Source organism: Pseudomonas sp. 43NM1, from assembly GCF_002836905.1.
Classification (GTDB): Bacteria; Pseudomonadota; Gammaproteobacteria; order Pseudomonadales; family Pseudomonadaceae; genus Aquipseudomonas; species Aquipseudomonas prosekii.
On sequence record NZ_MKGS01000195.1, the window covers coordinates 1 to 112043 of the forward strand.

The following is a 112043-nucleotide window of genomic DNA, read 5'->3' on the forward strand; positions in this document are numbered from 1 at the left end:
GTCCGGACGTTGCCCGAGCAATTGCGCGGGCAGCGACGACGGCAGTTTCAGCGCCGCGCCCAACGCCAGGGTGGGCCGCTGCAATTGCGCGCCGGCGCCCGGACCAAAACCTGCGAGCGCTGCCAGTTGATTGCGGCTGAGGGCGATTTCTTCGTCCAGCGCATCGATCTGCCGATGGGTTTCCGGCAGCGGCGTTTGTGCCTGGCTGACTTCGAAATGGGTGCCAATGCCACCGTCCAGACGCTTCTGCGCGAGGTCGAGAATCTGCTGTTGTTGCTGCAGCATCGCCGCAACGATGTCGCGTTGCGCGTAGTGCAGCGACAGTTCGATGTAGGCGCGAACGATGTTGTTCTGCAATTCAAGCTGCGCCAGCCGCGCTTCGGCGGCGCTCATGCGTGCGAGGTCCACGGCGCGTTCGCTGGCATTGGTTTCGCGGCCCCAGAGGTCGAGGGCGTAGCTGAAACCCAGCGCGGCGTTGTTGTCCCAGGTTGTGGTGTTGGAGAGTTCGCCGGGGCCGTAGAACTGATCGGTCGGCCAGTTGTGGCGCTTGAGCGTGGCGTCGCCATTGATCTGCAACGACTCGGCGGCCTCGGCAATCCCGGCCATCGATCTGGCCTGGCGCACACGGGCGCTGGCCATGGCAATGCTCGGGCTGCCCTGCACGGCGAGGTCGATCCAGCGGTTCAGTTGCGCATCGCCATAGGCCTGCCACCATTGGGCGGTGGGCCAGTGAGCGTCTTGTGCAGCGTTGCGAATGGCTTCGTCGGTGGCCAGCGAATCAGCCTCCAGTGCCGTGCCTTGCGGGGCAATGCCATGGGTACCGATGCAGCCGCTGATTGCCAGGGTTAAAGCCAAAACACTGAGCGTCTTGAGCGCTCTGTTGATGCGACGCGGCACTGCTGCAAATTCCTGAGAAGGGGGAGGTACAAATTACTGTGGGAACGGACACCGCAACCCTTGTGGAAGAGAGCTTGCTCGCGATTGCGGTCTGACATTCAACAATGATGTCGACTGACACTCAGCCATCGCGAGCAAGCTCGCTCCCACAAAGTGTGTGCCGTACGCCAGTTCCTGCGGTGGCGGCAATTCTATGGGGACGCCTGAACGGCGATAAGCTGGGAATCCTGTGAATCTTTGTTACCGTTAACGCGATAATCCCTTTGTCGGGGTCACCGCCCCGCAACTTCGTGTCACAATTTGCCATCGAACCCGAGAGCACCCCATGGACACTTTGCAAAACATGCGCGCCTTCAGTTACGTGGCCGAGGCCGGCAGCTTCACCGCCGCCGCCGTGCAACTGGACACCACGACAGCCAACGTCTCGCGCGCGGTCTCTAATCTGGAGGCCCACCTGCAAACCCGCCTGCTCAACCGCACCACCCGCCGCATCGCGTTGACCGAGGCCGGCAAGCGCTATTTACTGCGCTGCGAGCAGATCCTCGCCTACGTCGAAGAGGCTGAAGCGGAGGCCAGCGACGCCCACGCCCGCCCCGCCGGCCAACTGAAAGTGCACACCATGACCGGGATCGGCCAGCACTTCGTGATCGACGCGATTGCGCGCTATCGCAAGACGCACCCGGACGTGACCTTCGACCTGACCATGGCCAACCGCGTGCCGGACTTGCTCGACGAGGGCTACGACGTGTCCATCGTGCTCGCCAGCGAATTGCCGGATTCGGGTTTCGTCTCGCAGCGCCTCGGCATCACCTACAGCATCGTTTGTGCCTCGCCGGCCTACGTCAAAGCCAATGGTTGCGCACAAAAACCCAGCGACCTGCTCAACCACGCGTGCCTGCGCCTGGTGAGCCCGGTGATTCCGCTGGAGAAATGGACCTTCGACGGCCCCGATGGCCAGGAAATGGTCACCATCAATAGCTCACCGTTCCTGGTCAATTCGGCCGACGCCATGAAAACCGCGATCACCAGCGGCATGGGCGTCGGCGTGCTGCCGGTGTACGCGGCCATCGAAGGCCTGCGCAACGGCACGCTGGTGCGGGTGATGCAGAACTACCGCTCGCAGGAACTGAACCTGTACGCCATCTACCCCTCGCGCCAATACCTGGACGCGAAAATCAAAACCTGGGTCGAATACTTGCGCGGCTCATTGCCGGAAATTCTCGCAGCGCATCAGGCGGAATTGGCCGCGTATGAGTTGAGCGGAAGTATGGTGGGCGCCCGCGTCGCCACCTGATCCCCAACGCCTGCAGGAGCAGAGCTTGCTCGCGAAAGCGCTTTGTCAGCCAACAATGATGTTGAATGTTCGGCCGCCTTCGCGAGCAAGCTCAGCGCCTACAGGTTTACCGGTGTTCACCGAGCCGCGGAAGAATGTTAGCGTGCTTGGCATTATTCCCGACCCGCCGAGCCTTGCGAACATGAAAAAGACTGTCCTCGCCTTCAGCCGCGTCACCCCGGAAATGGTCGAACGCCTGCAACAGGATTTCGAAGTTATCGTGCCGAATCCGAAAAACGGCGACATCAACGCCCAGTTCAACGAAGCCCTGCCCCACGCCCACGGATTGATTGGCGTGGGCCGCAAACTGGGGCGCGCGCAATTGGAGAACGCCGCCAAACTGGAAGTGGTTTCCAGCGTTTCGGTGGGCTACGACAACTATGACGTGGGCTACTTCAACGAACGCGGGATCATGCTCACCAACACCCCGGACGTGCTGACTGAAAGCACCGCCGACCTGGCATTCTCGCTGATCATGAGCAGCGCCCGTCGCGTCGCCGAGCTGGATGCGTGGACCAAGGCTGGGCAATGGCAAGCGTCCGTCGGCCCGGCACTGTTCGGCTGCGATGTGCACGGCAAGACGTTGGGCATCGTCGGCATGGGCAATATCGGCGCAGCGGTTGCCCGGCGCGGTCGGCTCGGTTTCAACATGCCGATCATCTACAGCGGCAACAGCCGCAAGACCGATTTGGAGCACGAGCTCGGCGCGCAGTTTCGCAGCCTTGACGAGTTGCTCGCCGAAGCCGATTTCGTCTGCCTGGTGGTGCCGCTCAGCGACAAGACCAAGCACCTGATCAGCCATCGCGAATTGGCCTTGATGAAGTCCAGCGCCATTCTGGTGAATATCTCCCGTGGCCCGGTGGTGGACGAACCAGCGCTGATCGAGGCACTGCAAACCCAGCGAATTCGCGGCGCCGGACTCGACGTTTATGAGAAAGAACCGCTGGCGGAATCGCCATTGTTCCAGCTGAAAAATGCTGTAACCCTGCCGCACATCGGCTCGGCGACCGGTGAAACCCGTGACGCAATGGCCAATCGCGCGCTGGCCAACTTGCGCAGCGCATTGCTCGGCGAACGCCCGCAGGACTTGGTCAACCCGCAAGTCTGGAAGGGCTGAATATAGCCGGGCAAGTGTATTAAGCACTTGCCCGCTTATATAAACTTCTGCTGCTTTCAACATTTAATCAGCGTCTGCTACACACTTTGAAATTCAGTCCAACACCGAAAAACCGAATCGCACTATAGACTCCGCCACGTTACTCAACTTATAGAGTTCTGGCTACGGAGAGCATATCCATTGAACACCCTGACCACTGATCTGCTTGTCAGATACAGCAAAGTATTACTCATGGCATTTTTCAGCATTTTTGGACTATTGGTGATGTTCAGCAACTTCACCGACTATTCCACAAACTATGAATATGTCGGCCACGGCTTGAGCATGGACACCGCATTGGATCAGGAGAGCGTCAGCTATCGGGCGATTACCTCACCGATGCTGCACCACCGGATTTACTGGATCATCATTACCCTGGAAGTTCTTTACACCGCGTATTGCCTGATCGGCACCTATTACCTGTTCAAAAATCTGAAGACATCTGCAGCCGAATTTCATGAAGCAAAAAAGTTGTGCATTATCGGGCTGTTGATCGCGATATTTGTCTATTACCTGTGCCTGCAAGTCATCGGCGTCGAATGGTTCAACATGGACAAATCGACAACCTGGAATGCCAAGGACTGGGCGCGGCATATTGTCGATTTCATATTGCCGTTATTGATTTACCTGACACTTAGAATCGAGCGCTGACTGTTGCAGCGCCCGATGTTTATATCAACTCATGCCAGCTTGCCGTTGCTGTTGCTGTCGCCGTTGTTGAGGATGAGCGGCGGTTTCGGTTTACGAAACACCAGCACGTTGCCGAGCATCACCAACACCAGCCCGAACAGCGCCGGCGCGGTCCATTGATAGCCTTCGGCATAGGCCGAGACATTTAGTGCGACCACTGGGAACAACACGGTGCAATACGCCGCGCGCTCCGGGCCCATGCGCCCGACCAGCGTCAGGTAGGCGGTGAAACCGATCACCGAGCCGGGGATCACCAGGTACAGCAACGAGCCGAGGTAGCGTGCATTCCATTCGATGTCGAACGGGATGCCTTTGACCAGGCACCAGACGGTCAGCATCGCTGCGCCGTAAGCCATGCCCCAGGCGTTGGTGGTCAAGGGTTTGAGCCCGGCTTTCTGTTGCAGGCTCGAAAGCATATTGCCGGCCGAGAAACACAGAGTTCCGAGCAGCGCCAGCGCCAGACCCAGCAAGGTTTGCGGGCTGGCGGTGTGCCCGGCCAGCTCCGGCCAGAACAACAGCCCCAGCCCAAACAACCCCAGCGCACCGCCCATCAAAACGTTGCGGGCGATCCGCTGGCCGAAAAACACCCGCGCATTCAGCGCGTTCCACAGCGTTGCGGTGGAAAACACCACGGCGACCAGCCCGCTGGGGATCCACTGGCTCGCGGTGAGGAAACACATGAAATTGATGCAGAACAGGCACAAGCCCTGCGCCAGGCAAATCAAGTGTCCGCGCCGGTTCATCACTTGCAGGCGCCGGCTCAGCAGCAACATTACAAACAGCACCAGCGCCGCGAGGCCGAAGCGATAAACGATCGACACCGGAATCGCCACCACGCCCAGTTGCAGTTTCAAGGCAATCCACGTGGTGCCCCAGATCAGCACGGTGAGCAGATACAAAGAAAGGTTCATGACAATGGCTCCGGGGCAGCGTTATTGATGGGTGGGCGACATACTTTTTTTGCAATGGCGGCTTTGTGGCAGGTGTGTTTTGTTTGACTGCAGAGCATTTCTGGCATCAAGGATATTGGTGGCGAGCAAGCTCGCTCGCCACAAAGCGCGTTTGCCACCGGTCCTGCACTCGCCAGTAATCTCGGATCCGGATTTCAGTGTGCTTCGCGCAACCAGCGCGCACTTGCATAAACTTGCGCTTTTGTCGGCGGACGGGCTGGCACGCGGATGTCTACGGAGTAGGATGCGAAACGTTGGAGAGACGATCATGCCCGCACTGGAAACCCTGCAAGTTTTTCAAGCCCTCAACCGCTCGCCGAATGCTCGTCTGGAGCACAGCGCCGAGCTCGGTGACGGCATGGCTGCAGCTTTGTGGAGCAATCATCACGACGCGCAGGATTACGAAGCGCCGAGCCACCACACCCTGTCCTGCTACATCGCCGGCGGCACCGGGACTTTTCGGCGCGACCAGCCCGGCACCAAGGGCGGCCCGGACAAGCTGTGCATTCTGCCGGCCGAGCACCAGTCGGGCTGGGTGATCAACGGCGATATCCGCCTCGCGCACCTGTATTTCAGCACCGAACAATTCGCCCTCGGTTGCGTCACCTTGCTCGATCGCGAACCGCGCGAAGTGCAATTGCGCGAGTGCACTTTTCTCGACGATCCGCAGCAGGCGCGGCGCTTTCGGCAGATGCTGACGCTGAACTGGAACGAGCCCGGCGAACGGGTGCTGACCAGCAGCCTGGCGCATGAAATGCTCAGCCACGCGTTGCTCAGCCAGGTCGGCATGCGTCAGGGTTTGCGGCTCAAGGGCGGGCTTGCGGCGCATCAGCGGCGGCAATTGGTCGAGTTCATCGACAATCAATTGGCCGAACCGATCAGCCTCGGGCAATTGGCGGCGTTGTGCGCGTTGTCGGAATACCACTTTGCGCGAATGTTCCGCGAAAGCTTTGGTTTGCCACCGCACCAGTATGTATTGGCGCGGCGCATGAGCCGGGCACGGGAATTGTTGCGCTCGACCTCGCAGCCGTTGGGCGAGATTGCGCTGGCGTGCGGGTTTGCCAGCGCCAGCCATTTCACCAATCGGTTTCGCCAGGTATTGGGTGGGACGCCTGGGGAGTATCGGTTGGCGTTTTTGCGGTAGACATTGGGGGGTGGGGTGTCATTGAGATCTACCCCTCTCCCTAACCCTCTCCCCAAAGGGGCGAGGGGACTGACCGAAGTGTTCTTGGAGCCACATCGACCTGAAAAATCGAGCCGAACTCAGGCTTTGAAAGCAATGAAGATCAGCTCCCTTTCCCCCTCTCCTCTCTGGGGAGAGGGGACTGACCGAAGTGTTCTTGGAGCCAGATCGACCTGAAAAATCGAGCCGAACTCAGGCTTTGAAAGCAATGAAGATCAGCTCCCTTTCCCCCTCTCCCCTCTGGGGAGAGGGCTGGGGTGAGGGGTGGCTTTTGATCCAGCCTCAAAACTCCAATGTGCTGGAGAGCGACACCTGCCGCGAATCACCCATCGACACAAAAAACCGGCTCGCTGCCGAGGTGTAATAAGTGCGATCAAACAGGTTTTTCACGTTGAGCTGAAACTTGACCTTCTGCCCTTCAACCTTGGTGTCGTAAGTGGCAAACGCGTCCGCCACGGTATAACCCGGCAAGTCGAAATCGTTCACCGCGTTCCCCGCCCGCTCGCCGACATAACGCGCCCCCGCGCCGACGCGCAATTGGTCGCCACCGACGATGCTGCCGAAGTCGTAAACCGCCGACAGCGAACCGCTGTTCTTCGCGACGTTTTGCAGTTTCTTGCCTTTGTAATCCGGGTCTTCGATGACTTCGGCGTCGGTGTAGGCGTAGCTGCCGATCAGGCTCCAGCGGTCGCTGAGCTGGCCGCTGACATCGACTTCCAGACCTCGCGAACGCACTTCACCGGCCGCGCTGTAAATCGTCGTCGGGCCTTCGGAGTTGGCGATCAGTACGTTGCGTTTCTTGATGTCGAACAGCGCGACGTTGCCGGTGATGCGCCCCGGCATTTCCAGCCGCGCGCCGATTTCCCACGACTTGGCTTCCTCCGGCGCGACGCTGCCATCGAGCACCACACTGCTGCCGCTCAACGGCGCGATGGTCGAGTTGGGTTTGAACGATTCGGTGTAGCTGCCGTAGAACGACAACTCGTCGGTGTAGCGATACACCAGGCCGGCGCGCGGCACCCATTTCTGCCCGTTGCTGTCGGTGTTGGCCTTGAACGGCACGCCTTTGCCGGCGTACTGGTCGTACTCCTGAAAGCGCCCGCCGGCGACCAGAATCCACTGATCGGTGAGGTGAATCGAGTCCTGCACAAACACCGAATCGCTGCGCAGTTGATCGGTCTGCGCACTGTCCGCCGGGCTCACAGTAGTGCCCGCCACTTCACGGCCATACACCGGATTGACGTAGCTGAAGTTGCTCAGGCTTTTCTGCCGGATCAGGTCTTCGCGGTAGATTTTGCGGTACTCGTCATCGACGCCGAACACCAGGTCGTGCTGCATGCCCAGCACGTTGACTTTGCCTTCGAGGCTGGCGGTGGTGAAGCGGTCGGTGCTGATCGCGTTTTGCGTGCCGTCCATGCTCCGGGTCAGCGTGCCTTTGTTGGTGTCGATGGCGGTGACACGCACTTGGCTGGCGTCGTAGGTTTCGCGATTCCAGCTGTACCCGAAGTGCGCGCTCCAGTCGTCGTTGAACTGGTGATCGGCCTCGAAGTGATACAGGTCCGAGCGCCCTTCCATGTTGTTGAATGGTTCGTCGAGGCGCTCGTTGCGCGAGATGTCCAACGGGTGATTGGTGCGCGGGTCGATGATCGTGCCACGGTCGAATGGCGTGAGGAATTCGCGGTGTTCGTAGGAGAACAACAGCTGGGTGTTTTCGCCGAACCAAGCCAGCGACGGCGCGACCAGCGTCTCGCGGTGCGTACCGAAATTGCGCCAGTAATCTTCGTCTTCGTGGTCGAGGACCATGCGGTAAGCCAACCCGGAATCGCCCAGCGCGCCGGTGCTGTCGAGGCCGCCGCCGCTGCCGTTCTTGCCGTCGCCGTAGGTCGAACCGCGCAACGTCAGCGCGTTGTATTGCGTCAGTTCGGGTTTCTTGCTGACCATGTTGACCACGCCGCCTGGGTCCTGAATGCCATAGAGCAGCGACGCCGGGCCTTTGAGCACTTCAACGCGATCGACGGTGGCGTTCATCCCACGGCCCTGAATCACCGGCATGCCGTCGCGCATGATCGAGCCGTTGCGGTTGTCGCCGAAACCGCGAGTCATCACCGAATCCTGGGTGCTGGCCAACGTGTTGCCCTGGGTGATGCCGCTGACATTGGCCAGCGCATCATCGAGATTGCGCGGCGCCTGATCGCGGATCACCTGCGCCGGGATCACGTTGATCGTCTGCGGGGTTTCCTGCAATAGCGCCGAGCTGCGCATCACCGAACTGGTGGGCGGCGGCTGATAGCTCATGGTCTGGTCGAGCACCGAAGTGATGGTGGTCGCGCCCAGATTCAGCGCGCCTTCGGTGGGCGCCGGTTCCAGCGCCAGGGTGTGCGCGTCGGTGCGGCGGAAGGTGAATCCCGAACCGCTGAGCAATTGCTGCATGGCGTGTTCGGCGCTCATTTGCCCGCTGACCGCTGGCGCATTCAGGCCGTAGGGCGCTTCGTCGGTGTAGACCACGCTGATGCCGGTAATGCGGCTGAAATCACTCAAGGCCTGCGGCAGCGGCTTGGCGGCCATGGCGAAACTGAATTGCGTACGCGGTTGCGTGCTGGCGGTTTCAGCAGCCAACGCGACGCTCAGCGGCAGCATCGCCAATGCCGAAAAACTCAGCGCCGACGCGCCGAACCACTGTTTGACCGAACCCGACTTTGCCCTGGACTTCATTGCTCATGACCTGTGTAGAACCGCAACGGGATGCGAATGACTCGCAGTTTCAGTCACTACACGGATGGGGCTTGGGTTTACCTCATCAATAATTTGAAATTATTTTTTGTTGGGATTAGAGGTGGCTGTGATGACGCCATCGCGAGCAGGCTCACTCCTACAGGGTGGAATGCATTCCAACTGTGGGAGTGAGCCTGCTCGCGATGGCGCCAGATGCTTCACCGCAAAATAATCACTTGCCCCAAAACTTCGCGCTGCTCAAACCCCAAAACGCCCTGCAACGAACTCAACACCGCTTGCGGGTCCTTGCTCGGAAAACTCCCGCTGACCCGCCGCGCCGCCAGCTCATCGTTGAGCAACAAAATCCGCCCTGGGTAATACCGGCGCAAATCCTCGACCACCTCGGCCAGGCTCGCCTTGTAATAATTCAGCCAACCCTGGCGCCACGCCAGTTGCGCGTCGCTGTCGACCGTCTGCAGTTTTTCCGCCGCACCTTGGCCATAGGCGACCTGCTGACCCGCCGTCAAAATCTGCTGCTGCGCATTGCGCTCCGCCGTCACTCCGACACGCCCGGACAACACCGTCACCCGCGCGCCATGCGCTTGCAGGCGTACTTCGAATTGCGTGCCGAGCACCCGTGCCTGCCCTTTTTCAGCATCCACCACAAACGGCTCGCCGGTGCGCGTCACGTTGAAAAATCCGGCGCCGCGGCGCAGCTCGACGTGGCGTTCGCCGCGGCTGAAATCCACCGCAATCGCGCTGTCGGCATCGAGCGTGACCTGGGTTTGATCGGCCAGCGTGATCGTGCGAATTTGTCCCGGTGCCGAGACGTAATCGGCGCCCAGATCATCCGCCCAGCGCAGCGGTTGCCACCCCGCGCCAATGCCGATCATCAGCACCAGGCACGCGGCCATCGCCAACGCCCCGGCCCAGCGCCGCACGCTGGAGCGCCGCGAATTGTTCATCGCGTTGAGATAACCCTGCAGCGCCACGGTGTCTTCGTCGGCCAGCGTGCGCGCCGGCGCTTCGCTCAATTCCCAGATCACTTGCGCCTGCGCGTACGCTTCGGCGTGTGCCGGATCGGCCTGCAACCAATGGCTGAACGTCAGCTGATCGCCGCTGCTCGGCTGATCATGCAACAGACTCAACCAAGCAAAAGCCGCCTGTTCCTGAGCGGGCGTCGGGGTGACGCGTTGGGCGTGGTTCACGGTGCTTTCCCTGGCGTGCGCGGTTCGGGTTCCCGCAGGCTGGCCTTGCAGGCGTCGAGGGCGCGCATCATATGTTTTTCCACGGCACTTTGGGACAGGCCCATAGCCTGGGCGATCTGCGCATACTTGCGCCCGTGAATGCGGTTGAGCAGGAAGATCTGCCGCGTGCGCTCGGGCAACGCGCGCAACGCCGCTTCGACGTGACGCAAATCGTTGCCCGCCTCCAGCGCGGCTTGCGGTTCGCTGGCCTGAATGTCCGGCTCGTCCGGCATCCAGCCCTCGTTGACGCGCACGCGCGTGCCTTCGCTGCGCAAATGATCGATGGCGATGTTGCCGGCGCAGCGCAGCAAATAGGTGCTCAATTCCTCAACCTGCACCAGCGGCCGCCGCCAGAATCGCAGGAACAGATCCTGCACCAGATCCGCCGCCGTCGCCCGGCAGCCAACCCGCCGACTGACCAGCGCTTCCATCTGCGAACGCTGGGACAGGAACACCTGAAGAAAATGCGCACGCGCGCCGCGGTGTTCGTCGTCGTGGGACTCCGGCGGGCTGGCAATCATCAAGTCAGCACTGCGCAAATCGGGCTGGCGATCAGACCCAACGCCGCCAGCGACAAGGCCAGACGCGGGCGATACGGCAGCAGCAACACCAGCAGCAGAGCGCTGAGCATCAGCACCGCAAACCATTCCACCAAACCAAGGCCCCAGCCGTTGGCGGACACGCCGGCCCACAGCGACAAGGTCAGCAACAGCCAGCCGCCGACGCGCATGACTTGGCGGCGCCGAGCGGTGGGTTTGCGCCCGAGCAGGTCAGCGTGATGGCGATCCATCGATAAACACAGCGCGGTGAAACCGCCGTAACAGAGCAAAAGAGCCAACAGCATCAGGTCGCCTCATGCTCAAGGGTGACAGCACGGGCGCGCTGGCGGGTGATGGTTTCGGTGCGGCCCGAGCGCTGCATTTTCCACGCCGCCCAGCCAAGGAACAGGCCGCTGCCCAAACACGTCAGATCAAACCCGGCCATCGCCCAATCGCCTTGCGCCAACGACACGCCGAGGTGATGCGCGGTGGTCAGCGCGTTGAGCAACGGCACGGTACAAAACAGCAACGCCGCCAGCGCCAATTGCTCGACCCACGCCGCGCGGCCCCGACGAAACATTGCGTGCAGCAGGCTCAAACCCCAGGCGATAAAGAAGCTGTTCACTTCCCAATCCGCGCGCTCGGCCAAGCCGATCGGCAACAGGCGATTGGCCCAGAAAAACGCGGCCACGGCGATCACCAAGCCCGACATGCTGGCGATATTCAGCACTTCCACCAGGCGCAATTCAAACGGCATCACCGCACTTTTGGCGTGCTTGAGCTGCCGCTTGCCGAGCCAGATCACCAGCCCGGTGCCGATCATCGCGGTGCCGGCCATTCCGCAAATAAAGTACAACCAGCGCAGCACCGGGCCGGCGAAATGGCCCATGTGCAAACCGTAAAAACTCCCGGCAATCGCCATCGGCAGCGCTTGTTCGGCCGTCTTGCTGAGCAGTTCGCCGCTGACCGCATTGAACGTCACCGCGCGCCCGAAGCTGTGGACCACACTGTCGCCGCTGTCGCGTTGCACCACTGCCGACGCATTCGCGTCGCCAGGATTGTTCACCGACAACCCCGCGACGCGACCGCCCGCCCACTGCTCGCGCGCCTGTTCCAGCAACGGCGCCAACGGTGCCAATGGCGCTGCCTGACCCGCGACCGCCGGGGTGTTCGAGGCCGGGAATACTTCGTCAAAAAATCCTCTGGCATTACCGTCGTACGCCGCGAGAATGCCCGCCGGCATGACCATCGACATGAAAATTACCAGGCTGCTGTAGGTGATCATCAAGTGGAACGGCAGCACCAGCACGCCGACCGCGTTATGCCCGTCGAGCCAGGAGCGCTGGCCCTTGCGCGGGCGGAACGTGAAGAAGTCCTTGAAGATTTTCTTGTGGGTGATGATCCCGGTGATCAGCGCGACGAACATCAGCATCGCGGCGATGGCCGACAACCAGCGACCCCACGGATAAGGCATTTGCAGCTGGAAGTGGAACCGGTAGAAAAACTCGCCGCCCATGCTTTCGCGGCCCTGCACTTCGGCGCCGGTTTGCGGGTCGAGAATTTTCGTGGTGAATTGGCCGCGCTTGCCGGGTTCGGCTGGCGCTTGCTGCCAGCGCACGGTCAGCGCCGGTTCGCGCGCGGTTGGCAGGTCGATCAGCCACCGCGAGGCGTTGGGCGCGTGCTGCTGAAGATAACGTTGCGCGAGGCTCACGCTGGCTTCGGAAGACACCGCGCGTGCGGGAATTTCCGGTTGCATCCAGTGCGTGGTTTCAGCCTTGAAATACGCGAGGGTGCCGGTGAGGAAAATCGCGAACAGCAACCAACCGAAGATCAGCCCGACCCAGGTGTGCAGCCACGCCATCGCTTGGCGAAATCCCTCTTTCATGAGTGGCCCATCCAGTAAGCCAATGCCGAAATTGCGCCCAGCACCACGCTCGGCACGAGCATCCCGAGCCATGCCTGCCAGGCGCTGCGACAGGCAAAACACCAGAGCACCGCGACCAGATAAGCCAGAAACGACGTCATCATTCCGGTGACCACCGCTTCGGCGCGCGCCATCGGCAGCCACAGGCTGAGGCTGACACTGGCCAGCGCGGCCACGACGTAACCGCCCACCACTGCCGCCAAAACCCGCGAAGTGACGGCCAATCTGTAGGAAACGGGAAGCGCGGAAATCTTGCCTTTCATGTTTCGACCTTGAAACCCGGTGAGGCGCCGTGAGCGTCACGGACCAACAAGCGCGCAATATTAATGATAAATATTCTCATACGCAAAAGAGATCCGATTGCCGGATGCAGTTCGCCTCCTTACAATGCGAACAATTCTTGTTCTCTAATGTATGCGCATGTGTCGGAGTGGTTCTGTTGTCGCCAGCCAATACCGTCGAAATCCTCTATCACGACCATCACAACTGGCTCACCGGTTGGTTACGGCGCAAGCTAGGCTGCCCGCACAGTGCCGCCGATCTGGCGCAGGACACGTTTATCCGCGTGCTCAGCGCCCGCGAAACCCCGCAGATCATTGAGCCGCGCGCCTTCCTGACCACCATTGCCAAGCGCGTGTTGTTCAACCATTACCGTCGCCAGGATCTGGAACGCGCCTACCTTGATGCCTTGGCGCAGATGCCCGAAGGCGTTGCGCCGTCCGAGGAAGAGCGGGCGATCATCCTGCAAACGCTGATCGAGCTCGACCAGTTGCTCGACGGCTTGCCGCGTCTGGTCAAACGCGCTTTTCTGCTGGCGCAGCTCGATGGCCTGACCTATCCACAGATTGCCGCCGAGTTGGGGATTTCCATCGCAACAGTTAAACGGCACCTGAACAAAGCGGCGATGCGCTGCTATTTCGCTTTATGAACGGCGCGCAGGATTTTTCCGCGCAAGTCGCCGAGCGTGCCGTGCACTGGCTGCTGGAAATGCAGCAAGGCCCGTTGAGCCCGCGCCAGCAACACGCCTGGCAACAATGGCACGACGCGCACAGCGAGCATCAACGCGCGTGGGAGCATATTCAGCGCGTCAATCAGCGCCTGCGCGGTTTGTCCTCGCCGCTGGCTCACGCGGCACTTAATGCGCCGAAATCCGCCAGTCGTCGTCAGGCGTTGAAGCTGCTGCTGATTCTCGGCGCCGGTTCCGCGCTGACCTGGGGCATGCGCGAGCACATTCCGTTGACGCCGTTGCTGGCCGACTATCGCAGCCCGGTTGGCCAGCGCCGCAAAATACCGCTGGGCAATGGCAGCCAGTTGCAGCTCAACACCGCGAGCGCCGTGGATGTGCGCGAGGGTGGTTTGATTCGGTTGCTGGAGGGCGAGTTGCTGCTGAGCGCCGCGCAGGCGTTTCGAGTGCAGACCGCACAAGGCGTGTTGAGCACGCAAGGCGCGCGGCTGAATGTCCGGCAATTTGCCGATCGCACCCAGGTTGCGGTTTTTCAAGGGCGTGTCGAATTGACGCCCGAGGGCGGCGCGCCGACGCTGCTGCAAACTGCGCGACAGTTGAGTTTCGGCCCGCGCGGCATCGGCAATCCGCAGCCGCTGGATGCCAACAGCGGCGCCTGGGCTGACGGCATGCTGGTGGCGGCGCAGATGCGTCTGGGGGATTTTCTCGATGAGCTGGGACGTTACCGTCGCGGCCAATTGAATTGCGCTGCTGAAGTCGCGGACCTGTTGATTTCCGGGACCTATCCGCTGGATGACAGCGAGCGGATTCTGCAATTGCTGGAAATCAGCTTGCCGGTGAAGGTCAAGCGCTTTACCCGGTATTGGGTGACGGTAGAAGCCCGCGTCTGAACAACTCCAAGGCCCTCCCCACAGGGGCCAGTCAGTAAAATTTTTTCGAAACACGTGAGCCGTTTTTCAGATCTGGCGTGACAGAGAAGGAAAGCCACCTTGATTCCCTCTTCTCAGGATCGTCGTCCATGCCCTCCACCCGCCTCACTCCGCTGGCCCGTACTGTGCGCCAACTCTTGCTCGGCGCCAGCCTGACCCTGGCGGCGATCACCGCCGCGCAGGCCGCCGACGCCAAGCCGTACCACATCGCGCCGATGTCGCTGGAAAACGCCCTCAATCAATTCGGCCGTGAAGCCGGGGTGTTGATTTCCTTCGGCTCGCAAGTCACCAGCGGCGTGAAAAGCCGTGGCCTGGAAGGCAACTTCACCACCGAACAGGGCTTGAACGCTTTGCTCGAAGGCACCGGCCTGCAAGCTCGGGCCGAGGGCGACAATGCCTTCAGCCTGCAACCGGTGGAGCAAGCGGCGGCGCTGGAGTTGGGCACCTCGACGGTGGTCGGCGACTGGCTCGGCGACGCTGCGCAAATCAACGTCTTCGAGCACCCCGGCGCGCGCGATGTGATCCGTCGCGAAGAGTTCGAGCGCCAAGGCGCAACCCAAGCCAAGGACGTGCTCAACCGTATCCCCGGCGTCAACGCGCCGGACAATAACGGCACCGGCAGCCACGACATGGCGCTGAACTTCGGCATCCGCGGGCTCAACCCGCGCCTGGCTTCGCGCTCGACGGTGTTGATGGACGGCATTCCAGTACCGTTCGCACCTTACGGCCAGCCGCAGTTGTCGTTCGCGCCGATCAGCATGGGCAACATGGACGCGGTGGACGTGGTGCGTGGCGGCGGCGCCGTGCGTTATGGCCCGCAGAACGTCGGCGGCGTGGTCAACTTCGTCACTCGGGCGATTCCCGATGAGCCGACGGTCAAGAGTGGTTTTCAAACTGAAACCGCTCCTTCGTCGAGCCACGACGGCTTCAAAACCACCGGCAACCTGCTGGCCGGCGGCACCGCCGACAACGGTTTGGGCGGCGCAATTCTGTATTCCGGCACCCGCGGCGGCGACTGGCGCGAACACAGCGATACGCAAATCGACGACTTGATCCTCAAGGGCAAATACCAACTCGACGACGCCAACAGCTTCAACGCGATGGCGCAGTATTACGAAGGCAAGGCCGACATGCCCGGCGGCCTCAATGTCGCCGATTACGATGCCGATCCGTACCAGTCCACGCGCCCGAAAGATCAGTTCTGGGGCCGCCGCACCATGTTCAATTTCGGCTATCGCTATCAGCAAGATCGCCGCGAATTCACCGCCAATACCTTTTTCACCAAAACCCTGCGCAGCGGTTATCTGGATCAGGGCACGTTCCTCTCGCTGTCGCCGCGCGAGTATTGGGTGCGTGGTCTGGAAACCCGTTTCGCCCAGGGTTTCGACCTCGGCCCGACCAGCCATGAAGTCGGCGTCGGCTATCGCTACATCAACGAGGCCGGCCATGAATTGCGTTATCGCGAGCCGATTGCCAACAACACCTATCCGACCACCAACAGCCGCAACGACCGCGACACCCGGGGCGGCACTGAGGCCAATGCGTTTTTCATCGATGACCGGATCGACATCGGCAAGTGGACCATCACGCCGGGGATTCGCTACGAGATGATCGAATCGCAGCAAAACAACAACCTCACCGGCGTGAAGTACAAGGGTGACTACAACACCGCGTTGCCGGCGCTGAACGTGCTTTATCACGTCACCGACAACTGGAACCTGTACGCCAACACCGAAGGTTCGTTCGGCAGCGTGCAATACAGCCAGATGCCCAATCGCGTGAGCAGCGGCGAAGTAAAACCGGAAAAGGCCCGCACCTGGGAACTCGGCACGCGCTATGACAACGGCGCGTTGCGCGCGGAAATCGGCGCGTTCCTGATCAACTTCGACAACCAGTACGAAAGCAACCAGACCAACGATTCGGTAATCGCTCGCGGTGAAACGCGCCATCAAGGTATCGAAAGCAGCATCAACTATGCGCTCGATGACTTGAGCCCGGCGCTGGCCGGTTTTGATGTCTACGCCACTTACGCCTATGTCGACGCGAGCATCCGCGAAGACGGTCCGAACAAGGGCAATCGCGTGCCGTTCTCGTCGAAACACAAAGGCACGATTGGCGTCGGTTACACCGAAGGCGCGTGGAAACTGAACGTCGACAGCAGCTATCAGAGCGACCAGTTCGCCGATAACGCCAATACCTCGCGCGAAAGTGCCGATGGCAGCACCGGCAAGATCCCGGGTTACATGCTGTTCAGCAGCCGCGCGGCGTATGACTTCGGACCGCAGTTGTCGGACCTGAATGTGGCGGTGGGCGTGAAAAACATCTTCAACCACCAATACTTCACCCGCTCGTTTGATGACAACAACAAGGGCAAGTATGTCGGGGAGCCGCGCACGGTGTATGTGCAGACTTCAGTAGCGTTTTAGGCGTCGGTCAGCACAAACAAAAACGGGCCTGCATAAGCAGGCCCGTTGGTCAGTGGATGGTTGATAAGGGAATCAGGCCTCAGCCGTTTTGTGCGGCCTGTTCGTTCTCCAGAAACTCGTCTTCCAGCAGCGCATCGGCTGCAACTCGCTCGAACGGCTCAATAGCGGCACGTGGCTTGCCCCGCAGTTTGCCGAACAAATGCTCAAGCGCGTGTTCGAGTTTCTCGGCCGCCCCGTCGATGGCCAGTTCCAGGGTATCGGCTTTATGGGTCACGGAAATCGGTTGGTGGCCTTTAGGCCGCGCTTCCAGTTGGCAGCGTTTGTCATGTGGGCCGGGCTTGTCGCCGTTTTCGTCCCGCAAATGGACCTCGATGCGGGTCAGGTCCTCTTCATAACGTTCGAGCGTGCTCTCAATGGTAGTACGTACCCACTCCTCCAGTCGGATGCTGCTTTGAATATGGTTATCACTGTTGACTTGGATTTGCATAGTTCATCCCTTATTTCAGCTAGCTCGCGAGAGGCCTGTCGGCTGGCACTTGGGCGTCATCACCGTGGCCTCTTACTTACACAATCGGTCTGCTCGCAGAACATTTCAACCCCTAAAAAAAGATAAATATGGATTCGCAAAAAAAGCCGGACAACCGCCAAAAGCGCTGTTAAGGTCGGGAGTTGGGTCGCCACAGTTCTCTGTCACAATTGCTCACATCTGCTGCTCCGCCAGTGGATGCAGGCTCCGAAACATCCCCGCCTCCTCCACCAGCCAGTCATGCACCGCACGCACGCCCGGATGGCTCAGCGCGCCCGGCGCATACAGCAGCACATAGCGTTTATGGTTCGGCACCGCCAGGCCAAACGGCACAATCAACGTCCCGCGCTCCAGTTCATCGTTGAGCAACGTGCGCCGCGCAATCGCCACGCCCATGCCGGCAATCGCCGCTTCGATGGTCAGGTGATTGCGATTGAAGGTGTGTCCGCGCCGTACGTCGGCGCCTTCGAAGCCGATCGCATTCAGATAAAACTCCCACTCCGCGTACTCATAGCTGCCGCGCCACGCCGTGATGTCGTGCAGCAGCGGAAAGTGCATCAAGTCCGCCGGACCGTGCAATGGCGGGCGACCGCGCAGCAGGCTCGGCGCGCACACCGGGAAAATCTGCTCGTCGAGCAAGGCTGTGGATAACAGCCCCGGATAGCTGCCGTCGTTCAAGTCAATCGCAAGATCGAAGTCGCCCTCGTGCAATGGCACGCTGCTGTCCTCGGCCACCAGGCGCAGTTGAATGTCCGGGAAACGTTGCTGCAAACGCGGCAAACGCGGGGTCAGCCACTTGCTGAGGAACGATGGAATCGAGCGCAGACGCAAAATCCCGCTGATCATTCCGGCGTCCAGTCGTCGCAATTCCGCGTCAATGCTGCCGTAAGCCTCGTTGACGGTGATAGCCAATCGCTGGCCTTCGGCGCTCAATTCGACGCCGCGAGCACGGCGGTGGAACAGGCGAAAACCCAGGCGCTCCTCCAATTGGCGGATTTGCTGACTGACCGCACCCGGCGTGATGTGCAGTTCTTCAGCACAACGGGTGAACGACAAGTGCCGCGCGGCACAGGAAAACACGTGCAGCCAGACGTAAGTCTGGGCATGCAATTGACGACTCATCGTTTAGTCCTGCTAAAGGCTGTCTTAGGAAGTTTCGTTGGTCACGTAGGACCGAGGTGGGCAGTATCGCCGACATTGCGCTTGTCCTACAAAAATGGCAGCGATTTCTCTTCCATTGCTTGTATAGGCTTTAGCATGGCTATCAGTGTTTTCGATCTCTTCAAAGTCGGCATCGGTCCGTCCAGTTCCCATACCGTCGGCCCGATGCGCGCCGCCGCGACCTTCGCGCAAGCCTTGAGCGACCAGCAATTGCTCGGCGACGTCCGGCGCGTGGAAATCCGCCTCTACGGTTCTTTGTCGGCCACCGGCGTCGGTCACGCCACCGACCGCGCCTGCGTCATGGGGCTGATGGGCGAATGGCCAGACAGCATCGACCCGACGTCCATCGATCCACGCATCCAGACCCTGCGCGAAACCGGCGAACTGTCCCTCGCCGGCCAAACCACGATTGCCTTCAACTGGCAGCGCGACCTGCTGTTGCTCGAAGAAAGCCTGCCCTACCACCCCAATGCGATGTCGCTGACAGCCTTCGGCGAAACCGGCGAGCTGTTCGAGCAAACGTACTATTCAGTGGGCGGTGGTTTCATCATCGAAGCGGCCGAGGCCGAATCCGGTATCGCGCCGACCAGCGACGTGGTGCTGCCGTACGATTTCTCCAGCGCCGCCGAACTGCTCAGGCTGTGCAACCAGCACGGGTTGCGGGTTTCCGAGCTGATGATGGCCAACGAGTTGGCTTGGCGCAGTGAAGCTGAAATCCGTCAGGGTTTGCTGCACATCTGGTCGGTGATGCGCGAGTGCGTCGAGCAAGGTTTGCTCCACGAAGGCATCTTGCCTGGCGGTTTGAACGTGCCGCGCCGCGCGGCGAAATTGCACCGCAGCCTGTTGGAAATCGGCAAGCCGAATGTCATCACCTCGACGCTGTCGGCAATGGAATGGGTCAACCTGTTCGCCCTCGCCGTCAACGAAGAAAACGCTGCGGGCGGGCGCATGGTCACTGCGCCGACCAACGGCGCGGCGGGGATCATCCCGGCGGTGCTGCACTACTACATGAAATTCAACCCGGACGCGTCGGACGATGACGTCGTCGCGTTCTTCCTCGGCGCGGCGGCGGTCGGCATCCTGTGCAAGAAAAACGCCTCGATCTCCGGCGCCGAAGTCGGTTGCCAGGGCGAAGTCGGATCGGCCTGCGCCATGGCCGCCGCCGGGCTCGCCGACGTCCTTGGCGCGACGCCCGAGCAACTGGAAAACGCCGCCGAAATCGGCCTCGAACACAACCTCGGCCTGACCTGCGACCCGGTCGGCGGTCTGGTCCAGGTGCCGTGCATCGAACGCAATGCGATTGCGGCGGTGAAAGCGATCAACGCCACGCAAATGGCCCTGCGTGGCGACGGCAAACACTTCATTTCCCTCGACCGGGTGATCCGCACCATGCGCGATACCGGCGCCGACATGCAGGACAAATACAAAGAGACTTCACGGGGCGGCCTGGCGGTGAGCTGGGTGGAGTGCTGAGGCGCATTCCCGACCGTCCGTAACACGTGAGCCCGAGCAAAAATAAAAACGAGGCCAAAACGATGACCGATGTACGTACACCTGCTGCCGATAATCCTGCTGTAGACCTGACAAGCAAAACCGAAATTGCCCACAAGGGCTGGAGTAAATTCGACACCACCTGGATGCTCGGCCTCTATGGCACGGCGATCGGTGCAGGCACTTTGTTCCTGCCGATCAACGCTGGCGTCGGTGGTTTCTGGCCGTTGTTGATTCTGGCGGTGCTGGCGTTTCCGATGACCTTCTTCGCTCACCGTGGGCTGACGCGTTTCGTGCTGTCCGGGCGTTCGGGTGACATCACCGAAGTCGTGGAAGAACACTTCGGCGTCGGCGCCGGCAAGCTGATCACGCTGCTGTATTTTTTCGCGATCTTCCCGATTCTGCTGGTGTACAGCGTGGCGCTGACCAACACCCTGAGCAGTTTCATGGAGCATCAGCTGCACATCGCGCCTCCGCCACGGGCGATTCTGTCGCTGGTGCTGATCCTCGGTTTGATGGCCATCGTGCGTTGCGGCCAGGGCGTTATCGTCAAATGCATGAGTGTGCTGGTTTACCCGTTTGTCGCGGCGTTGCTGCTGCTTGGTTTCAGCCTGATCCCGAACTGGAACGGCGCGTTTTTCGCCACCGCCAGTGAAGGCATGCCGCTGCCGCTGTTCTTCAAGACGCTGTGGCTGGCGATCCCGGTGATGGTGTTCTCGTTCAACCATTCGCCAATCATTTCCGCATTCGCCGTCGAGCAGAAGCAGCGCTACGGCGCGCAGGCCGAACGCAAAAGCAGCGGCATCCTCGCCATCGCCCACGCCATGATGGTGGTGACGGTGATGTTCTTCTGCTTCAGTTGTGTGCTGGCGCTGTCCCCGGCCGACCTGGCCGCCGCCAAGGCGCAGAACATCTCGATCCTGTCGTACCTCGCCAACCACTTCCAGACGCCGGTGATTGCTTACGCCGCGCCGTTGATTGCGCTGGTGGCGATCACCAAATCCTTCCTCGGCCATTACATCGGCGCCAGCGAAGGCTTTCAGGGTTTGATCGTGAAAAGCCTGCGCGGTCGTGGCCGCGTCATGTCGGCGAGCTGGCTGAACCGCGTCACCGCGCTGTTCATGATCCTCAGCTGCTGGGCCGTGGCGACCTTCAACCCAAGCATCCTGCGCATGATCGAAACCCTTGGCGGGCCGATCATCGCGTGCCTGTTGTTCCTGATGCCGATGTACGCGATCCGCCGCGTGCCAGCCTTGCGCCAGTACTCGGGCCAGGCCTCGAACGTGTTCGTGGTGTTGATCGGCGTGATTGCACTGTCTGCGATCATTTACTCGTTCATGCCCTGAATCGGGCAGGCAAAAAGAAGGTGGGCTGTAGCAGCTGGCGAAGCCTGCGTTCGGCTGCGCAGCAGTCGTCAAACCTGAGGACTCGGTCCTACTGAGGCACCGCATCGCCTGATTTCACGACTGCTACGCAGCCGAACGCAGGCTTCGCCAGCTGCTACACGGATCGCGTTGCAGCGTGAATACTCAGCATTAGCGACGGTGCCCACCTCTTTTTGGCCGTGTTTATTGTCCGACAGTTTTCCCGGCATGGCCCTTGCTACAGCCCTTTGGCGACATGGACGAAAGCGCATGAACAAGGAATGCCAATGGTCTGGTAATGCGAACCAACCCGATCATGGCCGGTCAACAACTGCACGTTCAATCAGACGGTGACGCATCATGGACAACCCTTTTCAGCTCATTACCGATGCCTTTGCAGCGGACTATCAGATCAACCTGAGCATTCAGGGGCTGGACGGCAGCATCATGCTGACCCTGTCCAACAGCGGCCACGTGGTCGCCAAACGGATGATCAGCGCCGAACAGCGCAACGATCCCAAGCGCCTCAAACGCCTGGTGCAAAGCATCCAGTTCGGCATCGCCATCGAACAAGGCCACAGCGCCGTGGCCATCCTCGAAGCCATGACCGACAGCGACAATCGCAGACTGCCGCCGCCGATCAGCAAAGAGCACGCGCAACCGGCGATGCGCCTTTAGATTTCGCCCTTCTCGACCTCGGGATGCTCACCGGAGCCGGTGCCGATCTTGCGTTGCGGGGTCGTTTCATTGCGTGGGTAAGCGGCGACTAAGCGTGTCGACGCAAAGTAGGCTAGTTGCTTGGTTGGGTAACTCGCATCAGCAGCTGCTCGATCAAATCGCTGACCTCGCGTTGGCGAAGCGCCCTGGCCTCTTTGAATTCTTCGTCCGCTCCCAACTCAAACTTCGCGACTGAGACGGGGCCATCCAACTTATAGCCATTAGTTGGATCGTCGCCCACAAAACGCCGGTGCAGAATGTCGAATGCTTGGCGTATTACATGTGGATATTTGCCTCCTTGCGCCTGGATCAATGCACTCACTACCGCATCCAGTCCAAGATCCGCATGCTCAATGCAATACACAAGATCATGAGCGTCCTTACGTTCGTTTCGCTGATCGAACGCCAACGACTTCAAACAGGTGAAACTCACGACGTCTGCGTACTTGACCCACTCGGTCGCCAAACCATTTCCGCCGAGCAATTCTGCGCAAATTTCGATCTGCTCGTGGTGGTCGAAGACCATGGATGAATGGGGAATATTCAGCGCCGAAATCGTTCCCTCCGTTGGCAGCGCCTGAACTTTCCCGCCGCAAATCTCGGGCGCGTCGGCAAGTAGTTCCAGAACCATCAGCACGCCGTGTTCGGTCCTGGTCTGCCAACGCCACGACAACTTTCGCCCGTGCTCATTGACTGAGCGTTCGAAGCCATTCTTTTTGAAGTTTTCCTCTAGCGTGTGATAGGCCTGAGTATCGGTAAGAATCGCCAAATCGATGACGACATCGACGTCACTGGTGCCCGCATGGGCGGGCACCGCCGGTGGCCTGGCCCTCACCAGATAACGCGGCACTAACCCGCCGATCAGAAAAACCGATTCCTTCCACGGCCCCAGCCCCCGCATGAGCGTGACCAGAACTCGCTCACAATCGAGTGTGTAATTGGCACTGTATCCACCTGATGTCTGAGGTTTCATCATCAGAAACCGATCCTTTCTTTTCTCAAGTGTTCAGCGAGTTCACGCGCCCGCCCCTCGCCTTTCAGAAGATCAAGATAGACCCGCACTGGACTTGCCAGAGTCACCGAGTCGATATCCCGTGTTTCCAGAAAGTCACCGTCGCTCCTCGATTCAATAACGATCAGATTTGCCCCTTCTGTCACCGCCCTTGCTTCCAGGCGCTGCAAAGATAAATCGGCCGTCCAGCCTGGCTGCAGCAGACAACGCACTTGGGAGATGCCAGTGAGAAAAGGCGAATAACGCTGGGCCGCCGCTTCATGCGTAATCGCATATTCCGCGCAATTGTCCACGAACGCTTTGGCCACCCATTCAACTAACTGCTCACCCTTGTACCCCGGAACGTAATAGCGGCGAACGGCAGGGGCGGCAATTTCACTTAGTTGTTTGCTCCACGCATCCAGAAGTTCTCCGGGGGCAGACAGCTTTCTTTCTTTGCTCGGACCTTGCCCTCTTGTTTCAAGCCATTCGTGACGATCCAGAGTGGTCAACACTGCAGATACAGTTGCCGCTGAGACCTTTGCCAAAGTAGCAAGTTGATTTACCCCGAACCACTCAGAAGGATGATTGAGCAAATGGTGGATAACTTGGGCGCGTCGCCCCGAATAAAAATCCCTGGTCGACTTTTTTTCAGATTTGGAAGCTGGTCTGTCGACATAAAAAAAAGCGTTTGGCGTTGGAAGGCAAAGACTCCCTCCCCCAGCGAAATATCCGACTTGCGCCTCTTCCAGTAACTTTCTGGCGCCGGGTGAAATCGAGTCAGCGGCTAGTAAGGAAATGGTCGATTTGTCTGCGACAGGTTCTTTGGCCTTGGCGGCATGTCGCGCCCATAAGATCTGCTGCACATCACGAGGAAAGATCGTTCGCTTGCATTCGATCAGCAGATGCACGGAATCAGACGCGATGGTCAAATCGATGGATGGCGCAGCCTCCGGACCGACAGGAGAGGATCTTTCAGACAGCTGCACATTGGGAAGACCCGCCAATGTCTCCAGAAGCTCAGCGACAAGCCTCTCGTTATCTACGTCCATGCTTCCTCCATTATTTACTGCGCAGCAAATATGCCGATTTAGCGGAATATTCAGCAAAAACCAGATATTTACTGTGCAGGAAATATCATATTGCAGGAATCTAGCGCCGAACCCCTCCTTGGGCAAGGCGTGGAAACATCAAATTTCGCCCTTCTCGACCTCGGGATGCTCACCGGAGCCTGTGCCGATCTTGCGTTGCGGGTGTTCGATTTTCACCGAAGGGAATTGTGACGAGGCGTAACGCACCACCAGAATCGCAAACGCCAACAGCAGAATCCCGCCGCACAGGTAGATGATGCCGATGTCCGGCGGGTTGTGGTGCGAGACGTTGGAGATCAGCAGTCGCGTCAGCGCGGTGATGGCCACGTAGATCAGGAAGCGCACCGGCATGTGGTTGGTCTTGAAGTAAATCCCGACCATTGCGCCCAGTTCCAGGTAGATGAACAGCAGCAAGATGTCATCGATCTTGATGTGTCCATTTTCGATCATCCCCAAAAACTCCATCACCGCTGCCCACGCGGTCACTGCACCGATGGCGAACAGCGCCAGGTAATGGAAGCTCTCGACGAACAGGTTGCCCAGCGATTCGGCGAGTTGGTGCACGTTCTGCCGCAGTTTCTCGGCCCAGTTGATTTTCACGGTGATACTTCCTTAGCTCGTTTCGAGCGGATCATGCGGGTTGGACGTGACGGTTGTTCTGCATGCAGAAAAAAGGCCAGAGGCTGGAGGGTGAGATGGCGATGGGCTGCCATTGGACACTTTTGTGGCGGATTTGCCGGCCTCATTGCGAGCAAGCTCGGCTCCCACAGGGAGTGCGCGAACCGACTGATTTCGGTCTACATTGAAAAGCCACTACCCAAAGCGCAGGGATTCGCTTATCCTTTTCGCTGTATATAGATACAGTAGTCGCGAAGACAACTTAATGTGAAGGCATGTGAGGTGGTGAATGGCCGTCGAAGTGGTATACCGCAGCAGCCGAGATCTGGAGCGCTTGTTCATGGATAAAGCCGAAGCTGACCGTCATGACAAAATGCTCGAACTGGCCGAATTGCTGGCTGAAGTGTTGCACAAAGCCGTTCCGTCCTTGAGCGAGCAGCAAGTGGAAGAAGCCGGGATTTACATGGCGAAGAATCGCGATGTGTTCGCCAAGGCGTTCAAGAGCCAGCCGGACGCCTTGTCCGAATTGCTGAGCGCGCCGGTTGAAGCGCCAGCCGCGGTGGAAGCGGCGGCCCCGGTGAAAGCGGCAGCATCGGTGGATGTGGCTGAAGAAGCCGAGCCGGTGAAACCTGCGAAAGCGGCGAAGGCTGCAAAGTAAGCAAAGTACGAATTGAATAGGCCCTGAGTCGAATGGCTCAGGGCCTTTTTCATGTCTGCAGTAAACCGCTGTCAGCGATACAAAACCTTCTCTGCCAACTCATCCGCTACCCGCGCGGGCGAGCGTTTTTCCGCTTGCGCGTGAGCAAACACCTCGGTCAACCGCGAGCTGATTTTCGACAGGTGCGCGGTGATCGTCGCCAATTCATCGCCGCGATGCTTGAGCGACACATAGATCAAACCGCCGGAATTGATCACGTAGTCCGGCGCATAGAGGATGCCACGGCGCTCCAGTTGATCGGCGACGTCCAGGTGCGTCAGTTGATTATTCGCCGAGCCGGCCACCGCCGAGCAGCGCAGTTGCGAGACGCTGTGGCTGTTGAGCACCCCGCCCAAGCCGCACGGAGCGAGGATGTCGCACGGCGTGCTGAGCAATGAATCGTTGGCAATCGGGTGCGCGCCGAGTTGCTCCATCGCCAATTGCACCTTGCCGTGGTCGATGTCGCTGACCAGCAGTTCGGCGCCCGCCGCGTGCAGTTGCTCCGCCAAGGCAAAACCGACGTTGCCCAAGCCCTGGATGGCGACGCGCAAACCTTCGAGATTATCGCTGCCGAGCCGCGCCATGGCGGTGCTGCGGATGCCGGCGAACACGCCCATCGCCGCGTGCGGTGCCGGGTCGCCGGCCGACGTGGTGCTGGTGACATGCCGGGTTTGCTGGGCGATGCAGTCCATGTCCGCCACCGAAGTGCCGCTGTCGATCGCGGTGATGTAGCGGCCATCGAGCTGATTGATACAGCGCCCGAACGCTTCAAACAGCGCGGCGCGGTTTTCCACGTGCACCGGTCGCAGGATCACCGCCACCCCGCCGCCCTGCGCGAGGCCGGCGAGTGCGGCTTTGTAACTCATGCCTTGGGCCAGGCGCACGGCGTCTTCCACCGCCGATTCGTCGCTGGGGTAGGCAAGGTAACGGCATCCGCCGAGGGCTGGCCCCAGGCGGCTGTTATGAATGGCGATGACTGCCTTCAACCCGGTGACCGGGTCTACGCTTAGATGAAGCGATTCAAGGCGAGTGCTTTGCATGAGAGCGAACATTGTCGGGCTCCCGAATACGTCTTGTAGTCGCCAGTATAGGCTTGCGCCTGAAAATTGCTGGAGCGCACCGGAATAACGCGCGCGGCTTTCAGGGCTTTCGGACATAACCTGCAACAGCATGTGTGCAGCACTGGACGAAAGTCGGCGACGGGGCTAAAACGAGGCATTCCACGGAGATTTTGATGACCCCGCGCCAACGTTTCTTCGACTGCCTGCAACGCTCGCCGCCCGCGCTGTTCGAGGCGGCGCTGTGGATTGCGGCCGAACATGATGCCGAGGTGGATCCGCAAAGCGTGCTGGTGAACTTCAAGGATCTGCAACAGCGCGTCAGCTCAGGCTTGCCGATGCTGCCGGTCAGCGAACTGGCCCAACCGTTATTGCGGCGGATGAACGACCTCGGGTTTGCCCAGGACGATTTTGTGCCGCTGCGTCCGCAAGTGGCGCTTATCCACAAAGTGCTGGAGCGTCGGCGGGGCCAGCCATTGGCGCTGGGTTTGATTGCGCTGGAGCTGGCTCGCAGATTGGAAATCCCCATGGTCGGGGTCAACTTTCCGGGGCATTTCCTGTTACGGGTTCAGGGCGCCGATCATCTGCTCGACCCGTGCGGCGGGCGCCGCTTGTACCCCAACGACTGCCGCGATTTGCTGCAGCGCCAGTACGGCCCGAACATCAAACTCAGCGCCGAGCACTTGCTGACCGCCAACCCGCTGTCGATGCTGCAACGCCTGTCACGCAACCTGCGTCAGTTGCATCTGGCCAACGATGACTACATCGGCGCGCTGGTCGATGCCGAGCGCGTGCTCGAACTGGGCAACGGCAGCGCCTCCGACTACCTCGCCCGCGCCAGCCTCTATCAACGCCTGGATTGCCCGAATGCTGAGCGCTTTGATCTGGAACATGCGTTGCTGCTCAGCGAAGACCCGATCCAGCGGATTCGCCTGACTGAACGGCTCGGGCATTTGCCGCCGAATTCCATCGTCCACTAAACACACCTGTAGGAGCGAGGCTTGCCCGCGAAAGCGTCAGGTCAGTCGCCATTTGCATCGCCTGACAGGACGCCTTCGCGAGCAAGCTCGCTCCCACAGTGTTTTGCGCTGGCCCTGTAGGAGCGAGGCTTGCCCGCGAATCAGGCGCTTCGGTCCTTCAGGGATACCGCGTTATCGTTCTTCGCGGGCAAGCCTTGCTCCTACGGGGGTTGCGCTTGGTTCTTGAGGCGAGCGCACCTGGATGATGAACAACGCCGCGATCACCGCCGGTATCGCGCAGAAGAAGAAAATCTGCTGCACCGGGATGTGCATCGCCAGCAGCATGCTGCCGAACAGCGGCCCGAGGATCGAACCGAATCGGCCCACGCCCAGCGCCCATCCGGTGCCGGTGGCGCGCACGTGCGCCGGGTAGAAGTTACTGGCGAAGGCGTTGAGCGTCAGTTGCCCGCCAATGATGCAGAACCCCGCGGCGATCACGCTGGCCACCAGATAACGCGGATTGTCGTGGTTGAGGCCGAGCAGAATGGTGCACAGCGCCGCGCCGGCCAAGACAGCGGCGAGCAGGCGCACTTTGCTTTTGAGACGGTCGGCAAACCACGCCATGCAGATCGCGCCGACGGTGCCGGCGAACAGGAACATTGAGGTCACCAGGTTCGCTTGATTGAGTTTCAAACCGCTTTCCAGCAACAGCGACGGCAGCCAGCTGATCATGAAATACAGCAGGATCAGACTGACGAAAAAGGTCGCCCAGATCAGCAACGTCGGCCGCGCATAACCGTTGCGGAACAACTCCACGACCGTCAGTTTGCTGCCCTGCTCTTTCTGGTTTTGCGCAACCGATGCGGCGGGCGGCTGCCAGTCCGGGAGCATCCGCGCGGTGACTTTGCGCAAGCGGGTATACGGCGGTGCATCGCGCAACAGACGCGGCAGCGATTCCGGCAGGAACCACGCCAGGAACGGAAACAGCAGCAACGGCGTCACGCCGCCAGCGAGGAACACCGCTTGCCAGCCGAAACTGTCGATAAAACCCGCCGCAACAAAACCACCCGCCGCACCACCGAATGAAAACCCGCACGCCGCCAGGGTCACCATCAAGGTGCGCAGGCGGGGCGGCGAGTATTCCGACATCAGCGCCATCGCGCTGGGCATCGCCCCGCCCATGCCGATCCCGCAGATGAAGCGCGCCGCCATCAAGGTGTTCAGCGAATCGGCGAACACCATCAACACCGTGAGCGTGGCGTAGATCAGCACGCAACACAGCAGAATCCGCCGCACCCCGAAGCGATCGGCCAACGGTGTGACGACCAACGAGCCCACGGTCAGGCCCAACAGGTTGGCGCTGAACACCGGGCCGAACGCGGATTTTTCCAGGCCCCAATCCTTCGCGAGGGCGGGCACGACATAACCGAGAACTTGCGCGTCGTAGCCATCGGTGACCAGCAATAACGCCAGCAACAAAAGGATCAGCCACTGATAACGGGACACAGGACGGGCGTCGAGTGCCGCCCGAAAGCTTGCAATCTGGTTATGCATCGCGAGGTACCTGAATTGTTCTTATGGTGTCGGGGATATCGCCAATCCCTTGTAGGAGCGAGGCTTGCCCGCGAAGGCGGTGTGTCAGCAGACATCCATGTAGTTGACACACCGCCTTCGCGGGCAAGCCTCGCTCCTACAGAGGGCGGGGTGAAGTTTCAGGGCGTGTCAGGCTGGTTCGCCGGGTGCGCCTTGATAAACGCCGGGTGTGTCGCGGCCATTGCAGCAACCCGGGAAATCCGCGGGTACGCATCCAGCGCAATGTTGAAGCGCTGCGCCGCGTACAACTGCGGGATCAAGTAAACATCCGCCATCCCCGGCTCATCGCCAAAGCAATAACCGGCGTCGCCAATCAACTGCTCCACCGCCGCCAGACCTTGGCTGATCCAGTGCCCAATCCACTCCGCCACCTGCGTTTCGTCATGGCCCAGTTGGCGCAATTTGTTCAGCACGCTGACGTTGTGCAGCGGATGCACGTCGCAGCCAATCAGCGCCGCCACGCCGCGTTCATGCGCGCGGGTAACGAGGTCTTTGGACAGCAACGGCACCTGTGGATAACGTTCGTCCAGGTACTCGATGATCGCAGGCGACTGAATCAGCAACTGACCGTCGTCGGTGCGCAACGCCGGCACCCGACCTTGCGGGTTCAGCGCCAGGTACGGCGCTTGCCGGTGCTCGCCACCGGACGCCGCGATCAGGTTGACCGGCAGCGCCTGATAGTCGAGGCACTTCAGCGCCAACGCGATGCGCACCCGGTAAGACGAGGTCGAGCGATAGTAGGTATAGAGCTGCATGACCCGCTCCTGTTAACGCGCCGGCACGACTTTGCCACGGCATTCGCCGAAGCCGATCGAGGCAAACCCTTCGCGGTTGCAACGCGCACGGAGGATGATTTCGTCGCCGTCTTCAAGGAATTTACGCACCTCGCCCGAGGCCAATTCGATCGGCTTTTTGCCGCCCTCAGTGATTTCCAGCAGGCTGCCGAACTGACCGCTTTGCGGCCCCGACAATGTGCCCGAACCGAACAGATCACCGGCCTGCAATTGGCAGCCGTTGACGCTGTGGTGCGCGACCATTTGCGCCACGGTCCAGTACATGTGTTGGGTGTTGCTCAGGGTCAGGCGATGGGCCGGCAGATTTTGCTCGCGCATGTTTTCAGTGAGCAGCAGCACTTCGAGTTCGATGTCGAACGCGCCGCCCTCCTGATCGCGCTTGTCGGTGAGATACGGCAGCGGCTGCGGATCGCCTTCCGGGCGAGCCGGTTGCGCACGGCGAAACGGCTCCAGCGCTTCGGCGGTGACGACCCACGGCGAGATGCTGGTGATGAAACTCTTCGACAGGAACGGCCCCAGCGGCTGGTATTCCCAGGCCTGGATGTCGCGCGCCGACCAATCATTCAGCAAACAGAAACCGGCGATGTGATCCGCCGCGTCGCCGATGGCAATCGAATCGCCCATCTCGTTGCCCTGACCGATCCAGATCCCCAGTTCCAGTTCGTAATCGAGGCGCGCGCACGGGCCAAAAGTCGGCTCGGTCTGACCGGCCGGCAAGGTCTGGCCCTTCGGCCGACGCACGTCGGTGCCGGACGGGCGAATGGTCGAGGCACGACCGTGATAACCGATCGGCACGTACTTGTAGTTCGGCAGCAACGGGTTATCTGGACGGAACAATTTACCGACGTTTTGCGCGTGCTCGATGCCGACATAAAAGTCGGTGTAGTCGTTGATTTTCGCCGGCAGGTGCATCACGCAATCCGCCGCCAATGGCAGCAATTTCGCACCTTGGGCTTCGATCTTGCCGCGCAGGGTGCTGCCCTCGGCGAACAGTTCCAGCAGACGCGAGCGCAACGCAACGCGGGCATCGCGGCCGAGTTCGAAGAAGGCATTGAGCTGGCCGCCACGGGTCGCTTCGACTGCCGTGCGTGCCGCGCCGTCGAACAGGCCGGCGTCGAGCGCCGCTTCGAGATCAAAGATATGTTCGCCGATGGCCACACCGCTGCGCGCTGCCGAACCGTTAGCGCTGAACACGCCGAGCGGCAAGTTTTGCAGGGGGAAATCAGTGTCACCGTTGGCGGAGGCAACCCAGCTACTAGTGTTGGAAGTCTGAGTCATGGGTTATCTCCGGGTCGGGTCGAAAGTGACGGGCAACGTCGCCCAGCAGGCGTCGTAGTTGCTTTGCAGTTGCGGGCATTCGAGTGCGTATTGGCTCGGGCGCAGCACTTGGCTGGTCTCGAACATGAACGCCATGGTGTTGTCGATTTTCGCCGGCGACAGTTCGGCGTTGATCGCTTTGGTGCAGCTTTCGCCGTCCGGGCCGTGGGCGCTCATGCAGCTGTGCAACGACGCACCGCCGGGCACGAAGCCTTCAGCCTTGGCGTCGTATTCGCCTTTGATCAGGCCCATGAATTCGTTCATCAGGTTGCGGTGGAACCACGGCGGCCGGAAGGTTTTCTCGGCGACCATCCAGCGCGGCGGGAAAATCACGAAGTCCAGGTTAGCCAAACCGTGGACGCTGGTCGGCGAAGTCAGAACGGTGAAAATCGACGGATCCGGGTGATCGAAACTCACCGTGCCGATGGTATTGAAGCGGCGCAGATCGTATTTGTACGGCACGTTGTTACCGTGCCAGGCGACCACGTTCAGCGGCGAATGATTGAGCTCGCAACCCCACAACTGGCCGAGGAATTTCTGCACCAGCGTGGTGGGTTGCCTGAGGTCTTCGTAATGCGCCACCGGGCTCAGAAAGTCGCGCGGGTTGGCCAGGCCGTTACTGCCGATCGGCCCCAGGTCCGGCAGGCGCAGCGGCGCGCCGTGGTTTTCGGCGATGTAGCCGCGCGCCTGCGGATCTAGCAATTCCACGCGAAATTTCAGACCGCGCGGCAGCACGGCGATTTCCAGCGGTTCTATTTCGAGCACGCCGAGTTCCGTGACGAGGCGCAGCCGGCCCAGTTCCGGCACCAGCAACAATTCGCCGTCAGCGTTGAAGAACACGCGCTCCATGGAACGGTTGGCGCGGTAGCTGTAGACGCTGATCCCGGCTGGCTTATCGGCGCCGGCATTGGCCGCCATGCTCACCAGCCCGTCGATGAAATCGGTCGGTTCGCTGGGGATCTCCAGCGAGTTCCAGCGCAGCCGGTTGGGGGTCACCTCGCCCAACGGTCCGCCGGCCAATTGCCGCTCCAGTTTGACGAACGCCGGGTGATTCGCCGACGGCTGAATGCGGTACATCCAGGTGCGCCGCGCTTCGCTGCGGACCATGGTGAACGCCGTGCCGGAGAACAGTTCGGTGTAGAGACCGTAAGGGACTTTTTGCGGGGAGTTCTGGCCGACGGGCAGTGCGCCGGGCAACGCTTCGCTGCTGAATTCGTTGCCGAAGCCTGACTGATAAGCCAGCGCTGGCGCCGTTGAATCGAGGTTCATGGAGCCTCCTGAACGGGGAGTAGGCAATGGCCCATCGCTCTATTGCAGAGGTCTCGGCACGCCCGGGTTATTTTTATCGTAATCAAATTACGCATAACGTAATTTGATCGGGATTGACCGTCAAGCTATAAAGACGCCCATTCGTCCCGGGATCACACCGCCTCCATGGAAAAGCCGCGCAGCACCGATAAACAGAAAGTCCGTTCGGCCGAGGTCGGCACCGACATTCTCAAAGCCCTGGCCGAACTGTCGCCAGCGACCTCATTGTCGCGCCTGGCGGAACACGTGCAGATGCCGGCGAGCAAGGTCCATCGCTATTTGCAGGCGTTGATCGCCAGCGGTTTCGCCGAGCAGAACGCCGCCACCAACCACTATGGCCTCGGCCGCGAAGCCCTGCGCGTGGGCCTCGCCGCGCTCAACAGCATGGACGTGCTGAAAGTCGCCGCCCTGCCCTTGGCCGAGTTGCGCGATGACTTGAACGAAACGTGTTTTCTGGCGGTGTGGGGCAATCAGGGTGCGACGGTGGTGCACATCGAACCGGCGGTGCGCGCGGTCACGGTGGTCACGCAATTGGGTTCGGTGTTGCCGTTGCTGACTTCGTCGACAGGCCTGGTATTCAGTGCCTTTCTGCCAGATCGGGAAACCAGCGAGTTGCGCGAACTGGAGGTCCAGGCCAGTGAGGCGCACGCCTTGGCCGACGATCAAGCCTACGAGACATTGCGCGAACAGATTCGCCAACGCGGCTTGCACCACGTTCACGGTTTGCTCATGCCCGGCGTCGATGCGTTGTCCGCGCCGGTGTTCAATGCGGTCGGCAACGTTGCGGCGGTGTTGACCATCGTCGGCCCGACGTCACTGTTCCACGCCGACGAAGATGGCCCGGCGGCGCAGCGCTTGCTGGCAGCGACCCGGGCCGTGAGTTGGCGGATGGGTTATCAGCCCGACGATGTCAGCCGTTGAACAGCGCTACACGTCGGCGGGCATTGGCGGTTATCACGCCAAGGTAGTTTTGCTGCTGGCGCTGTCGGGGTCGGCGAGCAGTTCCTGGATTTCCTCCCATGCCCGCTCATGCAATTGCGGCAGACCGCTGGCCTTGGCGTAGAGCTTATCGATGCTGTAGACGTCCCCCAGCATATCGATGAGATTTTTCTGCAGTTTGCTAGCCTTGGTCAGCTTGTGCGCACCTTTGCCCAGCGTCGCCAATTCAATCAATGCACTAGCGAAATGCATGAGTGCCGTGGCTCTGTCCCCCAGTGAATAGGCCTCGGCGCCCTGAACCATCTCCTTGGTCAGCAGCGCGGCACTCACTGCAATGCCGACGGGGGGATAGATCACGCTGGCTAACGTGGCAGCGATCAACACAGTTTCGAAGACGATGCCGGTAATGATCTCTTCAAGGCTCTGCGTTGCCTCGTCCACATCGGACATGACTTTGCGCAGCACGCTGTCGTAACAACTGTTGAAATCGGTGATGCGCGAGTTGCGCTCCAGTACCGGCGCCTCGGCAAAGTTCGCCAACTGTTCAAGGTCTGTTACGTAGGTGCCAATCAGTCGTTGGTAGACCGCCGGCGTGCGCGCATAAAAATAGTCACCCAGACCACGGGTTTTCACCGCGCTGACAAAGTCTTTGAAGGGACGCAACTCGCGGCCGTCCGGCGCATTCGGGGTGAACAGGTATTCTTCGACCAATCCGCCGATGTGCAGGCGAAACACAAACGTGCCGATCAACGCGTGACCTTTGAGACGAAGCTCAAACATCGCGCTGTGCTGCACCGCTGTCGGTTCCTCACCCAGCGGCGCCTCGGGCAGCGGCCGATCCGGGTCATATCCATCGACTACCTTCATCAGCTCGGTGACGTGCGAATTCGACAAACGGCCAGTGAACAGCGCCAGATAGATCGCCGTGCGCATCTGCCGTTGCAGGATGCCGAGGTGCAAAAGACGCTTGAACCGCCCATCCGGATGCCTGCGATTCATATACGTCGTGCGCAACATGGCGATGTACTGCTCACCCGCGCGCAACGTCCTCGACCAACCGGCGATATGCCGAATATCCAGTTTGCTGATCGCCGGATGAGACGCTTTCAGCGTATAGCGCGGGTACAAGTCGCGGTTGGGGTTATCTGCAGCGAAGTGCACTTCCCGGACTATCAGTTCAGTCAGGCTCATTTGCTGTTGCGCACTGATTTGCACTTCAATCCGGTCAGGATCGACCGCGACATTTTCACCGGCGGCGAGAAGAACGTCCTCTACGCGTTGTTTGATCAGTTGATGGCAGAAACGGTCATAACTGATGAAACTGCCCTGGCGCACTTCAATCGCACGTAACGCCCGCAGTTCGCAGTTGATCCGGCTGAACACTTGGCGCTGTTGATCGGTCGCCGCCCGGTAACCGTAGGGTGTATGGCTTTCTTCGGCGGCGATCAGCCAATCGCGATGGTTGGCAACAACAGTTGTCAGTGCTTCCTTGCCGGTATAAGGCGCCGGTGCCAGCGAAACTCCTCGCCAGAGACTTGGCAGTCTAGAGACTTGTTGCAGATAACCACCGACAACTTCGCGGTCCAGTGCATGAGTCTGCCAGCTCAGGTATTCGCGACCGCGCGGTGTCTCTGTCCAACTTCCAATATCGATGCTCACGCGCCGCAGCGACGGCAGTTGATACCAGTCCTGGCCACCGGGCGAGTCAGGTGCATAGAGCAACCAATCGTCATCGCTCGGACTGCGACTGCTGATAACGGCAAGGCCGGCCAGCGGCCGCCAGTTTTCGTGCAACTGCACTGGCGCGATGATCAAATCCTCATCGCCCTCAATGAGACGGCGCACTCGCTGTAGATTGCTGTCGCTCAGATGGTCCTGCAACTTTGCCGAAAAGGCGCTGAACAGAAGTTGCTCGCGAGTCAGGTTTTCCATGGCGGCGAGTACGTTCGGGCGCTGATAAACATCTCTGAACTCGCGGCCATAAGCCGCCCGCACGTCGTTGCTCATCAGCTTTTCCAGCCAATCGGGAGCCATGTGCCGTGTTTCTGATACCTGCAAGGTAATCTGTGGGCGTTCACCTTCATCGTGCAAGCCGTGCAACAACAAGTCCGTGAGCGAGCGCTTTTCTTCCTGAATCAAAGAGCGGCCACCGAACGAAAACACATACCGCGATGACGTCATCACCGTGTCGGGGTCGAGTGCTGTCCGGTACCACTTGGCCAGCGCCTGCGCAGCCAGATCACGAGCGTAAGCCTGAACGCTGGTGAACGGGCCAAGTTGCTTATCCAGATGAATCTGGCTGGCAATCAGGTTCTGCTCGAGTTCGCCGTAGTGCTGTCGGTCGAGTGCACTTGCACGCTCGAGCCATTGGACAGGAATGTCACTGTTGGCGGGAATATGCGTATTGATTACGTTCATTCAATTGCCCTTCGATTAATTCTCAACTGGCCGGCTCAATGCAGGCGAAAATTAATCTACGTCGGTTCGAACAAACATCAAATCGGCAAATCAACACTGAACAGTCACAGCTACAACCGCATGTAAACCGAATCTTTTTTCTACATATAAAGGGAAACGTTTAGCCCGACACCAATCCCCTGTCAGCCCCACAACCCCAACGATTTCGCCTTCGCTACCGCTTGCGTGCGACGCTCCACCCGTAACTTTCCATGTATGCGGCGGCTGTGAGTTTTAACAGTATGCAAAGAAATAAACAGCGCATCGGCAATCTGCTGATTAGAGTGACCGAGTGCAATTAATTCCAATACTTGCAGTTCACGCTGACTTAACAAGTCCGCAGGCGCAGAACTCGCGCATGGCTCTTTGGCCGGCAATGGAACAACGTGTTGCGCGTCTGACAATGAAGGCTGGCGCAACCGCAATTCACTCCAGAGTTGCTGTAGTTGATAGCGCTCTACATTGCGCGAGCCCTCGTGCAAAACGTCGACGGCTTTCGCCACTTGCCCATCGAGCCAAAGTGCCTCGGCCAAGGCCAATTGCAACTCGGTGGCGAGCGCGTACATGCCGCACGATCGGGCCTGCTCAAGCGCCGCATCGATTTGCCCCACCGCGTCGACCGAACCCGGCATAACTCGAATTTTGGCAAGCGCCAGCAGGTATTCGATTCGCGCGATCAGTGCGAGCGTTGCCGGCGGCGCATGGCGTGCGCGCGGCCCGCGATAGTGTTTGAGCACGCGACTCAGCGCCTCGCACGCCAACTCCGCGCGGCCCTGTTGCAACCAGAAATGGCTGCTGACCTGCAACAGCACGCCGCGATACACCGTGTCGGGGATCTGGCGCAGTTGCATCAACCGTTCGGCATCGCGCAAACAGACGAATGCGTGGGCGTAATCGCGCCGATTGGCAGCTAATTGCGCCAAGCCGATATAGCCGTACAACACGCGTTTGTCGTGGCTGCGCAGGCACTGTTCCTGCCCGGCGTGAAACAGTTCTTGCGCCCGCTCCTCTTCGCCCATGCACAGTGCCAGACGCCCGCGACGCAAGGCGATGCGCCCCAGCAGCGGTGTCGGCAACGATGCCTGTTGGCAGAGCAAATCATGGATATTCGCCAGCAGCGTCTCGGCCCGCGCGGGGGCGCCGCGCTGTTCCAGCAATTGCGCGTGATCGAGTTCGAGCAAGCCCTCAAACACCAGTGAGCCCTGCGCCCGAGCCAGGCACAGCGCCTCGCGGTTGAGTGCCTGCGCGACTTCCAGTTCGCCGCGCAGCAAGGCTTGCTGGGTCAACCCCGACAGGCACAAAACGCGCACGGTCCACAGGTCCGGCCCGAGGTCGTTCAGCGCCTCCAGCAGATGCGCGCGCGACGCCTCCATGCGCCCCTGCAAGTGCAGCAACCAACCCTGCTGCGCTTGCCAACGGGCGAGCAATTGTTGCTGCAGCAGCGGCGTCGGTTGCGGGGTAAATCGCGACAGCTGTTCGATGCATTCAGCCGCCTGTTCAAAGCGCCCGGCGAACAACGACGCAGCGGTGATCAAGCCGACCAATTGCGGCGAGCCAGACAACAACTCCGCACCCTGTTGCTCGTGCAAGCGCAGCAACAGGACCACCGTTTGCTCTTCGAACAAATGCTCGAAACTGAAGTGCTGCAACAGGCTGACCGCGACTTCATATTCTTCGGCGAGCAAGGCCTGTTCGAACGCCGGTTTCCACAGCTGTTCGGCGGCGAACCACTGGCACGCGCGCCGATGCCAGGAACGCCCGGTCGACCATTGTTCATCGCGCATCAGTTGCGTGAGTGGCGGAAAAATCTGCAGCCAGTCCGCCGAGTCCTGCCAGGGCTCGATAAAGCAGCCGAGTTCCTGCAACGTCTTCAGGCATTGCGCGCCTTCACCGGCGCCGAACAGGTGCTCGCACAATCGCGCATTGAAGCGCGGCAAATGCGCGAGTACACGCCAGGCTTCGGTCAGTTCGGCGCTGAGGCTGGTGAACAGTTCGTGCTGCAGATAATCGAGCAAGGTGTCAGGTCGGCTGTGCAGCGTGTCGTTGCGCGACCAGTCGCATTTGTGCAGCAGCGCAATGCGCACACCGGCGCACCAGCCGCCACTGAGGCGGATGATTTTGCTCGCGGCAATGTTCGCTTCGGCGGGTGTCAGGTGCTGCAACAGCGCGGCGATTTCCGCTTGATTGAAGGCCAGCGTCGAGCGCTCGCAGTCGTACAGATCATCGTCGAGTAACAGGCGTGGCCAGTTGCATTGCGGACGCCGCCGCGCGCCCAGCCACCAGGTGACCATCGGGCTGCTGACGGCGATCAGGCGATCGAGCAGTTGGTCCAGTTGCGGATTCGGCAAGCGGCAATAATCGTCGAGAAACAGCCAGATCGGCGTCGACCAGCGGGCCAGCGCTGCAAGGACTGCGGACTCTTCCGCTGACGGCAGCCCTGACGCTTCGGCCAGTCGTCGACACAAATCTGCCGGGGTTATCGCGGCACCGGCCAACGGCAACCAGCACACCTGACATTGTGGCGGCGCCTGCAACAGGCAATCGGCGAGCAACGAGGTTTTGCCGCTGCCGGCCGGCGCGCAGAGCAATTTCACCCGCGCGTTCGATGCCAGCAACGGCGCGCTCAGACGCTCGCGCGACAGGTGATGGGAGGACAAGCGGGGCAAAAATCCCGGACGATCCAGACACGGGGTCATGGCGGTCATTGCGGCGTGCCTTTTTATAGTTGTGCCGCAACCCTAGCCCTCTCCCGCGTGCTTGTTGAGAAACATTCAGAACGCTGATTGCCCCCCATAAAAAACCCGCCCCTGTATGAGCTGAGCTTGATGGGAGCAGAGCTTGGTGGGTGCAGAGCTTGGTGGGAGCAAAGCTTGCTCGCGATGGCGGTGTGTCATTCAACATTGATATTGGCTGAACCGACGCCATCGCGAGCAAGCTTTGCTCCTACGGGGATGGCGGTGTGTCATTCAACATCGATGTTGGCTGACACAACGCCTCCCCTGTAGGAGCTGAGCTTGCTCGCGAAAGCGGTCTGTCATTCAACATTGATATTGGCTGACCCAACCCACCCCCTGTAGGAGCTGAGCTTGCTCGCGAAAGCGGTCTGCCATTCAACACTGATATTGGCTGACCCAACGCCTCCCCTGTAGGAACTGAGCTTGCTCGCGAAAGCGGTGTGTCATTCAACATTGATATTGGCTGAACCGACGCCTTCGCGAGCAAGCTTTGCTCCTACAGGATGGTGGCTTAACGAACCCCCTCAGCGCGCAATGCCGATGGCGTGTAATCAGCCGCTTTCGCTTCAAAGCCGAATTCAAAGCTGTGCTTCTCTTCGTTCTTCATCCCGAGGGCAAGGTAACGCCCGGCAATGATGTCGTAGAGCGCTTCCAGGGTGTACGCCTGGGCCTGGTGATCGTAGTAATACTGCGCGTGCCCCTCGGCCACTCGCCACAGTTGGCCGCGACCGTCGTAGTGATCGACCAGCGCCACTTGCCAACTGTCTTCGTCGATGTACATGTGGCGTTTGGCATAAATGTGCCGCTCGCTCGGCTTGACCGTGCCGACCACTTCCCAGACCCGGTGCAGCTCATAACGGGTCAGGTCCTGATTGATATGCCCAGCCTTGACGATGTCGTCGTACTTGAGCTTCGGCGAATCGAGTTTGTAGCTGTTGTACGGAATGTACATTTCCTTTTTGCCGACCAGCTTCCAGTCGTAGCGATCCGGCGCGCCGGAGAACATGTCGAAGTTGTCCGAAGTGCGCAGGCCATCGGCAGCAGTGCCCGGCCCGTCATACGCGACTTGCGGCGCCCGACGCACGCGACGCTGACCGGCGTTATAGATCCACGCCAGACGCGGTTCCTTGACCTGATCGAGCGTCTCGTGAACCAGCAACACGTTACCCGCCAGACGCGCCGGCGCAGTCACCGACTGCTTGAAAAACGTCAGCACGTTCGCGGCTTTTTCCGGGTCGAGATCCTTGATCAATTGCGGCACGGCGATCTCTTCTTCGAAGCGGATCGGCGTGTAGCTGCCGTTGGTTTGCGGAGTCACTTGGGTGATGATCCGGCGCAAATTGCCGCCGTGATAACGGGTGATGTGGTTCCACAACACCTCGACGCCATTCTTCGGAATCGGAAATGCGTAGTAGCGGTTGCCGGTGAAATTGGCCAGGCCGCTGCCGTCATTGATGCTGTTGACGTTGAGCGCGCTGCGCTTGGCCGACTCGTAGATTTCCGGCGGCACGGCGACCGTGCGATGGGTCGGGTAGACCGGAATTTTGTAGGTTTCCGGGTAGCGCTTGAACATCGCCACCTGACCTTCCGACAGCTTGTCCTTGTACTTGTCGACCGTTGCCGCGGTGATCACGAACAACGGTTTTTCGCTGGCAAACGGGTCGGCGAGGAAACCTTTGCTGTCCACCGCCCCAGCGTTTTTCGGAATGCCGCCGGTCCACGCCGGAATCGAGCCGTCAGCGTTGCCGGCCTTCTCCGCGCCCAACGGCGTGAGGCTGGTCCCGAGCTTGTTGGCTTCGTCCGGCGAAACCGCCGCTATCACGTTGGCGGCCAGCAGGCTCAGGGCCAGGGCGCCGCATTGCAGAATCATTTTGCGCATTAACATCATCCTTCTCAGCCAGATCAGAAGTTCACGCCGAAGCTCAGCGCCAGGAAGTCGCGGTCTTCGAGAACGTTGTAGTCACCGCCGAAAAAGTCGGTGTAACTCAAGCTCGCGGTATAGGTGTTGCGGTAGTCGGCATCGACGCCGACGCTGATCGCCTTGGCGCCTTCGTTGAACAGGCCGTTGGGGCCATAACCGGCGACGTCGTGGGACCAGGACAGGTTGGGTTTGAGGTTGATCCCGCCGATCACGTTGGCGTAATCGAGGATGGCCCGGGTGCGATAACCCCACGACGTCGAGGTGACGAAGCCCTCGGTGTCGCCGCCAAAACCGTACTGGCCGAACACCGAATCGCGGCCATAACGCAGATCGCTTCGCGACTCCAGGCCACCAACGCGCACCACCGCTGCTTCACCGACCACGGTCAGCCGTTCGGCGCCGAGCACCTGATCGAAGAAGTGCGTGAGCGTGCTCTGGATTTGCGTCACTTCCTTGCGCCGATAACCTTTGTTGTCGGCCCCCGGTGCGGTGGCGATCGGCGAAGCGGCGCCGCCGGCAATCGGGTTGATCAGCGCCAGGGTCAGGTCGTTGGTGCTGACTTGCACCGGCGCGTTGGGCCGATAGCTGATCTCGCCGGTCCACGCGGTGCCGGTGGGCAACGTGGTGGAGAAACTCGCGCCGTACAGGCGAATGTCTTCCGGGTAATCGAGGTAATACTGGCCGCGACCGAGCATCACACTTTGCGCCAGCCCGGCGCCGCTGCCGGGGGCCAGACCGTTGGCAATATTGACCAGGCCCGGCAGGCTGGCGAGGGTCGAAGCGCCGGCGGTGATGGTGCCGACCGTTGGCGTGCGGCTGTGGTAATTCATGAAGTACAAGCCGTACTCGGTGTCGTCGCCGAGCCAGCGCAGCGCCGTGCCCCACTGCCCGGAATCACGCGCATCGCGGTCGCCGCCACGGGGGATGACCACGCCTTCACGCGTTACCTGAATCGGCTGACCGAACGCCGAGGCCAGCGGCGCAAACGGCGCAATCGCCGGGCTGCCGACGGTGTAGCCGTTGGTGCAGCCGTCAGCCGCTACGTCGACGCCGAAGTAGGTGCCGCAGTTGTCGAGAACCGTCTGGTCCCACTCCAGTTGATAAAAACCTTCGACGGTCAGTTGATCGGTCAGGCCTTGCGAGCCGAACAGCATGTTTACCGGGATCAGGCCTTCCTTGATCTCGGCGCCGGGACGCCGAAACGCCGACACGTCGACCGGGTTGATGCTGTTGATCGAGTTGCCGATGAAGGTACTTTCGCCCCAACTCACCACTTGTTTACCCGCGCGCACAGTGCCGGGCAGGTTGGCGATGGAATAGTTGTGATAGACGAACGCATCGAGGATCTGCGCGCCGGACGATTTCGCGCCTTCCTTGCGCCCGTTGTCGCTGATCTGTTTGAACTCGCGGTCCTCGTCCTTGAGCTCGAAGTCGTACCAGTATTTGCCGCGGACAAACACGCCGGTATCGCCGTACTTGAGTTCGAGATCGTGGATGCCCTTGACGATTTTGGAGAAGGTTTCGCCCTTCTTGAAATTCAGTCGCCCGTCATCACCGGTCGAGGATTGGCCAGTGCCGCCGTTGACCGTGCCGACAAAAGCCTTGTCCGCATCGCGCATGCCCCAACTCGCGCCGACCGACAGCGAGGAGTCGAAGGTGCCTTCGATTTCGCCGATATTGAATGCAACGGCATGCGCCTGGGCACAGCAACCCAAAGCCACCGCAGCGGCCAGCGCTTGCGGCGTGAAGATGGCGCGCATTGTTGTTTTTGTCATGCGTCTTCCCCGGTGAGTGACAGAAGGCCCCACCCTACTGCTCCGCGCCGGGAGCGATAAGCGCACCAAGGAGGTATTCGCGTTGTACCTCCAAAGGATGAATGCCCGCACCGCACGGCGCTTTGCGCCACGCATGGACGAGCTGGATAAAGGATTATCAACCGAACGCATAACCCCAGATCGCCGGAGCCCCTGTAGCAGCTGCCGAGGCACGAGGCTGCGTTCGGCTGCGAAGCAGTCGTAAAACCCGAGCTGAACGCATAACCCCAGATTGACAGAGCCCCTGTAGCAGCTGCCGAGGCACGAGGCTGCGTTCGGCTGCGAAGCAGTCGTGAACCCGAGCTGAACGCATAACCCCAAATTGACAAAGCCCCTGTAGCAGCTGCCGAGGCACGAGGCTGCGTTCGGCTGCGAAGCAGTCGTGAATCAGTTCACGCGGGGTGTCAGGAAAATCGCTTGTTCAGGTTTGACGACTGCTTCGCAGCCGAACGCAGCCTCGTGCCTCGGCAGCTGCTACATGAGCCGGACGCAGCCTCGTGCCTCGGCAGCTGCTACATGAGCCAACGCAGCCTCGTACCTCGGCAGCTGCTACATGAACCGATGCGGCTTTCTCATTGCGACAAATTCGGGCGCGGCGCGAATCGGCGACTGTTGCACGCCCCGTAACAGTGCATGTCTGGAATCGCTATTTTTCCTTTGCGTTCAACCCCCTATTCTTGCCGGGCTTTCACGGGTAACCGACCGTAAGCACGACGCGATCGACCTGACTGAACCCCAGGCCTGTCGCGGCAGATTTCAGATGGATTGAGGCGCTCTTCGATTCATCGCCCTGTGTTCACTGACGTTGATTTATTGCTCCTTGATCAATCGTCTTACTTTGGCCGCTGCGTTTGCAGCGGCCTTTTTTATGGGCGATGTTTTTAGCGGGGATTTGACGCGGGGTTGGCACGGCTCAGGCACGCCCTGCCGAATGCAGCGAGATCAGAGCGAATACTTCTGCAAATTCGCCATCATTTCCTTCAACGCCTCAATATTGTCCTGCGGATGCGCCGCACCCTCAAAATCACAAATCTGCTGCCAGTGCGCCGCAACATCTTCCGGCGAGAAGCCCACGCGCGGATCAAATCCGGCACCCAGACTGCGCTCCCAACGCACTTTGCCCATCCAGCCGCCGCCGACTTCAAACAAGCCTGAAGTTTCCTGACAATTTTCGCTGGCGAGGTACACCACTAACGGGCTGACCAGTTCCGGTTTGAGTTGCTCGAATACTTGCGGCGGGATCAGGCCTTCGGTCATGCGCGTACCGCCGGTGGGGGCGATGGCGTTGACGAGGATGTTGTTCTTGCGTCCCTCGATGGCCAGCGTGCGGGTCAAACCGTACAGACCCAGCTTGGCCATGCCGTAGTTGGACTGGCCGAAGTTGCCGTAGATGCCCGAGGTCGACGCGGTGAAAATCACCCGGCCATAACTTTGCTCACGCATATGCGGCCAAGCGGCGCGGGTGGCTTTGTAGGCGCCTTCGACGTGGACGCGGTAGACCAGATCCCAATCGCCGTCGTCCATTTTGTGGAAGGTTTTATCGCGCAGGATCCCGGCGTTGTTCACCACCACGTCGACGCGGCCAAACACGTCGAGGGCTTGCTGGACGATTTTGTCGCCGTCGGTGACGGAGTCGTGGTTGGCTTCAGCGATACCGCCCGCCGCGCGAATTTCGGCGACCACGCGGTCGGCGGCTGAGGCGTTGGCGCCTTCACCCTGAGCGGTGCCGCCGAGGTCGTTGACCAGCACTTTGGCGCCCTGTTGCGCAAACAGCAACGCATGCGCCCGGCCCAGACCGCCGCCGGCGCCAGTGATGATCACGACTTTATCTTCGAAGCGCACAGACTCACTCATGGGGAAAACTCCAGCAGGCCAAAGGACATTGGCGTCGAGTGTCGGCCACGGCGCTGCGGGTCACAATCAAGACGAGGAGGCTGAATGGTGCGCGATAAGGTTGGGGGATGATGCGCGCGATGAGACAGGACAGCACAAAAACCTGTAGGAGCAGAGCTTGCTCGCGAAGGCGTCGTGTCAGCCAGCATCAATGTTGAAGGTCAGTCCGCTATCGCGAGCAAGCTTTGCTCCCACAGCGTTCGCGGTCGGGCAAAAAATACAGCTCACGAACACGCCACCTGGCGCGGCGCCAGTGTCAGGCGATCGCGAAACTCGACGTAGTGCTTGAGCACCTGCACCGGCGCCTCGATCTGCGGATAGTGACCAATACCCGGCAGCAGCACCGTGTCCGGATTGGGGATCAACTGCCGATAACGCTCGACCATGTGCGCGCCGGAAATCGGATCGACCTCGCCATCGATCACGCGTAATGGCACGTCACAACACTGCATGGCGCCGATCCAGCGGTCGCGCTGGACCCGTCGTTCCGGAATATAGCCAATCAGTTTGTGCATGATCCGCGGCCCGCGATTGCTCTCGACCAGGCTCCAGAAGTCATCCATTTCGCTTTCGGTCGGCCGGTTCTTCGAGCCGAAGATCTGGCGAAAATTCTTCACCAGCGCATCGCGGGTAAACGCTCGACCGAGCATCCAGCCCAGCGGACTGAGCAAGAGTTTTTGCGCCAACAGCGGCCGATGGGTTTCGGGGAACAGCCCGCCATTGAGAAACACGCAACTGGCGACATCGATCCGCGCCTCTTGGTGGCGGACGAGCAATTCCTGAGCGACGCTGTCGCCGTAATCGTGGGCCAGCAGGTGCACCGACTGCTCGATATTCAGGTGCGCGAGCAACGCCTGCTGCAAATCGGCTTGCTCCAGCAGGCTATAGCGGTGATTCATCGGTTTCGCCGAATCGCCGAAGCCGAGCATGTCGCAGGCGATCACCCGATAGCGCTGCGCGAGCGGTTGCCACAGGTAATGCCAATCCCAACTGGCGGTGGGAAAACCATGAATGAGCAGCAGCGGCTCACCCTGCCCGGCCGTCCAGTAACGGATAGCCTGGCCACGGAAAATGAAGGTCTGGCCGTGTTTGCGCCAGACGCTCAGCGGGATCTCGGCGAGTGGCATCAGAGTTTATAACCTGGGTCTTGTTTATCGAGTTTGCGCAGCAACGCCGGCCAGGCCAGCGCGCCACCCATGCCTTGGGCGCTTTTGGTCACACCCGCAATCATCGCTTTGGCGCCGGCGAGAATCTGCGGTTCGATGGCGATCAGCTCGGCGCCACCGGTTTGCGCCAGCACCTGGATATCGCAAGCGCGCTGGAAAGTGAACATCATCAAAAAGGTGTCAGCGATGGTCCCGCCGCAGGTCAGCAGACCGTGGTTGTGCAGCATCAGGAAATTGTTTTCACCGAGGTCGGCCTGCAGCCGCGCTTTCTCTTCATGGTTCAGCGCCACGCCTTCATACGCGTGATAGGCCAGGCTCGACAGCACAAACAGGGATTGCTGGCTGATCGGCAAGATGCCTTGTTTTTGCGCCGACACCGCGACCCCGGCGGCGGTGTGCGTGTGCAGGACGCACACCACGTCGTGACGCACTTCGTGCACGGCGCTGTGGATGGTGTAACCGGCCGGATTGATCTCGTAAGGGCTGTCCATCAGCTTGTTGCCGGCCTGATCGACTTTGACCAGGCTCGACGCGGTGATCTCGTGGAACATCAGCCCGAACGGGTTGATCAGGAAGTCTTCTGTGCCCGGCACCTTGGCCGAAATATGGGTGAAGATCAGATCGTCCCAGCCATGCGCAGCGACCAGGCGATAACAGGCTGCGAGGTCGACGCGGGCCTGCCATTCGGCGGCGCTGACCTGATCTTTGACACTGTTGGGGAACTGGACGGGCGCAAGACTCACGGCAACAACCTCCTGGTTTTTATTATTTTGCTCAGTCTCAGCAGTCTAGTCAGGCTCCGGAATTCGTGTAGTTGCATTGGCAGCCAGCTTGGTGGCCGAGCGAGTCAGTGGCGCAATTAGCGTCGCGCCGCGTCAAAGGATAGACGCCAATAATGGCGCGGCGAACAGATTGAGCAACCCGGTCAGGACCATGACCAGACCCGCCACCGAGCCCTCTTCGCCGCCCACTTCATGCGCCCGACTGACTCCCGCGCCGTGCGCGCCGACCCCAAACAGCGCGCCGCGCGCCAGGGCACTGCGCAATGGCAGCCATTTCAGCAGGACGCCGCCGAGCATCGCCCCGATCACCCCGGTAAACATCACAAACACCGCGGTCAATTCCGGCACGCCACCGAGGTCGTGGGCCAGCGGCATGGCGAATGGCGTGGTGATCGAACGGGGCACCAGCGACATCGTCACCGAACTGTCCAGCGCCAGCGCTTTGGCCAGACCGAACGAGGTGCCAATGGACGCCGCGCTGCCCGCGAGCATCCCCAGCAGCAACGCCGACCAGTGCCGCGCAAGCATTTGCCGCTGCTGCCAGATCGGCACGGCGAACGCCACGGTGACCGGCCCGAGCACCAGCATCAGCCAATGGGTATTGCTCGAATATTCGGCGTAAGCGGTGTGCAACGGCACCGCCAGCGCCAGCAATAGCGCCGGAACCAGAATCAGCGGCGACAATAAATAGCGGCCAGTGCGCCGGTAGATCCAGCGGCTGAACAGATAGGCGAGCAAGGTGAACGCCAGCCAGAACATCGGCATCAGCTCAAGCTTCATGCGACCTCCGCAACCGCACCACCAACTCGACGGTAAACGCAGTCACCAGCATCACCATCAACGTGCTCGCAGCAATCACCAGCAGAATCCGCCAACCGTCGTTGCGCAGCAGGCCGCCGTAGTCGAGCAGGCTCATCAGCGCCGGAATAAAAAACAACAACATCTCGGCCATCAACACGCCGGCGCCCATTTGCAGCGCTGCCGGTTTCACCCAGCCGAACGCGAAGGCCAGCAGCAACAACGCCATGCCGATGACGCCGCCGGGAATCGGCCAGGCGAACCAAACGGCCAATTGGCAGCCGATCATATAAATAGCCAGTAACACAGCCAGCTCGGCGATCAGACGGAAGAGATATTTGCAGCGTGATGCATTCATGGTCAGGTCCTCACAGGCGCCTATTTTACGAAGCGGGCTGTTATCCCTGAAGCGAATTGTTAGACTTCCAGCCATTCCAAAATGGAATCAGGCGATGGAATTCAAACAGCTGCGCAGCTTTATCGAAGTGATGCACCAAGGCGGTTTCACTCAAGCGGCGAAGACTTTGCACATCAGCCAGTCCGCGGTGAGCAAGCAAGTTGCGCAACTTGAGCAAAGCCTCGGCACGCCTTTGCTTGAACGTCTCGGCTCGCAATTGCGCCTGACCGCCGCCGGCAGCGTGGTGCTGCAACGCGCGGAGAACATGCTGCGCTTGCGCAACGAACTGCTCAGCGAACTCGACGATTTAAGCCAATTGGCGCGGGGCGAATTGCGCCTTGGATTACCGCTGCTGGGCAGCGATGCGTTGTTCGCCAGGCTGTTTGCCGAATACCGGCGGCGCTACCCGAACATCAGCATTCAACTGATCGAGGGCGGCAGCCGCAACATCGAACAAGCGGTGTTGAGTGGCGAACTGGAATTGGGCGGGAGCTTGCTGACCCGGGATCCGCAATTCGAATGCCAGCCGTTCTGCGACGAGCCGCTGGACGCCTTGCTGCCGGCCGATCATCCGCTGGCGGCGAAGTCTGTGATTGGTTTGGAGGAATTGGCCGATACGCCGTTTTTGCTGTATCAGCGCAGCTTCGTGCTCAACGATCGGTTGCTCCAGGCCTGCCAGCAAATGGGTTTTACCCCGAAAGAAGGTGGGCGCAGCGGTCAGGCGGATTTTCTTGCGGCGCTGGTGGCCGCCGGGCAAGGCGTGGTGCTGTTGCCGCGGGTAGTCGCGCGCGGGCTGGTACGGCCAGGCGTGGTGCGCCTGACCTTGAACGCGCCGGCCACGTTGCGCTGGGACATCGCGTTTATCTGGCGCCAGGGCGCGTACCTGTCGAAAGCCGCGCAAGCCTGGCTGGCGCTGCTGCGCGAGCGTCCGGTCAGCCGCGCAGAGCCGTGACCAACTCGGCCAGCCAAGGCTCGGCGTCGGTTTCCGGGGTCACGCTTTCGCTCGCATCGAGGCGCAGCATCGGCAGCACTTCGCGCAAACCCAACTCGCCGAACAGTTCGCGCATCTGCTCGCCGCCGCCGCAGAACGTGTCGCCATAACTGGCGTCGCCCAAGGCAATGACCGCGCCGGGCAAACCGCGCCATGCCGCCGGCAACTGGTCGCGAATCGTCGAATACAGCGGTTGCAAATTGTCCGGCAACTCGCCCATGCCGGTGGTCGAGGTCACGGCCAGAAAGGCCTCGGGGGCAAATGCCTGGACATCGGCAAGGCTGGCGCGCGGGTTGTGCCAGGTATCAAAACCGGCGTCTTTCAAAATATTCGCAGCGTGCCGGGCGACTTCTTCAGCCGTGCCGTACACCGAGCCGGAAAGGATGGCGACTTTCATCAAACTGATCCTGAAGCGGTAAAAGACCGGCGATATTAACAGCACCGGCGAAAAAGCTGCGATTGACTCTCGACCACCAGTGATGGCTAGTAGACAGCTCGCCCGGTTGTTTTAGAATGCAACGCTGCTTTCTCACTTGTCGGAGGTTCAGATGATCAACGCTCAACTGCTGCAACTGGTCATCAATGCCTCCAACGACGGCATCGTGGTCGCCGAAAAGGAAGGCGATGAAGACAACATCCTGATTTACGTCAACCCGGCATTCGAACGCATGACCGGCTATACCAGTGATGAAATCCTCTATCAGGATTGCCGCTACCTGCAGGCCGGCGATCGCGATCAGGAAGGCTTGCAGCGCATTCGCGAAGCGTTGAGCCGCGGCGAATCGTGCCGGGAAATATTGCGCAATTACCGCAAGGACGGCACGCCATTCTGGAATGAGCTGTCTCTTTCAACAGTGAAGAACGATGTTGACGGACAAACTTATATCGTCGGTGTACAAAAAGACGTAACGGCTGAAGTCAAGGAACACCGCCGCGTTATCCAGCTTGAAGCGCAAGTGGCTGAATTGCAGGCGGAACTCGCCGCACTAAAAGCGACGAACGGCGAAAACAAAAATGCGAATTAATTGTCATTAACTACAATCACCGATGACTTTGTAACTTTTATTTACGAGCAAGCCATGCAGCGCGACGCCCTCCTGACTCAGGATGAGCTGGATTTTATCCAGACCATGCAGCACAACCCGCAACTTAACGTGCGGGATGCAACGTCGAGCCTGATCGTCAACGGTGGATCGCAGATCCGTGACCTGCTCACGCGCCTCGCCGCCCACGAGCAAGTGACCATCCAGGCCAACTTCGAAAATCAGCAAATAACCTTTCCGTTGCACCTCGTGGAAGATGAATTCCACGCATTGCATCTGCGTTTGGGCGTGCCGAGTATTTTTGAAGATGGGCCGATGGTTCGCCCTTGGCGCCTGACACTCGAAGAGCCGGTCGCGCTGGAGAATGCCAAAGGGCAGCCCGGCACGATGTTCGTGCATGAAGTGTCGTTCAAAGGGATTTTGCTGGAAGTGCGCAACAAGACCAAACCACCGAAGCATTTTGCGTTGTGGTTCAGCCCTTCAGGTTATGAGCGGATCGCGTTGCGCGGCACGTTCGAGCGCGAGACCGAACACGGCTTCTTCGCTTATCAGTTAAGCCAGAGCGACACTGATGAGACTGAACGACTGCGACAGTTCATCCTTCAGCAACATCGCCTGACCCACCCCGCCCTGCACGTCTGAACCTCAGCTATCCAATTTACCCGCCAGGAACTGCTTCAGACGCTGGCGCATCAACACCCCTTCGTTACCCAGACATCCGACGGAAGACCCGGCCAGGCTTTCCTGCGCCAGGTCGGACGCATCGCCCGCAAGCAACACCTGACAATCCAGGCTCAGCGCCAAGCGGTTCAAGCGGCGCGGCAGCTCGGGTGCCGGTGCGTGATTGGAAAACAGCACCAGCGCCAACGGCTTGATTCGCTCGCAGACCAGCGTCAGCTCATCAAATGGCTGGCCGATCGTCAGCACGCGCACGCCGGTGTCTGCGCCACTCAAGAACAGTGCGGCGATGAGCAATTCGAGCTCGCGGCAATGCCCGACCAATGCGCAGATGACCACGCGGCGCGGCGTAGTATCGCGCAGCAGCATCAGCCGCTGGTTAACGCGAGAGCGCAGGAAACCGTCGAGAAACAACCATTCGCTGGTCTGGCCAAAAGTTTCCAGGCGCTGCAACAGTCGCTTCCAGAGCGGCAGCAGAATGTCCTGGAAGACCACCGCCAGTGAATAACTGGAGAAAATCTGCCCGTAGATACGTTCCAGTTGCACGTCGTCAAAAGCGCTGACAGCCGCCTGAACTTGCTCCTGCCACTGGGCGTAGTCGGCGAGGATCAGTTCATTGGGAATAATGTGCGCGAGCACCTTGAGCGGTTCGGTCTTGGCGAGGATCTTGCTGACCTTGCTCACCGCGACGCCACGGTCGATCCACTCGACGATGTTGCGCACCGTTGCAATATCGGCCATCGAATATAGACGATGCCCGCTTTCGGTGCGCTTGGGTTGAATCAGGCCGTATCGACGCTCCCAGGCGCGGAGTGTTACAGGGTTGATACCGGTAAGGCGGGCTACCTCTCGAATCGGGAACAGCTCTTCCTGATTCAGGGCAACAACGGTGTGCGAGCTAGAGACAGTGTCATTCAGGACAGTCATCAGCGTAGCGGTCGTCCATAGACAGATTGGATCCCATTCTAGCGCCTATCCTGCAAGACCATTCAATTTGTTACAAGCGACGAACGCCGCTGGTCTATTGGCCAGATTCAGGAATAATCCTTGCTTGTTTTCAAGCGCAGCCCACTACCCCGGCGCTGCGCCTGGCGAAACTCCTACCCGGAGCGACGCACCTGTCATACGGAGATACAAAATGTCTACCTCCCCCGTCACGCTCATGGTGGCGCGCCGCGTCGCTGCCGGCCGTTATCAGGACTTGATCGCCTGGTTGCGTGAAGGCGAACAACTGGCCACCGACTTCCCCGGTTATCTCGGCTCAGGCGTGCTCGCCCCGCCGCCCGACGATGATGAATTCCAGATTATTTTCCGCTTCGCCGACGAGCAGACGCTGCATGCCTGGGAGCATTCCGTCTCGCGCACCGCGTGGCTGGAGCGTGGCAGCGACTTGTTCGCCCACCCGACGGAACATCGGGTCAGTGGCATCGAAGGCTGGTTTGGCGCTGCCGGCAACCGCCCGCCACGCTGGAAACAGGCTGTGGCGATCTGGCTGGCGTTTTTCCCGGTATCGCTGCTGTTCAATTTCGTCTTCGGGCCTCTGCTCAACGACCTGAGTTTGCTGCCTCGGGTGATGATCAGCACGTTGTGCCTGACGCCGTTGATGGTTTACCTGTTCATTCCGCTGTCGACCCGATTGCTTGCCAATTGGCTGCACAGCACGCCGACGCGGCCTATTCCAGTGACGCCGACCACCCAACACCGCTGAACCCTGCAGGAGCGAGGCTTGCCCGCGAACAACGATGACGCGGTCTGAGGGAAATACCGAGCCAGCTCAATCGCGAGCAAGCTTTGCTCCCACAGGTGTCATAGATGTTATAGGTGTCGTAGATGTTACAGGTGTCATAGGTGAACGCTGGTGGTCGCTGGTATAGTTTTGCCCTTACCGCGACGCGAGCCGTTCATGACTTCTTCCGCAGCCCCAATCCTCATCACCGGTGCCGGCCAGCGTGTCGGTTTGCACTGCGCCCGGCGTTTGCTCGACGACGGCCATCGGCTGATTTTCAGCTATCGCAGCGAACGTCCCGGCGTGCAAGCGTTGCGCGATCTCGGGGCGATCGGCGTGTTCGCCGACTTCTCCAGCGAAGCCGGGATCCTCGCATTCATCAGCGAACTCAAGACCCACACCGAGAGCTTGCGCGCGATTATCCACAACGCCTCCGAATGGCTGGCCGAAACCCCGGACACCGACGCACAGGCGTTTACCCGGATGTTCAGCGTGCACATGCTCGCGCCGTACCTGATCAACCTGCATTGCGCCGACCTGCTTGAACGCAGCAGCCCCGCCGACATCGTGCACATCAGCGACGACGTCACGCGCAAGGGCAGCAGCAATCACATCGGCTACTGCGCCAGCAAAGCCGGGCTCGACAGCCTGACCCTGTCCTTCGCCGCCAAATATGCGCCGGCGATCAAGGTCAACGGCATCGCGCCAGCCCTGCTATTGTTCAATCCCGACGACGACGCGGCGTACCGCGCCAAAGCCCTGGCCAAATCCGCATTGGGCATCGAACCCGGCAGCGAAGTGATCTACCAGAGCCTGCGCTATTTGCTCGACAACCCTTATGTCACCGGCACGACCCTGACCGTCAACGGCGGACGGCACGTCAAATAAGCCGCCCCCGCGAGGATCTTCCATGACCCTGTCCCGTAATGCCTTATCCGAGAACTATCGCGAGATTCTCATCGGCCTCGGTGAAAACCCTGACCGCGAGGGTTTGCAAGACACCCCGATGCGCGCGGCCAAGGCAATGCAATACCTGTGTCATGGCTATCAACAAAGTGTCGAAGAGATCGTCAACGGCGCGCTGTTTTCCTCCGACACCGACGAGATGATCATCGTCGCCGACATCGAGCTGTATTCGCTGTGCGAGCATCACCTGCTGCCCTTCATCGGCAAGGCGCATGTGGCTTATATGCCGACGGGTAAAGTGCTGGGTCTGTCGAAGATCGCGCGGCTGGTGGACATGTTCGCGCGGCGCCTGCAGATCCAGGAAAACCTCACCCGGCAAATCGCCGACGCGGTGCAGCAAGTGACTGGCGCCGCCGGTGTCGCCGTGGTGATCGAGGCTCGGCACATGTGCATGATGATGCGCGGCGTCGAAAAACAGAATTCGACCATGAACACCTCGGTGATGCTCGGCGCCTTCCGCGACTCGAGCAACACCCGCCAGGAGTTCCTGCAATTGATTGGACGGAGCAAGTAGCAATGCCACAACTTCAACCAGGTATGGCGCGCATCCGGGTCAAGGACCTGTGCCTGCGCACCTTTATCGGCATCAACGAGGACGAAATCCTCAACAAGCAGGATGTGCTGATCAACCTCACCATCCTCTACGCGGCGCAAGAAGCAGTGCGCGACAACGACATTGATCACGCGTTGAATTACCGCACCATCACCAAGTCGATCATCGCTCACGTGGAGGGCAATCGCTTTGCCCTGCTCGAACGCCTCACCCAGGAAATCCTTGATCTGGTGATGGTGAATGAGTCGGTGCAGTACGCCGAAGTCGAAGTCGACAAACCCCACGCGCTGCGATTTGCCGAGTCGGTGTCGATTACGCTCGCGGCGAGCCGCTAAGCTTCAAGCTTCAAGCTTCTGGCGGTAAGCTAACGGCCACCGAAATCCACCTTGCAGCTTGCCGCTCCAAGCTGTCCCGCAGAGACCCAAATGAACGATCAACAACGCCTGGAACTTGAAGCCGCAGCCTTCCGCCGACTGGTCGCGCACCTGGACAGCCGCAAAGACGTGCAGAACATCGACCTGATGAACCTTTCGGGTTTCTGCCGTAATTGCCTGTCGAAGTGGTACAAGGCCGCCGCCGACGAGCGCCAGATCGAGGTCAGCCTCGATGACGCCCGCGAAGTCGTCTACGGCATGCCGTACGCCGAGTGGAAAGCCCAATACCAGCAAGAAGCCAGCGCCGACCAACAAGCGGCGTTTGCCAAAGGAAAACCAAATGAGTGATTTGACCACCCTGCGCGCCAGCCTCAACAGCGGCGAACACGCTTTCGCCGACACCCTCGCATTCATCGCCGAACATTACGATTATCAGCCGCAAGCCTTCAGTAACGGCGAAGTGCAAAACGCTGCCGGGCAGAACGAGGGTTCATGCAAGACCCTGGGCCTGGCGCTGCTGGAGGGCCTGAGCGATGCAGAAGCGCTGCTGGCGTTCGGCGAACACTATCGCTCGGTAGCCGCGACGCCTGAAGGCACCGACCACGGCAACATCCGCGCGTTGATCGCGCATGGCCTGGCCGGCGTCAAATTCAGCGCCCAACCCCTGACCCGCCGCTAAACGCGTTTCCTGTGGGAGCAAAGCTTGCTCGCGATGGCGACCTCATGACCGCCATCGCCCTGTAGGAGCGAGGCTTGCCCGCGAAGGCAATTTCCCCAACGCCATCGCAGCAAACCATCGCCCCACAGGCCGCCACAACACATCCCGACTTTTAAGATTGACCCGGCGACTTTATTTCGTTTGCCGCCCCCCTCTGCTCACGGCTTAGATAAAAAGAAGCAACCCTTCTTCTGAGGCGACTTAATGAGCAGGTATCCATGAGCAGCGAAAGCATCAGCCAGTCGATCAATGTCGTTCACCCGATCACGCTCAGCCACGGCAAAAACGCCGAAGTCTGGGACACCGAGGGCAAACGCTACATCGATTTTGTCGGCGGTATCGGCGTGCTCAACCTCGGCCACTGCCACCCGCGCATCGTCGAAGCCATTCGCGAACAAGCCAGCCGCCTGACCCACTACGCGTTCAACGCCGCGCAGCATTCGCCCTACATCGACCTGATGCAGCGCCTGACAGCGTTCATTCCGGTGGATTACCCGGTCAGCGGCATGCTCACCAACAGTGGCGCGGAAGCGGCGGAAAACGCCCTGAAAATTGTTCGTGGCGCCACTGGCCGCAGCGCCGTGATCGCCTTCGACGGCGCGTTTCATGGCCGCACGCTGGCCACACTCAACCTCAATGGCAAAGTCGCGCCGTACAAACAGAAGGTCGGTGCGTTGCCGGGGCCGGTGTACCACTTGCCCTTTCCGAGCAAGGACAACGGCGTGACCTGCGCCGAAGCATTGAAGGCGCTGGATCGGTTGTTCAGCGTCGAAATCGACGTCAATGATGTCGCCTGTTTTATCGTCGAACCGGTGCAGGGCGAAGCGGGCTTCCTGGCGCTGGACGTCGAATTCGCCCAAGCCTTGCGCCGCTTTTGCGATGAGAAAAACATCCTGCTGATCGCCGATGAAATCCAGTCAGGTTTCGGCCGCACTGGCGAACGTTTTGCCTTTTCGCGATTGGGCATCGAGCCGGACTTGATCCTGCTGGCCAAAAGCATCGCCGGCGGCATGCCACTCGGCGCGGTGGTCGGGCGCAAAGCGCTGCTCGACACCTTGCCCAAGGGCGGCCTCGGCGGCACCTATTCGGGCAATCCAATCGCCTGCGCCGCCGCCCTGGCGACGCTCGACGAAATGACTGACGCGAACCTGCAGGCGTGGGGCGCGCAACAGGAAGAGGCCATCGTCAGCCGCTACCAGGCGTGGCGCCGCGACAAGATTTCGCCGTACCTCCGCCGCCTGACCGGCGTCGGCGCCATGCGCGGCATCGAGCTGGCGCACGCCGACGGCACACCCGCAGCGGCGCAATTGAGCCAATTGCTGGCGCTCGCCCGCGACGCCGGTTTGCTGCTGATGCCGAGCGGCAAGTTCCGGCACATCATCCGTTTGCTCGCGCCACTGACCACCGAGGCGGCGGTGCTGGAGGAAGGGCTGGATATTTTTGCCGCGTGCCTGGCCCGGCTCGACTGAACCGCAAACTGCGATCCGGGACTGACATAGCGAATTATGTTCGCTTGTGGTCGCGGATTTAGCGTCGCAATACTGCCCAATACGCAACTTGCAGGAGCCAGACTTGCCGGCGAAGGCGTTTCGTAAACCGTCTTCGCCGGCAAGCCTGGCTCCTACAAATAACCTCTTTTATCTAGCGAGAAGATCACCACCTACAAGCCGAGGCGTTCATGTATCACGACAATATAATTTATAAGAAAAAGTCCAATGATCCTCAATTCCTGCTTGGCGTCGCCGTGGTGTTGTTTCTCGGCGCCTACCTGATGAACCTCGGCAACAGCGCCCTCAGCCACTTTCTGCAACCGCTGCTGGGCGATACCGCCGACAGTCTGACCGCCCGCAACATCGCCATCGGCCTGCTGATCGCGGTGCTCGGCACGCTGAATTTCCACGTCCTCGGCCGCCTCAAATTCAAAGTGCAAACCACCGTGGTGTGGATGGAATTGCTGATTCTGTTTCTGGCGTTCTTCGACACCTTCAACCTGTCCTACAGCTTCATCCTCGACAAAGTCGGTTTCCTCATCGTCCAGGGCGCAGCGACCACGCTGTACATTTCCGCCGTGGCGATCGTGATCGCCTTCGTGCTGGCGCTGATCGGCGCCGTCGCCAAGTTGTCGAACAACGGCCTGGCAAACGCCCTCGCCTCGTTCTACACCTCGTTCTTTCGCGGCGTGCCGCTGCTGATCCAGATTTACCTGATCTACCTCGGCCTGCCGCAACTCGGTTACGTGGTCGACGCCGTGCCGGCGGGCATCCTCGCGTTGTCGCTGTGCTACGGCGCGTACATGACCGAGATCTTTCGCGCCGGCATCCAGAGCATTCCGGTCGGCCAGTGGGAAGCCTCGCGGGCCTTGGGCATCAGCCCGTTCAAGACCTTGAGTCGAGTGATCATGCCGCAAGCCTTGCGGGTGATTATTCCGCCGACCGGCAACCAATTCATCGCCATGCTCAAAGACAGTTCGCTGGTGTCGGTGATCGGCGTCTGGGAACTGATGTACCTGGCCAAGACCCAGGGCCGCGCAGACTTCCGTCACCTCGAAATGCTGATTACCGCCGCGATGATCTACTGGGCGCTGTCGTTCATCCTCGAACGGGTGCAGGCGCGCATCGAAAAACGGGTCAACCGATCCACTGTGCGAGGCTGATCCGATGACGCTGACTACAACCGCCCAACGCCTCGACCCGATCGCTGCCCAACAGCCTGCGCCGACGATGATTTCGATCAGCGGCCTGAACAAGTGGTACGGCAATTTTCACGCATTGCGCGACGTCGATCTGAGCGTCGCCGCCGGTGAAATCCTAGTGGTTTGCGGGCCTTCGGGCTCAGGCAAATCGACGATGATTCGCTGCATCAATCACCTCGAAAACTTTCAGAAAGGCCAAATCCAGGTTAACGGCATCACCCTCACCAGCGAGGCCGAAAGTGTCAGCGCGGTGCGCCGCGAGATCGGCATGGTGTTCCAGAGTTTCAACCTGTTCCCGCACCTGAGCGTGATGGACAACCTGACCCTGGCGCCGCAACTGGTGCAGGGCGTGTCGAGTGTCGAGGCGAAAAAACGCGCGCAGGTGTACCTCGAACGTGTGCGCATTGCCGAGCACGCGCACAAATATCCGTCGCAACTGTCCGGCGGTCAGCAGCAGCGCGTGGCGATTGCCCGGGCGCTGTGCATGAACCCGAAAGTGATGCTGTTCGACGAACCGACCTCGGCGCTCGACCCGGAAATGGTCCACGAAGTGCTGGACGTGATGGGCGAACTGGCCACCGACGGCATGACCATGATCTGTGTGACCCACGAGATGGGCTTCGCCAGCAAAGTCGCCGACCGCGTGCTGTTCATGGACCAGGGCCAGGTCATCGAACAAGCCACCCCGGCCGAATTTTTCAACAACCCGCAGACCGAGCGCGCGCAGAAATTCCTCTCGCAAATCATCGGTCACTGAGAACGCTTTTCCCGCATAGCTTTACCCCGCAAAACAATAACGAAAAGTGGAGATAGACATGCTCAGCAAAAAATCCGCAATCACCCTCGCCGCCACCCTGTCGCTGTTGTTCGTCGGTGCCGCGAATGCCGGGGCAGTGCTGGACAAGATCCAGAGCAGCAAAACCCTGACCGTCGCCACCTCGGCGACCTGGCCGCCGCAGGGTTTCATCAACGACAAAAATGAAATCGACGGTTTTGATATCGACGTGTCCAAGGAAATCGCCAAGCGCCTCGGCGTCGAGGTCAAGTTCATCACGCCGGATTGGGATGTGATCACCGCCGGCAAGTGGAACGGTCGCTGGGACGTGTCCGTGGGTTCGATGACCGCGACCAAAAGTCGTGCGCGAATCCTCGATTTCCCCGGCACTTATTACTACGTGCCCTACGTGTTTGCCGTACACGACAAATCGAAAGTCACCGACCACAAAGCGCTGAATGGCAAAACCATCGGCGTCGAAGGCGGGACCACGTCCGAGGACTATTTCAGTCAGGCACTGGCGATTGAAACCAGTGACGTGCCGCCCGTGGTCTACGACGTGAAAACCGAAAAAATGAAAACCTACGCCGGTTCCGTCGGCCCGCTCGACGACCTGCGCCTGGGCGACGGCACGCGCCTCGACGCGATCCTCACGCAACGCAGCACGCTGGATGCGGCGGTGAAAAAAGGCTATCCACTGCGCGCCGTCGACAACAACGTGGCGTTCTACGAACCGCTGGCCGTGGCCACCGACAAGGGTGACCCGGAACTGAAAGCCAAACTCAGCGAGATCATCGGCGAAATGCACAAGGACGGCACGCTAACCAAGCTGTCGGACAAGTGGTACGGCGTCGACTACTCGACCATCAAATAACCCCGCGCCGACACCCTGGGGGAGCGAGCAAGCTCGCTCCCACAACAGCGATCTCAAGGATTGAACATGTCCTTCCCGACGACCTGGTATTCCCAAACCTCGCTGCCTCGCGCGGCCAGGTCCGCATTGCACAGTGACGAAAGCTGCGACGTCTGCATCATCGGCGCCGGTATCGCCGGCCTGACCGCCGCACTGGAACTGACCCGTCGCGGCAAACGCGTGATTCTTCTCGAAGCGCAGCAAGTGGCGTGGGGCGCGTCCGGGCGCAATGGCGGAGTGGTCTCGCCGGGCTGGGCCGAAGGCTCGGGCGCGATCCGCAAGAAACTCGGTCTGGAGCAGGCTCGTGCGCTGTTCCAGATGTCGGTCGAAGGCGTCGAGATTGTTCGAAGCAACATCGCCGAGTTGGCGCTGAGCGGTTGCGCGCCGTCCGCCGGGACGATTCGCGTCAAGCGTTACGACGATGGCGCCGAAGTGAAAAACCACATCGAAACCATGCGCCGCGATTTCGGTTATGAATTGAATTACCTCGACACCGCGCAGGTTCGCCAACGGGCGCACACGCAGCGTTACTTTCAAGGCGTCGAAGACCCGAACGCGCTGCACTTTCATCCGCTGAATTATTGTTTGGGTCTGGCGCTGGCTATTGAAACGGCGGGCGGGCGGATTTTCGAACAGTCGAAGATGCTGTCCTGGGAGCACCAGGGCGCCGACAAAATCGTCAGGACCGCTCACGGCACGGTGTGTTGCCGCGATCTGGTGTTCTGCGCTGGCGGCTACGGTGGCGCGGAATTGCAGAAACTCAGCCGCGCCTATTTGCCGATCGCCACTTACGTGGTGCTGACCGAACACTTGGGCGACGCGATCAAAAACGTCCTCGACTCCGGCGCGGCGTTCTCCGACGACCGCCGCGCGTCCGACTATTACCGCGTGGTCGAGGGCGATCGTCTGCTCTGGGGCGGGCGCATCACCACCCGCAACGAACAAAACGAAAAAGCCCTGGCAACGATGCTGAAAGCCGACATGGTCTCGGTTTATCCACAACTGGCGTCGGTGAAAATCGAGTTGGCGTGGTCGGGGTTGATGGGGTACTCGACCAACAAAATGCCGAATCTTGGCGTGCTGGATCCGGGGGTTTGGGCGTGTACGTCGTTTGGTGGCCACGGCTTGAACAGCGGGTCGATCTGCGGTCGGGTAATTGCTGAAGCGGTGTGCGGCGAGAGTGCGCGGTATCAGCTGTTCAAACCGTATCTGCTGGATTGGAACGGTGGGCCGTTCGGCAAGATCGCGGCGAATGCGATCTATCAATCGCTGAAGGTCATGGACTTCGTCCAGGAGCGGTTGCGCGGATAAACGAATGATTCTTTGTAGGAGCGAGGCTTGCCCGCGAAGGCGTCATATCATTCAACATTGATCTCGACTGACCTGACGCCTTCGCGGGCAAGCCTCGCTCCTACAGAGGGTGTGGGTAACTTATTTTTGTGGGCACAAAAAAACCGGCCGGAGCCGGTTTTTTTATTTCAGCGCGATCAGAACGCGACGTTCTGCAGGTCGTCGAGGTAGCGCTCGGCGTCGAGCGCGGCCATGCAACCGGCGCCGGCCGAGGTGATGGCTTGGCGGTAAACGTGGTCGGCCACGTCACCGGCGGCGAAGATGCCTTCGATGCTGGTCGCGGTGGCGTTGCCTTCACGGCCGCCGTGGATTACCAGGTAGCCGTCTTTCAACGTCAGTTGGCCTTCGAACAGCGAAGTGTTCGGGGTGTGGCCGATGGCGATGAACACGCCGTCCACGGTCAGTTCGTCGAAACTGCCGTCGTTGTTCTTCAGACGCGCACCGGTCACGCCCATGTTGTCGCCGAGAACTTCGTCCAGCGTCGAGTTCAACTTGAGGATGATCTTGCCTTCGGCAACGCGCGCATTCAGCTTGTCGATCAAAATCTTCTCGGCGCGGAAGGTTTCGCGACGGTGGATCAAGGTCACCGTGCTGGCGATGTTGGCCAGGTACAGCGCTTCTTCAACCGCAGTGTTACCACCACCGACCACCGCCACAGGCTTGTTGCGATAGAAGAAACCGTCGCAGGTCGCGCAGGCCGAAACGCCTTTGCCCATGAACGCTTCTTCCGAAGGCAGGCCCAGGTAACGAGCGCTGGCGCCGGTGGCGATGATCAGCGCGTCGCAGGTGTAAGTGCCGCTGTCGCCGGTCAGGGAGTAAGGTTTGGAAGCGAAGTCGACGGCGTTGATGTGATCGAAAACGATCTCGGTTTCAAAACGCTCGGCGTGCTCTTTCATCCGCTCCATCAGCGCCGGGCCGGTCAGGCCGTGGACGTCGCCCGGCCAGTTGTCGACTTCGGTGGTGGTGGTCAGTTGACCGCCAGCCTGCATGCCGGTGATCAGCAGAGGCTTGAGGTTGGCGCGGGCGGCATAGACCGCAGCGCTGTAACCGGCAGGGCCGGAACCGAGAATAATCACTCGCGAATGACGGACTTCAGACATGACCTGCTCCTGTTAACCGGGCCGAAACATCTGGCGCGGAACGCCGGGTTGGCCGGCGGCAATAAAAAAGGACTGTTGAAAGCACTTGGGGAAGGCTTGAGCTCGACAGTCCTGTAAAAAGAATGGGTGCAGCGTATCGAGGGGGCGAAGATTAAGGAAATACGGTTTAACAATCCAGCTCATAGGCGGTCTCTATCCCGATGCGGTGATTTTATAGACGCCTTTGTTACAGTGAATGTCGATGTTACAACCGCGCTTTCGCCTGTGAGGCAAAGTCGGTAAGGTCGGCGCGTTTACCCTTTGCTCGGAGCACGCTATGCCCGCCCCTGTTCTGTCCGGCCCGCAATACCTGCGCGAAGGCCTCAAACTGGTCCTCAGCCCGGGCCTGCGTTTGTTCGTGTTGTTGCCGCTGGCAATCAATCTGGTGCTGTTCGTCGGATTGATTTACCTGGCCGGCCATCAATTCAGTATTTGGGTCGACACGCTGATGCCGTCCCTGCCCGACTGGCTGAGTTTCATCAGTTACGTCCTGTGGCCAATCTTTGTGGTGCTGGTGGTGTTGATGGTGTTTTTCACTTTCACCATGCTCGCCAACGTCATCGCCGCGCCGTTCAACGGCTTCCTCGCGGAGAAAGTCGAAGTGGTGGTGCGCGGCACCGACGACTTCCCGGCCTTCAGTTGGGGCGAGTTGATCGAAATGATCCCGCGCACCCTCGCCCGGGAAATGCGCAAACTCGGCTACTTCCTGCCACGCGCGCTCGGGCTGTTCATCCTCTCGTTCATTCCGGTGGTCAACATCATCGCGGCGCCGTTGTGGCTGCTGTTCGGCGTGTGGATGATGGCGATCCAGTACATCGACTACCCGGCGGACAACCACAAACTGGGCTGGAACGAGATGCTCGCGTGGCTGCGGCAGAAGCGTTGGCAGAGCATGAGTTTCGGCGGCAGCGTGTACCTGGTGTTGCTGATTCCGGTGGTCAACATCCTGATGATGCCGGCGGCGGTGGCCGGGGCGACGCTGTTCTGGGTGCGTGAACGCGGCGCGGAAAACCTGGTCGTGCAGCAGCGCTGAGCCGGTCACAAATCCATCACGCAATCGCCACAATGACGACATGGCCTCAGCCGACACTGAGGTCATGACGACAATTCTGCATATCACCCTGATCACCGAAACCTTCCCTCCCGAAATCAACGGCGTGGCCAATACCCTTGGCCGCTTGTGCGACGGTTTGCGCGCGCGCGGGCATCGGGTCGAACTGGTGCGACCGCGGCAAAGCGCTGATCGCCAATCGTCCAGCGACGACGCGCTGATGCTCTGTCGCGGCTGGCCGCTGCCGGGTTATCCGGGGTTGCAATGGGGTCAGTCGTCGATGCACAAATTGTTGCGGCGCTGGAAGCGCCAGCGCCCGGACGTGCTGTACATCGCCACGGAGGGGCCGCTGGGGTTGTCGGCGTTGCGCGCGGCGCGGCGCCTGGGGATTGCGGTGGTCAGCGGCTTTCACACCAATTTCCAGCAGTACACCCGCCAATACGGGCTCGGTCTGCTGACCCGATTGCTCACGCATTACCTGCGCTGGTTTCATAATCGTTCGACGCTGACGCTGGTCCCGAGTGTCAGCCAGCGCCTGGAACTCGAACGTCGCCAATTCGAGCGGCTGGCGTTGCTGTCGCGCGGGGTCGATAGTCAACTGTTTCACCCGGCCAAACGCCTCGATGCGCTGCGTGAACAGTGGGGGTTGGCGGAGCGGGATGTCGCGGTGATCCATGTCGGGCGGTTGGCGCCGGAGAAGAATCTCGGGCTGCTCAAGCGCAGTTTCGAGGCGTTGAAAGCCACTTATCCACAGCGCAATCTCAAGCTGATTATTGTCGGCGACGGCCCGCAGCGGCTGGCACTGGAGAAGGAATTGCCCGAGGCGATTTTCTGCGGTGCGCAGCGCGGCGAGGCGCTGGCCAGTCACTTCGCGTCGGCGGATGTGTTTCTGTTTCCGAGCCTGACTGAGACTTTCGGCAATGTCGTGCTGGAGGCGCTGGCCTCGGGGCTCGGCGTGGTGGCTTACGATATGGCGGCGGCGGGTCAGCATATCCGCCACGGCTACAACGGCGTGCTGGCGATGCCGGGCGATGAACAGGCGTTTTGCGAAGCGGCGTGTTGGTTGCTGGAGCATCGGGAAACGCTGCGCTGCGTGCGCCTGAATGCGCGCCAGCATGCGAGCCGGCAGGGTTGGGCGGCGATTATCGAGGAGTTTGAAAGGCAGTTGCGTGGGGCTTGTGCGCAGGAACAGACATTGCCAGATGTTGCATTGCTGCCTTAGAAGCTTCGCGGGCAAGCCTCGCTCCTACAGGTTTTGCGCTGTACACAAATCCTGTAGGAGCGAGGCTTGCCCGCGAAGAGGCCTTACCTGCTGGCGCTTAAACCAGCGTCATCAAAGCCTCACGGCTGAACGGCAAAATATCTTCCTCGCGGCCATCGCGCACTTTCTGCGCCCAGTCCGGATCGACCAGCAGCGCACGCCCAACCGCCACCAGGTCAAACTCTTCCTTGTTCAAGCGCTCCAGCAGGTTTTCCAGGCTGGCCGGTTGCGCGACTTTGTCGGTGTTGACCATGAACTGCAAAAACTCGCCATCCAGGCCGACGCTGCCGACGGTGATGGTCGGTTTGCCCGTGAGCTTGCGCGTCCAGCCCGCCAGGTTGAGGTCGGAGCCGTCGAACTCAGGCTCCCAGAACCGCCGCGTCGAGCAGTGGAAAATGTCCACGCCAGCGTCGGATAACGGCTTGAGGAATTCGCCGAGCGCTTCCGGGGTTTGCACCAGACGTGCGGTGTAATCCTGCTGCTTCCATTGCGAGAAACGGAAGATGATCGGGAAACCCTCGCCGACCGCCGCGCGCACGGCCTGGATCAATTCGATGGCGAAACGCGAACGGTTGGCCAGGCTGCCGCCGTATTCGTCGATGCGCTGGTTGCTGCCTTCCCAGAAGAACTGGTCGACCAGGTAACCGTGGGCGCCGTGGATTTCCACGCCGTCCATGCCGATGCTTTGCGCATCTTTGGCCGACTGGGCGAACGCGGCGATCACTTCCTGAATGTCTTGATGAGTCATGCCGTGAACCACGACCTGACCGTCCTTGAGTTTTTCCGTCGGGCCGTAACCCGGCACGGAGGCGTCCGGCTCGGTGCCGATGCGGCGCACGCTGCCGACGTGCCAGAGCTGCGGAACGATCTTGCCACCCTCGGCGTGCACCGCATCGACCACTTTCTTCCAGCCGGCCAGCGCAGCTTCGCCATAGAAATGCGGCACGTTCGGGTAACCGTTGGAGGCCTGGTGGCCGACCGTGGTGCCTTCGGTAATGATCAGGCCGACGCCTGCGGCGGCGCGGCGGCGGTAGTATTCGATGACTTTGGAATTGGGCACGCCGCCCGGGGAAAAGGAGCGGGTCATCGGCGCCATGACGACGCGGGTCGGCAGTTCGAGAGTGCCGAGGTGGAACGGTTTGAACAGGGCTTTGACAGGCATGGGACGCTCCACGGAGATAGACTTTATGACGGCGATAATATGGAGAGCCGCAAGGATTGAACAGCACTATTGATTGCGGTGATTAAGGTCTAAAGACAGGAAACATTGTGGGAGCAAGGCTTGCCCGCGATGGCGTCGTGCCAGTCGACATCGTCATTAACTGACAGGACGCTTTCGCGGGCAAGCCTCGCTCCTACAGGGAATGGGTTAGCCCAGGGCTTTTTCGATAGCGTGGACAATTGTCGGATCGTCCGGCGGCGTCCGCGGTGAGAAGCGCGCCAGGACACGGCCGTCCTTGCCGAGGAGGAATTTCTCGAAGTTCCAGGTAATGTCCCCGGGAAACTCCGCGCCCTCGCCCGCCAGCAGACGGTACAACTGGTGACGCTCGTGACCGTTGACTTCCAGCTTGCCGGACAACGGAAACGTCACGCCATAGTTGAGGCTGCAGAACTCCTGGATCTCTTGCTCGCTGCCCGGTTCCTGTCCGGCAAACTGGTTGCACGGCAGGCCCAGCACGCTGAACCCACGGTCCTTGAACTGCTGATGGAGCTGTTCAAGTGCCTTGTACTGTGGAGTCAAACCACATTTGGAAGCGACGTTGACTACCAGCACGACTTGCCCCTTGAAAGGCAAAAGGGGTAGCTCCTGACCATCCAGGGCTGTCAGTGTAAGGTCGTGGAAAGCACTCATGACGAACTCCAAATTCCCGTGTTCTTCTTCAAACAGCTACCTGGCGGCGTCGCCCGGGATAGCTGCGGACTGAAAAAGGCGCCCTCGGGCGCCTCTCCAGTTCTCGAAAGCTTAGCGCAGAAATCAGTGGTGATGGCCGCCTTCGCCATGCACGTGACCATGGGCGATTTCTTCCTGGCTGGCATCACGGATGTCGATGATCTTGACCTGGAAATTCAGGCGCTGACCGGCCAACGGGTGGTTGCCGTCGACGGTAACATCGTCGCCGTCCAGATCACGGATGGTCACAATTTGCATCTGGCCATCTGGCGCGGAAGCGTGGAACTGCATGCCCACTTCCAGTTCATCAACGCCTTCGAACATGCTGCGGCTCAAGGTGCTGACCAGTTCGGCGGCGTATTCGCCGTAGGCATCTTCAGGTTCTACGGCAACGGTCAGTTCGTCACCGACGGTTTTGCCTTCCAGAGCTTTTTCCAGGCCCGGGATGATGTTACCTGCGCCTTGCAGGTAGACCAGCGGCGCGCCGCCGGCGGAGCTGTCGATGACCTCACCAGCGTCGTTGGTCAGGGTATAGTCGATGGAGACAGCCTTATTGGCGGCGATCAGCATGGGGCGAGACCTTTTGCAGAAGAATATAGAAAGACCGAGTTTAGCGAAGCAATCGCCCGAAAGCGAACACAACCCGGACGGACGGATTGCCGCCAAACCCGTAACGGTCACCGGTTTCCATCAGGACGAGGACGGTCATTGGGTGGTCGAGCTTTCCTGCGGCCACACCCAACACCTGCGCCATCAGCCGCCATGGCAATCGCGCGCCTGGGTCACGGACCCCGCGCAACGCCTGGAAAAAATAGCTCAGCCCTTTGCGTGCGGTTGGTGCGCACAGGGCATGGTTAGCGATAACCTTGGCGACTGAATCTCGGCAGGTCGTCAGCCATAGATGATCGCCATTGCTTGCTCCCTCAGAGAATTCGCATGCAAACTTTTTTTATCGCGCCCACCGATTTTGGTGTGGGTCTGACCTCGATCAGCCTTGGGCTGGTGCGCACCCTTGAGCGGGCCGGGCTTAAAGTCGGCTTTTTCAAACCGATTGCCCAGCCGCATCCGGGCGATACCGGCCCCGAGCGTTCGACCGAACTGGTGGCGCGCACCCACGGTTTGAAACCGCCGCAGCCACTCGGTCTGGCGCATGTCGAGCGCATGCTTGGCGACGGCCAGCTGGATGAACTGCTCGAAGAAATCATCACGCTTTATCAGCAAGCCGCGATCGGCAAAGACGTGCTGGTCGTCGAAGGCATGGTGCCGACCCGCAGCGCCAGTTACGCCGCGCGGGTCAACCTGCACTTGGCCAAGAGCCTGGACGCCGACGTGATTCTGGTCTCGGCGCCGGAAAGCGAAGCGCTGACCGAACTCTCGGGACGCGTGGAATTGCAGGCGCAATTGTTCGGTGGGCCGAAGGACCCGAAAGTCCTCGGGGTGATCCTCAACAAGGTCAAAACCGACGAAAGCATGGACGCCTTCGCCTCGCGCCTCAAAGAGCACTCGCCGTTGCTGCGCAGTGGCGATTTCAAGCTGCTCGGCTGCATTCCTTTCCAACCCGAACTCAACGCCCCGCGCACCCGCGACGTCGCCGATTTGATGGGCGCACAGATCCTCAATGCCGGCGACTACGAAACCCGCCGCATGAGTAAAATCATCATTTGCGCGCGGACCATGCGCAACACCGTCGAGCTGCTCAAGCCCGGCGTGTTGGTGGTGACGCCCGGCGACCGTGACGACATCATCCTCGCCGTCAGCCTCGCCGCCATGAACGGCGTGCCGCTGGCCGGGCTGTTGCTGACCAGCGACACCCTGCCCGACCCGCGGATCATGGACCTGTGCCGTGGCGCGTTGCAGGCGGGCCTGCCGGTGTTGTCGGTGAGCACCGGCTCTTACGACACCGCCAACCAGTTGAACGGCCTGAACAAGGAAATCCCGATCGACGACCGCGAGCGTGCGGAGATCATCACTGATTTCGTCGCCAGCCATCTCGATGCCAAATGGCTGCACCAACGCTGCGGCACGCCACGGGAAATGCGCCTGTCGCCGGCGGTGTTCCGTTATCAATTGATCCAGCGCGCGCAAGCCGCGAACAAGCGCATTGTGTTGCCCGAGGGCAGCGAGCCGCTGACCGTGCAAGCGGCGGCGATCTGTCAGGCGCGCGGCATCGCCCGTTGCGTGTTGCTGGCGAAACCGGCGGACGTCGAAGCCGTCGCCCGCGCCCAGGGCATCGAGTTGCCGCCGGGCCTGGAGATTCTTGATCCGGACCTGATTCGCGGCAATTACATCGAACCGATGGTCGCGCTGCGCAAAAGCAAAAGCCTCAACGCGCCGATGGCCGAGCAGCAACTGGAAGACACCGTGGTGATCGGCACGATGATGCTGGCGCTGGATGAAGTTGATGGCCTGGTCTCCGGGGTCATTCACTCCACCGCCAACACCATCCGCCCGGCCCTGCAACTGATCAAGACTGCGCCGGGCTGCACGCTGGTGTCGTCGGTGTTTTTCATGCTGTTCCCGGAAGAAGTGCTGGTCTACGGCGACTGCGTGATGAACCCGCACCCGAGCGCCAGCGAACTGGCGGAAATCGCCCTGCAAAGCGCCGACTCGGCAGCCGCGTTCGGCATCACCCCGCGCGTGGCGATGATCAGCTATTCCAGCGGTGAGTCGGCCAGCGGTGAAGAAGTCGAAAAAGTCCGCGAAGCGACCTTGCTTGCCCACGAACAACAGCATTCGCTGCTGATCGACGGCCCGTTGCAGTACGATGCCGCCGCCAACGAAAACGTCGCCCGGCAACTGGCGCCGAACAGTCAGGTGGCCGGTCGCGCCACGGTGTTTGTGTTCCCCGACCTGAACACCGGCAACACCACGCACAAAGCCGTGCAGCGCAGCGCCGATTGCGTCAGCCTCGGGCCGATGCTGCAAGGCCTGCGCAAACCGGTGAACGACCTGCCGCGCGGCGCGCAAGTCGATGACATCGTCTACACCATCGCGTTGACCGCGATCCAAGCTGCCAACCGACCTATGGATCTTTAAATGCTGCAATTCCTACCTGCACCCGTGCGCGGCGTGATCGCCTCGCTGCTGTTGGCCCTGAACACGATTCTGTTGTGCTCGGCGCTGTTCATCGTCGCGCTGTTCAAAGTGCTGCCGTTCGCCCTCACGCAGCGTTTCACGCTGTGGTTGATGAGCCACATCCATGAAGCCTGGATCAGCAACAACAAGGCCTGGATGAACCTGGTGCGGCGCACCCGCTGGCACCTCAGCGGCCTCGAAGGGCTGGACTATAAACACTCCTACCTGATCACCAGCAACCACCAGAGCTGGGTCGACATCATGGTCCTGCAATACGTGCTCAACCGGCGGATCCAGCCGTTGAAGTTCTTTCTCAAGCAAGAGCTGATCTGGGTGCCGGTGATTGGGCTGGCGTGGTGGGCGCTGGGTTTTCCGTTCATGAAGCGCTACTCCAAGGCTTACCTGGAAAAACACCCGGAGAAGAAAGGCAAAGACCTCGAAACCACGCGCAAGACCTGCGCGAAATTTCGCAATAACCCGGTGGGGATTTTCAACTTTGTCGAAGGCACGCGGTTTACCGAAGGCAAACATGCGCAGCAGCAATCACCGTTTCGCTATCTGCTGAAACCCAAGGCGGGCGGCATTGCGTTTGTGCTGGATGCGATGGGCGAGCAGTTGGAATCGATTGTCAATGTGACGATCCACTATCCGGGCGGACGTCCGGGGTACTGGGATTTGCTCTGCGGCAATGTCGCGGACGTGGTGGTGCACTTTCAGGAACTGAAGATTCCGCCGCAGTTCATCGGCAAAAATTACGACCAGGATGGCGAGTACCGCTTGCAGTTCCAGGGCTGGATCAACCAACTGTGGCAGGACAAGGATGCGCTGCTGGAGCAGATGCATCGCGAGTTCCCAGACAACCGCTGAACCCCGTAGGAGTGGGCCTGCTCGCGATAGCGATCGCGCATCAGAATTTATAGCGTCTGATCCACCGCTATCGCGAGCAAGCTCGCTCCCACAGGTCCGGTGTTCGCCACAGATCCCCTGTGGGAGCGAGCTTGCTCGCGATGGCGACCTCAGGGGCAAAAAAAACCCGCCGATGATCACTCATCGGCGGGTTTTTTATCGGCGGCTGGCGCTTAGATCGCGCCGCGCTGACGCAGCAGTTCCAGCACTTGCTTGACGCTTTCTTCCAGCGACAGCGACTGGGTGTCGACGACCAGGTCGGCGTCCAGCGGCACGTCGTACGGGAAGGAATCGCCCGGGATGTTATCGCCGCCCGCCGCGTACAAGCCTTGCGGGTCACGCTCGGCGCACACGGTCGGCGAAGCCTGGACGTAGACCGTCAGCAGACGTTCCTTGCCGATCAAATCCCTGGCCTGCTCGCGCCCTTCAGCACTCGGCGCCACGAATGCCGCCAGCGTCAGCAGCCCCGCTTCGTTGAACTGACGCGCAACGTGCGCGGCACGGCGCCAGTTCTCAGTACGCCCGGCGCGATCCTGCGGCAGACCTTTGTTGAGGTCATGCCGCAGATTCTGTCCATCGAGCACAAACACCGCACGGCCCATGTCGAACAACTTGCGTTCAACCGCATAGGCCAGCGTACTTTTGCCCGCACCGGACAGGCCGCTGAACAGCACGGTGGCCGGTTGCTGGCCGAAGCGCTGAGCACGTTCTTCGGTGGCCACATGCGCCAGTTTGCCGTGATGCGTGCTGCCGCCCTGCGCCGAAGGCTGGGCGATGATCATCCCGGCGGCGACGGTGCCATTGGTCAAGCGATCGATGACGATGAACGAACCGGTGGTGCGGTTGCTCGCGTAACCGTCCAGCGCGATGGCGGCGTCGAGGCTGACCTTGACCCGGCCGATCTCGTTGAGGTTCAGCGAACTCGCCGGACCTTCTTCCAGGGTGTTCACGTCCACGCGGTTGACGATGCTGGTGATCGAACCCGGCACGTAACTGGTGGCGCGCTTGATGTCGTATTTCTTGCCCGGCAGCATCGGTTCTTCGGCCATCCACACCAGCATGGCGTCGAAAGCGTCAGTCACTTGCGGCAGGTTGTCGGCGTGCACCAGCAAGTCGCCGCGCGAGATGTCGATTTCGTCTTCCATGGTCAGCGTTACAGCCTGACCCGGACCGGCGTGTTCCAGCTCGCCTTCAAAGGTGACGATGGATTTCACCCGGCTGCTTTTGCCCGACGGCAACACCACGACTTCGTCGCCCTTGTGCACGATGCCGCTGGCCAGGGTGCCGGCGAAACCACGGAAGTTCAGGTTCGGACGGTTGACGTACTGCACCGGGAAACGCAGGTCGGTGTAGTTGCGGTCACTGGCGATTTCGACGGTTTCGAGAATCTCCATCAGCGACTGGCCGGTGTACCACGGCGAGCGCTCGGACTTGTTCACCACGTTGTCGCCCTTGAGGGCAGACATTGGCACGAAGGCCATGGTGGTCGGCTTGAACGCGATGCCTTCGGCGAACTTCAGGTAATCGGCCTTGATCGACTCGAAGACGCTTTCGTCAAACCCATTGAGGTCCATCTTGTTGATGGCGACCACGATGTGTTTGATCCCCAGCAGCGAGGCGATAAAGCTGTGGCGACGGGTCTGGGTCTGCACGCCGTAACGCGCGTCAACCAGAATGATCGCCAGGTCACAGGTGGACGCACCGGTGGCCATGTTGCGGGTGTACTGCTCATGGCCAGGGGTGTCGGCGATGATGAATTTGCGTTTTGCGGTGGAGAAATAGCGGTACGCGACATCAATGGTGATGCCCTGCTCGCGCTCGGCCTGCAGGCCGTCGACCAGCAATGCCAAGTCGATGTCTTCGCCGGTGGTGCCGACTTTTTTCGAGTCGCGGGTAATGGCTTCCAAGTGATCTTCGTAGATCATCTTGGAGTCGTGCAGCAAGCGCCCGATCAGGGTGCTCTTGCCGTCGTCGACGTTGCCACAGGTCAGAAAGCGCAGCATTTCCTTGCGTTCGTGCTGGCCCAGGTAGGCGAGGATGTCCTCGCTGATCAAATCAGATGCGTGCGACATGACAACCCCTTAGAAATAACCCTGACGTTTCTTTTCTTCCATCGAGCCTGCGCCATCGTGGTCGATGACCCGGCCCTGGCGTTCGGAAGTTCGCGTCAGGAGCATTTCCTGAATGATGTCGGTCAGGCTGGTGGCCTCGGACTCGACCGCACCGGTCAACGGGTAGTCGCCGAGTGTGCGGAAGCGCACTTTTTTCTTGACGATGCGCGCCTTGTCTTCATCGCTCAGGTGATTGAGCAGACGTTCGTCGTCGATCATGATCCAGGTGCCATTCATCTCGATGACGTCGCGCTCGGCGGCGAAGTACAGCGGCACAATCGGGATGCCTTCGAGGTAGATGTACTGCCAGATGTCCAGCTCGGTCCAGTTCGACAACGGGAATACACGAATGGATTCGCCCTTGTTGACGTTGCCGTTGTAGACGTTCCACAGCTCCGGGCGCTGGTTTTTCGGGTCCCAGCGGTGCTTGGTATCGCGGAAGGAATACACGCGCTCTTTGGCACGGGATTTCTCTTCGTCGCGGCGCGCACCACCGAAAGCGGCGTCGAAACCATGTTTGTCGAGGGCCTGTTTGAGACCTTCGGTTTTCATGATGTCGGTGTGTTTGGCACTGCCGTGGGTCAGCGGGTTGATGCCCTGCGCGACGCCATCGGGGTTGACGTGGACGATCAGGTCCAGGCCCAGTTCTTCGACCATGCGATCGCGGAACGCGTACATTTCCTGGAACTTCCACCGGGTGTCGACGTGCATCACCGGGAACGGCAGTTTGCCCGGGAAGAATGCCTTGCGCGCAAGGTGCAGCATCACGGCGGAATCTTTACCGACGGAGTACAGCATCACCGGGTTATCGAACTCGGCGGCGACCTCGCGGATGATGTGGATGCTTTCGGCCTCCAGCTGTTTCAGATGCGTCAGTTTGTCGACCATGGCTACTCACGAAAACGATCTTATGGACGGCCAGCGGGCCGTGTTCGAGCGAGGAATCCTAGCACAGCGACCTCTTCTAATCAGGCCGCGGGCTAGATCGAAAGGGTATATGGATATACCCCTCGGTTGGGCCAGGAAATGGCAATCCCCTGTGGGAGCAAGGCTTGCCCGCGATGGCAATCCACTGTGGGAGCAAGGCTTGCCCGCGATGGCAATCTCAAGGACGCCATCGCGGGCAAATCATGCTCCTACAGGGTTAGGTCGGTCATCAGATCGGGTTAGGGCAATCGATGAAGATATGTTCGACAGCGAAGCGCCGCGCCAGGTAATCGCCCAGCGCTTGCACGCCATAACGCTCGGTGGCGTGATGGCCGGCGGCGATGAAGCTGATGTCGTTTTCCCGCGCGCTATGGAACGTCTGCTCCGACGCCTCGCCACTCAGATACAGGTCGACGCCGGCCAGAACTGCCTGATCGATGTAACCCTGACCACCGCCGGTGCACCAGCCGACCCGCCGAATCATCGCGCTACCTTCAATCAGCAAAGGCTCGCGGCCCATGACTTCCTGCACGCGGCGGGCGAAGTCGCGCGGGCTCATCGGCTCGCTCAACGAACCGACCAGGCCGACGATCTTCAGGTTGTCGGGATCAAGCGGGCCTTCGACGGTGATGTCCAACTGACGGGCAAGCTGCACGTTGTTGCCGACGTCCGGGTGCAGGTCCAACGGCAAGTGGTACGACAGCAAACTGATGTCGTGCTTGAGCAGGGTTTTCAAGCGGCGTTGCTTCATGCCGGTGATGCACGGGTTTTCGCCCTTCCAGAAATAGCCGTGATGCACCAGCACCAGATCAGCCTTGGCTTCCACCGCCGCATCCAGCAAAGCCTGGCTGGCGGTGACGCCGCTGACGATGCGCATCACCTGCGGACGGCCCTCGACCTGCAGGCCGTTGGGGCAATAATCGGCAATCTTTGAACTGTTAAGGTAACGGTCGGCTTCTTCGACCAGGGTGCTCAGTGCAACGGCCATGAAAGACTCCTGAAAATAGCCCGTTCAGAGGCGCAATCGCCTCGTATAATGCGCGACATTATGGGCGGTCTCAGACCACCTGCAACCTTTCCAGGACATGCTTAATGCTCAAGGCGCTGCGTTTTTCCGGCTGGCCGCTACTGGCCGGCGTGCTTATCGCTCTGTTGATAATCCAGCGTTATCCGCAGTGGGTCGGGCTTCCGAGCCTTGACGTCAATATGCAGCAAGCCCCGCAATCCACTTCGGTGCAACAGGGCCCGGTGTCCTATGCCGACGCGGTGACCGTGGCCGCACCTGCGGTGGTGAACCTGTACACGACCAAAGTCATCAACAAACCCAATCACCCGCTGTTTGAAGATCCACAGTTCCGGCGCTTTTTCGGCGACAACTCGCCGAAGCAGAAACGCATGGAGTCGAGCCTCGGTTCCGGTGTGATCATGAGCCCGGAAGGCTACATCCTCACCAACAACCACGTGACCAGCGGCGCCGACCAGATTGTCGTGGCGCTCAAGGATGGCCGCGAGACGCTCGCTCGAGTCATCGGCAGCGACCCGGAAACCGACCTCGCGGTATTGAAGATCGACCTGAAAAACCTGCCGGCGATCACCATCGGCCGCTCCGACAACATTCGCATTGGCGACGTCACGCTGGCCATCGGCAACCCGTTCGGCGTCGGCCAGACGGTGACCATGGGCATCATCAGCGCCACCGGGCGCAATCAGTTGGGCCTGAACAACTACGAAGACTTCATCCAGACCGACGCCGCGATCAATCCCGGCAACTCCGGCGGCGCACTGGTTGACGCGATCGGCAACCTGACCGGCATCAACACCGCGATCTTCTCCAAGTCCGGCGGCTCGCAAGGCATCGGTTTTGCGATTCCGGTCAAACTGGCGATGGAAGTGATGAAGTCGATCATCGAGCACGGCCAGGTGATTCGTGGCTGGCTGGGCATCGAAGTGCAGCCGCTGACCCAGGAACTGGCGGAGTCGTTTGGCTTGTCCGGGCGTCCGGGGATTGTGGTGGCGGGGATTTTCCGCGACGGTCCGGCGCAGAAAGCCGGCCTGCAACTGGGTGACGTGATCCTCAGCATCGACGGCGAACCGGCCGGCGACGGTCGCCGCTCGATGAACCAGGTCGCGCGGATCAAACCGACTGACAAGGTCACCATCCAGGTGATGCGCAACGGCAAAGAGATCAAGCTCAGCGCCGAGATCGGCCTGCGTCCGCCGCCGGCGCCGATCAAAGAGAAAGAAGAAAACTGAGTGATCGCGCTCGGTTGATCTTCTGACGCTTCTGGCTCCTTCGCGGGCATGCCTCGCTCCTACGGGAACTCACCTCCCGACGTAGGAGCGAGGCTTGCCCGCGAAGACATCCTCAAAAACAACCCAAAAAAAACCGCCAACCGCTAAATCACAGCAACAGCAGACATTCTCATTAGCCATGTTATATTGTTTCAATATCACTATTGGAACAACATAACATGTCGTCTCGAACAATGGTCTCCGCTGCCGGCCTTGCCCTCGGCCTGCTGGCAGATCCAGTCTTCGCCGAAGACTCTGGCGCGCTCGAACTGGAAGCCATCAGCGTCACTTCCGACTACGAATCGCCGACCGGCCCGGTCCAGGGCTACCGCGCGACCCGCTCCGCCAGCGCGACCAAAACCGACACGGCGATCCGCGACATCCCGCAATCGATCAGCGTCATCCCGGCCACGGTGTTCAAGGATCTGGGCAGCACCAGCGTCGAACGCGCGCTGGATTTTGCCGGCGGCGTGTCGAAGCAAAACAACTTCGGTGGCCTGACGCTCTACGAATACAGCGTGCGCGGCTTCACCACTTCCGAGTTCTACAAGGACGGCTTCAGCGCCAACCGCGGTTACCCGAGCACGCCGGACGTGGCGAGCATCGAGCGCATCGAAGTGCTCAAAGGCCCCGCCGCCAGCCTGTATGGCCGTGGCGATCCCGGCGGCACGGTGAACATCGTCAGTAAGAAACCGCAGCCCGAAGCCTTCACCACGTTGCAAACCAGTGCCGGCAGTTGGGACCGTTATCGCACCGCGCTGGACGTCAATGCTCCGCTGGACGACGAGGGCAACCTGCTGTCGCGGGTCAACCTGGCCGTCGAGGACAACCACAGCTTTCGCGATCACGTCGACAGCCAGCGCGTGTTCGTCGCGCCCTCCTTCGCTTGGCAATTGGACCCCGACACGCACCTGTTGGTGGAAAGCGAATTCGTCCGCCACAGCTCGACGTTCGACCGTGGCATCGTCGCGCCGAACAACACCTGGAGCGGCGTCTCGCGCTCGACGTTCCTCGGCGAACCCAACGACGGCGACATCGACAACCACAACAACATGCTGCAAGCCGCGCTCGAACATCACTTGAATGACACCTGGAAACTGCGCCTCGCCAGCCATTACAAGGAAGGCAAGCTCTGGGGATTCGCCTCGGAAGCGCGGCCACTGAACGCCGACGGCCACACGGTCAATCGGCGTTTGCGCGAACGCGACAACGACTGGCACGACAGCATTACCCAGCTCGAATTGCGCGGCGTGTTCGACCTCGGCAGTTGGCAGCATGAATTGCTGATCGGCAGCGAATACGAGAATTACCGCAAGAACGAACGGGTGACCACTACCGCCGGCAGCGCCTACGCCATCGACATCTATCAGCCGGTCTACGGCCAGCCGAAACCCAACGGCGCGCGCTCCGGCACAGACTTCTTCGAGCACGTCGAAAGCCACGCCCTGAACCTGCAGGATCAGATCGTTTTCACCGACAAACTGCGCGGCATGCTCGGTGCGCGCTTCGAACATTTCGAGCAAAACATCGACGATCACACGCGCGGCAACCACACACGCCAGCGGCAAGACGCACTCACGCAACGCGCCGGTCTGCTCTACCAACTGACGCCGCAAGTCGGTTTGTTCGCCAACGCGTCGACGTCGTTCAAACCGAACAATGGCCTCGATGCCGGCGGCAAATCCTTCGACCCGGAAGAAGGCGTCGGGTATGAAATCGGGATCAAGAGCGAGCTGTTCGACGAGCGTTTGAGCAGCACCCTCGCGGCGTTTCACATCGAGAAAGAAAACGTCCTCGCGCTCGATCCCGGCACCGACACCAGCCGCGCCATGGGCAAGGCGCGCAGCCAGGGTTTCGACCTGCAAGTGACCGGGCAAGTGAGCGACGCTGTGCGGGTGATCGGCGCATTTGCCTACATCGACGCCGAAGTCACCGACGGCGACGCCGTCATCCCCAGCGGCAGCCGCATTCTCGGCGTGGCCAAGCGCAGCGGCAGTCTGCTGGGGGTCTACGAGTTTCAGGATGGCCGTTTGCGCGGCTCGGACGTCGGCGCGGCGTTCACCTATGTCGGCGATCGCTCCGGTGAATCGGCCAGCGATTTCGAACTGCCGGCCTACCACACCGTCGACCTGCTCGCGCATTACAAGGCCAGCGACAACGTTACGGTCGGTCTCAACCTGAACAATTTATTCGACGAGAAATACTTCGAGCGCTCGTACAGCAACTACTGGGTCAACCCCGGCGAGCCGCGCAATTTCACCGTCAGCCTGACACTCAATCTGTAAAAGGACGTCACCATGCAACACCTCAAACCGCTCGCGCTGCTGGGTCTTCTGTTGGTCGCCACGCAGGCCTCGGCGCATGGTCTGTGGACCGAGCAACGGCGCGGCAACATCGAAGTGATTTACGGCCACGGCGCTGAAGACAACGCGTTCAAAGCGCAAAAGATCAGCGGCGCCTGGGCCTATGACGGCGCCGGCAAAATGATCCCGGTGAGCGTCGAACGCCTGGCTGACCACGCGCGCCTTAAACCGCTGAAGACACCTGCCGTCATGGCGGTGGCGCTGGACAACGGCATGTGGTCGCAAACGGCAGATAAAAAATGGGTCAACGCTGGGCGCAGCAAAGTGCCGGGGGCGATCGAGTCCACGCAGACCTTCAAATACAGCCTGGCGATTTATCAGCCAGGGGCGAAGTTGCCGGCGCTCAATCAATTGAAATTGGTGATTGTGCCCGAGGTTGATCCGCTCACCGTCGGCCCCGGCCAGTCACTGCCGGTGCGGGTGCTGCTGGATGGCCAACCGGCGGCGGGAGTCAAACTGGTGGGCGATTATCGCAGCGCGCCGAATACCTTGAGTGCCGAGACCGACAAGGAGGGTCGGGCGCAAGTGCTGGTGCGTAACGAGGGTTTGAACGTGATCGCCGCGCAGATCGAAGTGCCGCTCAAGGACAACCCGGACGTGGCCACGCGCGGGTTATTCACCTCGCTGACATTCCTCGGCGAAGCGCATCACGAGTAATCAACACAACCCTGTGGGAGCAAGGCTTGCCCGCGATGGCGATGCTTTTGTGGGAGCGAGGCTTGCCCGCGATGGCGATTTCATTGGTGCCATCGCGGGCAAGCCTTGCTCCCACAGGTGCAAAGCCCACCTCAGAGCCCACTTCAGAGCCCGGTTCAGCCTCAGGTCAGAGGTCGCCGAGGCCGTCGATCAGTGCCTGATTCTGCTCCGGCGTACCGATCGAGATCCGCAGGAATTGCGCGATGCGTTCCTGTTTGAAGTGGCGGACGATCACCCCTTGCTCGCGCAATTTCGCCGCCAGGCCCGCCGCGTCGTGCTGCGGATGACGGGCGAAGATGAAGTTGGCTGCCGAGGGCAGCACTTCAAAACCCTTCGCTTGCAGCTGCGCGACAACCTTTTCGCGGTTCTCGATTACCCACCGGCAGGTCTGGTCGAAATACTCGCGATCCTCGAACGCCGCCGCTGCGCCGACGTTCGCCAGGCGGTCCAGCGGATAGGAGTTGAAGCTGTTCTTGATCCGCTCCAGCGCCTCGATCAAATCCGGATGACCAACCGCCAAACCAACCCGCAAACCGGCCAGCGAGCGCGATTTGGACAAGGTCTGGGTCACCAGCAGGTTCGGGTAACGGTCGACCAGACTGATCGCGGTGACGCCGCCGAAGTCGATGTAGGCCTCATCGACCACCACCACCGAATCGGTATTCGCCTTGAGGATCTGCTCGACCGCGTCCAACGCCAGCAGGCAGCCAGTCGGCGCGTTCGGGTTGGGGAAAATGATCCCGCCGTTCGGCTTGGCGTAGTCCGCCGGGTTGATCTGGAACTGCGCGTCCAGCGGCACCGCGTCGAAATCGATGCCGTACAAGCCGCAATACACCGGGTAAAAGCTGTAACTGATGTCCGGGAACAGCACGGGTTTGTCGTGCTGCAACAAGCCGTGAAAAATGTGCGCGAGGACTTCGTCGGAACCGTTGCCGAGGAAAACCTGGCCAGTTGGCACGCCGTAATAAGTGGCGACGGCATTTTTCAGCAGATCGCTGTTCGGGTCCGGGTACAGGCGCAAGTTGTCGTTGAGTTCGGTTTGCATCGCCGCGAGTGCTTTGGGCGATGGGCCGTAGGGGTTTTCGTTGGTGTTGAGCTTCACCAGTTTCGCCAGTTTCGGCTGCTCGCCCGGCACGTATGGCACCAGGTTCTTGACGAAGGGACTCCAGAATTTACTCATGTTCAGTCAGCCTTCTCTTGATTAAAGAGCTCGTCAACGATGCGGTATTCAGCGCTGCGGGCGTGGGCGGTCAGCGACTCGCCACGGGCCAGCACGGAAGCGGTCTTGCCCAGTTCCGAAGCGCCCTGCTCGGAGCAGAAGATGATCGAGGAGCGTTTCTGGAAATCGTACACGCCTAGCGGCGAGGAGAATCGCGCGGTGCCGGAGGTCGGCAAGACGTGGTTCGGACCGGCGCAGTAATCGCCTAACGCTTCGGACGTGTGGCGGCCCATGAAGATCGCGCCGGCGTGGCGGATCTTCGGCAACCAGGCTTGCGGATCGGCGACCGACAACTCCAGGTGCTCCGGGGCGATGCGGTTGGCCACTTCGATGGCTTGTTCCATGTCGCGCACCAGAATCAGCGCGCCGCGACCGTTGATCGAGGTTTCGATAATTTCGGCGCGTTCCATGGTCGGCAACAGTTTGGCGATGCTCGCGGCGACCTTGTCGAGGAACTCGGCGTCGGGGCTGACCAGAATCGCTTGCGCGTCTTCGTCGTGCTCGGCTTGCGAGAACAGGTCCATGGCGATCCAGTCGGGATCGGTCTGACCGTCGCACACCACAAGAATCTCCGATGGGCCGGCGATCATGTCGATGCCGACCTGGCCGAACACGTGGCGCTTGGCGGTGGCGACATAGATGTTGCCCGGGCCGACGACTTTATCGACTTTCGGCACGCTTTCGGTGCCGTAGGCCAGCGCCGCAACGGCTTGCGCGCCACCGATGGTGAACACGCGGTCGACGCCGGCAATGCACGCGGCGGCCAGCACCAGTTCATTGAGTTCGCCGCGCGGGGTCGGCACAACCATGACCACTTCGGTGACGCCAGCGACTTTCGCCGGAATCGCGTTCATCAGCACCGACGACGGGTACGACGCCTTGCCGCCCGGCACGTACAGGCCGGCGCGATCCAGCGGCGTGACTTTCTGCCCGAGCACGGTGCCATCGGCCTCGGTGTAACTCCAGGAGTCCTGCTTCTGTTTTTCGTGGTAGCTGCGCACGCGGGCCGCGGCTTTTTCCAGGGCTTCGCGCTGCGCCACGGTGATGCGCGTCAGGGCCAGTTCCAGGCGCTCGCGCGGCAGGATCAGGTCGGCCATGGAGGCGACTTGCAGGCCGTCGAACTTCTGGGTGAATTCCACCAGCGCCGCATCGCCCCGCTCACGCACGGCTTTGATGATGTCGAGCACGCGCTGATTGACCGAGTCGTCAGACACACTTTCCCAGCTCAGCAGATGATCCAGATGATGCGCGAAATCCGGGTCAGCAGCGTTGAGTCGGCGAATTGCAGTCGGTGCGGTCATAGCGAGAGCCTCATAGGAATGGCAAAAACTCAGGCGCCCTAACTTAGCAGTCGTTTCCGCTTGGGCACCTGAGATTCTGGCTATGAGGCGGATAGACGGGCGCGACTCAACGTCGCGCAGGTGAATCAGCCGCGGTGTCGAGACTCCACTGCCTTGCGCAGGGTGTCGATCAACGCCTGAATACGGGCGTGCTGCATTTTCATCGAAGCTTTGTTGACGATCAGCCGGGAGCTGATGTCAGCGATGAAATCCTGTGGCTCCAGGCCGTTGGCCCGCAGCGTGTTGCCGGTGTCGACGACGTCGATGATCTTGTCGGCGAGGCCAATCAGCGGTGCCAGTTCCATCGAGCCGTAGAGCTTGATGATGTCGACCTGACGGCCCTGCTCGGCGTAGTAACGCTTGGCAACATTGACGAATTTGGTGGCAACGCGCAGACGACCCTTGGGCTCGATGGCGCCGACTTTGCCGGCGGTCATCAGTTTGCACAGGGCGATGCGCAGGTCCAGCGGCTCGTAGAGGCCCTGGCCGCCGTATTCCATCAGCACATCTTTACCGGCGACGCCCAGGTCCGCGGCACCATGCTCGACATAAGTCGGCACATCGGTGGCGCGCACGATCAGCAGACGCACGTCAGGCTGGGTCGTGGGGATGATCAACTTGCGGCTCTTGTCCGGATTCTCGGTCGGCACGATGCCCGCTTCAGCCAGAAGCGGCAGGGTGTCGTCAAGGATGCGGCCTTTGGACAGTGCGATGGTCAACATGGGAAACGTCAGTCCTTATCAAGGTACTCATGCCCGGTCGCAAATGGCGCCGGACATACATCGAGGCGCTTTGAATAAATCAAAAGACGCCTCGATTCAAAACGAATTCAACGGGCGCGTCCCTGCGCCCATGCAGCAGGGACTAGCCCGGTACGCGGCGGATCTTGGCGCCGAGCATCTGCAGTTTTTCTTCGATGCACTCATAGCCACGATCTATGTGGTAGATGCGATCGATCAGGGTGTCGCCTTCAGCGATCAGCGCCGAGATAACCAGGCTGGCGGAAGCACGCAGGTCAGTGGCCATGACTGGCGCGCCTTTGAGCTTCTCGGTGCCGGTGACGATGGCAGTGTTGCCTTCGACCTGAATCTTGGCGCCCATGCGGTGCAGTTCGTAAACGTGCATGAAACGGTTTTCGAAGATCGTCTCGATCACTGCACCAGTGCCTTCGGCAATGGCGTTGAGGGAGATGAACTGCGCTTGCATGTCGGTCGGGAACGCCGGGTACGGAGCGGTCCGCACGTTGACGGCTTTCGGCCGCTTGCCGTGCATGTTCAGCTCGATCCAGTCTTCGCCGCAGGTGATTTCGGCACCCGACTCACGGAGTTTTTCCAGCACTGCTTCGAGGATGGTCGGATCGGTGTCCTTGACCTTGACGCGACCGCCGGTCACGGCAGCAGCCACCAGGTAGGTGCCGGTTTCGATCCGGTCCGGCATCACTTTATAAGTGGCCGGGTGCAGACGCTCGACGCCATCGATGGTGATGGTGTCGGTGCCGGCGCCAGTGATCTTGGCACCCATGGCGATCAGGAAGTTCGCCAGGTCGATGACTTCAGGCTCGCGTGCGGCGTTAGCCAGTACGCTGCGGCCCTTGGCCAAAGCGGCCGCCATCATGATGTTTTCGGTACCGGTCACACTGACGGTGTCGAAGAAGAAGTGCGCACCGCGCAAACCGCCTTCCGGCGCCTTGGCTTTGATGTAGCCGCCTTCGACGTCGATGATCGCGCCCATGGCTTCGAGGCCACGGATGTGCAGGTCAACCGGACGCGAACCGATGGCGCAACCGCCAGGCAGGGCGACTTCGGCTTCGCCGAAACGCGCGACCATCGGGCCCAGTACGAGGATCGAGGCACGCATGGTTTTAACCAGTTCGTACGGCGCGATCAGGGTCTTGATGGTGCGTGGGTCGATTTCGACGCTGAGTTTCTCGTCGATCACCGGCTCGATGCCCATGCGACCGAACAGCTCGATCATGGTGGTGATGTCGTGCAGGTGCGGCAGATTGGCCACGGTGACCGGGCCATCGCAGAGCAATGTTGCAGCCAGAATCGGCAGGGCAGAGTTCTTTGCCCCGGAAATGCGGATTTCGCCATCAAGACGAACGCCACCGGTAATTATCAATTTATCCATAAGAATCTCGACGCCCTTGGGCTCAGGTGCGCTCGGCCCAGGCCGCGCTGCTGAAAAATTTCATAGTGACCGCATGGATGCTGCCATCGGTGATCCATGGGTTTAAATGGGCATAGATCTGCTGCTGACGCTTCACCGGGCTTAACGCCGCCAGTTCATCGCTAATCACGTTCAGCTGAAAGTTGCAGCCTTCGCCCTCAACTTCTACCTGCACTTGTGAAAGGGTCTCGGACAGCTTTCCTTCAAGAAAGCTCTTCACTTCGGTGGCCTGCATGCTCAACCTCAATCGGCGCCCTGTGCGCGCGGGTCGGACATCATACAAAAAAGCCCCGCGCCTGCGAACCCCGCATTAACAGGACTCTGACGGGGGGCTTCTTTATAGATGCCGTTTAGGGATGCGCCAACAGCTCGGTCAATTCGCTGACCTGAGCGATTTCGCGCATGTCTTCGGGCATTGCGCGAATGCTCAGGGCCTTGCCGGCAGCCTGGGCATCGCGCATGAAGCACAGCAGCAGCGACAAACCGACACTGCTGGACTTCACCACTGCCGAACAATCCACCACCAAAGCGTTAGCCGTGCTGGACTTGATCAGCGCCTGACCATGCTTGCGCAAGTCAGGCCCGGTGCGGTAATCCAGCACACCGCTGAGCATCAGCTCGCCGGATTCGCTCATGCGAACGGCCGACTCACTCATTGCGCAGACTTCTGATCGGCGCCTTCAGTGGAGGCTTTGGCTTTGGCGACTTCACCGGCCCAACCATTGATGGTCTTGTCCAGATCGTTGCCATTGCGCTGCATCGCGTCAGCGAACTGATCGCGGAACAGCTTGCCGATGTTGATGCCGTTGATGATCACGTTGCGCAGTTTCCACTCGCCGTTGATCTTCTCAAGCGTGTACTGCACCGGGTACACCGCGCCGTTGTTGCCCTTGACGGTCATGCCCACGCTGGTGCGAGTGCCCGACTCATCCTTGGCAGGATCAACGGTGATGCCCTGGTTGTTGTACTCAAGCAAAGCGTTGCCATAAAACTGGAACAGACCGCGTTTGAAGTTTTCCTGAAACTTCTGCATCTGCTCAGGCGTGGCTTTGCGCGAGTACTTGACCGTCATGATGCTTTTGGAAATACCTTCAGCATCCACAACAGGCCCGACGATGGTGTTCAGCGCCGTGTAAAAGTCCTGTGGATCCTGTTTGTACTTCTCTTTGTTGGCCGAAAGATCGGCCAGCATCCGGTTCGTGGTGTCCTGGATCAGCTCGTGTGCGGAAGGCGCCGCCACGGCGTTAGCCATCAACGGCAGGGCCGCGAGTACTACCAACAGGCCACGTCGCAAGGTAGAGATCATTCAAAAGCTCCTCATTTGGCGTCTTTGCTAACGGTATTGAGCAGGAATTTACCGATCAGGTCTTCGAGCACCAGCGACGACTGGGTGTCATGGATGATGCCGCCATCCTTGAGCAATGCTTCTTCCCCGCCAACGCTGATACCGATGTACTTCTCGCCCAACAGGCCAGCGGTCAGGATAGATGCAGTGGAGTCAGTCGGCAGATTATCTACGCGCTTTTCCAGTTGCATGGTCACCCGGCCGGTGAAACTGTCGCGGTCCAGATCGATCGCTGTGACCTTGCCGATGGTCACACCGGCCATGGTCACTTTTGCTCTGACAGTCAAACCGGCGATATTGTCAAAATATGCATAAAGTTTATACGACTCGGTGTTTGCGCTCGGCGACAGGCCACTGACCCGCAAGGCAAGCAGCAGCAAAGCCAGGATGCCAGCCAGCAAGAAAAGGCCGACACCGATTTCCAGGGTGCGGTTTTGCATCAGAAATCTCCAAACATCAAGGCAGTCAAAATGAAGTCCAGGCCGAGCACTGCCAAAGAGGCATACACCACGGTCTTGGTTGTGGCACGACTGATCCCCTCGGAAGTGGGCTCGCAGTCATAGCCTTGGAATACGGCAATCCAGGTAACGACGAAGGCGAAAACGATACTTTTGATGATGCCGTTAAGCACATCACCACTGAACGTCACGCTGTTCTGCATGTTCGACCAGTAGGAACCTTCAAAGACTCCCAACCAATCGACCGCCACCCACGAACCACCCCAGATCCCGACGACGCTGAAGATCATCGCCAGCACCGGCAGGGAAATGAAGCCGGCCCACAGGCGCGGGGCAATGATGTACTTGAGCGGGTCGACGCCAATCATTTCCAGACTGGACAACTGCTCGGTGGACTTCATGTTGCCGATTTCGGCGGTCAGTGCCGAACCGGCACGCCCGGCGAATAGCAAGGCCGTCACCACCGGCCCCAGTTCACGCAGCAACGTCAGGGCAACCATCTGCCCGACGGCCTGTTCCGAACCGTAGCTGGAAAGGATATTGAAGCCCTGCAGCGCCAACACCATGCCGATGAACACCCCGGAGACCACGATGATCACCAGGGACATCACGCCGATCGAATGCAGTTGCTTGATCAGCAGGCCGAAGCCGCCGCCAATGCCGCCGCGGCCGAGCAACGCATGAAAGAGGAAAATCGTCGCACGCCCGAACACCCCGACGGCATCGATCGCCGCCCGGCCGAACCGGCGCACTCTTTCCAACAGTGAAATCTTGCGCATCAGCGCTTCCCCAGAAGATCTGCGCGGTAATCCGTCGCTGGAAAGTGATAGGCGACCGGGCCATCGGGATCGCCTGTCATGAATTGACGGATACGCGGATCGTCCGAGTTCATCAGTTCGTCAGGCGTGCCCTGCCCCAGCACTTGTTCATCGCCCACTACATAGATGTAGTCGGCGATGCTCGCGGTCTCGGCCAGATCGTGGGATACCACGATACTGGTGATGCCCAGCGCGTCGTTGAGCAGGCGGATCAGGCGCACGAGTACGCCCATGGCGATCGGGTCCTGCCCGACAAAGGGCTCGTCGTACATGAGAATCTGCGGATCGAGGGCAATCGCCCGCGCCAGCGCGACTCGCCGCTTCATGCCGCCGGACAATTCGTCCGGCATCAGGTCGATGGCGCCGCGCAAACCGACGGCCTGCAATTTCAGCAGGACGATGTCGCGGATCATTTCTTCCGGCAGCTCGGTATGAACGCGCAGCGGAAAAGCGACGTTCTCGAACACATCGAGATCGGTAAACAGGGCGCCGCTCTGAAACAGCACGCCCATGTGCTTGCGCGCATCGAACAAATCGCTGCGTGACAGTTTGGGCAGATTCTGACCATTGACCCAGACTTCGCCACTGGTAGGCCGCAACTGTGCGCCCATCAGCCGTAAGAGCGTGGTCTTGCCACACCCGGAAGGTCCCATGATGCCGGTGACCTTGCCGCGCGGGATGCGGATATCAATGTTGTTGAAAATACTGCGCGCACCGCGCTTGAAGGACAGTCCCTTCAGCTCGACCGCGTAGGCGTTATCGGCACTCATCTAAACTCCTTGCGATGCAGCCTCTCACTCGGACGCCTGGCTCTCTGTCGAAAGCACATACCGCCCCGGGCGGGCCGAACTGGCGGCGAACTATATCACTGCAACGCTCAAGCGCCCAATCCCCAAGCCAGCCATGTTCGGCGAAGAAAGCGCCAGCCACGTGCATTTGCGCGGTTTTGCTCACAACTATTTACAAAGCGCGACGAACTAGCGTGAGGGTTTCGATCATTACCGCTATAATCGCCGCCTTTTCATCGGGCTATACGATCTGACATGAGCCAAACCAGCGACCTGATTCAATCGGCACAACGCACCATCCGCCTCGAACTGGAAGCCGTACAAGGCTTGCTGCCCCATATCGACGCTGATTTTGTACGCGCTTGCGAGATGATTCTGGCCAGCAAGGGCCGCGTGGTCGTGCTCGGCATGGGCAAGTCCGGGCACATCGGCAACAAGATTGCCGCGACCCTGGCGAGCACCGGCACCACGGCTTTTTTCGTGCACCCGGCCGAAGCCAGTCACGGCGACATGGGCATGATCACCCGCGACGACATCATCCTGGCGCTGTCGAACTCCGGCTCGACCAATGAAATCGTGACCCTGCTGCCGCTGATCAAGCGCCAGGGCATCAAGCTGATCAGCATGACCGGCAATCCGAATTCGCCGCTGTCCAAGGCTGCCGAGATCAATCTGAACGTGCACGTCGAGCATGAAGCCTGCCCGCTGAACCTGGCGCCGACCTCCTCGACCACCGCCGCACTGGTGATGGGCGACGCATTGGCCGTGGCGCTGCTGGAAGCTCGTGGCTTCACCGCCGAAGATTTTGCCTTTTCGCATCCGGGCGGTGCTCTGGGCCGACGCCTGTTGCTCAAGGTCGAAACCGTGATGCACGCCGGCGCCGAGCTGCCGCTGGTGCCTCGCGGCACGCTGCTCAAGGACGCCTTGATGGAAATGACCCGCAAGGGGCTGGGCATGACCGCAATAGTAGAAGCCGATGGCAAACTGGCGGGGATCTTCACTGACGGCGACTTGCGCCGCACCCTCGACCGCACCATCGACATCCACCACACCACCATCGACGAAGTCATGACCGTTCACGGCAAGACCGCCCGGGCCGACATGCTGGCAGCCGAAGCCCTGAAAATCATGGAAGACCATCGAATCAACGCACTGGTAGTCGTCGACAAGGAAGACCGCCCGGTAGGCGCCTTCAACCTGTCCGACCTGCTGCGTGCAGGAGTAATGTGATGAGCAACGACCTGCTGCAACGCGGCAAGAACATCAAACTGGCGATTTTCGATGTCGACGGCGTCCTTACCGACGGGCGTCTGTACTTCCTCGAAGACGGCAGTGAATTCAAGACTTTCAACACCCTCGACGGCCAAGGCATCAAGATGTTGATGGCAGCCGGCGTGCAGACCGCTATCATCAGCGGTCGCAAGACCCCGGTGGTCGAGCGGCGAGCGAAGAATCTTGGCATCCCGCACCTTTATCAGGGGCGTGAAGACAAACTGGTGGTGTTGGACGAGCTTCTCGGCCAACTCAACCTAAGCTATGAACAAGTTGCCTATCTGGGTGACGACCTGCCAGATTTGCCAGTGATCCGCCGCGTCGGGCTGGGCATGGCAGTGGCCAATGCTGCAAGCTTCGTGCGCGAACACGCTCACGGCATCACCGTGGCCCGTGGCGGCGAAGGTGCCGCCCGCGAATTCTGCGAACTGATCCTGCGCGCCCAGGGTCGCCTCGATGCGGCAAATGGCGCGTACCTGTGAGCCAATTTATGCTGAGCAAAAAGTTTCGCAAATTTCTGGTGTTCGGCTGCATCGCGGCGATATTCGCGGCGGTCGGCTACTGGAACATCAGCCCGGAACGCTTCCTCGACAAGCCGGTGGTGAAAGTCGACGAAAGCGCGATCGACTATTACGCGATCAACGCCCACACCGTGCAGTTTCTGCCGGACGGCACCTTGCAATACGATCTGACGTCCGACAAGGTCGAACACCTGAAGGCAACTGACGTGTCGCTGCTGACCAATCCGGACTTGAACATGTACCGCGGCACCGAGTTTCCGTGGCATGTCACCAGCCTGCGCGGCGAAGTGAATTCGGACGGCACTCAGGTCGAGCTGATCGACAATGTACGCATCGCTCGCACCGACCAGCAGAACCGCAACTTGATCGTCACCAGCACCCGAATGACAGTGTTCCCGCAGCAGCAATATGCGCAGACCGATCAACCCGTTAGAATCGACGGCGCTGGTGGTGTGTCGACTGGTAACGGAATGAAAGCGTATTTGAAAGAAAGCAGGATACACCTGCAATCTAACGTAAGAGGACAGTATGAGGCTCGTTAAAACCCTCCCTATTTTGCTCAGTCTGGGCGCAGCACTGGGAAGCGTGAGCGCCTGGGCTCTGCCGAATGATCAAGAGCAGCCTATTCGCATTCAGGCCGACGATGCCCAACTGGACGACAAGAATGGCGTTGCCACCTATACCGGCGACGTGATCATCACCCAGGGTTCGATGAAGGTCACCGGCAACAAAGTGACCATCACCCGCACCTCGGCCGGTGAAATCGACCGCGTCAACTCGGTCGGCAACCTGGCTTATTTCGAGCAGTTGCAGACCGCGGGCGACACCAAGCCAGTGCAGGGCTACGGCGTCACCATCGATTATTACGCGCAGGCAAATCGGGTAGTACTGACCGATCGCGCGAAAGTCATCGACAAGGACAACAACGTCACTCAGGGCGAGAAAATCGTCTATGACACGGTGAAAAAACTGGCGAGCGCCGGTCGTGCCAAAGGCACCAAGCTGAGCACTCCTCAGCCGCGCATCGACATGATGATCCAGCCGAAAAAGAAAACTGACGGGCAAAAGGCCAACTGATGGCAACTCTGAAAGCTCAGCATCTGGCCAAGAGCTACAAGAGCCGCCAGGTTGTGCGTGACGTCAGCCTGTCGATCGACAGCGGCCAGATCGTCGGCCTGCTCGGCCCGAACGGTGCCGGCAAGACCACGTGCTTCTACATGATCGTTGGCCTGGTGCAGGCCGATCAGGGTCGCGTACTGATCGACGATCTGGACGTCAGCCACCAGCCAATGCACGGTCGTGCAAAGGCCGGCATCGGCTATCTTCCGCAGGAAGCGTCGATCTTCCGCAAGCTGTCAGTCGCCGACAACATCATGGCCATTCTCGAAACCCGCAAGGAGCTCGACAAGGCCGGTCGCCGCAAGGAACTGGAAAGCCTGCTGCAGGAATTCCACATCCACCACATCCGCGACAACCTCGGCATGAGCCTGTCCGGTGGTGAACGCCGCCGAGTGGAAATCGCTCGTGCATTGGCGACCAACCCGAAATTCATCCTGCTCGACGAACCTTTCGCCGGCGTGGACCCGATTTCGGTCGGCGACATCAAGCAGATCATCCATCACCTCAAGGCCAAAGGCATTGGCGTGCTGATCACGGACCACAACGTTCGTGAAACCCTGGATATCTGTGAAACCGCCTACATCGTCAATGACGGCCAACTGATCGCCGAAGGTGACTCCGCTACCATCCTGGCCAACGAACTGGTCAAGGAAGTGTATCTGGGCCACGAGTTCCGCCTGTAAGCGCTGAGGTGTCTGGCGGATTGTCCGGGCGCTCGTCGCAATAAAAGCTCAATCGTTTTTTATTGTTACAGCGCTCTAGGCAAGGACTGCGGTTTCGGGCATATAATTTGCTTAAGTTTGGCGCTCCGGCGCCCTGTAGTGGATGGCGCATGTGCGCCGGCGAATAAGGTGTTTAGCCCCTGCCATGAAACCATCGCTAGTCTTGAGAATGGGCCAGCAGCTGACGATGACACCTCAGCTGCAACAGGCCATCCGCCTGCTCCAATTGTCGACCCTGGACCTGCAACAGGAAATCCAGGAGGCCCTGGAGTCCAATCCGATGCTCGAACGCCAGGAAGAAGGCGACGACTTCGATAACGCCGACCCCTTGGCCGACAAAGCCGAACAACTCCCCAACGCCGATGTTTCGGAACCGTCCTATCAGGAAACCGCGCCAACCGTGGACAACCTTGAGGAAGGCGACTGGAACGAGCGCATTCCCAACGAGCTGCCCGTCGACACGGCGTGGGAAGACGTCTACCAAACCAGCGCCAGCAGCCTGCCGAGCAACGATGACGACGAGTGGGATTTCACCACCCGCACATCGGCCGGCGAAAGCCTGCAAAGCCATCTGCTCTGGCAACTCAACCTGGCGCCGATGTCCGACACCGATCGGCTGATCGCCGTGACTCTGATCGATTGCATCAACAATCAGGGTTACCTCGACGAAACCCTCGATGAAATCCTCGAAGCCTTCGATCCGGAACTGGACATCGAGCTCGACGAGATCGAAGCCGTTCTGCACCGTATCCAGCAATTCGAACCGGCCGGCATCGGCGCTCGCAACCTGAGCGAATGCCTGCTGCTGCAATTGCGCCAACTCCCGGCCAAGACGCCTTGGCTGGCCGAGGCCAAGCGTCTGGTCAGCGATTACATCGACTTGCTCGGCAGCCGCGATTACAGCCAGTTGATGCGCCGCATGAAGCTCAAGGAAGACGAACTGCGCCAGGTCATCGAACTGGTGCAGAGCCTGAATCCGCGTCCGGGCTCGCAGATCGAGTCCAGCGAAGCCGAATACGTGGTTCCCGACGTGATCGTGCGCAAGGACAACGAGCGCTGGCTGGTGGAGCTGAACCAGGAATCGGTGCCACGCCTGCGGGTCAACGCCCAGTACGCCGGGTTTGTCCGCCGCGCCGACACCAGCGCCGACAACACTTTCATGCGCAATCAGTTGCAGGAAGCGCGCTGGTTCATCAAGAGCCTGCAAAGCCGCAACGAAACCCTGATGAAAGTTGCCACGCAGATCGTCGAGCATCAGCGCGGTTTTCTGGAATATGGCGACGAAGCGATGAAACCGCTGGTACTGCACGACATCGCCGAGGCGGTGGGCATGCACGAATCGACGATTTCGCGGGTGACCACGCAGAAGTTCATGCATACCCCACGGGGCATATATGAGCTGAAATACTTTTTCTCCAGCCACGTCAGCACCTCCGAAGGCGGCGAATGCTCGTCCACGGCGATCCGCGCGATCATCAAAAAACTGGTTGCCGCGGAAAATCAGAAAAAGCCGTTGAGTGACAGCAAGATCGCTGGTTTACTGGAGGCACAAGGCATTCAGGTGGCTCGCCGCACCGTCGCCAAGTACCGCGAATCCTTGGGAATCGCGCCTTCGAGCGAACGCAAGCGGTTGATGTAAGCCACGTTACAGCGTTCCAGTGGCAGGCTATTCAGCCTGCCGCTTTATGCACTGGCAACGAAGGAGAAGCTGTATGCAAGTCAACATCAGTGGACACCAACTGGAAGTGACCGAACCTCTGCGCATCTACATCAACGAGAAACTCGAACGATTAGAGAGGCATTTCGACAAGATCACCAACGTGCAAGTCACGATGTGCGTCGAGAAGCTCAAGCAGAAAATCGAAGCCACGCTGCATATTCCCGGCGGAGAAGTAGTCGCTAATGCTGAACATACCGATATGTATGCCGCCATTGACCTGCTGACCGACAAGCTGGATCGCCAACTCAAAAAGCATAAGGAAAAGACCCAAAGCCTCCTCCAGGGCGCAACCGGTCGTTAACACTCCCAACCTATGATCCGACTTGAAAGTATCCTGACCCCCGGCCGTTCCCTTGTGAACGTGCCGGGCGGCAGTAAAAAGAAAGCCCTCGAGCAAATTGCCAACCTGATCGCCCGGGAAGTCCCGGATCTGGAGATGCAAGTTGTCTTCGAGGCATTGATTGCCCGTGAAAAACTCGGTTCTACCGGTTTTGGCAACGGCATCGCGATTCCTCATTGCCGCCTGAAGGGCTGCACGTCCCCTATCAGTGCGCTGATGCACCTTGATGCGCCCATCGATTTCGACGCCATCGACGGCGCCCCGGTTGACCTGCTGTTTGTATTGCTGGTCCCGCAGGCTGCCACCGATGCGCACCTGGAGTTGCTGCGCCAGATCGCCAGCATGCTCGACCGCAAGGAAGTCCGCGAAAAACTGCGCAGTGCTCCGAGCAACGAAGCCTTGTATCAGGTCGTCCTGTACGAGCAGAACGGTCACTAATCATGCGCTTGATCATTGTCAGCGGCCGCTCCGGCTCAGGTAAAAGTACCGCGCTCAATGTCCTTGAGGACAGCGGCTTCTATTGCATCGACAACCTGCCTGCCGGGTTGCTGCCGGAATTGGCTGAACGCGCGTTGATTCATACCGAACTCGCGCAACCGCTGGTCGCGGTGTCCATCGACGCACGCAACCTGCCGAGCCATTTGTCGCGATTCCCCGAACTGCTCGAAGAAGTCCGCAGTCGGCATATCCAGTGCGACGTGCTGTATCTGGACGCCGACGAAGAAACCCTGCTCAAGCGTTTCTCCGAAACCCGTCGCCGCCACCCGCTGAGCAATGCCAATCGCTCGCTGGCCGAGGCGATAGCTGACGAGACCAAACTGCTCGAGCCGATCGCCGACCTGGCTGATCTGAAACTCAACACCACCAACCTGAACCTGTACCAGCTGCGCGATACGCTGAAGCTGCGTCTGCTCAATCAGCCTGAGCCGGGCACCGCGTTTCTGGTCGAGTCGTTTGGCTTCAAGCGCGGCATGCCGGTCGATGCCGATCTGGTATTCGACGTGCGTTGCCTGCCCAATCCGTACTGGAAACCGGAGCTGCGCGCGCAGTCCGGGCTCGATCTGCCAGTGGCCGAGTACCTTGCGGCCCAGCCGGACGTCGAAGAGATGTTCCAGGATATTTACAACTATCTGTTCAAGTGGCTGCCGCGTTTCGCTGCCAGCAACCGCGCTTATGTGACGGTTGCCATTGGCTGCACTGGCGGCCATCACCGCTCCGTCTACCTGACTGAACGTCTGGGTCAGGCTCTGCAACAATCCCTGAAGAACGTCCAGGTCCGCCACCGCGACCTCAGCTAAAGGATTCACATCGCGATGCCTGCTCTGGAAATTGAAATCATCAACAAACTGGGCCTGCACGCCCGCGCTTCTGCGAAATTCGTCGGGGTTGCCGGTGGATTCAAGGATTGCTCGATCAGGGTTGGACGCACACCGGAATCCACGGTCGACGGCAAAAGCATCATGGCGATGATGATGCTCGCGGCCGGCAAAGGCACCAAAATCCACCTGATTACCGAAGGCGAAAAGGAACAGGAAGCGCTGGACGCTTTAAAGGAATTAATCAACAACTACTTCGGCGAAGGCGAGTAACAACCCGCCCACGTCCCTGTAGCAGCTGCCGAAGCCTGCGTTTATGTAGCAGCTGGCGAAGCCTGCGTTCGGCTGCGAAGCAGTCGTAAAATCAGACACTGCGGTCCTTCAGACAAACCTCGTACGCCGGATTTACGCCTGCTGCGCAGCCGAACGCAGCCTTCGGCAGCTGCTACCCGACCGCGCTCCCCTGCTAAGCCAGCGCCGTATCCATCACCATCATCAGACAAAACCCGATCAACAATCCCAGACTGGCGAGTTTCTCGTGACCATGACGTCGCGATTCCGGGATCACTTCGTGCGTCACCACCAGCAACATCGCCCCCGCCGCCAGTGCCAGACCCAACGGCAATAGCAGTTCGGCCAGGCTCACCAGCCACGCGCACAGCAGCGCGAACACCGGTTCCACCAGCCCCGACGCCGCGCCGATCAGGAACGACTTGACCCGCGACATCCCTGCCCCGGCCAACACCAGCGCGATGACCAGACCTTCCGGCACATCCTGCAACGCGATGCCCATCGCCAGGCTGTCAGCATCCGGCATGCCACCTCCGGCGGAAACGCCCACGGCCATGCCTTCGGGAATGTTGTGCGCAATGATCGCGAAGACAAACAGCCAGATGCGCGGCGGGATCACTGGACGTTCCAGCGTGCCGACCAGCAATTGCGGGCTGGCCCCGGAAACCTTGCGGTCCACCAGAAACAACCCCAAAGCGCCGAGCATGATGCCAAAGCTGATCAGGCCGCTGGAGGCCCAAGGCGTCAGCCCCAGGCTTTCGGCTGCAGCAATGCCCGGGACGATCAGCGAAAACGCCGTCGCCGCGAGCATCACCCCGGCACCGAAACCGAGCAAGGTATCGCTGAGTGCCTGAGGCATGCGCCGGATGACCAACACCGGCACCGCCCCCAACGCCGTGCCCAAAGCGCAGAGCGCCCCGCCCTGCAGGGCGCGCAACAGCTTGGGCTCAAGGTTGAGCCACTCCAGGCCCTGGGCAACCAACAGCGTCATACCCGCCAGCAATAACAGCGATCCCAACGCGTAACGAAACATACGCCCACTTCCGATCGCCAGTGTTTCAGTGCCCATAATCAGCCTTGGATTGTTTTTATAGAAGACTTAAACCAGCGCTGCCTGATAGCGCGCTGCAACTTCGGGCCAATTAATCACGTTGTAGAACGCATTGATGTATTCCGGGCGACGGTTCTGGTAACGCAGGTAATAGGCGTGTTCCCAGACGTCGAGGCCGAGGATCGGCGTGTTGCCATTCATCAGCGGGCTGTCCTGATTACCGCTGCTTTCGACGACCAAAATCTTTTGTGGGGTAACGCTCAACCACGCCCAGCCACTGCCAAAACGCGTCAGTGCAGCTTTGGTGAAGGCTTCCTTGAAGCTGTCGAGGCCGCCCAGTTGCTCATCAATCGCCTTGGCCAGCGCGCCGTCGGGTTTGCCGCCGGCGTTGGGCGCCATGACTTCCCAGAACAACGAATGGTTGGCATGACCGCCGCCCTGATTGATCACCGCAGCGCGGAGTTTTTCCGGCAGTTGCTGGACGCTGGCGACCAGTTTTTCCACCGACCATTCGGCAAACTCGGTGCCTTCGACAGCGGCGTTGAGGTTATTGATGTAAGTCTGGTGATGTTTGGTGTAGTGGATTTCCATGGTCTGCGCATCGATATGCGGTTCCAGGGCATCGTAGGCGTAGGGCAACGCAGGCAAGGTAAAAGCCATGTTCAGTGGACTCCATGGTGATGAGGGACAGGCTGATGCCGGGGCGACGCCGCATCCATGTGCAACAAGCGATGGGTGCGTGGGTATTCGCCGTGTTCACTGATGAAATTCAGCAGTTCGACATAGGTTTTACTGCTCTGACGCAGCGCAGCCTCGCGCAGCGCCGGGGCCAGCCGCGCGTCCTGCATGGTCTGCAACAGGCGTTGATGGATCGCGCACAAATACTCGGCGCTCTCCTCTGGCTGGTTCAGGCGTAAATGCAGGTCCGCGAGGTTGTGATGGGAAATCACGCAAGCGGCTACCGCTTCGTCGGCATCCGACCAGCGCTCGAACAACACCTGGGCCAGCGCCAGTGCCTGCAAGTAAGCCTCGCGGGCATCGACGAACTCGCCTTGCATGAAATGGCGATTGGCCCTTTCGATCGTGCGTTTCCAGTGCTCCATGGTGAGCCTCCAAAGCGGTAGCGTGAGTTACACGCCGCCTGCGGTGAGCTTCTCTGGATTGAGCAATTCTTCCAGTTGGCTGCGCGACAAGTCGGTGTGTTCCAGGGCGACATCAATCACCGGACGGCCCTGCTGATACGCCTTCTTGGCGATTTCAGCGGCTTTCTGGTAACCGATGATCGGGTTGAGTGCGGTGACCAGAATCGGATTGCGCGACAGCGCTTCCTTGAGTCGGGCCTCGTTGACCTTGAAGCTGGCAATCGCCTTGTCACCCAGCAGACGGCTGGCGTTGGCCAGCAATTCGATGCTGCTGAGCAGGTTCTGGGCGATGATCGGCAGCATCACGTTGAGTTCGAAATTGCCCGATTGGCCGGCGATGGTGATCACTGAGTCGTTGCCAATCACCTGCGCCGCGACCATCGCCGTGGCTTCCGGGATCACCGGATTGACCTTGCCCGGCATGATCGACGAGCCCGGCTGCAAGGCCTCGAGTTCGATTTCACCAAGACCGGCCAACGGCCCGGAGTTCATCCAGCGCAGGTCGTTGGCGATTTTCATCAGCGACACGGCAGTCGCCTTGAGCTGACCGGAGACCGCCACCGCAGTGTCCTGCGAGCCGATCAGCGCAAACAGATCCTTGCCCGGAGTGAACTGCACATGCGTCAGTTCACTCAATTGCCGGCTGAACCGCGCGGCAAATTCAGGATGCGCGTTGATCCCGGTGCCTACCGCCGTGCCGCCCTGCGCCAGCGATTGCAGGCTCGGCAACAGATCTTGCAGATGGCCGATATTGGCCTTGAGCTGCTGCGCCCAACCGTTGAGCACCTGGCTCATGCGCACCGGCATGGCGTCCATCAAATGCGTGCGCCCGGTTTTGACGTGGTGGTGAACCTGCACCGCTTTGCGCTCGATCACTTGCACCAGATGCAGCAGCGCCGGCAGCAATTGCTCATGCAAGGCCAACGCGGCACTGACGTGGATGGTGGTCGGGATGATGTCGTTGCTGCTTTGCCCGCAGTTGACGTGATCGTTCGGGTTCACCGGCTCGCCCAGCAGTCGGCTGGCCAGCGTGGCGATCACTTCGTTGGCGTTCATGTTGGAACTGGTGCCGGAACCGGTCTGGAAGATATCCACCGGAAAGTGCTGCATGAAATCGCCTTCGAGCAGCCCTTGCGCCGCGTCGACGATGGCTTTGCCCTGGGCTTCGCCGATCTGCTTGAGCTCGACGTTGGCCCACGCCGCCGCAGCTTTCGCCAGGATCAATGCGCGAATGAACTGCACCGGCATCGGTTTGCCGCTGATCGGGAAGTTATCCACCGCACGTTGGGTTTGTGCGCCGTAGAGCGCGGCTTCCGGGACCTGAAGCTCGCCCATGCTGTCGCGCTCAATACGTGTCTTGGTCATCAGTAAATCCTTGCACCAGTTCAATGAGGGGAATCGAAGGCTGCAACTCGCAGGTCGCCAGTTGCCAGGTGTAGCTTTGCCAGCGCTTGAGGCGGCATTTGCACAGCGACAGACGTTCCAGTTCACGCAACGGCCGCCAGGCCTGGTCCAGACAATAGGCGCGCCAGTGCCACGGCAGCGCGATGTCGGCGGCGGTGTCGAGGAGTAAACGAAAGGAAGTTTCGGCGATGGTCCAGGGCGAGGTTGCCGTGCAACAGGCCAGATACCGGCCTTCGGCCAGGTAATGTTCGATCAGGCGCGGTTCGTCAGGATCCATTGCGCAACGGATCTGGCGACTCATCCAGCGCCAGCTTTCGAGGTACGGCTGCTCGTGCAAGGCAGAACTCATAATCCGGGCTCATTCGGTAATGAGATTTATTATTAGATGATAATGAGAACCAACACAACCCCGCTATTGTTTGTCAGCGCCTCTGTGGGAGCAAAGCTTGCTCGCGATGACAATCTCGAGGACGCCATCGCGAGCGAGCTTTGCTCCTACAGTTCGGCATGTGAGGCACAAAAAAAAGCGCGCCATCCGTTGGGATGGCGCGCCTTTTTGTGGAACGGTGCGGTTTTAGCTACCCGCGACCGTCATCCGCTCGATCAACACCGAACCGGTGCGAATGTTGCTGCGCAGTTCCAAGTCATTGCCGACCGCGACGATCTGCTTGAACATGTCGCGCATGTTGCCGGCAATGGTCACTTCCTGGACCGCGAACTGGATTTCGCCGTTCTCGACCCAGAAACCCGCCGCGCCGCGCGAGTAATCGCCGGTCACCATGTTCAGGCCATGGCCCATCAACTCGGTGACCAGCAACCCGCGACCCATGCGCCGCAGCAGCGCTGCCTGATCTTCGTCGCCATGGGTGACGAACAGGTTGTGCACGCCACCAGCGTTGGCGGTGCTCGGCATGCCGAGTTTGCGCCCGGAATAGGTGCCGAGAATATACGAGACCAGCACGCCATTTTCGACGAACGGCTTGGCATAAGTCGCCAGACCATCGCCATCGAACGCCGAGCTGCCCATCGCGCGCATCAAGTGCGGACGCTCATCGAGGGTCAGCCATTCCGGGAACAGCTTCTGCCCAAGCGAGCCTTCGAGAAACGACGATTTGCGATACAGACTGCCGCCGGACACCGCCGAGAGGAAGCTGCCGAACAAACCACCGGCCAGCTCCGCCGAAAACAGCACCGGCACTTCACAGGTCGGTACCGGACGCGCGCCCAGACGGCTCGCCGCCCGTTGCGCGGCACGTTGGCCGATGCTCACCGGGTCTGCGAGCAAACTGCCCTGACGGCTGACGTCATACCAATAATCACGCTGCATTTGCCCTTCGGCCTCGGCGATCATCACGCAACTGAGGCTGTGGCGGGTCGACGCATAACCGCCGATAAAACCGTGGCTGTTGCCGTAAACGCGGCAGCCCTGATGCGTGCTGAGCGTGGTGCCGTCGGCGTTCTTGATCCGGCTATCGGTATCGAACGCTGCCGCTTCGCAGCTCAGCGCCATTTCGATGGCTTGCTCCGGGGTGATGTCCCATTCGTGGAACAGGTCGAAATCCTGCAGATCCTTGGCCATCAGCGCCGCATCGGCGAGGCCCGACGCCTCGTCTTCCGAGGTGTGCTTGGCGATCGCCAGCGCGGCGGCGACGGTTTCACGAATCGCCTCCGGGCCACTGGCCGAAGTGCTCGCCGAGCCTTTGCGCTGGCCGACGTACAAGGTGATGCCAAACCCCTGATCGCGATTGAATTCGACGGTTTCGACTTCGCGCTGGCGTACCGACGTGGACAGGCCCTGCTCCAGCGACACCGCGACTTCACAGGCGCTGGCGCCCTGACGTTTGGCTTCAGCGATGATCTGCTCGACTTGCTCTTGCAGTGCCGGCAACGCTTGTGGGCCGACGCTTTCAACTGCACTCATGCTGTTCTCCACTCAAATTCTGCTTTCGGCTAGGGCCATCGAGCGACCGGGCCGGACAAGCGGCCCCCGACTGGTTATCATGGCGGCGTTTCTTTGCGGACGGCCACCATGGTTGATTCTTACGACGACTCCCTCGATACGGGAGAAAAAAGCAAATCCCAGGTCAAACGCGAGCTGCATGCTCTGGTTGACCTCGGCGAACGCCTTACAACGCTCAAGCCTGACTTGCTGGCAAAACTGCCGTTGACCGACGCTATGCGCCGGGCTCTGGCCGATGCGCCCAAGCACACCGCGAATATCGCGCGTAAACGGCACCTCATGTTCATCGGCAAACTGATGCGCGATCAGGACACTGACGCCATTTTGACCTTGCTCGATCAACTCGATGCCTCCACCCGGCAATACAACGAACGATTCCATGGCCTGGAACGCTGGCGCGATCGCTTGATCGCAGGCGATGACGCGGTCCTGGAGAAATTCGTTGTCGATTACCCGGAAGCTGATCGTCAACAGTTGCGCTCCCTGATCCGTCAGGCCCAGCACGAACTGGCGACCAACAAGCCGCCGGCAACCAGCCGCAAAATCTTCAAGTACATTCGTGAGCTGGACGAGACTCAACGCGGTCTGCGTTAAGTCCCGAATCGGGTGAGTCGCCACGCGGCTCACCCGAAGCTTCACTTATTCAAAAGCCCTTACTGTTCACAAACCCTTACGATCCTGTACCACCGACAGTGATCGCATCAATTTTCAGGGTTGGCTGGCCGACACCCACCGGCACCGACTGCCCATCCTTGCCGCAAGTCCCGACGCCGCTGTCCAGCGACAAGTCGTTACCGACCATCGACACTTTGCTCATCGCCTCCGGGCCGTTGCCGATCAACGTCGCGCCTTTGACCGGAGCGGTGATTTTGCCGTCCTCGATCAAATACGCCTCGCTGGTGGAGAACACGAACTTGCCGCTGGTGATATCCACCTGACCACCGCCGAGGTTGGCGCAGTAGATACCGCGTTTCACCGAAGCAATGATTTCTGCCGGATCACTCTCGCCGGCGAGCATGTAAGTGTTGGTCATGCGCGGCATCGGCAGGTGCGCGTAGGATTCGCGACGACCGTTGCCGGTGCGCGCCACGCCCATCAATCGGGCGTTGAGCTTGTCTTGCATATAACCCTTGAGCACGCCGTTTTCGATCAGCGTGGTGCACTCGGTCGGGGTGCCTTCGTCATCGACGCTCAACGAGCCGCGACGCCCGGCCAGCGTGCCGTCATCGACGATGGTGCAGAGTTTCGACGCAACCATCTCGCCCATGCGCCCGCTATAAGCCGAGCTGCCCTTGCGGTTGAAATCGCCTTCCAGACCGTGGCCGACCGCTTCGTGCAACAGCACGCCGGACCAGCCCGAACCGAGTACCACCGGCAAGGTGCCGGCCGGCGCCGGAATCGCTTCCAGATTGACCAGCGCCTGGCGCAAGGCTTCACGGGCATAGCCCATGGCGCGGTCTTCGGCGAGGAAATAACGGTAATCGGTACGACCGCCGCCGCCATGACCACCGCGTTCGCGGCGGCCATTCTGCTCGACGATCACGCTGACGTTGAAGCGCACCAGTGGCCGCACATCCGCCGCCAGGCTGCCGTCGGTGGACGCAACGAGAATGCGTTCCCAGACCCCGGCCATGCTCACGGTGACTTGCTGAATGCGCGGGTCGAGGGCGCGCGTGGCGATGTCGATGCGCTTGAGCAGGTCGACTTTCTCGGCGCGGGTCAGCACTTCAAGCGGGTTGTCCGGCCCGTACAACTGGGCGACATCCTGCGTGGTAAACGCTTGCACGGTGCCGTTCTGCCCGGCGCGGGAGATCGAGCGCGCGGCTCGGGCCGCTGCGCCCAGCGCTTCGAGGGTGATCGCGTTGCTGTAGGCGAAACCGGTTTTTTCACCCGATTGCGCACGCACGCCGACACCCTGGTCGAGGTTGAAGCTGCCTTCCTTGACGATGCCGTCTTCCAGCGCCCAGGACTCGGAAATCTGCCCCTGGAAATACAGATCGGCGGCATCAATGCCTGGCCCGGCCAGATCACCGAGCACACTTTGCAGGCTTTCGATGGTCACGCCGCCGGGCGCTAACAGGTGGTCACTGACTGAGGACAACAACTCGCTCATATGCTTTACGCCTTAAATTCATCGTTCTGAGGCAGGTCGCTGGGCGCCCTGCGAGAAAAAGCGCCGGTGACTGGAAACCGGCATCCGCGCCCGGATGGACGCCTGTTCGCTGCTATCGCGTTCGGCCAGCAGCACGGCCTCGCCTTGATCCTGTTGCGCCAGCACGCGACCCCACGGGTCAACGATGGCGGCATGTCCGTAAGTCTCTCGCGGCCCCGGATGGACGCCACCCTGGGCGGCCGCGAGCACATAACACTGGGTTTCGATGGCGCGGGCACGAATCAACACGTCCCAATGCGCCGCGCCGGTCACGGCGGTAAACGCCGACGGCGCAGTAATCAACTCGGCCCCAGCGGCGCGCAATTCGCTGTACAGCTCCGGGAAACGCAAGTCATAACACACGCTCAGGCCCACACGTCCAACGGGCGTGTCCGCAACCACGACGCCACTGCCATAAGCATAGTCATCGGATTCACGATAACGCCCGCGATTGTCCGCCACATCGACGTCGAACAAGTGCAGCTTGTCATACCGTGCAACGGTTTCGCCGTGATCATCCACCAGCAGCGAGCAGGCATGCACTTTGGCCAGCGGTGCATCGACCGGCGGCAACGGCAAAGTGCCGGCGACTATCCATAACTTGAGGGCGCGAGCGGTGTCTTTCAACCATGGCAGGATCGGGCCTTCGCCCATGGCCTCGGCGCGACCGATGGCAGCGGTGTCGCGGCGGCCCATGGCGGCGAAGTTTTCCGGCAACACCGCCAGGCGTGCGCCGCCGTTCGCCGCGTGTTCGAGCAGGCGCCGGGCCTGCGCAAGATTGGCCAGCACATCGCTCTGGCTGACCATTTGAATCACCGCAACAGACATGGCTCTTTTCCTGTTCAGAACAACACACGCCCCGTAGGAGCAAGGCTTGCCCGCGAACGCGTCATGACATTCAACGCATTAGTTGAATGTGAAACAGCCTTCGCGGGCAAGCCTCGCTTCTGCAAGGGGCAGCGCCATGCTACTCCATCAAACCCAAGGGAAGATTCTCAAAAAGGCTTCTCGAAGGTGATTTTCGGTTCTTTCCACGGGCCTTTGACGGTGTATTTGACGCTGGCGAAACGTGCCACGCGGTCGCCGATCAGCTTGTCGATCAGGAACAACGCGCCGCCAATGGCCGGGGCGCCGACGATCAGCGCGGCAATCGGTAGGTTGTTGGTCACCGGCAAGGTCACCAGCAACTTGGCATCGACCTTGTCTTCAACCAGATTCAACGTGCCGTTGAGCTCGATATTGCTCGACGGACCGGTCATCAGGATCGGCTCGCGCGTCACGTAGACGCCGTTGCTCGCCACCAGCAGGCCTTTGACCCGGTCGTAGCTCAAGCCTTTGCCGAACAGATCGGAGAAGTCCAGGCGCAAGCGACGGCCGATCGAGTTGAAGTTGAGCAGGCCGAACACCCGCAATGCCTGGGCGCTGCCCTCGACTTCGACGAACTGCCCTTTATTCAGCGACGCGTCGAGGCTGCCGGAGAAGCGCTTGGTCGCGACCCACGCCGGCGAGCCGGGCCAGCGGCCATCGACGTCCATGTGAAATTCTTCACTGGTCACGCTCGGCGCAAAACCCCAGCCCTTCAGCACATCGGCGAGGTTCTTGCCGCTGATCCGGCCCTTGTACCAACTGTTGGTCGCGCCCGGCGCGCCTTCCCAGCCGCCGCTGCCCTGCAACAGAATGCCTTTGAGGCCCATGTCCAGCGTGTTCAGCGCGATACCTTTGGCGGTCGGGCGCACTTTCAGCGACCACGCGCCGACCAAGTCATTGCCCTGGAACAGCTGATTGATGGTGATATCCAGCGCCGGAATCTTCGTCGGGTCGACGTCCACTAGCGGGTCCGGCGAGTTTTCGTCGGCCAGCGCGGTCGGGTCGGGAGCGGGCAACTTCACGTATTGCAGATTGATCGCAATCGGCGCGGCTTTCGCGTCGGGGATCGTCGCGCTGCCCTTCACCTGTTGGCTGTCGAGCTGCAACGCCCACACCGACGGCTTTCGGTTCAACTGCACCGAGGCCTGATCGAGCGTGGTGCCGATGCCGCTGAGCTTGCCTACCTTGAAATCCGCGCCGCTGAGCAACTGCTTGGCGCTACCACCCGGATCCTGGCCGGCGTATTTATCGGCCAAGGCCTTCCACGGCCCGACGTCCAATTCGGACAACACACCGCTGATGCGCAAGCCTTTACTCGCCGGCAACACGGCATTGCCGGCACCGAGGAACAATTCACCACGACCGTCGGCAAAATTGCCCGGCGGCGAAGCGAAGGTGAAATTCGCCAGATCTCCGTACGTCACCCAATAACGCCGCTCCGGCCCTTGCAAGGTCATGCGGAACACCGTGTCGCGCTCGACATCGGCGGCCATGCCGAACGGCGCCGGCAAATCGACCGCGATCCCTTGCAGGTTGGAGCTGACGATCAACTGGCTGTCGGCGCCATTCAGGTTCAATTGCAGCTGATAAGGCACGGTGCCGGAGACCGGCAACGGCTGCGTCACGGCAAGCCAGTCAGTGAGCTTTTTGACCTCGACCTGACCGGAAGCGGCGACTCGCGTATCGAGTTTGCCCGGGCTGCCATCAGCGAAAATCTGCGCGGTCACCGGTTTGTCGAAAGCGCGTGCGCTGATGTTTTGCCCGCTCAACCCCTTGTTGCTGTCGAAACGGAAATCGCCCTTGAGCTGCGTCAGTTCCAGCGACGGTTCAGCCAGTTTCAGCCGGGCCTTGGCGGTTTTGAAGTCGACCAGAATATTCGGTTGATCACCCTTGGCCAGCGGAATATCCAGCTTCAGTTTGCCTTGCAGATCGCCCTCGCCTTCCCAACCGGCGAAGGTGTCGGCGGTACCAATCGGCGCTTGCTGGAGGATTTTCAAACCATCGCCCAAGCCGCCGGCGAATGCGCCGTCGAGGAACATGTGGACGTTTTGCCCGGCCGGCGCGTGCGGGATGTTGACGTAAACATCGCGCACCTGGGTGTCGAGCAACTGACCCTTGCTGGCCAGAATGCGCACGCCGCTGTCTTCGATAAACACGTCGCCACTGACTTTGCTGATGTGCGGCCAGCCTGGCTGGAAGGCCAGTTCGGCGTCGTGGACCTTGAAAAACAGGCTGATGCTGCGCGCGGTATCCGCCGCGCCGTGGTTCAGCGAGCCTTGATACTGGAAGAAACCTTCATCCACCGCGCCTTTGAGAATCGCCGTGCGCAGCCATTCATCGAGCGCCGGGCTGAGCACCGTGGGCAGGTACTTGGCGGTGTATTTGCCGTCGCCCTCGACCAGACCGACGCGCAGGTCCATGTAGTCTTCCTGGCTGCGGTCGAAGTGCAGGCGAATCAGGAAGTCGCCGGCAATCTTGCCCTCTTCGCCGAGCACCTTGAGGTACGGCGCGACGAGGGTGAAACCTTCTTTATCGAGCTTCCAGGTCAGCCGCGCATTGGCCTGAATGTATTGCCATGGCTTGGCGAAAATCGGGTCCAGGTGCAAGACGAAGTCTTTGCTGTCCATGCGCAGCTCGCCGTGACCGAGGTCGCCGCTGATGTTGCCGCTGACATTTCGCGCCGCCGGAGCGCCGTGGTAGGCGTCGAAGCCGACTTGCTCCAGATTCGCGGCGAAACTGAATTTGCTGTCGTCGGTGGCGTAAGGGCGCATGTCCAGCAGCACGTTGCGCAACGCGCCGGTGACTTTGAGTTTTTCGACGGCGGTGGCCACGCCTTGCGGCAGTGGGCCCAACGCGTTGATCAACGGCGTCAGCGGGGTCAAATCGAGGCGATCGGCTTGCAGGTGCCAAAGCTCCTGCTCTGTACCGCTGGCGATGCTTTGTTTGATTTGCAGATGAGTTTCCCAGCGCGTGTCGCCGAGGTTCATCGACAGCGAATCGAGGGTGAGCAATGCGCCCTCGGTGTTGCGTTGGAAATAAGCATTGAGCGCCAGATTGTTGATCTGGATCGGCTTGCGCTCGGCGTAAGCGCCCTTGAGTTGAGGGGCGTTCAGACGAATCGCCGCGCTTTGCACGGTGCCCTCGCCCCAGTTCAGCCACACCTCACCGCCCGCCTTGAGCTCAGAAAAATTCCATTGCTGGGTCAGGCGCTCCGGCAACCATTTCGACCAATCGCTTTGCGGCAAACTGACATAGGCATCAGCCTTGCCGTCCTTCCAGGCGTTGGCGCGCACGCGGGTGCGCAGGCTCATGGCGACCGGTTGGCCATCGGGCAACGTCAGGCGCGCATCGAGGCGTTGCCGCGACGCGCCGGTTTTCAGGTTCAGGCCGACATAAGTGAACGTCAGCGGCGGATGGTCGAGCGGTTGCAACGTGACCTGGCTGTCGAGCACCGACAGCTGTTCGACCATTTGCATGCGCTTGAGCAGTTGCTCCGGGTCGAGCGGCTGATCGTCTTTTACCGGCAGGCCTTCCAGCGCCCACTTGCCGTCCGCGCCTTCCTTGAGGCTGATCTTCAGGCCATTCAGCTCAAGGTGCGCAATGCGGACTTCGCGGGCCAACAGGCTGGCCCAGAGATTGGGCACCACGCGCACATTGTCCAGCCGCAAGGCATTGGTGCCGGCGCCAACGGTAACGTCATGCGCGAGCAGAATCGGCGCAAAGCCGCTCCAGTTTCCTTCAAGCGCGCCGATTTGCAGGGGCATGCCCAGCGCTTCGGTGGCTTTGGTCTCGATGTCGGCGCGGTATTCGGCCACCAGCGGCGTCAGTTCGCGGCCGAGGCTGACATACAACGCCATCAGCACCAGGACCAACGCGCACAAGCCCAGCCCCCAGCGGGTCAGTGCAGCCAAAATGCGTGTCAGACGGTCCATGTCAGTTGGCTCCCATGGCAAAAGTTCTGCAAAAAGCTGAGGCCAGCCGATCTAGTCGCGGTGAAACCTGGAGGTTCAGAGCAGCACCACGTCGTATTGTTCCTGCGAATACATGGTTTCGACCTGAAAACGAATGGTCCGACCGATAAATCCTTCGAGCTCGGCGACGTTGCCCGACTCTTCATCAAGCAAGCGATCGACGACTTTCTGATTCGCCAACACCCGATAGCCTTCTGCCTGATAGGCGCGCGCCTCGCGGAGGATCTCGCGGAAAATTTCGTAGCAGACGGTTTCCGGGGTTTTCAACTTGCCGCGCCCCTGGCAACTGCTGCACGGCTCGCACAGCACTTGTTCGAGACTTTCGCGGGTGCGCTTGCGGGTCATTTGCACCAGGCCCAACTCGGTGATGCCGATGATGTTGGTCTTGGCGTGATCGCGTTCCAGCTGTTTCTCCAGCGTGCGCAAGACCTGGCGCTGGTGCTCTTCGTCTTCCATGTCGATGAAGTCGATGATGATGATCCCGCCGAGGTTGCGCAGGCGCAGTTGGCGGGCAATCGCGGTGGCGGCTTCGAGGTTGGTCTTGAAGATGGTTTCTTCGAGGTTGCGATGGCCGACGAACGCCCCGGTGTTGACGTCGATGGTGCTCATGGCTTCCGCCGGATCGACCACCAGATAGCCGCCGGACTTCAACGGGACTTTGCGTTCCAGGGCTTTCTGGATTTCGTCCTCGACGCCGTACAGGTCGAAAATCGGCCGCTCGCCGGGGTAATGCTCGAGGCGGTCAGCGATTTCCGGCATCAGTTCGGCGACAAACTGCGTGGTTTTCTGGAAGGTTTCGCGCGAGTCGATGCGGATCTTCTCGATCTTCGGGCTGACCAGATCGCGCAACGTGCGCAGCGCCAGACCGAGGTCTTCGTAGATCACGCTTGGCGCGCCGATGGTTTTGATCTGGTCGTTGATCTGGTCCCACAAACGCCGCAGGTAGCGGATGTCCATGAGGATTTCCTCGGCGCCCGCGCCTTCGGCGGCAGTGCGCAGAATGAAACCGCCGGCCTCCTTGATCCCTTCTTTGGCCACGCAATCGGTGACCACTTGCTTGAGGCGTTCGCGCTCGCCTTCGTCTTCAATCTTCAGGGAAATGCCGACGTGCGCGGTGCGCGGCATGTACACCAGATAACGCGACGGGATCGACAATTGCGTGGTCAGGCGCGCGCCTTTGGAGCCGATCGGGTCTTTGGTGACCTGGACCACCAGGCTCTGGCCTTCGTGAACCAGGCTGCTGATGCTTTCGACCGCCGGGCCTTCGCGCAGGGAGATTTCCGAGGCGTGAATAAACGCGGCGCGGTCCAGGCCAATATCTACGAAGGCTGCCTGCATGCCTGGCAAAACCCGTACAACCTTGCCTTTATAGATGTTGCCGACGATCCCGCGCTTTTGCGTGCGTTCGACATGAACCTCTTGCAGAACACCGTTTTCAACCACCGCCACGCGCGATTCCATCGGCGTGATGTTGATCAGAATCTCTTCACTCATGGCAGGGTCTCGTTCAGGCATGTTCACGATAATGGCCGCATCTAGTCAGTACGACGCTTAGCGCGCGTTAGGGGTTTGCCAACAGGGTATGCCGAAATGGCCGAGGAGTTCTGCGGTTTCGCACAACGGCAATCCGACCACCGCCGAATAGCTGCCATTGAGCCCGGCGACAAACACTGCGCCCAGCCCTTGAATGCCATAACTGCCGGCCTTGTCCCGCGGTTCGCCGCTGGCCCAGTAGGCAGCAGCCTGCTCGGCGCTGATCGGGCGAAACCGCACCAGACTGCGCACCACCAGCGACTCGCAACGCTCGCCATCCAGCACGGCCACGGCGGTCAGCACTTCGTGCTCTCGCCCGGACAACAGCTTGAGCATGGCGCACGCCTCGGCTTCGTCCACTGGTTTGCCGAGAATTTTCCCGTCCAGCACCACGGCAGTGTCGGCGCCCAATACGCAGCCCGCTTCGGCAGATACCAGCGTGCGACGCCCGGCCTCGGCTTTGCCGCGCGCCAGGCGCTCGACATAGGCCGACGGGGTTTCGTGATTCAGAGGGGTTTCATCGATGTCCGCGCTGATGACGGAGAACGGCACGCCGATCTGCGTGAGCAGTTCACGCCGACGCGGCGAGCCTGAGGCGAGGTACAACGTTTTCATCAAGACATCTCCCTTGTCGAGGTGCGGGCAAATGCCTGACCGAATTAGTTGATTTTGTAACGCCGACGCAAGCCGCGCAAACCGAAGCTGATCCATGGCCAGAGCAGCGCGCTGACCAGTGCCGGGAGCACCAGCGCCAACGTTGGCTGGCGGTTGCCGGTGAGGGCGCTGAGCCACAACTGGACCAATTGCGCGAGGCCGAAGATCACCAGAATCACCAGGCATTGCTGCCACATCGGGAACATTCGCAGGCGTTGTTGCAGCGACAACACGAGGAACGTGATCAGCGTCAGGATCAACGCATTCTGGCCGAGCAACGTGCCGTAGAGCACGTCTTCGGCCAGCCCCAGGCACCACGCGGTGACCATCCCGACTTTCTGCGGCAAGGCCAGCGCCCAGAAGGCCAGCAGCAGGGCCAGCCACAGCGGACGAAGAATTTCCATGAATTGCGGCAGCGGCGAAACGCTGAGCAGCAGACCGATGGCGAAGGTCAGCCAGACGATCCAGCCGTTACGCGATGAAGTAGCACCGGCCATTATTCTCTTCCCCCAGTGGTGGCCGGCGCAGAGACAGGCGGTTTGGCAGCTGGCGGCTTGGTGGCGGCCGGTTGCGAGGCAGGTGGTTTGGTCGCGCGGGTGGTCGCCGGCGGTTTGGCCGGGGTTGCCGCTGCTGGCGTGGCGGCCGCCGGGGTTGCGGTTGCAGGTGTAGCGGCTGCGGGCGCAGTGGGTGCGGCGGCGGCAGGTGCGGCGCTGGGCGCGGGTCTCGGCACGGTGCTTGGAATCATCGGTCCGCCGCCGTACTGGTCCAACGCTTCCTGGGCCTGGGCGGCTTCGTTAGCACGTTCTTCAGCAGTGCGGCCATCGCTGAACACCAGCAGCAAGTAACGGCTACGGTTCAGCGCGGCGGTCGGCACGGCGCGGACGATCGCGAACGGCTGGCCGGAATCGTGGATCACTTCCTTGACCGTCGCTACCGGATAACCCGCCGGGAACCGCTGACCGAGGCCGGAGCTGACCAGCAGGTCGCCTTCCTTGATGTCGGCAGTGTCGGCGACGTGACGCAATTCCAGGCGTTCCGGGTTGCCGGTGCCGCTGGCAATCGCGCGCAGACCGTTGCGGTTCACTTGCACCGGAATGCTGTGAGTCGTGTCGGTAAGCAGCAGCACGCGGGAGGTGTACGGCATCAACTCGACCACCTGGCCCATCAGGCCGCGCGCATCGAGCACCGGCTGACCAAGGACCACACCGTCGCGCTCACCCTTGTTGATGATGATGCGATGGGTGAACGGGTTGGGGTCCATGCCGATCAACTCGGCGACTTCGACCTTTTCGTTGACCAGCGCGGAGGAATTGAGCAACTCGCGCAGCCGCACGTTCTGCTCGGTGAGGGCGGCAAGCTTTTGCATGCGGCCCTGCAGCAGCAGGTTTTCGGTCTTGAGTTTTTCGTTCTCGGCGACCAGTTCGGTACGGCTGCCAAACTGGCTGGCCACACCTTGCCATAGCCGCTGCGGCAGGTCGGTGATCCAGTAAGACTGCATCAGCACCAGCGACATCTGGCTACGCACTGGCTTGAGCAGTGTGAAGCGGGCATCGACCACCATCAGCGCGACCGACAGCACGACCAGCACCAACAAGCGCACGCCCAGTGAGGGGCCTTTGGTGAAGAGCGGTTTAATAGGCCGCTCCTCCCAGGCAAATGTTCTCTTTATTCATACGGCATCAAACCGGCCTGGATGCAGACTGACAGAAGATAAACGCCAACAGGCAGCACTGCAAAGTGCTGCCTGCGCGCCAACAGCATAGAGGCAAACCAACGACTTATTCGCTGGAGAGCAGGTCCATGGTGTGTTTATCCATCATTTCCAGGGCACGACCACCACCGCGAGCAACACACGTCAGCGGGTCTTCGGCAACGATCACCGGCAGACCGGTTTCCTGGGCCAGCAACTTGTCGAGGTCACGCAACAGCGCGCCACCACCGGTCAGCACCAGGCCACGCTCGGCGATATCGGAAGCCAGTTCCGGCGGCGATTGCTCCAGCGCGCTTTTCACTGCCTGAACGATGGTCGCCAGCGACTCTTGCAGAGCTTCCAGCACTTCATTGGAGTTCAGGGTGAATGCGCGTGGCACGCCTTCGGCCAGGTTACGGCCACGGACGTCGACTTCACGGACTTCGCCGCCCGGGTAGGCTGTGCCGATTTCCTGCTTGATGCGCTCGGCGGTGGATTCGCCGATCAGGCTGCCGTAGTTGCGACGCACATAAGTGATGATCGCTTCGTCGAAGCGGTCGCCGCCAACCCGTACGGATTCGGCGTAAACCACACCGTTGAGGGAAATCAGGGCGATTTCAGTGGTACCGCCACCGATATCGACGACCATCGAACCGCGGGCTTCTTCAACCGGCAGGCCGGCACCGATCGCAGCAGCCATTGGCTCTTCGATCAGGAACACTTCACGGGCACCGGCGCCGAGAGCCGATTCGCGGATGGCGCGACGCTCGACCTGGGTCGATTTGCATGGAACGCAGATCAGCACACGAGGGCTAGGCTGCAGAAAGCTGTTTTCGTGAACCTTGTTGATAAAGTACTGCAGCATCTTTTCGCAGACGCTGAAGTCGGCGATAACGCCATCTTTCATCGGACGAATGGCGGCAATGTTGCCCGGCGTACGGCCGAGCATGCGCTTGGCCTCGGTGCCGACAGCAACGACACTTTTCTGATTACCGTGTGTCCGAATAGCCACAACCGATGGCTCATTCAGGACGATACCGCGCTCGCGCACGTAAATAAGGGTGTTGGCAGTGCCCAGGTCAATGGAAAGATCGCTGGAAAACATGCCACGCAGTTTCTTGAACATGGGAAAGGGACCCTAGGCAACGCGTGGGTAAAAAAGTGCGGCAAACTCTAACAACGACAGGGATTTTGGGCAAGGCGCCAATATGTTAAATTGGCCGCTTTTCTGTGCACCAACCCCCACAATCGCGGCCTTATGACCGTAGAAATGCGGTAGTGTTCCGACAATCTAACACACGGACGCCGTCCGTTCTGTTTTCCACTGGAGAATCCCATGGCGCTTGAACGCTCCGACGTGGAAAAAATCGCTCATCTGGCCTGCCTTGGCCTGAATGATGCCGATCTTCCACACATCACTTCGGCCCTGAACAGCATTCTCGGGCTGGTCGACGAAATGCAGGCGGTCAATACCGACGGTATCGAGCCGCTGGCCCACCCACTGGAAGCCAGCCAACGCCTGCGCGCAGACGTGGTGACCGAGACCAATCATCGCGAGGCCTATCAGTCCATCGCACCAGCGGTCGAAAACGGCCTGTACCTGGTTCCGAAAGTCATCGACTAAAGGGAAAGAGCCTGCAATGCATCAAATGACTCTGGCCGAGATCGCCCGCGGACTCGCCGATAAAAAGTTTTCTTCCGAAGAGCTGACCAAAGTCCTGCTGGCGCGCATCGCCCAGCTCGATCCTCAGCTCAACAGCTTCATCAGCCTCACCGAAGACCTGGCGCTCCACCAGGCGAAAGCCGCTGACGTGCGCCGCGCCAATGGTGAGAGCGGCGCCCTGCTCGGTGCGCCGATCGCCCACAAGGATCTGTTCTGCACTCAGGGCATTCGCACCAGTTGCGGCTCGAAGATGCTCGACAACTTCAAGGCACCGTACGACGCCACCGTCGTCGCCAAACTGGCTGCGGCCGGTGCCGTGACGCTGGGCAAAACCAACATGGACGAATTCGCCATGGGTTCGGCCAACGAGTCGAGCTACTACGGCGCGGTGAAAAACCCGTGGAACCTGGAACACGTGCCGGGCGGTTCGTCCGGTGGTTCGGCGGCCGCGGTTGCCGCGCGCCTGTTGCCGGCGGCGACCACTACCGAC

At 60.3% G+C, this 112043-nt stretch carries 107 protein-coding genes and 1 pseudogene; 48 read left to right on the forward strand and 60 right to left on the reverse strand.

What is annotated here, in order from left to right; genetic code table 11:
* Positions 1 to 897: TolC family protein (locus tag BI292_RS25455; RefSeq protein ID WP_178076630.1), on the reverse strand; the 897-nt coding region annotated here is incomplete at its 3' end.
* Positions 898 to 1222: 325 nt separating this feature from the next.
* Between BI292_RS25455 and BI292_RS25460 the strand changes: the two genes are divergently transcribed.
* The 3 genes from BI292_RS25460 to BI292_RS25470 all read left to right on the forward strand — a co-directional run bounded on the left by BI292_RS25460 (position 1223) and on the right by BI292_RS25470 (position 4037).
* Positions 1223 to 2191 (forward strand): LysR family transcriptional regulator, encoded by a 969-nt coding sequence (locus BI292_RS25460; RefSeq protein WP_092273029.1) that lies wholly within the window; start codon positions 1223 to 1225, stop codon positions 2189 to 2191.
* Positions 2192 to 2372: 181 nt separating this feature from the next.
* Positions 2373 to 3347 carry a D-glycerate dehydrogenase gene (locus BI292_RS25465; protein WP_101209605.1) on the forward strand — a complete coding sequence of 325 codons (975 nt, stop codon included), beginning with the start codon at positions 2373 to 2375 and terminating at the stop codon, positions 3345 to 3347.
* Positions 3348 to 3527: 180 nt separating this feature from the next.
* Positions 3528 to 4037, forward strand: coding sequence for a DUF2165 family protein (locus tag BI292_RS25470; RefSeq protein WP_101209606.1), 510 nt, complete (start codon positions 3528 to 3530; stop codon positions 4035 to 4037).
* A gap of 29 nt (positions 4038 to 4066) precedes the next feature.
* On the opposite strand, the gene BI292_RS25475 is transcribed toward BI292_RS25470, so the two are convergent.
* Complete coding sequence (locus BI292_RS25475; protein ID WP_101209607.1) at positions 4067 to 4987, reverse strand: DMT family transporter; 921 nt, start codon at positions 4985 to 4987, stop codon at positions 4067 to 4069.
* 307 nt (positions 4988 to 5294) lie between these two features.
* Here BI292_RS25475 and BI292_RS25480 point away from each other — a divergent pair, with 307 nt between their 5' ends.
* Positions 5295 to 6170 (forward strand): helix-turn-helix domain-containing protein, encoded by an 876-nt coding sequence (locus BI292_RS25480; protein WP_101209608.1) that lies wholly within the window; start codon positions 5295 to 5297, stop codon positions 6168 to 6170.
* Between the two features lie 321 nt (positions 6171 to 6491).
* Here the strand turns inward: BI292_RS25480 and BI292_RS25485 are convergent, their stop codons facing one another.
* From BI292_RS25485 to BI292_RS25510, 6 genes are all read right to left on the reverse strand, one after another.
* Positions 6492 to 8921 (reverse strand): TonB-dependent receptor, encoded by a 2430-nt coding sequence (locus BI292_RS25485; RefSeq protein WP_101209609.1) that lies wholly within the window; start codon positions 8919 to 8921, stop codon positions 6492 to 6494.
* Positions 8922 to 9139: 218 nt separating this feature from the next.
* Positions 9140 to 10129 (reverse strand): FecR family protein, encoded by a 990-nt coding sequence (locus BI292_RS25490; RefSeq protein WP_101209610.1) that lies wholly within the window; start codon positions 10127 to 10129, stop codon positions 9140 to 9142.
* Positions 10126 to 10689: an RNA polymerase sigma factor gene (locus tag BI292_RS25495; RefSeq protein WP_101209611.1), complete on the reverse strand. Its 564-nt coding sequence runs from the start codon at positions 10687 to 10689 to the stop codon at positions 10126 to 10128. Before BI292_RS25495 ends, BI292_RS25490 begins: the two co-directional genes overlap by 4 nt.
* Positions 10689 to 11012 carry a DUF3325 domain-containing protein gene (locus tag BI292_RS25500; RefSeq protein ID WP_101209612.1) on the reverse strand — a complete coding sequence of 108 codons (324 nt, stop codon included), beginning with the start codon at positions 11010 to 11012 and terminating at the stop codon, positions 10689 to 10691. The genes BI292_RS25495 and BI292_RS25500 overlap by 1 nt, the downstream gene beginning before the upstream one ends.
* A complete protein-coding gene (locus tag BI292_RS25505; protein WP_101209613.1) occupies positions 11012 to 12592 on the reverse strand; it encodes a PepSY domain-containing protein in 1581 nt (526 codons plus the stop codon). The genes BI292_RS25500 and BI292_RS25505 overlap by 1 nt, the downstream gene beginning before the upstream one ends.
* Positions 12589 to 12894, reverse strand: coding sequence for a DUF3649 domain-containing protein (locus BI292_RS25510; protein WP_101209614.1), 306 nt, complete (start codon positions 12892 to 12894; stop codon positions 12589 to 12591). Before BI292_RS25510 ends, BI292_RS25505 begins: the two co-directional genes overlap by 4 nt.
* A 176-nt stretch (positions 12895 to 13070) precedes the next feature.
* Between BI292_RS25510 and BI292_RS25515 the strand changes: the two genes are divergently transcribed.
* The 3 genes from BI292_RS25515 (at position 13071) to fecA (ending at position 16950) form a co-directional block, all read left to right on the forward strand.
* Positions 13071 to 13559 carry a sigma-70 family RNA polymerase sigma factor gene (locus tag BI292_RS25515; protein ID WP_101209667.1) on the forward strand — a complete coding sequence of 163 codons (489 nt, stop codon included), beginning with the start codon at positions 13071 to 13073 and terminating at the stop codon, positions 13557 to 13559.
* On the forward strand, positions 13556 to 14485 hold the full coding sequence (locus BI292_RS25520; RefSeq protein ID WP_101209615.1) for a FecR domain-containing protein: 930 nt from the start codon (positions 13556 to 13558) through the stop codon (positions 14483 to 14485). Before BI292_RS25515 ends, BI292_RS25520 begins: the two co-directional genes overlap by 4 nt.
* A 128-nt stretch (positions 14486 to 14613) precedes the next feature.
* The gene (gene fecA, locus BI292_RS25525) at positions 14614 to 16950 is read left to right on the forward strand and encodes a TonB-dependent Fe(3+) dicitrate receptor FecA (protein WP_101209616.1); all 2337 of its coding nucleotides are present in this window, start codon (positions 14614 to 14616) and stop codon (positions 16948 to 16950) included.
* Positions 16951 to 17029: 79 nt separating this feature from the next.
* Here the strand turns inward: fecA and BI292_RS25530 are convergent, their stop codons facing one another.
* Together BI292_RS25530 and BI292_RS25535 are read right to left on the reverse strand one after the other, a co-directional pair.
* Complete coding sequence (locus tag BI292_RS25530) at positions 17030 to 17437, reverse strand: HPF/RaiA family ribosome-associated protein (RefSeq protein WP_092273064.1); 408 nt, start codon at positions 17435 to 17437, stop codon at positions 17030 to 17032.
* Positions 17438 to 17650: 213 nt separating this feature from the next.
* A complete protein-coding gene (locus tag BI292_RS25535; protein WP_092273066.1) occupies positions 17651 to 18598 on the reverse strand; it encodes a LysR substrate-binding domain-containing protein in 948 nt (315 codons plus the stop codon).
* 135 nt (positions 18599 to 18733) lie between these two features.
* Here BI292_RS25535 and BI292_RS25540 point away from each other — a divergent pair, with 135 nt between their 5' ends.
* From BI292_RS25540 to BI292_RS25550, 3 genes are all read left to right on the forward strand, one after another.
* The gene (locus BI292_RS25540) at positions 18734 to 20110 is read left to right on the forward strand and encodes an L-serine ammonia-lyase (RefSeq protein ID WP_101209617.1); all 1377 of its coding nucleotides are present in this window, start codon (positions 18734 to 18736) and stop codon (positions 20108 to 20110) included.
* Between the two features lie 62 nt (positions 20111 to 20172).
* Positions 20173 to 21474, forward strand: coding sequence for a serine/threonine transporter (locus BI292_RS25545; protein ID WP_092281521.1), 1302 nt, complete (start codon positions 20173 to 20175; stop codon positions 21472 to 21474).
* A 378-nt stretch (positions 21475 to 21852) separates the two neighbouring features.
* On the forward strand, positions 21853 to 22170 hold the full coding sequence (locus BI292_RS25550; RefSeq protein ID WP_101209618.1) for a DUF3509 domain-containing protein: 318 nt from the start codon (positions 21853 to 21855) through the stop codon (positions 22168 to 22170).
* Positions 22171 to 22282: 112 nt separating this feature from the next.
* Here BI292_RS25550 and BI292_RS25555 read toward each other — a convergent pair whose 3' ends face one another.
* The 3 genes from BI292_RS25555 to BI292_RS25565 form a co-directional block, all read right to left on the reverse strand.
* Positions 22283 to 23185, reverse strand: a complete 903-nt coding sequence (locus BI292_RS25555; RefSeq protein WP_101209619.1) for a hypothetical protein — start codon at positions 23183 to 23185, stop codon at positions 22283 to 22285.
* Complete coding sequence (locus tag BI292_RS25560; protein WP_101209620.1) at positions 23185 to 24252, reverse strand: type IV toxin-antitoxin system AbiEi family antitoxin; 1068 nt, start codon at positions 24250 to 24252, stop codon at positions 23185 to 23187. Before BI292_RS25560 ends, BI292_RS25555 begins: the two co-directional genes overlap by 1 nt.
* A gap of 138 nt (positions 24253 to 24390) precedes the next feature.
* Complete coding sequence (locus BI292_RS25565) at positions 24391 to 24891, reverse strand: phosphate-starvation-inducible protein PsiE (protein WP_092273082.1); 501 nt, start codon at positions 24889 to 24891, stop codon at positions 24391 to 24393.
* Between the two features lie 307 nt (positions 24892 to 25198).
* Here BI292_RS25565 and BI292_RS25570 point away from each other — a divergent pair.
* A pseudogene (locus tag BI292_RS25570) lies at positions 25199 to 25438 on the forward strand (YebG family protein); the annotation flags it as partial.
* Positions 25439 to 25638: 200 nt separating this feature from the next.
* Here the strand turns inward: BI292_RS25570 and BI292_RS25575 are convergent.
* Positions 25639 to 26658 (reverse strand): Glu/Leu/Phe/Val dehydrogenase dimerization domain-containing protein, encoded by a 1020-nt coding sequence (locus tag BI292_RS25575; protein WP_101209622.1) that lies wholly within the window; start codon positions 26656 to 26658, stop codon positions 25639 to 25641.
* 182 nt (positions 26659 to 26840) lie between these two features.
* Here BI292_RS25575 and BI292_RS25580 point away from each other — a divergent pair, with 182 nt between their 5' ends.
* Positions 26841 to 27644, forward strand: a complete 804-nt coding sequence (locus BI292_RS25580; protein WP_101209623.1) for a SirB1 family protein — start codon at positions 26841 to 26843, stop codon at positions 27642 to 27644.
* Between the two features lie 171 nt (positions 27645 to 27815).
* On the opposite strand, the gene BI292_RS25590 is transcribed toward BI292_RS25580, so the two are convergent.
* The 4 genes from BI292_RS25590 to hmgA form a co-directional block, all read right to left on the reverse strand.
* A complete protein-coding gene (locus BI292_RS25590) occupies positions 27816 to 29177 on the reverse strand; it encodes an aromatic acid/H+ symport family MFS transporter (RefSeq protein ID WP_101209624.1) in 1362 nt (453 codons plus the stop codon).
* A 158-nt stretch (positions 29178 to 29335) separates the two neighbouring features.
* Complete coding sequence (gene maiA / locus BI292_RS25595; protein WP_101209625.1) at positions 29336 to 29971, reverse strand: maleylacetoacetate isomerase; 636 nt, start codon at positions 29969 to 29971, stop codon at positions 29336 to 29338.
* 12 nt (positions 29972 to 29983) lie between these two features.
* Positions 29984 to 31288, reverse strand: coding sequence for a fumarylacetoacetase (gene fahA / locus BI292_RS25600; RefSeq protein ID WP_101209626.1), 1305 nt, complete (start codon positions 31286 to 31288; stop codon positions 29984 to 29986).
* A 3-nt stretch (positions 31289 to 31291) separates the two neighbouring features.
* Positions 31292 to 32596 (reverse strand): homogentisate 1,2-dioxygenase, encoded by a 1305-nt coding sequence (gene hmgA / locus BI292_RS25605; protein ID WP_101209627.1) that lies wholly within the window; start codon positions 32594 to 32596, stop codon positions 31292 to 31294.
* Positions 32597 to 32761: 165 nt separating this feature from the next.
* Between hmgA and BI292_RS25610 the strand changes: the two genes are divergently transcribed.
* Positions 32762 to 33556, forward strand: coding sequence for an IclR family transcriptional regulator (locus BI292_RS25610; protein WP_092273107.1), 795 nt, complete (start codon positions 32762 to 32764; stop codon positions 33554 to 33556).
* A gap of 33 nt (positions 33557 to 33589) precedes the next feature.
* Here BI292_RS25610 and BI292_RS25615 read toward each other — a convergent pair whose 3' ends face one another.
* The 9 genes from BI292_RS25615 to BI292_RS25660 form a co-directional block, all read right to left on the reverse strand.
* On the reverse strand, positions 33590 to 35992 hold the full coding sequence (locus tag BI292_RS25615) for a dermonecrotic toxin domain-containing protein (RefSeq protein ID WP_101209628.1): 2403 nt from the start codon (positions 35990 to 35992) through the stop codon (positions 33590 to 33592).
* A gap of 182 nt (positions 35993 to 36174) precedes the next feature.
* Positions 36175 to 38736: a LuxR C-terminal-related transcriptional regulator gene (locus BI292_RS25620; RefSeq protein WP_101209629.1), complete on the reverse strand. Its 2562-nt coding sequence runs from the start codon at positions 38734 to 38736 to the stop codon at positions 36175 to 36177.
* A 541-nt stretch (positions 38737 to 39277) separates the two neighbouring features.
* Entirely contained in the window at positions 39278 to 40645 is a 1368-nt protein-coding gene (locus tag BI292_RS25630; protein WP_101209631.1) for a DUF1329 domain-containing protein, read from the reverse strand.
* Between the two features lie 23 nt (positions 40646 to 40668).
* Positions 40669 to 42462, reverse strand: coding sequence for a DUF1302 domain-containing protein (locus BI292_RS25635; RefSeq protein WP_092273119.1), 1794 nt, complete (start codon positions 42460 to 42462; stop codon positions 40669 to 40671).
* Positions 42463 to 43443: 981 nt separating this feature from the next.
* Positions 43444 to 44355, reverse strand: a complete 912-nt coding sequence (locus BI292_RS25640; protein ID WP_101209632.1) for an SDR family oxidoreductase — start codon at positions 44353 to 44355, stop codon at positions 43444 to 43446.
* 263 nt (positions 44356 to 44618) lie between these two features.
* The gene (locus BI292_RS25645; RefSeq protein ID WP_101209633.1) at positions 44619 to 45521 is read right to left on the reverse strand and encodes an alpha/beta fold hydrolase; all 903 of its coding nucleotides are present in this window, start codon (positions 45519 to 45521) and stop codon (positions 44619 to 44621) included.
* Positions 45521 to 46303, reverse strand: a complete 783-nt coding sequence (locus BI292_RS25650) for a class II aldolase/adducin family protein (RefSeq protein ID WP_101209634.1) — start codon at positions 46301 to 46303, stop codon at positions 45521 to 45523. The genes BI292_RS25645 and BI292_RS25650 overlap by 1 nt, the downstream gene beginning before the upstream one ends.
* A gap of 132 nt (positions 46304 to 46435) precedes the next feature.
* Positions 46436 to 47122 carry an LrgB family protein gene (locus BI292_RS25655; RefSeq protein ID WP_092273132.1) on the reverse strand — a complete coding sequence of 229 codons (687 nt, stop codon included), beginning with the start codon at positions 47120 to 47122 and terminating at the stop codon, positions 46436 to 46438.
* Entirely contained in the window at positions 47112 to 47498 is a 387-nt protein-coding gene (locus tag BI292_RS25660; protein WP_101209635.1) for a CidA/LrgA family protein, read from the reverse strand. The genes BI292_RS25655 and BI292_RS25660 overlap by 11 nt, the downstream gene beginning before the upstream one ends.
* 94 nt (positions 47499 to 47592) lie before the next feature.
* Here BI292_RS25660 and BI292_RS25665 point away from each other — a divergent pair, with 94 nt between their 5' ends.
* Positions 47593 to 48489 (forward strand): LysR family transcriptional regulator, encoded by an 897-nt coding sequence (locus tag BI292_RS25665; RefSeq protein ID WP_101209636.1) that lies wholly within the window; start codon positions 47593 to 47595, stop codon positions 48487 to 48489.
* On the opposite strand, the gene BI292_RS25670 is transcribed toward BI292_RS25665, so the two are convergent.
* The gene (locus BI292_RS25670; RefSeq protein WP_092273142.1) at positions 48470 to 48925 is read right to left on the reverse strand and encodes a flavodoxin; all 456 of its coding nucleotides are present in this window, start codon (positions 48923 to 48925) and stop codon (positions 48470 to 48472) included. The genes BI292_RS25665 and BI292_RS25670 overlap by 20 nt on opposite strands.
* A gap of 151 nt (positions 48926 to 49076) precedes the next feature.
* Between BI292_RS25670 and BI292_RS25675 the strand changes: the two genes are divergently transcribed.
* On the forward strand, positions 49077 to 49553 hold the full coding sequence (locus tag BI292_RS25675; RefSeq protein WP_101209637.1) for a PAS domain-containing protein: 477 nt from the start codon (positions 49077 to 49079) through the stop codon (positions 49551 to 49553).
* 54 nt (positions 49554 to 49607) lie between these two features.
* Positions 49608 to 50213, forward strand: coding sequence for a hypothetical protein (locus BI292_RS25680; RefSeq protein ID WP_101209638.1), 606 nt, complete (start codon positions 49608 to 49610; stop codon positions 50211 to 50213).
* Positions 50214 to 50216: 3 nt separating this feature from the next.
* Here the strand turns inward: BI292_RS25680 and BI292_RS25685 are convergent, their stop codons facing one another.
* A complete protein-coding gene (locus tag BI292_RS25685; RefSeq protein ID WP_101209639.1) occupies positions 50217 to 51176 on the reverse strand; it encodes a MerR family transcriptional regulator in 960 nt (319 codons plus the stop codon).
* Positions 51177 to 51387: 211 nt separating this feature from the next.
* Between BI292_RS25685 and BI292_RS25690 the strand changes: the two genes are divergently transcribed.
* From BI292_RS25690 to BI292_RS25740, 11 genes are all read left to right on the forward strand, one after another.
* Entirely contained in the window at positions 51388 to 51957 is a 570-nt protein-coding gene (locus BI292_RS25690; protein ID WP_101209640.1) for an antibiotic biosynthesis monooxygenase, read from the forward strand.
* Between the two features lie 195 nt (positions 51958 to 52152).
* Complete coding sequence (gene folM, locus BI292_RS25695; protein WP_101209641.1) at positions 52153 to 52863, forward strand: dihydromonapterin reductase; 711 nt, start codon at positions 52153 to 52155, stop codon at positions 52861 to 52863.
* Positions 52864 to 52885: 22 nt separating this feature from the next.
* On the forward strand, positions 52886 to 53455 hold the full coding sequence (folE, locus tag BI292_RS25700; RefSeq protein ID WP_101209642.1) for a GTP cyclohydrolase I FolE: 570 nt from the start codon (positions 52886 to 52888) through the stop codon (positions 53453 to 53455).
* A gap of 2 nt (positions 53456 to 53457) precedes the next feature.
* Complete coding sequence (folX, locus tag BI292_RS25705) at positions 53458 to 53829, forward strand: dihydroneopterin triphosphate 2'-epimerase (protein WP_092273163.1); 372 nt, start codon at positions 53458 to 53460, stop codon at positions 53827 to 53829.
* A gap of 90 nt (positions 53830 to 53919) precedes the next feature.
* A complete protein-coding gene (locus BI292_RS25710; RefSeq protein WP_092273166.1) occupies positions 53920 to 54216 on the forward strand; it encodes a DUF1244 domain-containing protein in 297 nt (98 codons plus the stop codon).
* Positions 54209 to 54547, forward strand: coding sequence for a HopJ type III effector protein (locus BI292_RS25715; RefSeq protein ID WP_101209643.1), 339 nt, complete (start codon positions 54209 to 54211; stop codon positions 54545 to 54547). Before BI292_RS25710 ends, BI292_RS25715 begins: the two co-directional genes overlap by 8 nt.
* Before the next feature lie 257 nt (positions 54548 to 54804).
* The gene (locus tag BI292_RS25720) at positions 54805 to 56055 is read left to right on the forward strand and encodes an aspartate aminotransferase family protein (RefSeq protein WP_101209644.1); all 1251 of its coding nucleotides are present in this window, start codon (positions 54805 to 54807) and stop codon (positions 56053 to 56055) included.
* Between the two features lie 209 nt (positions 56056 to 56264).
* A complete protein-coding gene (locus tag BI292_RS25725; RefSeq protein WP_101209645.1) occupies positions 56265 to 57239 on the forward strand; it encodes an amino acid ABC transporter permease in 975 nt (324 codons plus the stop codon).
* A 4-nt stretch (positions 57240 to 57243) separates the two neighbouring features.
* Entirely contained in the window at positions 57244 to 58035 is a 792-nt protein-coding gene (locus BI292_RS25730) for an amino acid ABC transporter ATP-binding protein (protein WP_305887398.1), read from the forward strand.
* Between the two features lie 58 nt (positions 58036 to 58093).
* Entirely contained in the window at positions 58094 to 58927 is an 834-nt protein-coding gene (locus tag BI292_RS25735; protein WP_101209646.1) for a transporter substrate-binding domain-containing protein, read from the forward strand.
* Positions 58928 to 58993: 66 nt separating this feature from the next.
* On the forward strand, positions 58994 to 60277 hold the full coding sequence (locus BI292_RS25740) for an FAD-binding oxidoreductase (RefSeq protein ID WP_101209647.1): 1284 nt from the start codon (positions 58994 to 58996) through the stop codon (positions 60275 to 60277).
* 176 nt (positions 60278 to 60453) lie between these two features.
* On the opposite strand, the gene trxB is transcribed toward BI292_RS25740, so the two are convergent.
* Positions 60454 to 61416 (reverse strand): thioredoxin-disulfide reductase, encoded by a 963-nt coding sequence (trxB, locus tag BI292_RS25745; protein WP_092273182.1) that lies wholly within the window; start codon positions 61414 to 61416, stop codon positions 60454 to 60456.
* 316 nt (positions 61417 to 61732) lie between these two features.
* On the opposite strand from trxB, the gene cysZ reads away from it, so the two are divergent.
* Positions 61733 to 62488, forward strand: a complete 756-nt coding sequence (gene cysZ / locus BI292_RS25755; protein WP_101209648.1) for a sulfate transporter CysZ — start codon at positions 61733 to 61735, stop codon at positions 62486 to 62488.
* A 40-nt stretch (positions 62489 to 62528) separates the two neighbouring features.
* A complete protein-coding gene (locus BI292_RS25760; protein ID WP_101209649.1) occupies positions 62529 to 63728 on the forward strand; it encodes a glycosyltransferase family 1 protein in 1200 nt (399 codons plus the stop codon).
* A gap of 97 nt (positions 63729 to 63825) precedes the next feature.
* Here BI292_RS25760 and BI292_RS25765 read toward each other — a convergent pair whose 3' ends face one another.
* The 3 genes from BI292_RS25765 to BI292_RS25775 all read right to left on the reverse strand — a co-directional run bounded on the left by BI292_RS25765 (position 63826) and on the right by BI292_RS25775 (position 66228).
* Entirely contained in the window at positions 63826 to 64929 is a 1104-nt protein-coding gene (locus tag BI292_RS25765) for an NADH:flavin oxidoreductase (protein WP_101209650.1), read from the reverse strand.
* 207 nt (positions 64930 to 65136) lie between these two features.
* Entirely contained in the window at positions 65137 to 65619 is a 483-nt protein-coding gene (locus BI292_RS25770) for a glutathione peroxidase (protein WP_092273194.1), read from the reverse strand.
* A 123-nt stretch (positions 65620 to 65742) separates the two neighbouring features.
* Positions 65743 to 66228: a peptidylprolyl isomerase gene (locus tag BI292_RS25775; RefSeq protein WP_008150718.1), complete on the reverse strand. Its 486-nt coding sequence runs from the start codon at positions 66226 to 66228 to the stop codon at positions 65743 to 65745.
* Between BI292_RS25775 and BI292_RS25780 the strand changes: the two genes are divergently transcribed.
* The 3 genes from BI292_RS25780 to BI292_RS25790 are packed head-to-tail and all read left to right on the forward strand — an operon-like array spanning position 66197 to position 69600.
* On the forward strand, positions 66197 to 66535 hold the full coding sequence (locus BI292_RS25780; RefSeq protein ID WP_101209651.1) for a DUF3565 domain-containing protein: 339 nt from the start codon (positions 66197 to 66199) through the stop codon (positions 66533 to 66535). The two genes, BI292_RS25775 and BI292_RS25780, sit on opposite strands and share 32 nt — an antisense overlap.
* Positions 66536 to 66594: 59 nt before the next feature.
* On the forward strand, positions 66595 to 68694 hold the full coding sequence (gene pta / locus BI292_RS25785; protein WP_092273203.1) for a phosphate acetyltransferase: 2100 nt from the start codon (positions 66595 to 66597) through the stop codon (positions 68692 to 68694).
* Complete coding sequence (locus tag BI292_RS25790) at positions 68695 to 69600, forward strand: acyltransferase (protein WP_092273206.1); 906 nt, start codon at positions 68695 to 68697, stop codon at positions 69598 to 69600.
* Positions 69601 to 69812: 212 nt separating this feature from the next.
* On the opposite strand, the gene cysN is transcribed toward BI292_RS25790, so the two are convergent.
* The 3 genes from cysN to BI292_RS25805 form a co-directional block, all read right to left on the reverse strand.
* On the reverse strand, positions 69813 to 71711 hold the full coding sequence (gene cysN / locus BI292_RS25795) for a sulfate adenylyltransferase subunit CysN (protein WP_101209652.1): 1899 nt from the start codon (positions 71709 to 71711) through the stop codon (positions 69813 to 69815).
* A gap of 9 nt (positions 71712 to 71720) precedes the next feature.
* The gene (gene cysD / locus BI292_RS25800; protein ID WP_092273212.1) at positions 71721 to 72638 is read right to left on the reverse strand and encodes a sulfate adenylyltransferase subunit CysD; all 918 of its coding nucleotides are present in this window, start codon (positions 72636 to 72638) and stop codon (positions 71721 to 71723) included.
* 268 nt (positions 72639 to 72906) lie between these two features.
* Positions 72907 to 73665: a Nif3-like dinuclear metal center hexameric protein gene (locus BI292_RS25805; RefSeq protein ID WP_092273215.1), complete on the reverse strand. Its 759-nt coding sequence runs from the start codon at positions 73663 to 73665 to the stop codon at positions 72907 to 72909.
* 104 nt (positions 73666 to 73769) lie between these two features.
* Here BI292_RS25805 and algW point away from each other — a divergent pair, with 104 nt between their 5' ends.
* The 3 genes from algW to BI292_RS25820 all read left to right on the forward strand — a co-directional run bounded on the left by algW (position 73770) and on the right by BI292_RS25820 (position 77989).
* The gene (gene algW, locus BI292_RS25810; protein ID WP_101209653.1) at positions 73770 to 74930 is read left to right on the forward strand and encodes a Do family serine endopeptidase AlgW; all 1161 of its coding nucleotides are present in this window, start codon (positions 73770 to 73772) and stop codon (positions 74928 to 74930) included.
* A 218-nt stretch (positions 74931 to 75148) separates the two neighbouring features.
* On the forward strand, positions 75149 to 77254 hold the full coding sequence (locus BI292_RS25815; RefSeq protein ID WP_101209654.1) for a TonB-dependent siderophore receptor: 2106 nt from the start codon (positions 75149 to 75151) through the stop codon (positions 77252 to 77254).
* Positions 77255 to 77266: 12 nt separating this feature from the next.
* A complete protein-coding gene (locus BI292_RS25820) occupies positions 77267 to 77989 on the forward strand; it encodes a DUF4198 domain-containing protein (protein WP_101209655.1) in 723 nt (240 codons plus the stop codon).
* A 166-nt stretch (positions 77990 to 78155) separates the two neighbouring features.
* Here the strand turns inward: BI292_RS25820 and hisC are convergent, their stop codons facing one another.
* The 10 genes from hisC to BI292_RS25870 form a co-directional block, all read right to left on the reverse strand.
* Positions 78156 to 79208, reverse strand: a complete 1053-nt coding sequence (hisC, locus tag BI292_RS25825; RefSeq protein WP_101209656.1) for a histidinol-phosphate transaminase — start codon at positions 79206 to 79208, stop codon at positions 78156 to 78158.
* Positions 79209 to 79210: 2 nt separating this feature from the next.
* Positions 79211 to 80548, reverse strand: a complete 1338-nt coding sequence (gene hisD, locus BI292_RS25830) for a histidinol dehydrogenase (protein WP_092273230.1) — start codon at positions 80546 to 80548, stop codon at positions 79211 to 79213.
* A 125-nt stretch (positions 80549 to 80673) separates the two neighbouring features.
* A complete protein-coding gene (hisG, locus tag BI292_RS25835) occupies positions 80674 to 81309 on the reverse strand; it encodes an ATP phosphoribosyltransferase (protein WP_092273233.1) in 636 nt (211 codons plus the stop codon).
* A gap of 142 nt (positions 81310 to 81451) precedes the next feature.
* Positions 81452 to 82717 carry a UDP-N-acetylglucosamine 1-carboxyvinyltransferase gene (gene murA / locus BI292_RS25840; protein WP_092273236.1) on the reverse strand — a complete coding sequence of 422 codons (1266 nt, stop codon included), beginning with the start codon at positions 82715 to 82717 and terminating at the stop codon, positions 81452 to 81454.
* Between the two features lie 22 nt (positions 82718 to 82739).
* Positions 82740 to 82991 (reverse strand): BolA family protein, encoded by a 252-nt coding sequence (locus tag BI292_RS25845; protein ID WP_092273239.1) that lies wholly within the window; start codon positions 82989 to 82991, stop codon positions 82740 to 82742.
* A gap of 115 nt (positions 82992 to 83106) precedes the next feature.
* Complete coding sequence (locus tag BI292_RS25850; protein ID WP_092273242.1) at positions 83107 to 83412, reverse strand: lipid asymmetry maintenance protein MlaB; 306 nt, start codon at positions 83410 to 83412, stop codon at positions 83107 to 83109.
* On the reverse strand, positions 83409 to 84062 hold the full coding sequence (locus BI292_RS25855) for a phospholipid-binding protein MlaC (protein WP_092273245.1): 654 nt from the start codon (positions 84060 to 84062) through the stop codon (positions 83409 to 83411). Before BI292_RS25855 ends, BI292_RS25850 begins: the two co-directional genes overlap by 4 nt.
* An 11-nt stretch (positions 84063 to 84073) precedes the next feature.
* A complete protein-coding gene (gene mlaD, locus BI292_RS25860; RefSeq protein ID WP_092273248.1) occupies positions 84074 to 84541 on the reverse strand; it encodes an outer membrane lipid asymmetry maintenance protein MlaD in 468 nt (155 codons plus the stop codon).
* The gene (mlaE, locus tag BI292_RS25865) at positions 84541 to 85338 is read right to left on the reverse strand and encodes a lipid asymmetry maintenance ABC transporter permease subunit MlaE (protein ID WP_092273250.1); all 798 of its coding nucleotides are present in this window, start codon (positions 85336 to 85338) and stop codon (positions 84541 to 84543) included. Before mlaE ends, mlaD begins: the two co-directional genes overlap by 1 nt.
* Entirely contained in the window at positions 85338 to 86147 is an 810-nt protein-coding gene (locus BI292_RS25870) for an ATP-binding cassette domain-containing protein (RefSeq protein ID WP_092273254.1), read from the reverse strand. The genes mlaE and BI292_RS25870 overlap by 1 nt, the downstream gene beginning before the upstream one ends.
* 273 nt (positions 86148 to 86420) lie before the next feature.
* Between BI292_RS25870 and BI292_RS25875 the strand changes: the two genes are divergently transcribed.
* The 10 genes from BI292_RS25875 to BI292_RS25920 all read left to right on the forward strand — a co-directional run bounded on the left by BI292_RS25875 (position 86421) and on the right by BI292_RS25920 (position 93448).
* Entirely contained in the window at positions 86421 to 87395 is a 975-nt protein-coding gene (locus tag BI292_RS25875) for a KpsF/GutQ family sugar-phosphate isomerase (protein ID WP_092273257.1), read from the forward strand.
* The gene (locus BI292_RS25880) at positions 87395 to 87919 is read left to right on the forward strand and encodes an HAD family hydrolase (RefSeq protein ID WP_092273260.1); all 525 of its coding nucleotides are present in this window, start codon (positions 87395 to 87397) and stop codon (positions 87917 to 87919) included. Before BI292_RS25875 ends, BI292_RS25880 begins: the two co-directional genes overlap by 1 nt.
* 8 nt (positions 87920 to 87927) lie before the next feature.
* The gene (gene lptC, locus BI292_RS25885) at positions 87928 to 88500 is read left to right on the forward strand and encodes an LPS export ABC transporter periplasmic protein LptC (protein ID WP_092281523.1); all 573 of its coding nucleotides are present in this window, start codon (positions 87928 to 87930) and stop codon (positions 88498 to 88500) included.
* On the forward strand, positions 88487 to 89035 hold the full coding sequence (gene lptA, locus BI292_RS25890) for a lipopolysaccharide transport periplasmic protein LptA (RefSeq protein ID WP_092273264.1): 549 nt from the start codon (positions 88487 to 88489) through the stop codon (positions 89033 to 89035). The genes lptC and lptA overlap by 14 nt, the downstream gene beginning before the upstream one ends.
* Positions 89035 to 89760: an LPS export ABC transporter ATP-binding protein gene (lptB, locus tag BI292_RS25895; RefSeq protein ID WP_007901537.1), complete on the forward strand. Its 726-nt coding sequence runs from the start codon at positions 89035 to 89037 to the stop codon at positions 89758 to 89760. Before lptA ends, lptB begins: the two co-directional genes overlap by 1 nt.
* Positions 89761 to 89944: 184 nt before the next feature.
* The gene (locus tag BI292_RS25900) at positions 89945 to 91438 is read left to right on the forward strand and encodes an RNA polymerase factor sigma-54 (RefSeq protein ID WP_092273267.1); all 1494 of its coding nucleotides are present in this window, start codon (positions 89945 to 89947) and stop codon (positions 91436 to 91438) included.
* A gap of 73 nt (positions 91439 to 91511) precedes the next feature.
* On the forward strand, positions 91512 to 91820 hold the full coding sequence (hpf, locus tag BI292_RS25905) for a ribosome hibernation-promoting factor, HPF/YfiA family (RefSeq protein ID WP_092273270.1): 309 nt from the start codon (positions 91512 to 91514) through the stop codon (positions 91818 to 91820).
* A gap of 12 nt (positions 91821 to 91832) precedes the next feature.
* A complete protein-coding gene (ptsN, locus tag BI292_RS25910) occupies positions 91833 to 92297 on the forward strand; it encodes a PTS IIA-like nitrogen regulatory protein PtsN (RefSeq protein WP_101209657.1) in 465 nt (154 codons plus the stop codon).
* Positions 92298 to 92299: 2 nt separating this feature from the next.
* A complete protein-coding gene (gene rapZ, locus BI292_RS25915) occupies positions 92300 to 93157 on the forward strand; it encodes an RNase adapter RapZ (protein ID WP_092273276.1) in 858 nt (285 codons plus the stop codon).
* A gap of 15 nt (positions 93158 to 93172) precedes the next feature.
* Positions 93173 to 93448 carry an HPr family phosphocarrier protein gene (locus BI292_RS25920; RefSeq protein WP_101209658.1) on the forward strand — a complete coding sequence of 92 codons (276 nt, stop codon included), beginning with the start codon at positions 93173 to 93175 and terminating at the stop codon, positions 93446 to 93448.
* A gap of 193 nt (positions 93449 to 93641) precedes the next feature.
* Here the strand turns inward: BI292_RS25920 and BI292_RS25925 are convergent, their stop codons facing one another.
* From BI292_RS25925 to pmbA, 6 genes are all read right to left on the reverse strand, one after another.
* On the reverse strand, positions 93642 to 94535 hold the full coding sequence (locus BI292_RS25925) for a ZIP family metal transporter (protein ID WP_101209659.1): 894 nt from the start codon (positions 94533 to 94535) through the stop codon (positions 93642 to 93644).
* 30 nt (positions 94536 to 94565) lie between these two features.
* Positions 94566 to 95177 (reverse strand): superoxide dismutase, encoded by a 612-nt coding sequence (locus BI292_RS25930; protein WP_101209660.1) that lies wholly within the window; start codon positions 95175 to 95177, stop codon positions 94566 to 94568.
* 2 nt (positions 95178 to 95179) lie between these two features.
* Positions 95180 to 95620 (reverse strand): hypothetical protein, encoded by a 441-nt coding sequence (locus BI292_RS25935; protein ID WP_101209661.1) that lies wholly within the window; start codon positions 95618 to 95620, stop codon positions 95180 to 95182.
* A gap of 27 nt (positions 95621 to 95647) precedes the next feature.
* Complete coding sequence (locus tag BI292_RS25940) at positions 95648 to 97024, reverse strand: aspartate ammonia-lyase (protein ID WP_101209662.1); 1377 nt, start codon at positions 97022 to 97024, stop codon at positions 95648 to 95650.
* Positions 97005 to 97412: a FagA protein gene (locus BI292_RS25945; RefSeq protein WP_101209663.1), complete on the reverse strand. Its 408-nt coding sequence runs from the start codon at positions 97410 to 97412 to the stop codon at positions 97005 to 97007. The genes BI292_RS25940 and BI292_RS25945 overlap by 20 nt, the downstream gene beginning before the upstream one ends.
* Positions 97413 to 97637: 225 nt before the next feature.
* Positions 97638 to 98984, reverse strand: a complete 1347-nt coding sequence (pmbA, locus tag BI292_RS25950; protein WP_092273296.1) for a metalloprotease PmbA — start codon at positions 98982 to 98984, stop codon at positions 97638 to 97640.
* A 108-nt stretch (positions 98985 to 99092) separates the two neighbouring features.
* Here pmbA and yjgA point away from each other — a divergent pair, with 108 nt between their 5' ends.
* On the forward strand, positions 99093 to 99617 hold the full coding sequence (gene yjgA, locus BI292_RS25955) for a ribosome biogenesis factor YjgA (protein ID WP_092273299.1): 525 nt from the start codon (positions 99093 to 99095) through the stop codon (positions 99615 to 99617).
* Between the two features lie 76 nt (positions 99618 to 99693).
* Here yjgA and tldD read toward each other — a convergent pair whose 3' ends face one another.
* The 8 genes from tldD to mreB form a co-directional block, all read right to left on the reverse strand.
* Complete coding sequence (tldD, locus tag BI292_RS25960; RefSeq protein ID WP_092273302.1) at positions 99694 to 101136, reverse strand: metalloprotease TldD; 1443 nt, start codon at positions 101134 to 101136, stop codon at positions 99694 to 99696.
* 18 nt (positions 101137 to 101154) lie between these two features.
* Positions 101155 to 102003 (reverse strand): carbon-nitrogen hydrolase family protein, encoded by an 849-nt coding sequence (locus tag BI292_RS25965; protein ID WP_092273305.1) that lies wholly within the window; start codon positions 102001 to 102003, stop codon positions 101155 to 101157.
* A gap of 167 nt (positions 102004 to 102170) precedes the next feature.
* Positions 102171 to 105974: a YhdP family protein gene (locus BI292_RS25970; protein ID WP_101209664.1), complete on the reverse strand. Its 3804-nt coding sequence runs from the start codon at positions 105972 to 105974 to the stop codon at positions 102171 to 102173.
* Between the two features lie 75 nt (positions 105975 to 106049).
* On the reverse strand, positions 106050 to 107507 hold the full coding sequence (gene rng / locus BI292_RS25975) for a ribonuclease G (protein WP_092273311.1): 1458 nt from the start codon (positions 107505 to 107507) through the stop codon (positions 106050 to 106052).
* Positions 107508 to 107564: 57 nt separating this feature from the next.
* Complete coding sequence (locus tag BI292_RS25980; RefSeq protein ID WP_101209665.1) at positions 107565 to 108161, reverse strand: nucleoside triphosphate pyrophosphatase; 597 nt, start codon at positions 108159 to 108161, stop codon at positions 107565 to 107567.
* Between the two features lie 44 nt (positions 108162 to 108205).
* Positions 108206 to 108697, reverse strand: coding sequence for a rod shape-determining protein MreD (mreD, locus tag BI292_RS25985; protein ID WP_092273316.1), 492 nt, complete (start codon positions 108695 to 108697; stop codon positions 108206 to 108208).
* On the reverse strand, positions 108697 to 109836 hold the full coding sequence (mreC, locus tag BI292_RS25990; RefSeq protein WP_101209666.1) for a rod shape-determining protein MreC: 1140 nt from the start codon (positions 109834 to 109836) through the stop codon (positions 108697 to 108699). Before mreC ends, mreD begins: the two co-directional genes overlap by 1 nt.
* A 142-nt stretch (positions 109837 to 109978) precedes the next feature.
* The gene (gene mreB, locus BI292_RS25995) at positions 109979 to 111016 is read right to left on the reverse strand and encodes a rod shape-determining protein MreB (protein WP_002555108.1); all 1038 of its coding nucleotides are present in this window, start codon (positions 111014 to 111016) and stop codon (positions 109979 to 109981) included.
* A gap of 210 nt (positions 111017 to 111226) precedes the next feature.
* Here mreB and gatC point away from each other — a divergent pair, with 210 nt between their 5' ends.
* Positions 111227 to 111514, forward strand: coding sequence for an Asp-tRNA(Asn)/Glu-tRNA(Gln) amidotransferase subunit GatC (gatC, locus tag BI292_RS26000; RefSeq protein WP_007901429.1), 288 nt, complete (start codon positions 111227 to 111229; stop codon positions 111512 to 111514).
* A gap of 16 nt (positions 111515 to 111530) precedes the next feature.
* Positions 111531 to 112043 (forward strand): amidase (locus BI292_RS26005; RefSeq protein WP_256592740.1); only part of this gene is annotated, 513 nt, incomplete at its 3' end.

Bases quoted from the DNA above. Each gene is read 5' to 3' on its own strand.
- BI292_RS25460 (WP_092273029.1), top strand. From the start codon at position 1,223: ATGGACACTTTGCAAAACATGCGCGCCTTCAGTTACGTGGCCGAGGCC.
- BI292_RS25465 (WP_101209605.1), top strand. From the start codon at position 2,373: ATGAAAAAGACTGTCCTCGCCTTCAGCCGCGTCACCCCGGAAATGGTC.
- BI292_RS25475 (WP_101209607.1), bottom strand. From the start codon at position 4,987: ATGAACCTTTCTTTGTATCTGCTCACCGTGCTGATCTGGGGCACCACG.
- BI292_RS25480 (WP_101209608.1), top strand. From the start codon at position 5,295: ATGCCCGCACTGGAAACCCTGCAAGTTTTTCAAGCCCTCAACCGCTCG.
- BI292_RS25485 (WP_101209609.1), bottom strand. From the start codon at position 8,921: ATGAAGTCCAGGGCAAAGTCGGGTTCGGTCAAACAGTGGTTCGGCGCG.
- BI292_RS25495 (WP_101209611.1), bottom strand. From the start codon at position 10,689: ATGATTGCCAGCCCGCCGGAGTCCCACGACGACGAACACCGCGGCGCG.
- BI292_RS25500 (WP_101209612.1), bottom strand. From the start codon at position 11,012: ATGCTGTTGGCTCTTTTGCTCTGTTACGGCGGTTTCACCGCGCTGTGT.
- BI292_RS25505 (WP_101209613.1), bottom strand. From the start codon at position 12,592: ATGAAAGAGGGATTTCGCCAAGCGATGGCGTGGCTGCACACCTGGGTC.
- BI292_RS25510 (WP_101209614.1), bottom strand. From the start codon at position 12,894: ATGAAAGGCAAGATTTCCGCGCTTCCCGTTTCCTACAGATTGGCCGTC.
- BI292_RS25520 (WP_101209615.1), top strand. From the start codon at position 13,556: ATGAACGGCGCGCAGGATTTTTCCGCGCAAGTCGCCGAGCGTGCCGTG.
- fecA (WP_101209616.1), top strand. From the start codon at position 14,614: ATGCCCTCCACCCGCCTCACTCCGCTGGCCCGTACTGTGCGCCAACTC.
- BI292_RS25530 (WP_092273064.1), bottom strand. From the start codon at position 17,437: ATGCAAATCCAAGTCAACAGTGATAACCATATTCAAAGCAGCATCCGA.
- BI292_RS25535 (WP_092273066.1), bottom strand. From the start codon at position 18,598: ATGAGTCGTCAATTGCATGCCCAGACTTACGTCTGGCTGCACGTGTTT.
- BI292_RS25540 (WP_101209617.1), top strand. From the start codon at position 18,734: ATGGCTATCAGTGTTTTCGATCTCTTCAAAGTCGGCATCGGTCCGTCC.
- BI292_RS25545 (WP_092281521.1), top strand. From the start codon at position 20,173: ATGACCGATGTACGTACACCTGCTGCCGATAATCCTGCTGTAGACCTG.
- BI292_RS25550 (WP_101209618.1), top strand. From the start codon at position 21,853: ATGGACAACCCTTTTCAGCTCATTACCGATGCCTTTGCAGCGGACTAT.
- BI292_RS25555 (WP_101209619.1), bottom strand. From the start codon at position 23,185: ATGATGAAACCTCAGACATCAGGTGGATACAGTGCCAATTACACACTC.
- BI292_RS25560 (WP_101209620.1), bottom strand. From the start codon at position 24,252: ATGGACGTAGATAACGAGAGGCTTGTCGCTGAGCTTCTGGAGACATTG.
- BI292_RS25575 (WP_101209622.1), bottom strand. From the start codon at position 26,658: ATGTTCGCTCTCATGCAAAGCACTCGCCTTGAATCGCTTCATCTAAGC.
- BI292_RS25580 (WP_101209623.1), top strand. From the start codon at position 26,841: ATGACCCCGCGCCAACGTTTCTTCGACTGCCTGCAACGCTCGCCGCCC.
- BI292_RS25590 (WP_101209624.1), bottom strand. From the start codon at position 29,177: ATGCATAACCAGATTGCAAGCTTTCGGGCGGCACTCGACGCCCGTCCT.
- maiA (WP_101209625.1), bottom strand. From the start codon at position 29,971: ATGCAGCTCTATACCTACTATCGCTCGACCTCGTCTTACCGGGTGCGC.
- fahA (WP_101209626.1), bottom strand. From the start codon at position 31,288: ATGACTCAGACTTCCAACACTAGTAGCTGGGTTGCCTCCGCCAACGGT.
- hmgA (WP_101209627.1), bottom strand. From the start codon at position 32,596: ATGAACCTCGATTCAACGGCGCCAGCGCTGGCTTATCAGTCAGGCTTC.
- BI292_RS25610 (WP_092273107.1), top strand. From the start codon at position 32,762: ATGGAAAAGCCGCGCAGCACCGATAAACAGAAAGTCCGTTCGGCCGAG.
- BI292_RS25615 (WP_101209628.1), bottom strand. From the start codon at position 35,992: ATGAACGTAATCAATACGCATATTCCCGCCAACAGTGACATTCCTGTC.
- BI292_RS25620 (WP_101209629.1), bottom strand. From the start codon at position 38,736: ATGACCGCCATGACCCCGTGTCTGGATCGTCCGGGATTTTTGCCCCGC.
- BI292_RS25630 (WP_101209631.1), bottom strand. From the start codon at position 40,645: ATGCGCAAAATGATTCTGCAATGCGGCGCCCTGGCCCTGAGCCTGCTG.
- BI292_RS25635 (WP_092273119.1), bottom strand. From the start codon at position 42,462: ATGACAAAAACAACAATGCGCGCCATCTTCACGCCGCAAGCGCTGGCC.
- BI292_RS25640 (WP_101209632.1), bottom strand. From the start codon at position 44,355: ATGAGTGAGTCTGTGCGCTTCGAAGATAAAGTCGTGATCATCACTGGC.
- BI292_RS25645 (WP_101209633.1), bottom strand. From the start codon at position 45,521: ATGCCACTCGCCGAGATCCCGCTGAGCGTCTGGCGCAAACACGGCCAG.
- BI292_RS25655 (WP_092273132.1), bottom strand. From the start codon at position 47,122: ATGAAGCTTGAGCTGATGCCGATGTTCTGGCTGGCGTTCACCTTGCTC.
- BI292_RS25660 (WP_101209635.1), bottom strand. From the start codon at position 47,498: ATGAATGCATCACGCTGCAAATATCTCTTCCGTCTGATCGCCGAGCTG.
- BI292_RS25665 (WP_101209636.1), top strand. From the start codon at position 47,593: ATGGAATTCAAACAGCTGCGCAGCTTTATCGAAGTGATGCACCAAGGC.
- BI292_RS25670 (WP_092273142.1), bottom strand. From the start codon at position 48,925: ATGAAAGTCGCCATCCTTTCCGGCTCGGTGTACGGCACGGCTGAAGAA.
- BI292_RS25675 (WP_101209637.1), top strand. From the start codon at position 49,077: ATGATCAACGCTCAACTGCTGCAACTGGTCATCAATGCCTCCAACGAC.
- BI292_RS25680 (WP_101209638.1), top strand. From the start codon at position 49,608: ATGCAGCGCGACGCCCTCCTGACTCAGGATGAGCTGGATTTTATCCAG.
- BI292_RS25685 (WP_101209639.1), bottom strand. From the start codon at position 51,176: ATGACTGTCCTGAATGACACTGTCTCTAGCTCGCACACCGTTGTTGCC.
- BI292_RS25690 (WP_101209640.1), top strand. From the start codon at position 51,388: ATGTCTACCTCCCCCGTCACGCTCATGGTGGCGCGCCGCGTCGCTGCC.
- folM (WP_101209641.1), top strand. From the start codon at position 52,153: ATGACTTCTTCCGCAGCCCCAATCCTCATCACCGGTGCCGGCCAGCGT.
- folE (WP_101209642.1), top strand. From the start codon at position 52,886: ATGACCCTGTCCCGTAATGCCTTATCCGAGAACTATCGCGAGATTCTC.
- folX (WP_092273163.1), top strand. From the start codon at position 53,458: ATGCCACAACTTCAACCAGGTATGGCGCGCATCCGGGTCAAGGACCTG.
- BI292_RS25710 (WP_092273166.1), top strand. From the start codon at position 53,920: ATGAACGATCAACAACGCCTGGAACTTGAAGCCGCAGCCTTCCGCCGA.
- BI292_RS25715 (WP_101209643.1), top strand. From the start codon at position 54,209: ATGAGTGATTTGACCACCCTGCGCGCCAGCCTCAACAGCGGCGAACAC.
- BI292_RS25720 (WP_101209644.1), top strand. From the start codon at position 54,805: ATGAGCAGCGAAAGCATCAGCCAGTCGATCAATGTCGTTCACCCGATC.
- BI292_RS25725 (WP_101209645.1), top strand. From the start codon at position 56,265: ATGTATCACGACAATATAATTTATAAGAAAAAGTCCAATGATCCTCAA.
- BI292_RS25730 (WP_305887398.1), top strand. From the start codon at position 57,244: ATGACGCTGACTACAACCGCCCAACGCCTCGACCCGATCGCTGCCCAA.
- BI292_RS25735 (WP_101209646.1), top strand. From the start codon at position 58,094: ATGCTCAGCAAAAAATCCGCAATCACCCTCGCCGCCACCCTGTCGCTG.
- BI292_RS25740 (WP_101209647.1), top strand. From the start codon at position 58,994: ATGTCCTTCCCGACGACCTGGTATTCCCAAACCTCGCTGCCTCGCGCG.
- trxB (WP_092273182.1), bottom strand. From the start codon at position 61,416: ATGTCTGAAGTCCGTCATTCGCGAGTGATTATTCTCGGTTCCGGCCCT.
- cysZ (WP_101209648.1), top strand. From the start codon at position 61,733: ATGCCCGCCCCTGTTCTGTCCGGCCCGCAATACCTGCGCGAAGGCCTC.
- BI292_RS25760 (WP_101209649.1), top strand. From the start codon at position 62,529: ATGGCCTCAGCCGACACTGAGGTCATGACGACAATTCTGCATATCACC.
- BI292_RS25765 (WP_101209650.1), bottom strand. From the start codon at position 64,929: ATGCCTGTCAAAGCCCTGTTCAAACCGTTCCACCTCGGCACTCTCGAA.
- BI292_RS25770 (WP_092273194.1), bottom strand. From the start codon at position 65,619: ATGAGTGCTTTCCACGACCTTACACTGACAGCCCTGGATGGTCAGGAG.
- BI292_RS25780 (WP_101209651.1), top strand. From the start codon at position 66,197: ATGGAGACAGCCTTATTGGCGGCGATCAGCATGGGGCGAGACCTTTTG.
- BI292_RS25775 (WP_008150718.1), bottom strand. From the start codon at position 66,228: ATGCTGATCGCCGCCAATAAGGCTGTCTCCATCGACTATACCCTGACC.
- pta (WP_092273203.1), top strand. From the start codon at position 66,595: ATGCAAACTTTTTTTATCGCGCCCACCGATTTTGGTGTGGGTCTGACC.
- BI292_RS25790 (WP_092273206.1), top strand. From the start codon at position 68,695: ATGCTGCAATTCCTACCTGCACCCGTGCGCGGCGTGATCGCCTCGCTG.
- cysN (WP_101209652.1), bottom strand. From the start codon at position 71,711: ATGTCGCACGCATCTGATTTGATCAGCGAGGACATCCTCGCCTACCTG.
- cysD (WP_092273212.1), bottom strand. From the start codon at position 72,638: ATGGTCGACAAACTGACGCATCTGAAACAGCTGGAGGCCGAAAGCATC.
- BI292_RS25805 (WP_092273215.1), bottom strand. From the start codon at position 73,665: ATGGCCGTTGCACTGAGCACCCTGGTCGAAGAAGCCGACCGTTACCTT.
- algW (WP_101209653.1), top strand. From the start codon at position 73,770: ATGCTCAAGGCGCTGCGTTTTTCCGGCTGGCCGCTACTGGCCGGCGTG.
- BI292_RS25815 (WP_101209654.1), top strand. From the start codon at position 75,149: ATGTCGTCTCGAACAATGGTCTCCGCTGCCGGCCTTGCCCTCGGCCTG.
- BI292_RS25820 (WP_101209655.1), top strand. From the start codon at position 77,267: ATGCAACACCTCAAACCGCTCGCGCTGCTGGGTCTTCTGTTGGTCGCC.
- hisC (WP_101209656.1), bottom strand. From the start codon at position 79,208: ATGAGTAAATTCTGGAGTCCCTTCGTCAAGAACCTGGTGCCATACGTG.
- hisD (WP_092273230.1), bottom strand. From the start codon at position 80,548: ATGACCGCACCGACTGCAATTCGCCGACTCAACGCTGCTGACCCGGAT.
- hisG (WP_092273233.1), bottom strand. From the start codon at position 81,309: ATGTTGACCATCGCACTGTCCAAAGGCCGCATCCTTGACGACACCCTG.
- murA (WP_092273236.1), bottom strand. From the start codon at position 82,717: ATGGATAAATTGATAATTACCGGTGGCGTTCGTCTTGATGGCGAAATC.
- BI292_RS25845 (WP_092273239.1), bottom strand. From the start codon at position 82,991: ATGCAGGCCACCGAAGTGAAGAGCTTTCTTGAAGGAAAGCTGTCCGAG.
- BI292_RS25850 (WP_092273242.1), bottom strand. From the start codon at position 83,412: ATGAGTGAGTCGGCCGTTCGCATGAGCGAATCCGGCGAGCTGATGCTC.
- BI292_RS25855 (WP_092273245.1), bottom strand. From the start codon at position 84,062: ATGATCTCTACCTTGCGACGTGGCCTGTTGGTAGTACTCGCGGCCCTG.
- mlaD (WP_092273248.1), bottom strand. From the start codon at position 84,541: ATGCAAAACCGCACCCTGGAAATCGGTGTCGGCCTTTTCTTGCTGGCT.
- mlaE (WP_092273250.1), bottom strand. From the start codon at position 85,338: ATGCGCAAGATTTCACTGTTGGAAAGAGTGCGCCGGTTCGGCCGGGCG.
- BI292_RS25870 (WP_092273254.1), bottom strand. From the start codon at position 86,147: ATGAGTGCCGATAACGCCTACGCGGTCGAGCTGAAGGGACTGTCCTTC.
- BI292_RS25875 (WP_092273257.1), top strand. From the start codon at position 86,421: ATGAGCCAAACCAGCGACCTGATTCAATCGGCACAACGCACCATCCGC.
- BI292_RS25880 (WP_092273260.1), top strand. From the start codon at position 87,395: ATGAGCAACGACCTGCTGCAACGCGGCAAGAACATCAAACTGGCGATT.
- lptC (WP_092281523.1), top strand. From the start codon at position 87,928: ATGCTGAGCAAAAAGTTTCGCAAATTTCTGGTGTTCGGCTGCATCGCG.
- lptA (WP_092273264.1), top strand. From the start codon at position 88,487: ATGAGGCTCGTTAAAACCCTCCCTATTTTGCTCAGTCTGGGCGCAGCA.
- lptB (WP_007901537.1), top strand. From the start codon at position 89,035: ATGGCAACTCTGAAAGCTCAGCATCTGGCCAAGAGCTACAAGAGCCGC.
- BI292_RS25900 (WP_092273267.1), top strand. From the start codon at position 89,945: ATGAAACCATCGCTAGTCTTGAGAATGGGCCAGCAGCTGACGATGACA.
- hpf (WP_092273270.1), top strand. From the start codon at position 91,512: ATGCAAGTCAACATCAGTGGACACCAACTGGAAGTGACCGAACCTCTG.
- ptsN (WP_101209657.1), top strand. From the start codon at position 91,833: ATGATCCGACTTGAAAGTATCCTGACCCCCGGCCGTTCCCTTGTGAAC.
- rapZ (WP_092273276.1), top strand. From the start codon at position 92,300: ATGCGCTTGATCATTGTCAGCGGCCGCTCCGGCTCAGGTAAAAGTACC.
- BI292_RS25920 (WP_101209658.1), top strand. From the start codon at position 93,173: ATGCCTGCTCTGGAAATTGAAATCATCAACAAACTGGGCCTGCACGCC.
- BI292_RS25925 (WP_101209659.1), bottom strand. From the start codon at position 94,535: ATGGGCACTGAAACACTGGCGATCGGAAGTGGGCGTATGTTTCGTTAC.
- BI292_RS25930 (WP_101209660.1), bottom strand. From the start codon at position 95,177: ATGGCTTTTACCTTGCCTGCGTTGCCCTACGCCTACGATGCCCTGGAA.
- BI292_RS25935 (WP_101209661.1), bottom strand. From the start codon at position 95,620: ATGGAGCACTGGAAACGCACGATCGAAAGGGCCAATCGCCATTTCATG.
- BI292_RS25940 (WP_101209662.1), bottom strand. From the start codon at position 97,024: ATGACCAAGACACGTATTGAGCGCGACAGCATGGGCGAGCTTCAGGTC.
- BI292_RS25945 (WP_101209663.1), bottom strand. From the start codon at position 97,412: ATGAGTTCTGCCTTGCACGAGCAGCCGTACCTCGAAAGCTGGCGCTGG.
- pmbA (WP_092273296.1), bottom strand. From the start codon at position 98,984: ATGAGTGCAGTTGAAAGCGTCGGCCCACAAGCGTTGCCGGCACTGCAA.
- yjgA (WP_092273299.1), top strand. From the start codon at position 99,093: ATGGTTGATTCTTACGACGACTCCCTCGATACGGGAGAAAAAAGCAAA.
- tldD (WP_092273302.1), bottom strand. From the start codon at position 101,136: ATGAGCGAGTTGTTGTCCTCAGTCAGTGACCACCTGTTAGCGCCCGGC.
- BI292_RS25965 (WP_092273305.1), bottom strand. From the start codon at position 102,003: ATGTCTGTTGCGGTGATTCAAATGGTCAGCCAGAGCGATGTGCTGGCC.
- BI292_RS25970 (WP_101209664.1), bottom strand. From the start codon at position 105,974: ATGGACCGTCTGACACGCATTTTGGCTGCACTGACCCGCTGGGGGCTG.
- rng (WP_092273311.1), bottom strand. From the start codon at position 107,507: ATGAGTGAAGAGATTCTGATCAACATCACGCCGATGGAATCGCGCGTG.
- BI292_RS25980 (WP_101209665.1), bottom strand. From the start codon at position 108,161: ATGAAAACGTTGTACCTCGCCTCAGGCTCGCCGCGTCGGCGTGAACTG.
- mreD (WP_092273316.1), bottom strand. From the start codon at position 108,697: ATGGCCGGTGCTACTTCATCGCGTAACGGCTGGATCGTCTGGCTGACC.
- mreB (WP_002555108.1), bottom strand. From the start codon at position 111,016: ATGTTCAAGAAACTGCGTGGCATGTTTTCCAGCGATCTTTCCATTGAC.
- gatC (WP_007901429.1), top strand. From the start codon at position 111,227: ATGGCGCTTGAACGCTCCGACGTGGAAAAAATCGCTCATCTGGCCTGC.